Genomic DNA, 113,823 nt, shown 5'->3' on the forward strand with positions numbered 1-113,823 from the left:
AGCGTTTTGCGGTAGGCATCCGGCATCCAGTCCTGCGGTTCGATGGCGGTATCCTGCGCGATGCGCTGGTCAAAGCTATGTTCTTCTGTCACGTCATCACCTTATGATTCCGATAAATTCAACAAATCAATTTTTGCGAATCACTTTGTTTTATAAAAGTTACATCTTAGTTAAATAAAACCACAAATTTTGTTTGTGAATTTTGTGATGAGTACCGCAAAGGGTTTTAGTAATCCTTTTATAAACAGGCTTGTATCACTATCAGGGATAGTGTCCTCGATCGCATTGTTAACAAATTATTAAAATCAGGCTTGCATTTTATGATTCAGAAAAGAACTATTTATAGCGAGATTACGTAACATATCTGGAGAATAACCATGCAGCAGTTAGCCAGCTATTTATCCGGCGCCTGGCAGACCGGCCGGGGCCGTACCCGCACCATTCATCACGCCATCAGCGGCGAAGCGCTGTGGGAAGTCACAAGCGAGGGGCTGGATATGGCGCAGGCGCGCCGCTTCGCCATCGAGCACGGCGGCAAAGCGTTACAGGCGATGACCTTTATTGAACGCAGCGCAATGTTAAAAGCGGTGGCGAAACATCTGCTGGAGCTGAAGGCCGATTTCTATGCCATCTCCGCCGAGACCGGCGCGACGCGTGCGGATAGCTGGGTGGATATTGAAGGCGGTATCGGCACCCTCTTCACCTATGCCGGGTTGGGCAGCCGTGAACTGCCGGACGATACCCTGTGGCCGGAAGATGAGCTGATCCCGCTGTCCAAACAAGGCGGCTTTGCCGCGCGTCACGTGCTGACCTCAAAATCCGGCGTGGCGGTGCATATCAACGCCTTTAACTTCCCGTGCTGGGGCATGTTAGAAAAGCTGGCCCCCACCTGGCTTGCCGGGATGCCCGCGATCATCAAACCAGCCACCGCCACCGCGCAGCTAACCCAGGCGATGGTCAAAGCGATTGTCGACAGCGGGCTGGTGCCGGACGGCGCGATCAGCCTGATTTGCGGCGGCGCGGGCGACCTGCTCGACCAACTTGACCATCAGGATGTGGTGACTTTTACCGGCTCAGCAAAAACCGGGCAACAGCTGCGCGTGCATCCGAATCTGGTGGCGAAATCTGTCCCCTTCACCATGGAAGCGGACTCGCTGAACTGCTGCGTGCTGGGTGACGATGTGACGCCGGAACAGCCTGAATTTGCGCTGTTTATCCGTGAAGTGGTGCGCGAGATGACCACCAAAGCCGGACAAAAATGTACCGCTATTCGCCGGATTATCGTGCCACAGGCGCAGGTGAAAGCGGTGAGCGAAGCGCTGATTGCGCGTCTGCAAAAAGTGGTGGTCGGCGACCCGGCGCAGGAAGGTGTGAAGATGGGCGCGCTGGTCAATAGCGAACAGCGTCAGGACGTGCAGGATAACGTCAACCGCCTGCTGGAAGCCGGATGCGACGTGCTGCTGGGCGGCAAAGCCGATCTCAACGCCGCCGGGGCGTTCTTCCCGCCGACGCTGCTGTTCTGCGCGCAGCCGGATGAAGTGGCGGCGGTTCACGTGATTGAAGCATTTGGCCCGGTGGCGACGCTGATGCCGTATCAGAATAGCGAGCATGCGATGCAGCTAGCGCGCGCCGGTGAAGGTAGCCTGGCGGGAACGTTAGTGACGGCAGATGGTGATTTGGCTCGCCAGTTTATTCTCGGTGCCGCACGGGCGCACGGGCGTATTCAGGTGCTGAACGAAGAATCTTCCGTCGAATCCACCGGCCACGGTTCCCCACTGCCGCAGCTGGTACATGGCGGCCCGGGACGCGCAGGCGGCGGCGAAGAACTCGGCGGCCTGCGGGCGGTAAAACACTACATGCAGCGCACCGCGATTCAGGGCAGCCCGACGATGCTTGCCGCCATCGGCCAGCAATGGGTGCGCGGCGCGCAGGTGGCGGAAGACCGCGTCCACCCGTTCCGCAAATATTTTGAAGAGATCCAGCCCGGTGACAGCCTGCTGACCCCGCGCCGCACGCTGACCGAAGCGGATATCGTCAACTTTGCCTGCCTGAGCGGCGATCACTTCTACGCTCACATGGACAAAATTGCCGCCGCGGAGTCGATTTTTGGCGAGCGCGTGGTGCACGGTTACTTCCTGATTTCTGCCGCCGCCGGGCTGTTTGTTGACGCGGGCGTCGGCCCGGTTATCGCCAACTACGGCATGGAAAACCTGCGTTTTATCGAGCCGGTAAAACCGGGCGATACTATCCAGGTACGCCTGACCTGCAAACGTAAAACGGTGAAACGCCAGCGCAGCGCTGATGAGAAGGCCACAGGCGTAGTGGAATGGTCAGTGGAGATTTTCAATCAGCATCAGCAAGCTGTGGCGCTGTACTCGATCCTGACGCTGGTCGCGCGCCAGCAGGGGGATTTCCCGGCGTGAACAAACCCGATGGTGCGTTCCAGTCGCACCATCGGGCATTTAACGATTTACTGCTTCGCGCCTTCTACCGCTTCGCGAGCCAGTTTGGTAATGCGATCGTAGTCACCCGCTTCCAGCGCATCTGCCGGAACCAGCCAGGAGCCGCCGATACACAGTACGCTTTTCAGCGCCAGATAGTCACGGTAGTTGGCCGGAGAAATACCGCCGGTTGGGCAGAAACGCACCTGGGAGAACGGACCCGCAATCGCCTGCAGCGCTTTTGTCCCGCCGTTCGCTTCAGCCGGGAAGAATTTGAATTCTTTCAAGCCGTAATCCATGCCCAGCATCAGTTCAGAAACGGTGCTGATGCCTGGGATCAGAGGAATCGTCCCTTCGGTTGCCGCTTTCAGCAGAGGCTCGGTCAGTCCTGGGCTAATAGCAAACTGCGCACCAGCTTCCGTCACTTCCGCGAGCTGCTGCGGGTTCAGTACGGTACCTGCACCGACGATCGCATCCGGCACTTCTTTGGCGATAGCACGAATGGCGTCCATCGCACATGCGGTACGTAAGGTCACTTCCAGAACACGAACACCCCCTGCAACCAGCGCTTTTGCCATCGGCACCGCGTGTTCCAGTTTATTCACCACGATAACCGGTACAACCGGGCCAGTGGTGAGGATTGCTTCTGCACTTGTCTTCCAGTTTTTCATCAGAGTTTCTTCTCTCGCCTGATTACAAAATGAGTCTTAAAAATCGATACAGGTTGCGCCCTGCTCCGCACCGGACAGCTTTTCGCGCAACGCACTGAACATCTCACGCCCTGTTCCTACCCGCGATGCGCTGAGGTCAGGAATGTGGGGCTGACGAGAGGCAAGTTCCTCTTCATCGACCAGCAGCGTCAATTCACCTGTCTGTCCATTCACTCGAATGATGTCGCCATCGCGTACTTTTGCCAGTAGCCCGCCATCATAAGCTTCCGGTGTTACATGGATTGCTGAAGGCACTTTACCTGAAGCACCTGAAAGTCGTCCATCGGTAACTAACGCAATTTTGAAACAACGGTCCAATAATACACCAAGAGGCGGCATGAGTTTATGTAATTCTGGCATACCGTTCGCTTTTGGCCCCTGATGGCGAACGACCACCACGCAGTCACGGTCAAGCAGGCCCGCATCAAAGGCCGGTAACACATCATGCTGACTCTCAAAGACAATTGCCGGGGCTTCGATGATCTGGTTTTCAACCGGTACCGCGGAAGTTTTCATCACCGCGCGCCCCAGGTTGCCGCTCAGCACTTTGGTGCCGCCATGATGCGAGAACGGCTGGTCAAAGGTAGCAATCACGCTACTATCCAGCGACTTCTCAGCCCCTTCTCGCCAGTCCAGTTCGCCGTTGTTCAGCCACGGTTCCTGGGTATAACGCGACAAGCCAAAGCCCGCGACGGTGTTGACATCTTCATGCAGCAGACCCGCATTGAGCAGCTCACGCATCAACACCGGTACACCGCCCGCGGCCTGGAAGTGGTTAATATCGGCCGGACCGTTAGGGTACAGACGCGCCATCAACGGCACGATATCGGACAGATCGGAGAAGTCATCCCAGTTGATGAGAATGCCTGCCGCGCGCGCCATCGCCACCAGGTGCATCGTATGGTTGGTGGACCCCCCGGTCGCCAGCAGGGCCACAATACCGTTCACCACCACTTTTTCATCAATCATTTTACCGATAGGCATCCACTCGTTGCCGTTACCGGTCAGGCGTGTGACCTGACGCGCCGCCGCCGCGGTCAGCGCTTCACGCAGGGGGGCATCAGGATGCACGAAAGAGGAGCCCGGCAACTGCATGCCCATAAACTCCACCACCATCTGGTTGGTGTTTGCTGTACCGTAGAAAGTACAGGTTCCCGGCGCGTGATAAGACGCGGCTTCGGATTCCAGAAGCGCCATACGGTCAACTTTGCCTTCGGCATAGAGCTGGCGGATACGGACTTTTTCTTTGTTCGCCAGACCACTCGCCATCGGGCCTGAAGGGATAAAGATGGACGGCAGATGACCAAACGACAGCGCAGCCATCACCAGCCCCGGGACAATTTTGTCACACACGCCGAGGAACAGCGCGCCATCGAACATGTTATGAGACAAGCCAATAGCCGCCGACATTGCAATCACTTCGCGGCTCAGCAGGGAAAGCTCCATCCCGTCCTGTCCCTGAGTGACGCCATCACACATCGCCGGCACACCACCCGCAACCTGGCCTACCGCATTGGCTGCATGCAAGGCTTTGCGAATGATATCCGGATAATGCTCATACGGCTGATGCGCAGAAAGCATGTCGTTATAGGAGGTAATGATCGCGATATTGTTACGCAGCATGCTTTTCAGAGATGCTTTATCTTCTGGCTGACAGGCGGCAAAACCGTGGGCCAGATTCCCGCACGCCAGCTGCGAACGATGAACGGTGTTCGTCTTAGCCTGTTCGATACGGGCGAGGTAGGCAGAACGCGTCTTTTGAGAACGTTCAACGATGCGTTGTGTTACGCGTAACAAATTCGGATTCATAGAGGCTCCTAAAATTTATCTGTCAGAGCATCAGGATTAACAATGCGTTTCAGCAAGGTAACACCATGCTGAATAGCTTGCTGGCCGTAGCTCAGGGGCAAAATCGTTTCAGGCAGTGTAATAAAAAAAGCCCCGCGGGTGAATCCACGCGAGGCTTAAAAGTGCAAAAATTATTCTACAATCTGTGTTAGATCATGTTACCGGTAAAATAACACCTAATGGCTAGATGGAATTTTACTCGAATTCGTTCCAGGAACGACCGTCACGGGTGATCATGGCCACCGAGGCAACCGGTCCCCAGGTCCCTGCCTGATACGGCTTCGGTGCGTCGTTGTCCATCGCCCAGGCTTCGGTGATGGAGTCCACCCACTTCCATGCTTCTTCGACTTCATCACGGCGCACGAACAGCGCCTGAATACCGCGCATAGTTTCCAACAGCAAGCGCTCGTAGGCATCTGCCAGGTGCGTTTGATTGAAGGTTTCGGAATAGCTCAGATCCAGCTTGGTTATCTGCAGATTATGCTTGTGGTCCAGACCCGGCACTTTGTTAAGCACCTGGATATCGACACCTTCGTCCGGCTGCAAACGGATGGTCAGCTTGTTCTGCGGCAGATCCTGCCAGGATTCTTTAAACAGGTTAAGTTCAGGCGTTTTGAAGTACACCACCACTTCAGAGCATTTGGTCGGCAGACGCTTACCGGTACGCAGGTAAAACGGCACGCCCGCCCAGCGCCAGTTGTCGATATCCACACGGATAGCGACAAAGGTTTCGGTGTTGCTGCTCTTGTTCGCACCCTCTTCTTCCAGGTACCCCGGTACTTTTTTACCTTGTGCAAAACCGGTGGTGTACTGACCACGCACCGTTTTTTCACGCACGTTCGTACGATCGATACGGCGCAGTGATTTCAGGACCTTCACTTTCTCATCACGGATGCTGTCGGCGCTCAGATCAGACGGCGGCGACATGGCGATCATGCACAGAATCTGCAGCAAGTGGTTCTGGATCATGTCGCGCATCTGACCGGCCTGGTCAAAATAACCCCAACGGCCTTCGATACCCACCTCTTCCGCCACGGTAATTTCGACGTGATCGATGGTGCGGTTATCCCAGTTGTTCACAAACAGGGAGTTGGCAAAGCGCAGTGCCAGCAGGTTTAGTACCGTTTCTTTGCCCAGATAGTGGTCAATACGGTAAACCTGACATTCTTCAAAATATTGACCGACCTGGTCGTTAATTTCGCGGGAGGTTGCCAGCGACGTTCCCAGCGGCTTTTCCATCACCACGCGCGCCGGTTTAGCGTTCAATTTCGCTTCCCCTAAGCCTTTGCAGATCGCGCCAAACGTGCTTGGCGGCATGGCAAAGTAGTTAATCGTGGTGCGTGCTTTTTGATCCAGCATGTCGCCCAGACGGCTAAAGGCAGCGGTATCATTGACGTCCAGGTTACAAAACTCCAGACGACCACTGAGGGTTTCCCACAAACTTTCATCGATTTTTTCTTTCATGAAAGTTTCGAGCGCTTCGCGTACAACCTTGGTATAGGCTGCTTTGTCCCAGTCAGCGCGGCCAACTCCAATAATGCGGGTGTCCGGGTTAATCTGGCCGGCTTTTTCCAGCTGATACAGGGAAGGCAGCAATTTTCGACGTGCAAGGTCGCCCTTCGCGCCGAAAATGACCAGGTCACATGCCTGGGCTGTTTGCGTTACCGCCATGTCATTCTCCTCAGTTGAGTGTCGGGTATTCATGCCCGACACTGAATGTAATTTTATTACAGTGCACTGTACTGCTTTTACGTGATTCCGTGAACCGTAAACGCTTATCCAGCCGTGCTGTTACCGTGAACAGCGGCGTTATTGACGTTTACCGCCGCAAAATGGATAAAAAAGTCGCTTTTTTACGTGACCATGAAGGCGTAAGAAAACCCGACTCCGATCATGTATTGAAAAAAAACAACAACTTTTCTGTCCATTTTGCCCCGAATGTGGGTTCACAGGGGTAATATCTACCAGAGTTACCGCTCGATTTCCCCATATCGCTGAAATCGTTTTTGCCCATGGCCGATGAGTCTACTCACATCATGAATATGCTGGAAAAAATCCAGTTAAAACTGGAACATCTGAGCAAGTCAGAACGTAAGGTCGCCGATGTTATTCTGACCTCACCTGACCGGGCTATCCATTCAAGTATTGCCACGTTGGCTCTGGAAGCCAACGTCAGTGAGCCGACCGTGAATCGCTTCTGTCGCAGCATGGACACACGAGGCTTCCCTGATTTTAAACTGCATTTGGCACAAAGTCTGGCTAATGGTACCCCGTATGTTAATCGTAATGTCGATGAGGATGATAGCGTCGAGTCCTACACCGGGAAAATCTTCGAATCTGCCATGGCAAGCCTGGACCACGTCCGTCAGTCGCTGGATAACGCGGCGGTCAATCGGGCGGTAGATTTATTAACCCAGGCAAAGAAAATCGCCTTTTTCGGTCTGGGTTCGTCCGCTGCCGTGGCGCACGACGCCATGAATAAATTTTTCCGCTTTAACGTACCGGTTATCTATTCCGACGATATTGTACTGCAACGTATGAGCTGTATGAATTGTAGCGATGACGACGTCATTGTCCTTATTTCACATACCGGCAGAACAAAGAGTCTGGTTGAACTGGCGCAGCTGGCGCGAGAAAACGATGCCATGGTGATCGCCCTTACTTCCCCCGGAACGCCGCTGGCGCGTGAAGCCACGCTGGCAATTACCCTGGATGTACCGGAAGATACTGACATTTATATGCCTATGGTCTCTCGACTTGCTCAACTGACCGTGATAGATGTGCTGGCTACAGGATTTACTTTGCGCCGTGGTGCAAAATTTAGAGATAACTTGAAGCGTGTCAAGGAAGCGCTCAAGGAATCGCGTTTTGATAAAGAATTACTCATCAAGAGTGATGACCGCTAAAAGCAATAACGATGTTCTACCCTTTTATCATCCGGGTCGTTCATTTCTACCGTTATGTTTCAGAACGGCCGGATCAATGTTCACACGCAACACCTAGTTGTTTCAGTCAACGGAGTATTACATGTCCAGAAGGCTTCGCAGAACCAAAATCGTTACCACGTTAGGCCCAGCAACTGACCGCGATAACAACCTTGAAAAAATTATCGCCGCGGGCGCAAACGTTGTACGTATGAACTTTTCGCACGGCTCTCCAGAAGATCACAAACTGCGGGCGGATAAAGTCCGTGAAATTGCCGCCAAACTGGGACGTCATGTCGCTATTTTGGGTGACCTGCAGGGACCTAAAATCCGCGTATCAACCTTCAAAGAAGGCAAAGTATTCCTCAATATTGGCGACAAGTTCCTGTTAGATGCCAACCTGGGTAAAGGCGAAGGCGATAAAGAAAAAGTCGGTATTGACTATAAAGGCCTACCTGCTGACGTAGTGCCGGGCGACATACTGCTGCTGGATGACGGTCGCGTACAGCTCAAAGTACTGGAAGTTCAGGGCATGAAGGTCTTCACCGAAGTGACCGTCGGTGGCCCGCTTTCCAATAACAAAGGCATCAACAAACTGGGCGGCGGTCTCTCTGCAGAAGCACTGACCGAAAAAGACAAAGCTGACATCATCACCGCGGCGCAAATCAGCGTTGACTATCTGGCCGTCTCCTTCCCGCGCTGCGGCGAAGATCTGAACTATGCCCGCCGTCTGGCGCGCGATGCAGGCTGCGATGCGAAAATTGTTGCCAAGGTGGAGCGTGCAGAAGCCGTGTGCGACCAGAATGCAATGGATGACATCATCCTGGCCTCTGACGTCGTGATGGTTGCTCGTGGCGACCTGGGCGTTGAAATTGGCGATCCAGAGCTGGTCGGTATTCAGAAAGCCCTGATCCGTCGTGCGCGTCAGCTGAACCGTGCGGTCATTACCGCCACGCAGATGATGGAGTCGATGATCACCAACCCGATGCCGACCCGTGCAGAAGTGATGGACGTGGCGAACGCCGTACTCGACGGCACCGACGCCGTTATGCTGTCGGCAGAAACCGCCGCAGGCCAGTATCCGGCTGAAACCGTTGCCGCCATGGCGCGTGTCTGCCTGGGCGCGGAAAAAATCCCGAGCATTAATGTCTCCAAACACCGCCTCGACGTGCAGTTTGATAACGTTGAAGAAGCGATTGCCATGTCCGCAATGTATGCAGCGAACCACCTGAAAGGGGTCACCGCCATCATCGCGATGACAGAATCCGGTCGTACCGCGCTGATGACGTCCCGTATCAGCTCCGGCCTGCCGATTTTCGCCATGTCGCGTCATGAGCGTACGCTGAACCTGACCTCCCTGTACCGCGGCGTTACTCCGGTTCACTTTGACAGCGAAACCGACGGTGTGGTTGCCGCCAGCGAAGCGGTGAACCTGCTGCGTGATAAAGGCTATCTGGTTTCTGGCGATCTGGTGATTGTCACCCAGGGCGACGTCATGAGCACCATTGGCTCCACCAACACCACGCGTATTCTGACCGTAGAATAATAACCTCGCTCAATGCCTGATGTTGCTTTGCTCATCAGGCCTACAGGTGGTACCTGATACAGAAAGCCTCTCACTTGAGAGGCTTTTTTTATTTCTTCGGGTAGAGATCTTTACGTTTATACGGCTCAATCTCACCGGGTTTGCGGGTTTTCAGCAGTTTTAAAATCCAGGTGTACTGCTCGAGGTGCGGCGCGACAAAAATCTCCACCTCTTCATTCATGCGTCTGGCAATGGTGTGGTCATCTGCGGTCAGGATGTCATCCATCGGCGGGCGGACCTGAATCGTCAGGCGATGTGTTTTCCCGTCATACACCGGGAACAGCGGCACAACACGCGCATGGCAAACCTTCATCAGGCGACCAATCGCCGGCAATGTTGCTTTGTAGGTGGCAAAAAAATCAACAAATTCGCTGTGCTCGGGACCATGATCCTGATCCGGCAAATAGTATCCCCAATAGCCCTGACGCACGGACTGAATAAAGGGTTTGATGCCATCATTACGCGCATGCAAACGACCACCAAAACGACGGCGTACCGTGTTCCAGACGTAATCAAAAACAGGATTACCCTGGTTATGGAACATCGCGGCCATTTTCTGGCCCTGCGAGGCCATCAGCATGGCTGGAATGTCGACACCCCAACCGTGCGGGACGAGAAAAATGACCTTTTCCTCGTTGCGGCGCATCTCTTCTATGATCTCCAGACCTTGCCAGTCAACCCGGTTTTGGATTTTCTCCGGGCCACGCAGGGCAAGCTCTGCCATCATCACCATCGCCTGCGGAGCCGTTGCAAACATCTCATCGACGATGGCTTCGCGCTCGGCTTCACTGCGCTCTGGAAAACACAGGGATAAATTAATCAGCGCTCTGCGGCGCGAACTTTTCCCCAACCTTCCGGCAAGACGTCCCAGCTTCGCCAGCACAGGATCGCGAAACGATGCAGGCGTTAACGCAATCCCTGCTATCGCCGCCACACCCAGCCAGGCACCCCAGTAGCGCGGATGGCGGAATGATTTATGAAATTCAGGGATATATTCAATATTCTTTTTTTTCGTTTCCATGCTCTTCCAGTGTCTGGTACCGCGAAAAATAAATCTGTTGATAGTGTAGCGGCGCGTCGTGCCCCGTACAAAATAAAAAAGCCGGCACGCGTCGCGTACCGGCTTTGTCAGTATGCTGATTAATCGAAGCGCAACTGAGGCAGAACCTCTTTCACCTGCGCCAGGTACTCGGTACGATCCGAGCCGGTCAGCCCTTCTGTACGCGGCAGCTTCGCCGTTAACGGGTTCACGGCCTGCTGGTTAACCCAGACTTCATAATGCAAGTGTGGTCCAGTTGAACGTCCGGTGTTACCTGACAGCGCAATACGATCGCCGCGTTTTACTTTTTGTCCTGGTTTGACTAACAGTTTACGCAGGTGCATGTAGCGGGTGGTGTAGGTACGACCATGACGCACCGCGACATAGTAGCCTGCAGCGCCGCTGCGCTTCGCAACAACGACTTCACCATCACCTACCGACAGTACCGGCGTACCCTGCGGCATCGCGAAGTCGACGCCTTTGTGCGGTGCCACACGTCCGGTTACCGGATTCAGGCGACGCGGATTAAAGTTAGACGAGATGCGGAACTGTTTCGCTGTCGGGAAACGCATAAACCCTTTCGCCAACCCGGTACCGTTACGGTCATAGAACTTACCGTCTTCGGCACGAATCGCATAATAGTCTTTACCTTCAGAGCGCAAACGAACGCCCAGCAGTTGGCTTTGCTCACGCTTGCCGTCCAACATCTCGCGAGACATCAGCACCGAGAACTCATCGCCTTTTTTCAGTTTGCGGAAGTCCATCTGCCACTGCATAGCCTTAATCACCGCACTGATTTCAGAACTGGTCAGCCCGGCCTCTTTGGCGCTGGCGACGAAACTGCCGCCGACGGTGCCCTTGATACGGCTGTTAACCCAGTCGCCCTGCTGCATTTCACTGCTCATTTTGAAGCCCGTCGCAGTACGATCGTACGTGCGGGTTTCACGGCGAGAAACTTCCCAGGTCAGGCGCTGCAAATCACCGTCAGAGGTCAGCGTCCAGGAAAGCTGTTGGCCAATCTTCAGGTTACGCAACTCTTTGTCCGAGGCGGCAAGCTGGCTGATATCGCCCATGTCGATACCATACTGATTCAGGATGCTGCTCAGCGTATCACCGGTCGAGACAACATATTCGTGAACGCCCACCTCGCCGGAGGTTTTGTCATCCAGTTCATCCTGAGGAATCGCTTCATCTTCCTGAGCAGCCTGATCGATAGGTTCACTGGCCTCAGGCAACAGCGAACGAATCTCGCTTTTTTCAAGTTCGATGGTTTTGACAATCGGTGTAGCATCGGGATGGTAAACGTAAGGCCGCCAAACGGCGACGGCCAATGTAAGAACGGTCAGCGACCCCAGCATAACGCGATGGGGTCGGGGCAGATTATTAAATGCCAGAGCGACAGAGCGGGCTATCTGTTGCACGTATTCACTTCCTCATTAATCTCCTTTCAGGCAGCTCGCATACTGGTTGGCTAATTGGTTCAGAAACGCAGAATAGCTTGTTTTACCCAGTTTGATGTTTGTTCCGAGGGGATCCAACGTTCCCATTCGAACGGATGTCCCTCTCGCAACGGCTTCAACGACCGCTGGCCTGAACTGTGGCTCAGCAAAAACGCAGGTTGCTTTTTGCTCAACCAACTGTGTTCTTATTTCATGTAAACGCTGCGCACCAGGTTGAATCTCAGGGTTCACGGTAAAGTGACCAAGCGGTGTTAGTCCGTAATGTTTTTCGTAGTAGCCGTAGGCGTCATGAAAAACGAAATACCCTTTCCCCTTGAGCGGTGCGAGCTCGTTACCTACCTGCTTATCGGTTGCGGCTAATTGTGCCTCAAAATCCTTCAGGTTGGCGTCAAGTTTGGCTCGACTTTGCGGCATAAGTTCCACTAATTTTTCATGGATTGCAACCGCTGAGGCCCGCGCTATCTCTGGGGAAAGCCAAAGATGCATGTTGTAGTCGCCATGATGGTGATGTTCGTCACTTTTTTCACCGTGGGCGTCATTGTGTCCATGATCGTCATCATCATCGTCGCCCCCTTTCATGAGCAACGGCTTCACGTCATTGAGTTGCGCAATCGTTACCTGTTTCGCGTTAGGAATATTCTTGACAGATTTTTCCATAAACGCTTCCATCTCGGGGCCAATCCAAACAACTAAGTCCGCGCCCTGTAAGCGTTTTACGTCTGACGGACGCAATGAGTAATCATGTTCGGATGCGCCATCAGGCAGGAGAACCTCGGTATCCGTAACCCCATCAGCAATCGCTGAAGCGATAAACCCTAGCGGCTTAAGCGAGGCAACGACGGCGGCATTTGCTGCCTGTGTTGCACTCCCCCAAAGAGCAGCGGATAATGCTGCGAAAAGAAGCGTATTTTTATGTAACATAATGCGACCAATCATCGTAATGAATGTAAGAAATGTGATATTATAACATTCTATAACTTCTGCAAGACTAAAATTGATATGACGACTTTGGTTTCACTGGAAAATGTCTCGGTCTCTTATGGTCAACGCCGCGTCCTTTCTGACGTTTCGCTTGAACTACGGCCCGGCAAAATTTTAACGCTTCTTGGTCCGAACGGTGCCGGGAAGTCTACGCTGGTGCGCGTTGTCCTCGGGCTGGTAGCAGCAGATGCAGGCGTTATCAAGCGTAACGGACAGCTGCGGATAGGCTATGTCCCGCAAAAACTGTATCTCGATACCACGCTGCCCCTGACGGTCAGCCGCTTTTTGCGCTTACGTCCGGATACAAAGAAGGACGATATTCTCCCGGCGCTCAAGCGCGTTCAGGCCGGACATCTGATGGATGCGCCGATGCAAAAACTGTCCGGCGGGGAAACGCAGCGCGTCCTGCTGGCTCGCGCATTGCTGAATAAACCACAGCTGCTGGTGCTGGATGAACCCACTCAGGGTGTGGATGTCAATGGTCAGGTCGCATTGTATGACCTTATCGACCAGCTTCGCCGTGAACTCGATTGCGCCGTATTGATGGTCTCGCATGATTTGCATCTGGTGATGGCGAAGACCGACGAAGTGCTGTGCCTCAACCACCATATTTGCTGCTCCGGCACGCCGGAAGTGGTCTCTATGCACCCGGAATTTATCTCTATGTTCGGACAACGCGGTGCCGAGCAACTCGGAATTTACCGTCACAATCATAATCATCGCCATGATTTACAGGGTCGCATCGTATTACGCCGGGGAAATGGTCACTCATGATTGAATTGTTATTACCCGGTTGGTTAGCCGGGATCATGCTGGCCTGCGCCGCTGGCCCGCTGGGATCGTTTGTGGTCTGGCGTCGGATGTCTTATTTTGGCGACACGCTGGCGCACGCGTCACTGTTGGGTGTGGCCTTTGGTCTGCTGTTAGATGTAAACCCGTTCTATGCGGTTATCGCAGTCACTCTGATGCTGGCAGCGGGTCTGGTGTGGCTGGAGAAGCGCCCTCACCTCGCCATAGACACCTTGCTCGGCATTATGGCGCACAGCGCTCTGTCACTGGGCCTGGTGGTCGTCAGCCTGATGTCGAATATCCGTGTGGATTTGATGGCCTATCTGTTCGGTGACCTGCTTGCCGTGACGCCGGAAGATCTGATCTCCATCACTATTGGTGTTGTCATTGTGCTGGCCATTCTCTTCTGGCAATGGCGCAACCTGCTGTCAATGACCATCAGCCCGGATCTCGCCTTTGTCGATGGCGTGAAGCTGCAACGCGTGAAGCTGCTGCTGATGCTGGTCACTGCGTTAACGATTGGTGTGGCGATGAAGTTTGTCGGCGCGCTCATTATTACGTCGCTGCTGATTATTCCTGCTGCCACCGCACGCCGTTTTGCGCGTACGCCTGAGCAGATGGCCGGTGTTGCCGTGGGCGTGGGGATGATAGCGGTGACGGGCGGCCTGACGTTCTCGGCGTTCTATGATACGCCAGCAGGGCCCTCCGTGGTGCTGTGTGCCGCGCTGATGTTTATTTTCAGCATGATGAAAAAGCAAGCGAGCTAAGAGTGTGTTGCCTGATGGCGCTTCGCGTATCAGGCCTACGTTCACAGGTAGGCCGGATTAGGCAAGCTGCCATCCGGCATAAAAAACTTAAGGCATTTGCGGCGGCGTAATACCAAAATGATTCCAGGCGCGCACCGTCGCCATACGTCCGCGCGGCGTACGCTGCAGGAAGCCCTGCTGGATCAAATATGGTTCCAGCACGTCCTCAATCGTTTCACGCTCTTCACCAATAGCGGCGGCCAGGTTATCCAGCCCTACCGGCCCACCGAAGAATTTATCGATCACCGCCAGCAGCAGCTTACGGTCCATGTAATCGAACCCTTCAGCGTCCACATTGAGCATATCCAGCGCCTGGGCGGCAATGTCTGCCGAGATAGTGCCATCATGCTTCACCTCGGCGAAGTCACGCACGCGACGCAGCAGACGGTTGGCAATACGCGGCGTTCCGCGCGCACGGCGAGCAACTTCCAGCGCGCCCTCCTCGCTCATCTCCAGCCCCATATAACGCGCACTGCGCCCTACAATATGCTGAAGATCGGCAACCTGATAAAACTCCAGTCGCTGCACGATACCAAAACGGTCACGCAGCGGAGAGGTTAACGACCCGGCACGGGTTGTCGCACCAATCAGCGTAAACGGCGGCAGATCAATCTTGATCGAACGTGCAGCAGGTCCTTCGCCGATCATGATATCCAGCTGATAGTCTTCCATCGCCGGATACAATATTTCTTCCACGACCGGCGATAAGCGATGGATCTCATCGATAAACAGCACGTCGTGCGGCTCGAGGTTCGTCAGCATTGCCGCCAAATCGCCCGCTTTTTCCAGCACCGGGCCGGAGGTGGTACGCAGGTTTACGCCCATTTCATTGGCGACAATATTGGCAAGCGTGGTTTTTCCAAGACCCGGAGGACCAAAGATCAGCAGGTGGTCGAGGGCATCACCGCGCAACTTCGCCGCCTGGATAAAAATCTCCATTTGCGAACGGACCTGAGGCTGACCGATATACTCATCGAGCAACTTGGGGCGGATCGCACGATCCACAATGTCTTCAGGTATCGCGCTGGCAGCTGAAATCAGGCGGTCTGCTTCAATCATCCTTTACCTCACAATGCAGCGCGGAGCGCTTCACGAATCAGGGTTTCACTGCTGGCATCCGGGCGGGCTATTTTGCTCACCATGCGGCTGGCTTCCTGTGGTTTATAGCCCAGCGCCACCAGCGCAGCAACCGCTTCCTGTTCGGCGTCATCCGTTACGGGGCCCGCAGGTGACGTCAGCACCAGATCGGCCGCCGGTGTGAACAGATCGCCATGCAGGCCTTTAAAGCGGTCTTTCATTTCAACAATCAGGCGCTCAGCGGTTTTCTTACCGATACCCGGCAGTTTCACCAGCGCACCGAGTTCTTCGCGTTCAACCGCGTTAACGAACTGCTGCGCCGACATGCCGGAGAGGATCGCCAGCGCCAGCTTCGGTCCAACGCCGTTGGTTTTAATCAGCTCTTTAAACAGCGTGCGTTCCTGCTTGTTGTTAAACCCGTACAGCAGTTGCGCATCTTCACGCACCACAAAATGGGTGAAAACAATCGCTTCCTGCCCGGCTTCCGGCAGCTCGTAAAAACAGGTCATCGGCATATGCACTTCATAGCCTACGCCACCCGTTTCCAGAAGAACCAACGGGGGTTGTTTTTCGAGAATGATGCCTCTGAGTCTGCCTATCACGTGACGCTCCTGCGTTAAGGGCTAAAAAGGTAATGCGCTATCATAAAAAAAGGCTGGATAGATATCCAGCCTCATTTGTCATTAACGTAGTCGACCACGCGCTAAATTCAGCCGGGTATCGCTCATTTGCATGGCGTTCTGACTGACGTGGCAGTGGGTAATGGCGATGGCCAGCGCATCCGCGGCATCGGCCTGGGGATTTGCCGGGAGTTTTAGCAATGTGCGCACCATGTGCTGCACCTGACTTTTCTCCGCACTGCCTATCCCGACGACGGTTTGCTTCACCTGACGTGCCGCATATTCAAACACCGGAAGGTCCTGGTTTACGGCAGCAACAATCGCCACGCCGCGCGCCTGCCCCAGCTTAAGCGCCGAATCGGCGTTTTTTGCCATAAATACTTGCTCAATGGCAAAGTAGTCTGGCTGAAACTGGGTAATGATTTCCGACACGCCGGCATAAATTAGCTTCAGGCGCGACGGTAAATCATCCACTTTGGTACGAATACATCCACTGCCCAGGTAGGTCAACTGTCGACCGACCTGGCGGATCACGCCATAGCCGGTGATGCGCGAGCCCGGGTCAATGCCGAGAATAATGGACATCACGCATCTCCTGTTATTTTACCGCTCAACCACGTCATTCTAACGTAGCAGCAACCTCATCGGAGATTTCGCCGTTGTGGTAAACTTCCTGCACGTCATCGCAGTCTTCCAGCATATCGATCAGACGCATCAGCTTCGGTGCTGTTTCTGCATCCATGTCCGCTTTGGTGGACGGGATCATCGTAACTTCAGCGCTGTCCGCTTTCAGACCAGCGGCTTCCAGTGCATCACGCACTTTGCCCATCTCTTCCCATGCGGTGTAGACGTCAATCGCACCGTCATCATAGGTCACAACGTCTTCAGCACCGGCTTCCAGCGCGGCTTCCATGATGGTGTCTTCGTCGCCTTGCTCAAAGGAGATAACACCTTTTTTGCTAAACAGGTACGCAACTGAACCGTCAGTGCCCAGGTTACCACCGGTTTTAGTGAACGCATGGCGCACTTCCGCAACAGTACGGTTACGGTTGTCAGACAGGCATTCAATCATGACCGCTGTCCCGCCAGGACCGTAACCTTCATAAATGATGGTTTCCATGTTTGCGTCTTCGTCACCGCCCACACCGCGCGCGATGGCACGGTTCAGGGTGTCACGCGTCATGTTGTTGGACAGCGCTTTATCGACAGCCGCACGCAGGCGCGGGTTCGCGTCCGGATCGCCACCACCAAGCTTAGCGGCCGTAACCAGCTCGCGAATGATTTTGGTGAAGATCTTGCCGCGCTTGGAATCCTGCGCTGCTTTACGGTGTCTGGTGTTGGCCCATTTACTATGACCTGCCATAAATAATATCTCCAAAAAGCGCGCCTTCTCAGGCGACGTTAATTACAAATTCTTCAATCGCCTGCCGGTTACTCCACGATTTGGTTAACTGTGCAGCTTCCGCCGCATCAACCCAACGATAGGTCAGATGTTCAGTGAACACGATCTCTCGTTCCGAGGGGAGTGCCAGGCAAAACCAGGATTCCGTATTCCGTTCGATTCCCGGTGCGTAGCGATGTCGTAAATGGCTAAAAATCTCGAACTCCACCGTGCGCTGACAGTCAATTAAGGTCAGTTGCTCGCGGGCAACGTCAATGGTGACCTCTTCCTTTACTTCGCGCATGGCGGCTTGCGACGCGGTTTCACCCTCTTCAAGGCTGCCGGTGACCGACTGCCAGAAATCAGGATCGTCGCGTCGCTGTAACATCAGCACTCTTCCGGTGTCCTTTGCATAAATCACGACTAACACCGAGACAGGCTGTTTGTATGTCATATCAGTTATTCTCGGCCTTCTTCACAACCTGAATGCTCAGTTCCGCCAGGGCAGCGTCGTTGGCAAAACTTGGCGCTTCGGTCATCAGGCACGCAGCAGCCGTGGTTTTCGGGAAGGCAATAACGTCACGAATGTTATCGGTACCGGTCAGCAGCATGGTCAGACGATCCAGACCAAACGCCAGGCCCGCGTGCGGTGGAGTACCGTATTTCAGCGCGTCCAGCAGGAAGCCGAACTTCTCACGCTGTTCTTGCTCGTTAATACCCAGAATACCAAACACGGTTTGCTGCATGTCGCCGTTATGGATACGCACGGAACCGCCGCCCACTTCGTAACCGTTGATGACCATATCGTACGCATTGGCAACGGCCTCTTCCGGCGCGGCTTTCAGCTCAGCGGCCGTCATGTCTTTCGGCGCGGTAAACGGATGGTGCATCGCGGTCAGGCCACCTTCACCGTCGTCTTCAAACATTGGGAAGTCGATAACCCACAGCGGCGCCCATTTGGTTTCGTCGGTCAGGCTCAGATCTTTACCCAGTTTCAGACGCAGTGCGCCCATTGAGTCAGCAACCACTTTCTTGTTGTCTGCGCCGAAGAAAATCATGTCGCCATCTTGTGCACCGGTGCGCTCAAGAATCGCGTCAACGATATCGGCATTCAGGAACTTAGCAACTGGGCTGGTTACCCCTTCCAGACCTTTCGCACGTTCGGTGACCTTAATGTAAGCCAGGCCTTTCGCGCCGTAGATCTTGATGAAATTACCGTAATCGTCGATCTGCTTACGGCTTAAGCTTGCTCCACCCGGTACACGCAGCGCAGCCACGCGACCTTTGGCATCGTTAGCCGGGCCGGAGAAGACGGCGAAATCAACGGACTTCAGCAGGTCAGCAACGTCAACCAGCTCCATCGGGTTACGCAGGTCCGGTTTATCAGAGCCGTAGCGACGTTCGGCTTCCGCAAAGGTCATGATCGGGAAATCACCCAGATCCACACCTTTTACTTCCAGCCACAGAGTACGCACTAACGCTTCCATCACTTCGCGCACCTGCGGTGCGGTCATGAAGGAGGTCTCAACATCGATCTGGGTAAATTCAGGCTGACGGTCAGCGCGTAAGTCTTCGTCACGGAAGCATTTTACGATCTGATAGTAACGATCAAAGCCAGACATCATCAGCAGCTGCTTGAACAGCTGCGGAGACTGCGGCAGGGCGTAGAATTTGCCTTTATGGACGCGGGAAGGCACCAGATAGTCACGTGCGCCTTCCGGGGTCGCTTTGGTCAGCATCGGCGTTTCGATGTCGAGGAAGCCATGATCGTCCATAAAACGACGCACCAGGCTGGTGATTTTGGCACGAGTTTTCAGACGCTGCGCCATTTCCGGACGACGCAGGTCCAGATAGCGATACTTCAGACGTGCTTCTTCGGTGTTAACGTGGTTAGAGTCCAGCGGCAGCGAATCTGAACGGTTGATAATGGTCAGATCGGACGCCAGTACTTCAATTTCGCCGGTCGCCATGTCGGCGTTGACGTTTTTCGCGTCACGCGCACGCACGGTGCCCGTAACCTGGATGCAGAACTCATTACGCAGTTCGGAGGCCAGCTTTAACGCGTCCGCACGGTCCGGATCGAAAAATACCTGCACGATACCTTCGCGGTCGCGCATATCGATGAAGATCAGGCTACCAAGATCACGACGACGGTTGACCCAACCACACAGAGTCACCTGCTGCCCCTCGTGGGACAGACGTAGCTGTCCGCAATATTCTGTACGCATGAGATATCCCTTAACTTTGCCGCAGGCGGATTGTCACCTGCCTTGCAGATGACGAAGTCGCAGCTTTAGCTGAATGTCACAACTGAATGAAAAAAGGCGGCTATTATACTGGAAATTCTGCCGCACGATAAGTCCGGTACTGACTGTACGCGTGTTTCCTACGCGGGTATTGCGTAATCTCACAAAAAATAACAAAAATTGTCGCCCCTTTCACACACAATCGCGATTAAGGTGTAACGGAATTCTTTTTTGACTGGAGTCACCATGCTGGAACTGAACGCTAAAACCACCGCCCTTGTCGTGATTGACCTACAGGAAGGGATCCTGCCCTTCGCCGGCGGCCCCCATTCGGCAAGCGACGTGGTAACCCACGCCGCACGCCTTGCGGCACAATTCCGAGCTCACGGTTCACCGGTAGTGATGGTTCGCGTTGGCTGGTCTGACGACTACGCAGAAGCCCTGAAACAGCCGGTAGATGCCCTGACACCCGCAAAAGCGCTCCCTGCAAACTGGTGGGACTATCCGACAGCGCTGGGCAAAAACGCCAGTGACATCGAAGTGATCAAACGCCAGTGGGGTGCCTTTTACGGCACCGACCTCGAACTCCAACTGCGCCGCCGGGGCGTTGACACTATCGTGTTATGCGGGATCTCCACCAACATCGGCGTTGAGTCAACGGCGCGTAACGCCTGGGAACTGGGTTTTAACCTGGTGATTGCCGAAGATGCCTGTAGCGCAGCCAGTGCCGATCAGCATCAGGGCAGCATGACGCATATCTTCCCGCGCATTGCACGCGTGCGCAACGTGGACGAGATCCTGCAAGCGTTATGATCTATATCGGCCTGCCGCAGTGGTCGCATCCGAAGTGGGTGCGCCTGGGGATCACCAGCCTTGAAGAGTATGCCCGCCACTTTAACTGTGTTGAGGGCAATACCACACTCTACGCGCTGCCAAAAGCCGAGATTGTTACGCGCTGGCAGGCGCAGACTACCGATGACTTTCGCTTCTGCTTTAAGTTTCCGGCGACCATTTCGCATCAAGCTGCATTGCGAAACTGTGATGATTTGGTGCAAGAATTTTTCACCCGCATGTCACCGCTGGAAGCGCGAATCGGGCAATATTGGTTGCAGCTACCCGCCACCTTTTCTCCTCGCGATCTCCCTGCTCTGTGGGCGTTTCTCGATGCGTTACCCGCATCGTTTACCTACGGGGTGGAAGTTCGCCATCCTGAATTTTTTACCAAAGGTGAAGACGAGAAATGGTTCAATCGCGGCTTACACGAGCGAGGGGTCAATCGGGTAATTTTAGATAGTCGGCCGGTACACGCCGCGGTTCCTCACAGTGAAGCGATTCGCGATGCGCAGCGCAAAAAACCGAAAGTTCCGGTCCATGCAGTGGTTACCGCGAACAATCCCATGGTGCGCTTTATCGGCAGCGATAATATGGAGCAAAACCGAACGTTATTTAACGTATGGCTGGCCAAACTGTCTCTCTGGAAGCAGACCACCACACCCTATCTGTTTTTACATACGCCGGACATCGCGCAGGCCCCGGAGCTTGTAGATACGCTATGGGCAGATTTACGCAGCGCTCTGCCAGAGATCGGATCAGCACCGTCTATTCCACAGCAATCTTCTCTTTTCTGAAAATGCCACCTATCATAGTCAATGCCAGCAGCCATTTTAAAAGGGAGTTTGTATGGTAAGCGCGCTATATGCCGTACTGGGTGCGTTATTGTTGATTAAGTTCTCCTTTGACGTTGTCCGCCTGCGTATGCAGTATCGCGTGGCTTATGGCGACGGCGGTTTTAGCGAACTACAAAGTGCGATTCGCATTCACGGTAATGCGGTGGAATATATCCCCGTCGCATTAGTGTTGCTGTTATTTATGGAAATGAACGGCGCGGAAACGTGGATGGTGCATATTTGCGGGCTGATGTTAATTGCCGGTCGGCTGATGCATTATTACGGATTCCACCACCGTCTGTTCCGCTGGCGTCGTTCCGGCATGAGCGCCACCTGGTGCTCGCTGGTGCTAATGGTGCTGGCGAATCTCTGGTATATGCCCTGGGAGTTGGTTTTCTCCCTGCATTAGCGCACAATACGCCACTTTATTTTTCCCGGATTTTTACGTTATGTCTCACCGCGACACGCTTTTTTCTGCGCCTATCGCCAGTCTGGGTGACTGGACCTTTGATGAACGGGTAGCTGAAGTCTTCCCGGATATGATCCAGCGCTCCGTTCCCGGCTACTCCAACATCATTTCGATGATTGGTATGCTGGCCGAACGTTTCGTGCAACCCAACACGCAGGTCTACGATCTGGGCTGTTCATTGGGCGCCGCGACGCTCTCGGTGCGTCGCAGTATTCGGCATGACAATTGTAAAATTATTGCCGTCGACAACTCCCCGGCCATGGTTGAACGCTGCCGCCGTCATATTGACGCCTATAAAGCCCCTATTCCGGTCGAGGTTGTCGAAGGGGATATTCGCAACATTACTATTGAAAACGCCTCAATGGTGGTGCTGAATTTTACCCTGCAATTCCTTGAGCCAGCGGAGCGCCAGGCATTGTTGGATAAGATTTATCAGGGGCTGAATCCTGGCGGCGCGCTGGTGCTGTCGGAGAAATTCAGTTTCGAAGATGCAAAAGTGGGTGAGCTGTTGTTCAACATGCACCACGATTTCAAGCGGGCAAATGGCTACAGCGAACTGGAAATCAGCCAAAAGCGCAGCATGCTGGAAAACGTCATGCTGACCGACTCGGTCGAAACCCATAAAGCGCGCCTGCATCAGGCTGGTTTTGAACACAGCGAACTGTGGTTCCAGTGCTTTAACTTTGGTTCTCTGGTGGCACTAAAAGCTGAGGTTGCGGCATGATCGACTTTGGTAACTTTTATCAGCTGATTGCCAAAAATCATCTTTCTCATTGGCTGGAAACGCTCCCGGCGCAAATTGCGAGCTGGCAGCGCGATCAGCATGGCCTGTTTAAGCAGTGGTCGAACGCGGTAGAGTTTTTGCCCGAACTGACACCGCACCGTCTGGACTTGCTGCACAGTGTCACCGCTGAAAGCGAAGAGCCGCTCAGCGACGGTCAGCTTAAACGCATTGATACATTAATGCGCAATTTGATGCCGTGGCGTAAAGGGCCATACTCACTGTATGGCGTCAATATCGACACCGAATGGCGTTCTGACTGGAAATGGGATCGCGTTCTGCCGCATTTATCCGACCTGACCGGACGGACGATCCTGGATGTCGGCTGCGGCAGCGGGTATCACATGTGGCGCATGATCGGTGCAGGCGCGCACCTGGCCGTTGGGATTGATCCGACCCAGTTATTCCTGTGTCAGTTCGAAGCGGTGCGAAAACTGCTGGGCAACGACCAGCGCGCGCATCTGCTGCCGCTGGGTATTGAACAGCTTCCGGCGCTGAACGCGTTTGATACCGTTTTCTCAATGGGCGTGCTCTATCACCGTCGTTCTCCGCTGGAACATCTCTGGCAGTTGAAAGATCAACTGGTACAAGACGGTGAACTGGTACTGGAAACGCTGGCGGTTGAAGGGGACGAAAATACCGTGCTGGTGCCGGGTGACCGCTACGCACAAATGCGCAACGTCTACTTTATTCCGTCTGCACTGGCGTTGAAAAACTGGCTGGAGAAGTGCGGTTTTGTTGATGTCCGCATTGCCGACGTGTGTGTGACCACTACCGAAGAACAGCGCCGCACCGAGTGGATGATTACCGAATCGCTGGCTGATTTCCTCGACCCGAACGACAGCAGTAAAACGGTAGAAGGGTACCCTGCCCCGCTGCGCGCGGTCTTGATTGCGCGTAAGCCGTGATGGATTGCCGGATGACCGTTACGTATAGCACCGTTTCTCCAAAATAGTTCAAGTTGCAGCAAGGCGGCAACACAGCAAATCCCCGGGAGCGTAGATAACTACGTGACCGGGGTGAGCAAGGCGGCCAACGCGGCTGCGGCTTGAAATATGAAGGAGAAAAAAAGGCCCCTGTAATAGCAGGGGCCTGGTACGAGCAAGCATCATATTGGGCGACATGATGCAACGGTAAAAATCAGCTGGCCCGATGGTGCGCAATAATCGCTTTCATTTCAGCAACCGCAGCCCCGTCTACCGCATAGCGGGAATATTCATCCGCTTGCGCATCCGAAGACATCGACAACCCCGCATTGCGATAACGCATGGGAGAAGCCAGCCATACTCCGGCAGAACTGTGGACTTCCTGCACACCGGCGTCGAGGAATAGAGACAAATTCGCAGCGCGAACCCCCGCTCCGGCCATAATGATTGGAGCACCGGGCTGTGCAATAAGTTCCATTATTTTTGTTAAACCTTGCGCAGCATCTGATTTTTGCCCGGAAGTCAGCACTCGGGCGACACCCAAATCAGATAAACTTTTCAGCGCATTTAAGGGGTTGGCACACATATCAAAGGCCCGATGAAACGTGACATTTAGCGTACCGGCTGCCCGCATAATTTTTTCCATGCGCGACATATCGACGTTGCCATCAACATCTAATAACCCGGTTACCAGCCCGGAGAATCCGAGATCTCTGACCATGGCGATATCATCCAGCATGGCGGCGAATTCACCGTCGGTATAGCAAAAATCCCCGCCGCGCGGGCGGATAATCGGATTGACGGGAATATCAATATGCTGACGAACGGTACGTAATACACCCAGTGATGGGGTTAAGCCCCCTTCTTTGGGTGCCGAACACAGTTCAATACGATCCGCGCCATTTTTTTGTGCCGTCAGCGCACACTCCATGCTGTAACAGCAGATTTCCAGCAGTGCCATGGTTACTCCTGTTGCTCGCTTGCCACAATCGTTTCAATTGACCATGGATGAAACTTGATAGTCACGCTGCCGTCGCTGACCGCCAGCGTCGGGTTCGGTAACCGCTCACGCTCGCCTTGTGGTGAACTGGTTTTCACAAAGATACCCGGCTGACTCAATCCTTCATCAGAAAGCAACGCCAGCGCTCGCGCATTCAACGTTTCCGGCTCGCCCGGCAGAACAATCTCAATATGCTCCCAACCCTCATGTGGGTAGCGTTTTTCACCCGGCCACGGCAACTCCACAATAGAAAACTGCCAGTGCGCCACGCACACCGGCTCATCCAGTTTGAACAGGCAAATCGGTCTGCCATTGATGATATTTTCCGACAACAGTCGGCCGCACTGTTCAAACCCGCGACGCCAGCGCTCTGCGGTGGTGTTTTGATGACAGCGCAGAGAGATGTGATCGGCTTCAAGCGGAGCAATATTCAAACCCAGACGGGTGGAAAGTTCAGTTAACGCCTGAGTGAAATGCCCTAAATCTGCGGAAATATCATGCAGTTCTGCAACGGTTTGCCAGTTCGCCATATTGAAAGCTCATATCCATGTTCAAAGCCGCTAATTTACTCTGTTGCGCAGTACCATCCAACCGCTGATTTTTTCAGGGACAAAATGAATGATTATGCGTCATTGCACTGCGTCTATTTTAGGCCGCGCGCGGCACGCACAATGCTGACGGCAACGGGCATTTGCAGTATACTCCCGGCCTAAATTCTTAATCTGGCGCGGTGTATAGTAAAGCGCTTCATAAATGTAAGGTATTCCGGTGAATATTCAGGCTCTTCTCTCAGAAAAAGTCCGTCAGGCCATGATTGCTGCAGGTGCGCCTGCAGATTGCGAACCTCAGGTTCGTCAGTCAGCAAAAGTACAGTTCGGCGACTATCAGGCCAACGGCATGATGGCAGTCGCTAAAAAACTGGGTATGGCGCCGCGACAACTGGCAGAGCAGGTGCTGACTCATCTGGATCTCAACGGGATTGCCAGCAAGGTTGAAATTGCGGGCCCGGGCTTTATCAATATTTTCCTCGATCCAGCATTCCTGGCGCAGCACGTGCAGCAGGCGCTGGCCTCCGATCGTCTGGGCGTTGCACAGCCAGAAAAGCAAACCGTTGTTGTTGACTACTCTGCGCCAAACGTGGCGAAAGAGATGCACGTAGGCCACCTGCGTTCCACCATCATCGGTGATGCGGCTGTCCGTACGCTGGAGTTTCTCGGCCATAAAGTCATCCGTGCAAACCACGTTGGCGACTGGGGAACCCAGTTCGGTATGCTCATCGCGTGGCTGGAAAAGCAGCAGCAGGAAAACGCGGGTGAAATGGCGCTGGCTGACCTTGAAGGTTTCTATCGTGACGCGAAAAAACATTACGACGAAGATGAAGAATTCGCCGAGCGCGCACGTAGCTACGTGGTGAAGTTGCAGGGTGGTGATGCTTACTTCCGCGAAATGTGGCGCAAACTGGTCGACATTACCATGTCCCAGAACCAGTTAACCTACGATCGTCTGAACGTGACGCTGACCCGCGACGACGTGATGGGTGAAAGCCTGTACAACCCGATGCTGCCAGGCATTGTTGCGGATCTCAAAGCCAAAGGCCTGGCCGTTGAAAGCGAAGGCGCGACTGTCGTATTCCTTGATGAGTATAAAAACAAGGAAGGCGAACCGATGGGCGTTATCATCCAGAAGAAAGATGGTGGTTATCTGTACACTACCACTGATATCGCCTGCGCCAAGTACCGTTACGAAACACTGCATGCCGATCGCGTGCTGTATTACATCGACTCCCGCCAGCATCAGCATTTAATGCAGGCATGGACCATCGTGCGTAAAGCCGGTTACGTGCCGGATTCCGTACCGCTGGAACACCACATGTTCGGCATGATGCTCGGCAAAGACGGTAAACCGTTCAAGACCCGCGCGGGTGGCACGGTTAAACTGGCCGATCTGTTAGATGAAGCGCTGGAACGTGCACGTCGTCTGGTGGCAGAGAAGAACCCGGACATGCCTGCCGACGAGCTGGAAAAACTGGCGAATGCGGTCGGTATCGGCGCCGTGAAGTATGCAGATCTGTCGAAAAACCGTACCACGGATTACATCTTCGACTGGGATAATATGCTGGCCTTCGAAGGCAATACCGCACCGTACATGCAGTATGCCTACACCCGCGTACTGTCCGTGTTCCGTAAGGCAGATATCGACGAAAGTGCGCTGGCCAGCGCGAAGGTCATCATCAGTGAAGATCGTGAAGCCCAACTGGCGGCGCGTCTGCTGCAGTTTGAAGAAACGCTCACCGTCGTTGCACGTGAAGGTACACCGCACGTGATGTGCGCCTATCTGTACGATCTTGCCGGTTTGTTCTCTGGTTTCTACGAACATTGCCCAATCCTCAGCGCCGAGAGCGAAGAGATTCGTAATAGCCGCCTGAAGCTGGCACAGTTGACGGCGAAAACGCTGAAGCTGGGTCTGGATACGCTGGGTATCGAAACCGTAGAACGTATGTAATCACCACTAGTGATGTGAAAGCCCGCGCTATGTCGCGGGCTTTTTTATTTTCCCGAATGATCGCCCCCGTAGGTCTGATAAGCGAAGCGGCATCAGGCCTACGAGAAACGGCTACGTTCACTGTAATTTGTTACAACTCACAAGGAATGACACATTTCCGTAGAGGGATGGAACATCTTTTACCTGTTATCCCATTTACACCTCCGTATCATTAGGCGGCGAATTAATCAGGTGTGGGTCCATGACATTCAGAGATTTTGAGGCGGAAGAGAAACTCTTTCAGCGACGGGTAATAGTGGCCTTTGGCCTGGTGGTCATCTGTTTTGGCATCCTGATTTATAACCTCTACAACTTACAAATTCGCGAGCATCAGTATTACACCACCCGCTCAAATGCCAATGACATCAAAATGCTGCCGGTTGCCCCAACGCGCGGCATCATTTACGATCGCAACGGTATCCCGCTGGTGCGCAACGTCACCTGGTACGATATTTCTGTCACTCCTTATAAAATCAACGATATGGATGCCTTGCTAAAGCAGCTAACGCCTATTGTTGACCTGACCCCTGATGAGATTGACCAGTTTCGCCACGATCTGAAATCCAGTAGTCGCTATCGCCCGGTGGTGCTCAAAAATGCGCTGACCGACGTGGAGATCGCCCGTTTCTCGGTTAATCAGTTTCATTTCAGCGGCGTCACCATCAACAGCTATGAAGATCGCCAATATCCGTATGGCGCAGAGTTGGCGCATGTGCTCGGCTATGTCTCTAAAATCAATGACAGCGACCTGAAAGCGTTGGATAAAAAGGGGCTGGCAGAAAACTACGCCGCCGATCACAACATTGGCAAGCAGGGGATCGAACACTATTACGAAAACGATCTACACGGCAAAACGGGTTATCAAGAAGTCGAAGTCGATAACCACGGACGCATCGTACGCCTGATAAAAGATGTACCGCCTGTTGCCGGAAAGGACATCCACCTGACGCTGGATTTACACTTACAGGAATATATAGAGGGCCTGCTGGTCGGTCAGCGCGCCGCCGTGCTGGTTGAAGATCCGCACGATGGCTCGGTGCTGGCGATGGTCTCTAACCCCAGCTATGATCCGAATCCGTTCGTCAAAGGTATCAGCTACCAGGACTACAACACGCTGCTGCAGGATAAAGACCTGCCGTTGATTAACCGCGTCACGCAAGGTTTGTACCCTCCCGCTTCCACGGTCAAGCCGTACATGGCGATGTCAGCATTACTCAATGGCGTTATCACCCCGCAGACCAGCTTCTTTGGCGCGCCAACATGGACATTGCCCGGCACTGAGCGACATTATCGCGACTGGAAAAAAACCGGTCATGGCATGTTGGACGTGACCAAAGCAATTGAAGAGTCCGCTGATACGTTCTTCTATCAGGTGGCGTATATGATGGGCATTGACCGAATCAACAGCATGCTTAGCCAGTTTGGTTACGGTAAACCCACCGGCATTGATCTTGATGAAGAGTACAACGGGCTGTTACCGAGCCGCGACTGGAAACAACGGGTGCATAAAAAAGCCTGGTATCAGGGAGACACCATTTCGGTTGGTATCGGTCAGGGATACTGGATTGCCACGCCAATCCAGATGGTGAAAGCAATGGTGGCACTGATTAACAATGGGAAAGTGATTGCCCCTCACCTGTTGCAGGCTGAAGAGAGTGGTAAATCTGTTACGCCTTATCATGCCGCCACGGTACCGTCACAGATTGCCTCTCCCTCCTCGCCCTATTGGGGACTGGTACGCGAGGCGATGTTTGGCATGGCCAATGCGCCGAACGGGACAGGTTATAAATTTTTCCATACTGCACCTTACGGAATTGCGGCGAAAAGCGGAACCTCACAGGTTTTCAGCCTGAAAGAAAACCAGACTTACAATGCGAAGATGATCCCCATCCGCCTGCGTGACCACGTGTTCTACACCGCATTTGCACCCTACAAAAACCCGAAAGTCGCCGTGGCGTTGATTCTGGAAAACGGCGGCAGCGACGGCATTACCGCCGCGCCGGTTATGCGACAAATTATGGATCATCTGTTTGTGCCGCAGGACAACGCCGCACAAACAGAGGTAACTCAACAAACAGCGCCGACAGCGACAGCGCCGTCGGACACCGATATTAAAAATACTTACGCAAGTATTCGGTGAGACACAGCATCGCCATCGCCTGGCCGTAAGGCATGGAGGTCAGCGGAATGTTGCGATAGAACTCGAGATTGTGCCCCATTCCGGTACCAAATGAGGTTTGCAGCAGCTCCCCTTCTGGTGAGATATGCTGCACAATGCCTTTGATGGCGAGTTCTGCTACCGCCGCATATTCCTGCCCGACATAACGCTTACGCACCGCTTTCAAAATCCCATAAGCAAATCCGGCGGTGGCTGACGCTTCAAGGTAAGAATGCGGATCGTCCAGCAACGTGTGCCACAGACCACTCTCATCCTGACACTTCGCCAGGGCCGCAATTTGCGCATTCAGTACCTGTACCAGATAGCGACGAACGGCATTATTCTCCGGTAAATCGACCAGTTCGAGGAACTCCGGAATAACAATAGTTAGCCAGCTGTTACCGCGCGCCCAGCGGGCGTTGGCAAAGTTATGATTTCCCTCATAGCTCCAGCCGTGGAACCACAGACCGGTTTCTTTATCCATCAGGTTTTGCACATGTAACAGGAACTGATACGTCGCCTCTTCAACGTACTCGGGGCGGTTGAGCAGTTTGCCAATCTTCGCCAGCGGTAACACCGTCATCATCAACGTGTCGTCCCACATCTGCTGATGATTCTCTTCCGCCAGCGTGATGTGCTGCATACCACCAAAATCGGTACGCGGCATGTCGTGCATCGCCCACTCAGCCCAGGAATCAAGCCACGGCAGATACGCCGGATTGCGCGTTTCTTCATAGCGATACGCCAGCGTCAGAAACGGCGCCATGGTATTGACGTTTTTAGTCGTCGCGCCTTCTGCAAAGCGGTCGGCAAACCAGCCATCGATGATATCGCGCATCGTTTCATCACCGGTTTGCTGGTAATACTGGTACATCCCGTACAGGCCGACGCCGTGCGTCCACTCCCATCCAGCCCACCCTTTGGTGTCAATAACGCGTCCGTCGTCCAGTCGCAGCAAGAACTCACCGCTCTCATCATGAATATTGACCAGATTATGCGTCACCTTCTTGATAAGCGTTTTTAACTCATCTCTGGCAATAAAATGTTCAGGCTGACGTAACAACGGGCTGTGTTTAACCGGATAAACAATCATTTACTTAACCTCTGTGCAATGTCGAATTCAATGCTGAGCCATGTTGCAGTGATGGCGCAGCAGGTTTATTACGATTCAGGTAACCAATATTGTTGTTACCCCAAAGTGATTCATACGGCATGCCTGACAGCATCTCTACCGTTGCACGTCCTTCAGGGGTAAGCCCTTCTGGCACGGGGCGCCCGGACTCACGCATTTTTGCAGTCTCTTCACGCAAGGTACTATGTGTTTGCAGATTCAGTTTGAAACGTAGAGACACCAGGAATCCCAACGCCAGTACAATCAACGTACCGCAACTCAGAATGAACAGAATGGTATGGCTGACCGCAGCAGGTTGTTCACTCTGCCCGGAGACAAAACCCGATAACTGCATAACAATGCCGACCAGCATGACGGCCCCCGCCTGCGAGGCTTTGCGCGTTAAAGTCATGATGCCGGCAAAGATCCCTTCCCGACGCTGACCGGTGATCACCTCGTCGACATCGGCGATATAGGTGTAGGTATTCCACGGAACATAATTGATGCCACCACGTCCCAGGCCCGCAACGGCGGAAACCAGCAGCAATAAGGCGTACACATCACTCAGCCCGGCGTAATACAACACCGCATAAGAGAGAGAACTCAGGCCAAACAGCACCACCACCATCCGGTAAGACGGGGCCGGTCCAAAGCGAATGCACAGCGGGATCATGGCGATAACCGCAATAAACTGGAAGATAGCCATGGTGCCCAGCAGGTTCGACGCCATAGAGGCTTCCTGCATCAACACAAACACCACATAGTAGGTAAAGACCGCGTTGAACACGTCCTGCGCGATATAACCACCAAGATACATGCCCAAATGTTGACGGAAAATGCGGATGCGCATCGTCGAACTTAGCTCAGTGAAAAGACGACTCATGCTCTGACGAAAGGTCAGGCTTTTCTTCTCTTCTTCAGCGCGAAGTGCCGCTTCGGTCCATTCTTCACGCGGGCGTTCCCAGGTAAAAAACCACACAAAGGTCAGCATCAGCGCGCACAGCACCGAAAACACCAGGCTGGCATAGAAAAATGAAACAGGATTGTGTTTACCAAACAGCGTCAACAGTACGCCAGGTAAGAACGAGGCCAGTATGGCTGACATCTGGGCCATAGAAATACGCGCGCCAGAAAACTTGGTTTTCTGTTTAAAATCATCGGTCATTTCCGGTACCAGCGTTTCATAGGGCACCAGAATCATGGTGTAAACCACATCAAACACCAGGTAGGTCAGCAGGTAGTACCAGAATCCCATGTCGCCGACCCACATCAGGGAGTAGCTAAAGACACAGGGAATCCCCAGCAGAATAAAAAACTTACGTCGGCCAAAGCGTTTACCAAGCCAGGTCGATCCAAAATTATCCGTTAAAAAGCCCATTAATGGGCTAACCACCGCATCCAGCACCCTGGCCGTTGCAAAAATAAACGTCGCCTCAATAGGCGTCAGGCCACAAAAAGTGGTGTAGAAATAGAGCAACCATGCGGCGGTCAGCGCCGTGGTCCCTGCGCCTAAAAAGTCACCTGCCCCATAGGCAAAATAATTTACCAACCCAATTTTACGTGTTCTCATTGCCGTTACCCCTGCACATTATTGGGAGGCCCCGCAATCCTCACTTCGATGCAGGACGTCCTTACACGGCCACAGTAAAAGTTAACCGCAAGGGAAACCTTTTTATTTCTGCCAGGGATAATCGCGAAATGGCAACAGCACAAAGAGTCCGGCAACGTAAGTCACCTATTTTATAAAACAGCGTTTCTTTTAAATCAAAGTAGCGGGTCAAAAAGTGCGAGACAGCCAGCAGTTTCATCTGCCAGCTGCGATGAAGAAGAGAGAATTAACGGTAGTTGACGATGACCTGATTACTTTGCACCTGTAAGGCCGGGATCAGGCGACCGCCGCCGGGCACCTCCCAGACAAAATGCATCGGCTCCACGGCAGGTACGTTATTAAATCCGTGAGTGGTTCCGCTTTGCCCGTCCAGCTCAACGCAGCGCGACTGCGAACATAAACGTACCCGCAGCCCCGCAGGCGTAGGGCCATTCAGCTCATAACGCCAGGCTACCAGCGTCATCAACCCCGAGACGGGCTGGCCGGGAACCAAAGGCGCAGACGAGGCAGACTGCCCGCGATGATTTAACGTAATGCCCATGCCACTAGCCTGCCAGGCGCCTTCTCCGGCGGCCTGCACTGCCAGAGGAAACAATAACAGCCACAGAAACTTACGCATTATTTACCTCCGATGGTCGCGGTCATGCGGATATGGCGGTTATCGGAAAGCTCCATGTTAGACAACACCACCAGCTGCGGTATGCTGCGGCGTAAAAAACGCGCCAGCAGAGGCCTCAATGCATGATTAACCAACAGCACCGGCGGCGCGCCCAACATTTCCTGGCGCGATAACGCTTCCTGAGTTTGCGCCAACAGTCGGTCTGCCAGCCCCGGTTCCAGGCCGCCGCCCCCTTGTAAGGCCTGCAGCAGCAAGCGCTCAAGTGGCGTATCCAAGCCAATAACCTGAACTTCGTCGTTCCCCGGGAACCATTGCTGGGTAATCGCCCTTCCCAACGCCACGCGGACCACGGCGGTGAGTTCATGCGGATCGTTTTGCAGCGGCGCATGTTCGGCCAGCGTTTCGAGGATGGTGCGCATATCGCGAATCGGCACTTTTTCATCCAATAAATTCTGCAACACTTTATGTAGCGTGGTCAGCGTCACCACGCCAGGCACCAGATCCTCAGTCAGTTTCGGCATTTCCTGCGACACGCGGTCCAGCAATTGTTGCGCCTCCTGACGTCCAAACAGTTCGGCGGCAAACTGGCCAATCAGGTGATTCAGATGCGTGGCGACGACGGTACTGGCTTCCACCACCGTGAAGCCCTGGATTTGCGCCTGTTCTTTTAGCGCACTTTCAATCCAGATAGCGTCCAGACCAAAAGCCGGATCAACCGTTTTCTCACCCGGCAGCGATCCCGCTGCCGTACCAGGGTTGATGGCCAGCCAGCGTCCCGGATAGGCATCCCCGCTGCCAATTTCTACCCCTTTCATCAGGATGCGATAGCGCGCAGGCTGCAGATCCATATTGTCGCGGATGTGCACCACCGGCGGCAGGAAGCCCATATCCTGGGCAAATTTCTTACGAATACTGCGAATTCGTCCCAGCAACTCGCCATCTTGCTGAAAATCCACCATTGGGATCAGGCGATACCCCACTTCCATTCCCAGCGAGTCTTCCAGTTGAACATCGTTCCAGGTCGCTTCCACCACCGCATTATTTTCCGGCATTTTGATCGACTGAGGTTCCGCAGGGGCTTTTGTCTCGCGACCGCGCAACCACCAGGCCAAACCCAATAGCGCTGCGGTAAACATCAGAAATACCAGGTTTGGCATGCCTGGTACCAGGCCCAGTAAACCGAGCACCGCCGCACTGAGCACCATCACGCTGGGGTTACTGAACAGCTGGGTGACCATCTGTTCGCCGACATCCTGATCGGTACTGACGCGCGTCACGATAACGCCCGCCGCGGTGGAGATAACCAGCGCCGGGATTTGGGCGACCAGACCGTCACCGATGGTCAGCAAGGTGTAGCTTTCAGCCGCACTGCCCATACTCATACCGTGTTGTAATACGCCTACCAGCAGGCCGCCGACCACGTTAATCACCATGATCAGAATACCGGCAACGGCGTCCCCGCGAACGAATTTACTCGCACCGTCCATAGAGCCGTAAAAATCAGCTTCCTGGGTCACTTCTGAACGACGTTTTTTGGCTTCATCTTCCCCAATCAGTCCGGCATTGAGATCGGCATCAATCGCCATCTGTTTACCGGGCATACCGTCCAGCACAAAGCGTGCGCCAACTTCGGCAATACGACCGGCACCTTTGGTGATAACCATAAAGTTGATGATGACAAGAATGACGAAAACCACGATACCGATGGCAAAGTTACCGCCCACCAGGAAGTGACCAAACGCTTCAACCACCTTCCCCGCCGCCGCCGAACCGGTATGCCCTTCCATCAAAATAATACGCGTCGAGGCAACGTTCAGCGCCAGGCGTAATAATGTGGTGAACAGCAAAATGGTCGGGAAGGCAGCGAACTCGAGCGTGCGCTGGGTGAACATCGCCACCAGCAACACCATGATCGACAACGCAATATTAAAGGTAAACAGTAAATCAAGGATGAACGCTGGCAGCGGCAGCACCATCATCGACAAGATAAGCAGGATGAGGATCGGCCCGGCAAGAATCTGCCATTGTGTGGATTTCAGGTTGCCGGGCAGGCGCAGCATCGCGACCAGATTAGCCATCAGTATTCTTCTCGTTCATAAAATCCAGTGCTTCAGGCACCGGAAGGTTTCCAGGTTGCGGTGGCGGCTTGCCGCCCGCCAGACGCCAGCGTTTTAATTGCCATACCCACGCCAGCACTTCTGCGACGGCAGCATACAGCTGGCCGGGTATTTGCTGACCAATCTCAGCATGGCGATATAACGCACGTGCCAGCGGTGGTGCTTCTAAGGTTGGGACTCGATGTTCCGCGCCAATTTCGCGAATACGCAACGCGACCAGCCCCGCCCCTTTGGCGACGACGCGTGGCGCACTCATTTTGTTTTCGTCATATTGCAAGGCGACCGAATAGTGTGTGGGGTTAGTCACAATGACGTCGGCTTTCGGCACATCCGCCATCATGCGTCGCTGCGCTACCGCACGCTGCATCTGGCGAATTTTGCCTTTAACGTGCGGGTCACCTTCGCTTTGTTTATATTCATCGCGAATATCCTGGCGTGACATGCGCAGCTTTTTCACATGGCTGTAAATTTGGAAAAAAACGTCAAACCCCACCATCGGGATCACCCCGAGTACCACCAGCAGCGCACACATACCAACTAAATCAAGGGCATTGCCCATTGCGGTAATCGGCGATTCGGCCATCAACCGCATCATCTCCGGCCACTTGTGCCAGAGATAGAATCCAGCCACGCTGCCAACCAGCGTAGATTTCAGGATGGCTTTCAGCAGTTCAGCACCGGTTTGCGCAGAAAACATGCGCTTGATACCCGGCAGCGGATTCAGCTTCGAAAATTTGGGTTGCAGCGATTTACCGCTGAAGATCAAACCGCCCAACATCACCGGCGAGATCAATGCCACCAGCACCACGCCAGTAATCAGCGGTAACAGCGCAATCATGGCATCTTTAATCAGCAGAATGATTTGGCTGAGGATCAGATTAGGGTCGTTGACCATACTGTGGTCAAAACGCAGCCCGGCCGACAGCATACCCGACAATCTGCGGGCCAGCGACTCCCCGCCGATCCAGATAATGCACACGCCCACCAGCAAAATAAGCAGTGAGGTCAGCTCTTTGGAACGGGGGATCTGCCCATCTTCCCGCGCTTTTTCAAGTCGGTGGGGTGTGGGGGCTTCTGTTTTGTCGTCGTCGCTTTCTTCTGCCACGCATCAGACCCTGGATAGAGACACAGGCGAGAATGATGCCAGAACAGCGACACAGCAATGGCGAGAGTAAGCGGTAAAAAAGACGGGGTTTATGACGTTAACCCCTACAGACGGTAGAGAGTATGCAGACCGGAAGAGAAGCGGTTGCCCCTACATCCGGCCTGCACGAGTCAGAACCCGAGACTGTCCAGCAGGTCGTCAACCTGATCCTGACTGGCCACAACGCCGGCTTTCGAGGTGTCAACCTGCGGGCCGTTCAGCAAACTTTCGTTTTCACGTTTTGGACGGGCGCCCTGCTCAGGGATGTTCTCCAGCAGCACCATTAACAGCTGGCGCTCAATTTCCTGAATAACGTCCATCATGCGCTTGATAACCTGGCCGGTAAGGTCCTGGAAATCCTGCGCCATCATAATGTCGAGCAGCTGAGCATTGGTAAAACTGGTGTGTCCAGGGACATCACCGAGGAACTGACGGGTGTCGGTCACCAGTTCACGGGCATCAGACAGTTCAATCGGATTCTCGAACCATTCGTCCCAGCGTTTGCTCAGGGTTTTGGCCCCTTTTTCCATTGCGTCCTGGTGTGGCTGCGAGGCTTCAACGCTGTTCAGCGCACGCTCTGCTGCCTGTGCGGTCATCTGCACAACGTAATCCAGACGATCGCGCGCATCCGGGATCGCTTCCGCCGCTTCAGCAATGGCCTGATCCAGCCCCAGTTCACGCAGGCTGTCGCGCAGCATTCGGGTCAGACTACCGATGCGCGCGATGATATCCCCTGCTGAATGTTCATCAACAGGTTTAATTTGTGGTTGCATCATCATCATCACACCCTCACATGCCCAGTTTCTCAAAGATTTTATTGAGTTTCTCTTCCAACGTCGCCGCCGTGAAAGGCTTCACCACGTAACCACTGGCACCGGCTTGCGCGGCGGCAATAATGTTCTCTTTCTTCGCCTCCGCGGTCACCATCAGCACCGGCAGAGAAGACATACCGCCGTCGGCACGAATGGTTTTCAGCAATTCCAGTCCGTCCATGTTTGGCATGTTCCAGTCAGAAATGACAAAACCAAATCCCCCTGCCTGCAGCTTATTCAGGGCATCCACACCGTCTTCGGCTTCTTCAACATTGTTGAATCCCAGCTCCTTTAACAGGTTGCGCACGATGCGACGCATGGTGGAAAAGTCATCCACAACCAGAAATCTCAGCTCTTTATCCGCCATAAAATACTGCTCCTCATTAAATACGTATTGCCTGTCCGGCACTGATTTTCGCCAGCATCTGCTGGCTTACCTGGCTAAGATCGACCACTTCGCTCACACCACCCATATTGATGGCCTCGCGCGGCATGCCGAACACCACACAACTTGCTTCGTTTTGCGCAATGGTCCAGGCGCCTGCCTGGTGCATCGCTAACATTCCGGCGGCACCATCGTTGCCCATGCCCGTGAGGATCACGCCCACGGCGTTGCGCCCCGCCTGTTTTGCCACCGAATGAAACAGCACATCCACAGAAGGCCGATGCCGGTTAACCGGCGGCCCATCATGAATTTTGATCACATAGTTCGCCCCGCTGCGGGCCAACTCCATATGTTTGTCACCAGGCGCGATATACGCATGTCCCGGCAATACACGTTCGCCGTCTTCCGCCTCTTTCACGCTGATCTGGCACAGTTTGTTCAGGCGCTCGGCAAATGAGCGAGTAAAACCTGGAGGCATATGTTGGGTGATGATGACCGCCGGACTGGAAAGCGGTAGCGGCTGTAGCACATGGCGTATCGCCTCCGTTCCCCCGGTCGACGCGCCAATAGCGATCAGTTTTTCAGAACTGAGCAACGGCACCGCTTTCAGCGTCTTCGGCGCGGCAATTGGTTTATGCGCCGCCAGACGCGCGCGGGATGCCGTACGCACTTTCTCGGCAATCATCTCGCTGTAGGCCAGCATCCCTTCGCGGATCCCCAGTTGCGGTTTGGTGACGAAATCAATCGCCCCCAACTCCAGCGCCCGCAGCGTGACTTCAGAGCCTTTTCCGGTCAGAGAAGAGACCATCACCACCGGCATCGGACGTAATCGCATCAACTTCTCAAGAAAATCGAGGCCGTCCATACGCGGCATTTCCACATCCAGCGTCAGGACATCAGGATTAAATTTTTTGATCAAATCCCGCGCAACCAGCGGATCGGGTGCCGTCGCGACCATCTCCATATCGCTGTGGCTGTTAATAATTTCAGTCATGATTTGACGCATCAATGCGGAATCGTCGACCGACAAAACCCTGATTTTACTCATGATTTATCCTTACCCGGCGCATGCGCATACACCGTTTGTCCGCGCAGGCTAAACTCGCGCACGAGGTTGCTAAAGTTTTCTGAGTGACCGGCAAACAACAGCCCATCCGGCTTCAGGAGTGGAACAAACCGGTGCAAAATGTCCTGCTGCGTCGTTTTATCAAAATAGATCATGACGTTACGACAAAATATGGCGTCGAACGGACCGGGCACGTTGTATTTTTTATCCAGTAAATTCACGCTGGAGAATTCAACATGGCTCGCCAGTTCCTGACGCACACGCACCAGTCCTTCATGCGGTCCGGTACCACGCATGAAATAACGCTGTAACTGTTGTGGCGACAGCGTTTTCAGTTCATCGAGGCGGTAAATGCCGTTTCTGGCTTTTTCCAGCACTTCGGTATCAATATCGCTGGCAAAAACGCGCCAGCGTCCAGGTGCCATACCCAACGTATCTGCCAGCGTGATCGCGATACTGTAGGGTTCTTCACCGGTAGAGGCCGCGGCGCTCCAGACACGGTATTCGCCGCTGCATCGACGCGCGTGGTCAGTCAGCACCGGAAAATGATGTCCTTCGCGGAAAAAAGCGGTCAGGTTGGTGGTCAGGGAGTTAATAAACGCCTGCCACTCAGCGCTGTTCTGGTTGGCTTCCAGCATGCTGAGATAGCGACCAAAGTCGTCCAACTCCAGGGTACGCAAGCGACGCACCAGGCGGTTATACACCATGTCCCGCTTGTGGTCGGCCAGCACGATACCCGCGCGCTGGTAGATTAATTGACATATCCGACGAAAATGCGCGTCAGACAGCGCGAGGCGCTGTGTCATCTGTAACAATAATGACGTTTGCCCGGAGGGCAGAGATGATGTCATAGCGCCTTCTCAATCACATTCAGGATACAACGGGCACAGCCTGCGCTGCGCCAATTCGTGTTGTGTTACGGTTTGCTCTTCATGCTTAAAAACACGATGCAGGCAGAAAGAGTCTCTGCCTGCTCGACTTACTATCCGGTGTTAGCTCCCGGTTAAAATGTTTCCCAATTGCTGTCGGGTTCAGTACTTTGCTGGCGCGGGTATGACGCAGGGGCCGCTGTTGAAGATGGCCGTACATCGCGAGATTTAGCCGACAGTGGGCGTGCAGCCAGGCGGAAAGCCGATACCGACTGGGTCAGACGGCTGGCCTGTTCTTCGAGTGCAGCAGCAGCAGCAGCCGACTCCTGCACCAGCGAGGCGTTCTGCTGCGTCACACGATCCATCTCGGATACGGCGAGCGCAACCTGGTCGATACCACGGCTTTGTTCGTCAGACGCTGAGGCGATTTCTCCCATGATGTCGGTGACACGGGTTACCGCATTGACGATGTCATTCATGGTTTCCCCGGCACTCTCTACCAATACCGAGCCGGTATCGACCCGAGAAACGGAGTCTTCGATCAGGGCTTTGATCTCTTTCGCCGCCTGCGCGCTGCGGCTTGCCAGATTACGCACTTCTCCCGCCACCACGGCGAAACCACGGCCCTGTTCACCGGCGCGTGCGGCCTCAACCGCCGCGTTCAGCGCAAGAATATTGGTCTGGAAGGCAATGCCGTCGATTACGCTGATGATGTCAGCAATTTTCTTCGAGCTATCCGCGATTTCGTGCATGGTGTTTACCACGCCATCGACTACCTTGCCGCCATGCTGTGCGGTATCGGAAGCGCTTTTCGCCAGTTGCGAAGCCTGACGGGCGTTGTCCGCATTTTGCTTCACCGTCGCCGTTAGTTGTTCCATGCTGGCCGCCGTCTCTTCCAACGCAGAAGCCTGCTGCTCGGTGCGCGACGAAAGGTCGGTATTACCGCTGGCAATTTCGCTGGTGCCGGAATAGATCGCATCGGAACCTTCCCGCACCAGGGTCACCGTTTCAATAAGCGATCGCTGCATATGATCAACCGTGCTGGCCAACTCACCAATTTCATTGCGCCCGCTAACGGTTAATGACGTGGTTAAGTTGCCGCTGGCTATTTCGCGGATATGGGCAATAACGCGGGCCAGGGGGTTAAGCAAGGTATGACGGATGCCGTACCACACCACCATCAGGATCAGCACCAGCACTACGGCCAGAACGCCGAGCTGCCATTGGGCAAACTGGTAATCCCGCGCGCTTTCATCAAACGCCTGCAGATAGAGTTTTTCACTGACGCCAGCATATTTCACGAGCGCCTCACCCAGTGCGTTTTGCATACCCTGGGTCGGCTGAGCAAAAAAACCATCCATGTTGCCGGTTTCCAGAAACTGCACCAGCTCCGTTAATGCTGCGTGATACTGCTGATATTTCTCATCAACGTTACCGCTGGCTTCTGCCATCTCTGGTAATGGCGTGATGCTTTTGAATTTTGCGTAATGCGTTTCTGCCTGCGCCAACGTACCTTTCGCATTCTTCAACAGATCGTTCTTCACACTGCTCTGTTGGTTAGAAGCATCCATCATCATGCGCGCAGAGGATCGGCTCAGGTTAATGCGCGTTTGCAGCATTAAGTCCCATGTTGAGGTGAGTTCACTTTGCTGCTGACGTAAATCGTTAGAAATAACAAAACTTTGCTGATTCTGCTGCAATGAGGAAAACAACAGACCACCGGAAACAAGCTGTAGCAGTGCGAAAACCCCCAGCACCATCATCAGCATTGTGACAACGCGGATACGGTTAAACATAAGGCACCTTCCTGAAAACGAGTTATCAACATTATCGGCACCCGCCCGAATAACTTTACGTTTGCAAAAAGGAAATCCTGCAGGAAAAAGAGGCGTGAAAACGCAGATGCTCAAACACCACAACAAAATGGATAAAAAATTAAAAAAAGTTGTACCGATTCCGACTTTGATTTATATGATGAATGCTTTGCTACCACTTAATAAGTACAAAAAATGTGTAGCAGGGGAATAACTATTACATCATCACAGAGGGATTTTTAGTGGCAAATGCAAACAAACTCACGTTGTTCATCGTGGTCTTTATGCTGGCGGGCATCCTGTCAGGCGCAGTGATCCACTCCTGGGCCTCACCGGGCGTAGTAACCGCCTGGGCTGATAATATTACGCTGCTCACCGACATTTTCTTGCGGCTCATTAAAATGGTCATTGCGCCGTTAGTCTTCAGTACGCTAACCGTCGGCATTATGCGACTGGGAGAGACATCCACCATTGGTCGCGTTGGGGGCAAAGCCATGCTCTGGTTTATCAGTTCCTCCGTGCTGTCTATTTTGGTGGGCCTTTTTGTCGTCTCCCTTGAACAACCGGGGAGCGGGCTGAACCTGGCCATTCCACTGGAAGCCACCGATACAGGCCTCGCCGTCAGCGGCATGAGCCTGAAAGGTTTTCTCACTCACACGATCCCGACCAGCATTGCCGAAGCCATGGCCAATAATGAGATCCTGCAAATCGTGGTGTTCTCGATGTTCTTCGGTATTGGCGGGGCCTCACTCGGTGAGAAATTTAACGCGCCGCTGGTTGCCGCACTGGATGTGGTTTCCCACATTATGTTGAAGGTAACCGGGTATGTAATGTACGTGGCTCCGCTGGCAATTTTTGCCGCCATCTCCTCCGTCATCGCCACCCAGGGATTGGGAATTCTGCTCAACTATGCCTCGTTCATCGGCGGCTATTACCTGGCGATTGTGCTGACCTGCCTGGTGCTGCTCGCGGTCGGCTACGTGGTGTTGAAAAAAGAGGTATTTCGTCTGGTCAGCATGCTGAAAGATCCAGTGCTGGTGGCCTTCACCACCAGTAGCTCTGAAGCCGCGTATCCCAAAACGCTCGAGCAACTGACGAAATTTGGCTGCTCACGCAACATCGTGTCATTCGTGCTGCCGATCGGCTACTCGTTTAACCTGGTCGGCTCAATGGTGTACTGCTCCTTTGCATCAATGTTCATTGCGCAGGCCTATAATATTCACCTTTCTTTCGCCGAAATCACCGTGCTGATGCTAACGCTGATGTTAGCCTCAAAAGGGATTGCCGGCGTGCCGCGTTCGGCGCTGGTGGTGCTGGCAGCAACAATTCCCAGTTTTAATATTCCGGTTGCAGGCATTCTGTTACTGATGGGTATCGACCACTTCCTCGATATGGGGCGCTCGGCGATTAACGTGTTAGGCAACGGGATTGCCACCGCAATGCTTGCGCGGAATGAAGGGTTACTGGAAGAAGAACCTGAACTGGTTGAGCAGGAAGCGTAGCGGTTGAGGGAGCCGGATGGCGATATGCATATCCGGCCTACAACGACGATCGTTGTAGGCCGGAGGCGGTTAGGCGACGTGACTTGCAGCAATATCCAGCAATGCCATTTCATCGCTGTTCAGCAACTTCTCGATATTAACCAAAATCAGCATTCGATCGCCCAGTGCGCCCAGCCCTGTCAGGTATTCCGTTGACAGCGTAACCGCAAATTCTGGTGCCGGGCGAATCTGATCGGTCGTCAGCGACAACACATCCGACACACCATCCACCACGATCCCCACCACGCGTTGACCCAGATTCAGCACAATCACCACGGTGTTCTCGTTATAGTCAACGTCGCTCTGGCTGAACTTCACGCGCAGGTCAACGATAGGCACAATCACACCGCGCAGGTTGGTCACCCCTTTAATAAAAGACGGTGTATTAGCGATACGCGTGACCTGATCATAACCACGAATTTCCTGCACTTTCAGAATATCGATACCGTACTCTTCATCCCCTAGCGTAAACACGAGGAATTCCTGACCTGACGGTTCGCCGGCCAGTTTAGTTACATTACTCATACCGGTCATATTATTCCCTTTCTCACTCAATCAATCAGGCGGCGGTGATCGCCACACGTTGTTCGCGGTTTAACCCCTGCAATGCAGAGACATCGACAATCAGCGCGACGCTACCGTCGCCAAGGATCGTTGCGGCAGAAATGCCTGGCACTTTGCGGTAATTGCTTTCCAGGTTTTTCACCACCACCTGGTGTTGGCCAATAAGCTGATCGACCAGCAGCGCATAGCGACGTCCCGCACTTTGTAAAATCACCACGATGCCCTGAGTTGCTTCGGTTTTTGCGCCGTCAACCTCGAAGACTTTCCACAATTCAACCAGCGGCAAATATTCACCACGCACTTCAAGCACGCGTTCTCCCCCGGCCAGCGGGTGCAGATCTTCTTCACGGGGTTGCAGCGATTCCATCACCGCATTCAGTGGCAGAATAAACACCTCATCTGCCACGCGCACGGACATGCCGTCCAGAATCGCCAGCGTCAGCGGCAGCAAAATTCGGATGGTTGTGCCCTGGCCCTGCTTCGATTGGATCTCAACATGCCCGCCCATTTCCTGAATGTTACGCTTCACCACATCCATCCCGACACCGCGACCAGAGACATCCGTCACCTGCTCGGCGGTCGAGAATCCCGGCGCGAAAATCAGCATGCCGACTTCGTCATCGCTCATGTTTTCATGGATCGGCATGCCCTGTGAGATGGCTTTGGCCAGGATGCGCTCACGGTTGAGGCCCGCGCCATCATCGGTGACTTCGATGCAGATGTTCCCGCCCTGGTGTTCAGCAGACAGCGTCAGGTTACCGACTGGATTTTTCCCGGATTCAAGGCGTTTTTCCGGCAATTCGATACCGTGGTCCAGGCTGTTACGCACCAGGTGGGTCAACGGATCGATAATGCGTTCAATCAGGCTCTTATCGAGTTCGGTGGAGCTACCAATTTGCGTCAGCTCAACCTGTTTGCCCAACTTGCCCGCCAGGTCACGAACCAGACGCGGGAAGCGGCTGAAGACATACTCCATTGGCATCATACGAATCGACATCACCGATTCTTGCAAATCACGGGCGTTACGTTGTAACTGACCCATGCTGGTGATGAGATCGCCATGGTTTACCGGATCCAGTTCATTCGAACGCTGGGCCAGCATCGACTGCGTGATCACCAGTTCGCCGACCAGGTTAATCAACTGATCGACCTTCTCAACCGCCACGCGGATGCTGGTAGATTCACTGGCACGCGCGGGTTTTTCACGCTCAACGCGCCCCTGCGGCGGTTCGCTGACGGCGGCTTTAACCACCGGAACAACGGCAACCGGCAGCGGTTCGTCCATCACGGTCACCGACTCAACGGGGGCAGCCACAACGGGAGTAAACTCAATCTGGTCGGCTTCGATAACAAAACAAAGTACCGCGATGATGTCATCTTCCGCGAGGTCACCGTCAATCGTAGCCGACAGCGTATCGCTGCTTTTGACCACATCCGTTAAGGTCGCCAGGTTCCCCAACTCTTCTTCCAGTAAATCCACTTCTCCAGCTTTCAGACGTGACAGAACGATCCGTTTTTTAACCTCTTCAGCAGCAACAGTTTCCTGCGCCATCGTCTCTTCCTGTATCGCCGTGCCGTCAACAACACTCAATTTTGCAGTGTTGACGACCGCGGGTGCGGTTTCACCTTTTGCTTCGAGCGCTAACTGTCGTAGCGCATGACAAATATACTCAAAGCTGGCGGCATCCGGCTCTTCTGAGCTTTTATAGGCGTCGAGCTGTTCTTGCATAATATCTTTTGTTTCCAAAAACAGGTTGATAATGTCGGCATTGAGCTGCATCTCGCCACGCCGCGCTTCATCCAGCAGGTTCTCCATTAAATGGGTCGTTTCCTGCAAAATAGTAAAGCCGAAGGTGCCCGCCCCGCCTTTAATCGAGTGCGCCGCACGAAAAATGGCATTCAGTTGTTCGGAATCCGGAGATTCAGGGACCAAATCAAGCAGGTGCTGCTCCATGTCAGCCAACAGTTCGTCAGCTTCATCAAAAAAGGTCTGATAAAAATCGCTAATATCCATGCTCACGCTATCACCTCGGATTGGCTGGTGGCGATGTGGGAACGCTTGCCGGCGGAACGACCGCTGGCGGTTGTAAGACACTTACCGGCTCATTCTGGCTTTCAGCGTTTTCATGCAAAATGGCCTCTTCCGCCTGCTTATTCAGCACCAGCAGACTTATACGGCGGTTGATGGCGTCCTCAGGACCGCGATCGCTCAGACGCATCGTGGCGGCCATACCTACCACCCGTAATACTTTCCCGGTGTCCAGACCACCACTGACCAGTTCGCGGCGTGAGGCGTTTGCGCGATCAGCAGACAGTTCCCAGTTGCTGTAGCCTTTCTCACCGTTGGCGTATGGAAAATCATCCGTATGACCGGACAAACTAACGCGGTTGGGGATACCATTCAAAACCGGCGCAATCGCCCGCAGGATATCGCGCATGTAAGGTTCAACCTCGGCACTGCCGGTCTTAAACATCGGGCGGTTCTGACTATCGATAATCTGAATACGCAACCCTTCCTGCACCAGGTCAATTTTCAAATGCGGGCGCAGCGCGCGTAGCTTCGGATCGGACTCAATAAGCTGGTCCAGGTCGCCACGTAATTTGCTCAGGCGGCTTTGTTCCATGCGCTTTCTCAGCTCATCAATATTCGGCTGCCGGTTCACTTCCCCTTGCTGTTGGGTGTAATCATCCCCCCCACCAGGTATCGGGCTTTGGCTGTTTGAAATACGATTTCCACCGGTTACCGCGGTGGCCAGAGGCGTACGGAAGTATTCGGCAATCTGGATCAGTTCTTTCGGACTGGAGATGGAAATGAGCCACATCACCAGAAAGAACGCCATCATCGCAGTCATAAAGTCGGCGTAGGCAATTTTCCATGAACCATGCGCCCCACCACCGTGACCTTTATGTTTTCGTCGCTTGACGACGATAATGGGATGGGCCTGATTTTTCATGCTTCCTCAGTCGTTTGCTGTGCCGTTGGATTTCTCACCGCACGAACATGTTCTTCCAGTTCGATAAACGACGGACGTTCGCTGGAATACAATGTCTTACGACCAAATTCGACGGCAATCGGTGGAGCGTAGCCGTTCAGGTTGGACAGCAGCGTGATCTTCACGCACTGCATCATTTTGGTCGTTTCGGCACTTTTCTGACGCAACACGCTGGCGAGCGGTGAAATAAAACCATAGGCCAGTAAAATCCCGAGGAAGGTCCCCACCATAGCATGTGCGATAAGCGCCCCCAGTTCAGCCGCCGGACGGTCGGCCGAGGCCAGCGCATGTACTACCCCCATCACCGCCGCGACGATACCGAAAGCCGGTAATGAGTCGCCGACCATCGCCAGGCTGTTAGCTGGGACTTCCGACTCACTTTCATGCGTTTCAATTTCTTCGTCCATCAACGCTTCAATTTCAAACGTATTCATATTGCCGCTGATAATCAGACGCAAATAATCGACGATAAAATCAAGCATTACGGCATCCGCGATAATGCGCGGGTAGCTGGCAAAAATTTCACTTTCTTTGGGGTTTTCGATGTCGCGCTCAAGCGAGAACATACCCTGCTGGCGCGACTTGGCCATTAGGCGATACAACAGCGCCAGCAGATCCATATACATGGCTTTGGTGTATTTTGAGCGACGAAAGAGCAACGGGATCGCTTTCATCGTCCCCTTAATGGCTTTGCCGTTATTACCGACAATGAATGCCCCGATACCCGCGCCACCAATGATCACCAGCTCAGCCGGTTGATAGAGTGCCCCAAGGTGTCCGCCGGTCATCATATAGCCGCCGAAAACTGTACCAATAACAACCAGGTAACCTATTAAGATCAGCACGATATCATCCTTTCGCAATTGACTATGACAGGATGCGCAGTCGGGCAGTTAACTCAAAGGTCGGGACAAAAAAAAGCAGCGGTAATGGCTTACCGCTGCTGGAGTGTCTATCCACACCGTATCAGTTAAACAGCTTGTTCGATCTGTTCATCCAGCAGTTGTGGAATAATATCGGCAGCATTCTGGGAAAGTTTACGTCTTTTTACGGCACGTGATGGCGGCTGGCATAAACTGCAGGCAAAGCTGCCCACGGGTTGATGCGCGTGAGTAATAAAATTACCGCCGCAGCAGTTGCAGGTAGACAGTTCCAGCAACCCGCTGTCAACAAAACGGACCAGTGTCCATGCGCGGGTTAACGCCAACAACGGCCCTTCAGCTGGCTGTGGGCACTGCTCAAGATACAGGCGATACGCTTTAATGACGGCATCGACACCGCTACACAGGCCCGTTTTGAGCAAAAATTGCCATGCGTTGCAGAACATAGAAGCATGGATATTTTGCTCCCACGTCATAAACCAATCGGTAGAAAAAGGAAGCATCCCTTTCGGCGGAGGGCTACCGCGTAATTCTTTATACAGCTTGATAAGGCGGCCACGGCTGAGTTGCGTTTCGCTTTCCAGCATTTGCAAACGGGCGCCCAGTGTGATTAATTCCATGGCTAACTGGATATCACGTGCTTCCTGAACGATGCTTTTTTCGCTCATCATCACGCCCTTTTCTTACGCGCCGCATCATTGATGTCGCTTAACAGACGCGTTGAAAGCATGATACCTGTGTGAATTTGCTGAAGATCGTCGACACGAGAGTCTTGCGTCAGGCGAGTAACTGTTTGATGATCGTCGAAACGGAAATGGCAGACCAGTTGGTTTGTTTCCGCCAATTTGACCATTTGAGGAAGGGTTAAGGTTCCCAATGTGTCCGCCATCTCTTCGCTGATACCAAGGCGAAACATCGCGGAAGCCTTGTCCTGAACGATTAGACGCTGTGCAAGCAATAAATATGACAAATTTATGTCATAAATGTGTTTGAGCAACTCGGATGTATGCATTATTTGCATCCATAATAACCAACATTATTTTTATGCGGCGTAACCGCACCCCGTGATGTCGCCGGGAAGGCCCGGTAAAAAAAAAGCAAAAGGTCAAATACATAGCAGCGTTACGGCTTACGCGTTGTGTAAACATCCCTTTTTAAGAAGGCCGCGTTCCTTACAAGCTCACATCAATTCTTACAAATGCCTAAGATTTTTCCTAATTCGACGCAACTCTACCCGCCGCCAGTTACACATACAACGGAACCCTGCTGCGAATTTAAAGAATATGTGACGCAGATCACATAAACCAGCTAAACGTTTAACATAAATCCATCAGCACAGCTTTTATTTTGGTTATTTTATAGCCAACAACTCACTCTATCGATTCCATACACCCGAATATTCTTGCAATAAAAGCGAATAGTCTTTTGTTTACGACAGTTAATATCACCGCGCGAAATAACGAGCGAGATCACAGATTTACAATAAACTGCTTCCTCACTTTATATCTTTATAAACAATGAGTTAAATATTTAACCTCATTAACTAATACCGTCAGGTAACGATATGCAAAATGTTAATTTATGTTTGTTTTTTATTAACATATTGTTTTCATTAGCCGAGAATTTCACTTAAATTGATTGAACAGATTTTCAGCTTTTGTGATCTGATTATTCTATTTATAAGAATAATTAATGAATAATCATGATGACATTCACACTATTACAGTATGAAAAATTGCAGTATGAAAGAAGCGAGAGTAACGCTAAAAGTCCTCTCATAATTCTTGTATTTAAGGAGCGAGTTATGAGCTACATGCACATTCTTGTCGCTGTTGCCGCCACCCCCGAAAGTCACCAGTTGTTAGCAAAAGCCGTTTCTATTGCGCGCCCTGTCAATGCGCGCATTAGCCTGGTCACCCTGGTCTCCGATCCCGAACTGTATAACCAGTTTGCGGCCCCCATGCTGGAAGACCTGCGTGAGGTAATGCAAGAAGAGACGCTGAATTTTATCGATAAACTCACCCAGCAGGCGCAGTACCCCATTGAGCATACCTTTATTACCTATGGGGCACTCAACGAACATATACTCGATATCTGCCGCAAACACGCCGTCGATCTCGTCATTTATGGCAACCATAATCACAGCTTCTTTTCGCGAGCATCCTGCTCGGCGAAAAGCGTGGTCAGCGCCAGCCAGGTCGATGTGCTGTTGGTGCCGCTGGCAGGCGATTAATGACCGTATCCTCGTCGTCAGGCCAATTTAGGAAAGTCAGCTACGGTGTCATGCGGTTGGCTTTCAGCATGACGTGGCGTGATCTTTTTTAAATCGCGGATAAAGTGAGCCTGCCAGTTGTCGATATCGTTTTTAACGATAATGTCCAGCATCTCAGCGTGGCGGGAAATACGCTCAGCAAGCGGCATGGTTAGCGCGCGGTTTAATGCACCCGCAACATCATCTCTGTCATAGGGATTAACGATCAACGCCGAGGTCAGTTCATGTGCTGCCCCGGCAAATTGTGAGAGCACCAGCACGCCAGGATTGGCGGGATCTTGCGCTGCCACAAACTCCTTAGCGACCAGATTCATGCCATCGCGCAGTGGCGTCACTAACCCAACATCCGAGTAGCGGAAAATTTTCATCAGCAATTTACGATCAAAATACTGATTCAGATAATAAAGCGGCGTCCAGCCCAGCTGCCCATACTTGCCATTGATGCGCCCGGCTTCAGTCTCCAACTGGTGGCGAATATCCTGATAGGCCTGCACTTCTTCACGCGACGTCGGGGCGATTTGGGTATAGCGAATTTTACCGTGGTGCTGAGGGTAATGCTCCAAAAGGGCCTCGTAGGCCTGAAAACGCTCCGGCAAGCCTTTGGAGTAGTCCAGTCGCTCAACCGAAAAAATATTCTGCACATTTTTTAGCTCGGCCTTGAGCTGCGCCATTTTCGGCGGCAGTGGCCCCGCCGCCTGGCGGGCAATTTCATCGGGTTCAATGCCGATAGGATAAACCTGGGTACGGAACGCCTTTTTCCATGCCTGATGATGATTGTCGCCCCGCGAGGTGACTCGGGTTTGTGCACTCAGCGCATCAAGAAACGCCTGACGGTCGTTTTCGGTCTGGAACCCCAGTAAGTCAAAATCGCACAGTTGCTCAAGCAGCACATCATGCGGGGGCAATGCGTTGAATATCTCCGGCGTCGGGAACGGAATATGCAGGAAAAAACCGATACGATTGTTCACGCCGCGTTTCCGCAGCTCGCTGGCAAACGGTAATAAATGATAATCATGAACCCAGATGATGTCGTCATCATTCAGTAAGGGCCGCAGTTTCTCAGCCAATAATGTATTGACCCGCTGATAGCCTTCCCAAGCCGGGCGCTGAAATTGCACCAGATCCAGGCGATAGTGGAAAGCAGGCCATAAAACGGCATTCGAAAACTGGCAGTAATACTCTTCGTAATCCTGCTCACTCAGATTAAACGATGCCCAGGTGATATTGCCGCGGGTGACTTTTTTTAGTGGTTGGTCTTCATTACCCGTCTCACCGCTCCAGCCAAACCACAGCCCCCCCGCCGTTTTCAATGCCCCCAGCACACCGACCGCCAGGCCGCCAGCACTGCCTTTGTCATCCGGTGAGGCAATTCGATTAGAGACTACGACTAAACGACTCATGGCCATCTCTCCTGTCATTCGTTGCTTTTTGGTCTTGCTGCGGACAGTTGATCTGCTCCAGCCAGCGCCAGACATCTGTTACGCCCGCCAGACGCCACATCGCCTGGGTCGCGCCGCTCCCCACCTTCACGGAAATGCCGTCAGCGCGGTTTACCACAGCGAAACCCGCCTCATCGGTTAAATCATCACCAACAAAAACAGGGGTGCGCCCGGCAAAAGGGGCTTCCTGCATAAATGCAGCAATCGCTTCCCCTTTGTTCGTCCCCTTTGGTTTTATCTCAACCACACATTTTCCGGGCTGCAGGGCGAGCTGGGGCCATCGGCGCGTGATGCGTTCAGCCAGCGCCAGCAGCGCCGCCTCATGCTGTGGGGCCTGTCGATAATGCAAAGCAAACGCCATGCCTTTTGTTTCTAACGTCGTACCGGGCATGTTCGCCAGTGCAGCATGCAATAGCACGCTAATGTCGTGTTCGACGTCCTGAGGAAGACGGACAATGTGGGTGTGACCCTTGATGTCGCGGCGCTCAGCCCCGTGCACGCCGGCAAGCGGAAAACGAATGGGATGAGTGAGTGCGTCAAGCTCAGTCATTGAGCGCCCTGAAATCAATGCCAGTGCTCCCGCATTGTGCGTCGCCAGGCGATGTAGTAATTGCAGGATCGTCTGCGGGACGGTGACCTGATCGGGATGCGGTTTTATCTCAGCTAATGTTCCGTCGAGATCAAAAAAATAAGCACAGTTTGCGGATAGTTCAGGGGGTACGGTTCGCGATACTGTCACCCGGTGCTCCTCCTTATCTTTATGCAGCTTGAGGTATGACGGGTATAAGTATAGACAGTGTGACCAGGCTCGCCATTTGCAAAAACAATCGCCAGCCGGTATAGCGGCTGGCGATTGGGAGAAGCTAAACTAAAAAGTTGGCCGTTAAATCATCAAATAGTACGCTTCGCTTTTTGCTTGTAGCGGTCGAAGATCACCGCCGCCAGCAGGATTAGGCCACGGACAACGTACTGGGCGAACGGCGAAATGTTCAGCAGGTTCATCGCGTTTTCAACCGTCCCGAGGATCAGCACCCCGGCTACCACATATGAGATTTTTCCGATGCCACCTTTCAGCGAAACGCCCCCCAGCACGCACGCTGAAATCACAATCAGTTCATAGCCAATAGACGTCATTGGCTGACCGCTGGTCATACGCGACGCCAGGATAATCCCCGCAACGGCCGATACCAGGCCGGAAAGAATGAAGATAATAATCTTCGTACGGACTACCGGAACACCTGCCAGACGCGCCGCTTCTTCATTACCGCCAATAGCCAGCGTGTTACGCCCAAAGGTGGTTTTATTCAGCAGTAAGCCAAAAATAATGAAGCAGCCAACGGTTAACCAAATAGGCGCAGGCAGACCCAGCCAGTTCGCATAGCCGAGGGCGAAGAAGCGCTCATCTTCGATTCCAACCGCTTTACCGTCAGAGATAATGTAGGCCAGACCGCGCACAATCTGCATGGTCGCTAGCGTGGTAATCAGTGCGTTTATTTTTAAACGGGCAATCACGAAGCCGTTCACCAGGCCGCAAAGAACCCCCAGCAGCAACCCGGCGGCGACGCCTATCCACAGACTTTCGGTCATGTTGATGACCACCGCGGTGGTAACCCCGGCACAGGCAATTACAGACGCAACGGAGAGGTCAAAGTCGCCGGAGGCCAGGCAAAACAGCATCCCACACGCGACCATTCCCGACATGGAAACCGCCAGGCCCAGCCCCTTCATATTAATAAAGGAGGCAAAGTTCGGCACAAAGAGGGCGCACACCAGAAACAGCACGGCGAACACCACCAGCATCCCGTACTGATCCCAAATTCTGCCAAGATTAAGCGCTGATTTGGTTGCGCCAGAACCCGATGTAGAAACGGAAGACATCATACTCTCCTTATTCAGGCTACAGCCTGGCTGACTTTAGGCATAGCAAGGCTCAACGCCTGACGCTCATCCGCCTGTTCGTGGAGCAACACACCGGCAATTTCACCTTCTCTCATCACCACAATACGGTCGGCGACGCCAAGAACTTCCGGCAAGTCACTGGAGGCAAACAGCACGGCAACACCGCGCGCCGCCAGGGCATAAATAACGTTATAAATTTCATGCTTCGCGCCCACATCGATGCCGCGCGTCGGTTCATCGAGCAAAATCACCTTCATATCTTCCGATAACCAGCGGCCGAGAATCGCCTTCTGCTGGTTACCGCCAGAGAGGTTCATGATCAGCTGCTCTGCTCCCGGCGTTTTAATATTGAGTGAGCGGATATGGTGGTCAGCGTTAGTCTCTTCCCAACCGTTGTTAATCAGGCATCCGCCCAGAACATGTTTACGCCGGGCGCTAATATTGATGTTGTTACGAACCGAATGGACCGGAATAATTCCTTCGGCTTTGCGGTCTTCCGGGCACAGCATCATGCCGGCCTCAATCGCGTGGCTGGGTTTACGGATATCAATCGGCTTTTCATCAATAAACACCTGACCTTCGGTGATTCGTGTTCCGCCAAACAGCCCTTTCATCAGTTCGCTACGCCCGGCTCCGACCAGACCAAACAGCCCAACGATTTCACCACTGCGCACCGATAAACTGATCGGCGTACGCACGCCTGGCGCTTTAACCTCATGCAAGCGCAGGCGTTCTGTGCCATACGGTCGAGATTTCCAGCCGTAGATATCGCCGAGGTCACGCCCCACCATGGCCTGCACCAGCGCCTCGTGATCGACCTGCTGCATATCGGTAAATGTCTTAACGTACTGCCCATCTTTAAACACGGTAATCGCATCGCTGAGGGCGAAGATCTCTTCCATACGGTGCGAGACATACAGAATGATGCGCCCTTCGTTGCGCAGTTCGCGAATAACGCGGAACAGATTCTCTATCTCCCTGGCGGAAAGCGAGCTGGTCGGCTCGTCAAATGCGATGATTTTGGCGTTACGCGCCAGCGCTTTGGCAATTTCCACCATTTGCCACTGGCCAATGGAGAGATATTTCAACGGCGTGGCCGGATCGATATCCATCCCCAAATGTTTTAGCTGTAAACCGGCTTCGTAGTTCAGCAGCGAGCGGTTCACAATCCCACCCTTGTGGGGCAGTTGGCCTAAGTAAATATTCTCGGCGACGGTCATTTCCGGCACCAGATGCAGTTCCTGGTAAATAATGGCGACACCGGCGTTCAGCGCGGCGGTGGTGTCCGCAAACGAAACCTCCTCGCCGCGGATCACCAAAGAACCCGTCGTTGGCGCATAGTTACCGCTGAGAATTTTTAATAATGTTGATTTCCCGGCGCCATTTTCACCCATCAGTGCATGCACCTGACCGGCATAGCAGTCAAAGCTAATATCCGTTAGCGCCTTAACGCCAGGGAAGGTTTTGCCAATGCCGCGAAATGAGAGATACGGGGTAGACTGTTGCATAACGTCTCCGTGAATCTAATCTGTTGCCGGATAGCGGCGTTGCCTTATCCGGCCTACTGAGGGCGTAATGTGTTGGCCGGATAAGAGACATTTTGTCTTATCCGGCATGACGTATTACTTGCCGCCTAACCCTTTTTTCGCCAGCTCTTCTTTGAAGTTATCGCGGGTGATCAGCACCACATCTGTCACTTCAGTAAATGCCGGCGGCTCTGCCCCTTTAGTCACCCAGTTGTAAAGCATTTCACTGGATTTATAGCCGTGTACGTCCGGGCTTGGCAGCAGTGAGCCGTAGAAGCCGGTCGCTTCACCTTTAGACAGTTCGCTAATCGCATCGACGCCGTTGATGCCGATACCAATCACGTTTGGTGCTTTAAAGCCCTGCCCTTCGGTCGCACGCACGCCACCCAGCACGGTGTTGTCATTCATGCCGACAATCAACCAGTGTTTAACTTCAGGATGCTGAACCAGCATGGAGTTCGCGGCGTCGAATGCGCCGGGGATATCGTTAGATTTGGTCGGAACCTGATAGATCTGTTTTTCCGGGAAGCCAGCCGCTTTGAGCGCGTCCATTGAACCGGACGTACGACGACGCGCGGTATCAAGTTCGTTGGCGGTTATCGCCATCACGGCAGAAGATTTCACATCCCAGCCGCGTTTTTGCATTTCTTTGTACAATTCCTCGCCCTGACGCTCACCAATTTTAGTGGCCGCCATCATCACCAGCGGCACGGTGTCCATCGGCTTACCTTTGGCGTTGGCAAACTGGTCATCGACGGCGATCACTTTCATGTCATAGCCACGCGCCTTTGCCATGATCGCAGGCCCGAGTTTGGGATCCGGCGTACAAATAACAAAGCCTTTTGCGCCACTTGCCGCAAGACTGTCGATGGCATTCAGGGTTTTCTCACCATCCGGGACGGCAATCTTAATCACTTCAAAACCAAGGTCTTTACCGGCTTTATCCGCAAATTTCCATTCAGTCTGGAACCAGGGTTCTTCCGGCTGCTTGACCAGGAAACCGAGCTTCATGGATTCAGCGATAGCGGATTGTGACATAACGGCAGCCAAACCGATGGCCGCCAGCGCTTTAGTGAATTTGTGCATGGTTAACTCCAGCTTTAACGTTCTTTTATGTAGGGTAAAATCAGACGATTTTTTGTAATTCGGACGTAAAACAAGGCATTACCTTTTATTGATAAGATCAATGCCAGTGCTGAGAGTAGTTGTAGCGGGAAATTGATTCTCCATAAGAGAGCGGCATCACACCACAGAATTACAGTAATTGCGTACATAAATTCAGTGGGAAATGACATAAAAAAACGCGGTTTTTTTGGTGGGGAAAATGAGGCGCAGCAGATTAATCCATAACGTCAGTCAGTGAATCCTTGTTCCCGAATACACACATTCGGGAACGCAATGATTACCAGGGGTAATAAATATGTTCGGCATGGTCGCGAACAGGGGCATCATCTTCCAGCAGACGAGCAGAAACGGCAAAAGCAAAATCAAAAATATGACCTAAGCCTTTGCCGCTGATCAGATTGCCATCTTCGACTACCGGCGCGTCGATGTATTCACCCTCCGTGACGTTTTGCCACAAATCCCCTGAGCACACGTAACGACGGCCCTTCAGCAGGCCGTTGCCTCCCAGAACCCGGGCGGCGGCCGAGCACACCGGACAAATCAGTTTTCCGGCGGCATCATGACGCGCAATAAACTGGACAACCGAATCGCTGGCGGCAAGATTCACGCTGCCCTGCGGCCCACCGGGTAACACGACGGCGTCATACATCGTCTCCAGGCGGGCAGCCAGGGTGCTGTCAGTGACCATCGGAATATCGTGATAGCTCACTACCGCACGGGACTCGGCGCAGGCCAGCGTCTCAACGTCAATATGCAGACGGCGAAGAATATCGATGGTGACAATGGCTTCAGCCTCTTCAAAACCGGGTGCCAGCAGCACCGCGACCTTTTTCATACTTAACTCCTCGATTTATCCACATCAATCAAACCATAAATGTCGAATTATTAATGTCATTTGATTAATGCAATTCAGTAAAATTGATCAGGCGCAAAAAAAACGTCAAATATTGAGAACTCGCACCGAGGATACCTTGTCGGAAAATTTAATTTTGTGATATGAAACGCCATTTCATTATCTTTATTTAACTTTAACAACTTTAAAATCAGTTCGTTACATTCACTCCCGCTATACATCAAAATATTAAGAGCAAGAATATTCTTATAACAATATGTAAAAAAACATAAATACGAAGATTTAAGGATTTTCTTATGCGTGAGCAGGCGCTATGCTTATTTTCGATCGGCATAGAATTGCCTCAGTGATCATATAAAGGACCGGCAGAACGGATTTATTCTGCTAACAGTATTACGTGTACGTAGATGTAAAGTGCAACGGCAGCCCGTTGTACTGACGTGAGTAACGTACATTTTCCTTTCTGGAAATAAGGATATTGATATGGCTGCAGTTGGAATTGTTCACAAACTCAACACCCAAATGAATCTTGAGTTTTATGCTTCAAACCTCTACCTTCACCTTAGTGAATGGTGCTACGAGCACAGTCTGACCGGCACCGCAACGTTTCTGCGTACGCAGGCACAGAGCAACGTCACGCAAATGATGCGCGTGTTTAATTTTATGAAAAGCGCGGGTGCCAACCCCATTGTCAAAGCCATCGACGTGCCAGGCGATGAGTTGACATCTCTTGAAGACTTATTTCAAAAAACGCTGGATGAATATCAACAGCGAGCCAACACACTGTCACGCTTAACAAATGAAGCAGAAGCATTGAACGATGCGCCAACCGTTGATTTTCTTCACGATCTGGAAAAAGAGCAGCAGCAGGATGGTGTGCTGTTGCAAACGATTCTTGATGAGGTTCGTAGCGCCAAACGCGCCGGACTGTGTATGGCGCAAACGGATAAGCATCTGCTAAACGTCGTTAACCACCAGCATCACTGATACTCGGCACTACCCTGTCTGCGCCTCTGTATCCAAGAGGCGCAAAAAAACCTTTCTAAAACCTGAAACAACGGTTTATTTTAGTGAGACTCACTTTGCGGCGTGAACTTCAGTTCGATCAACGCAACGGCTTTTTGAATAGCGCGCATCGTAACCGGATCGCCACCTGCGGGATGACTGGAAAAATCGATGCTTTTCAGCTGGCTGGACATTTTTTCCCGTACTTCGACCGGGGCAATGACATCAATAACATCCAGAATTTGCTTAATAACCAGCTGGCAGGCAACAACGTCCGAGAGCAGTTCCTGATCGGCATTCAGTGTTTGGGACATAATGAGCTCCTTATAGAAAGGTTGTCATAGTACCCATTCAGGGTGCGAAACGATAGCAGTGCGGAGAGTACAGCTGCACTGAAAATAAAAAGATCCCGTGAATTTCATTTGAGATGGCAAGCACAACATGAGTAACGATGTAGCGGTTGAGAATAAACGTGGCCTCTCCCCGGCGGCCTTGCTCGTTGCCGGGGCTTTTTTTATGGAGTTTATCGATGGCACGGTCATCGCCACCGCCCTACCCGATATGGCAAAAAGCTTTGGCGTTGAGGCGGTCGATCTCAACATTGGCATCAGCGCTTATCTGATCACCCTGGCGGTTCTGATCCCTGCCAGCGGCTGGATTGCCGACCGCTTCGGCGCGCGTAAGGTGTTTAGTCTGGCGCTGGCCATCTTTACCCTCGCCTCAGTGCTGTGCGGGTTATCCACCAGCCTCGAAAGCTTTGTAGCGATGCGTATCCTACAGGGAGTGGGCGGTGCACTGATGGTGCCGGTTGGTCGCCTCGCGGTGCTGCGCACCACGCCAAAACACCAGTTAATCACTGCCATTGCCACCCTGACCTGGCCGGCATTAGTCGCCCCTATCATCGGTCCCCCGCTCGGCGGGTTTATCACTAGCTATGCCAACTGGCGCTGGATCTTCTTTATTAATGTCCCGTTGGGATTACTGGCGATAGCCCTGGCGTTACGCTTCATCCCCGATATCCATGATGATGAACGCCGCCCCTTCGACATCCCCGGCTTTATTGCCACCTCGGTTGCCATGGTTAGTCTGGTGTATGCCATGGAGTTATTGGGCGCACAACAGCCTCAAGGCTGGCTAACTGCTGGCCTACTTACGCTTGGGGTCGTCACCTTTTTGTTCGCTTTGCGCCAGTTTCGCCATGCTGCCTGGCCGATGATTCGTCTCGATGCCCTGCAGGTCCCGACGTTTCGCGTCACGATGTACGGCGGGTCGCTGTTTCGTGCGTCTATCAGTGCGGTACCCTTTTTGCTGCCGTTGATGTTTCAGGTCGGCTTTGGCATGAACGCCTTTCATGCCGGCTCATTAGTGCTGGCGGTGTTTGTCGGCAATCTGACGATCAAACCTGCGACCACGCCGTTGATTCGCTGGCTGGGCTTTAAAAAGCTGCTGTTGATTAACGGTGCGCTGAACGTACTGGCGCTACTGGCCTGCGCGTTGATTACCCCGCAAGCGCCAGTGTGGGTGATTTTACTGGTGCTGTATCTGGGCGGCGTGTTCCGCTCGATCCAGTTTACCGGTGTCAGCACGCTGGCCTTCGCTGATGTTCCCGCCTCGCAGATGAGCTACGCCAATACGCTGTTCAGCACGGCCACGCAATTAGCGGTAGGGTTAGGGATTTCGCTGGCGGCAATTGGCATCAGAATGGGTGATGAAGTCAGCAAGTGGCTGGCGCTGAGCCATGTGCCCGGCATTAGCTTCCGTCTGGCCTTTGTGGTAATTGCTATTATTTGCCTGATCGGCATGGTGGATACGTTGCGGCTCACTCGCGACGCAGGCTGTGCGGTGTCAAACAAGAACAGATAAGCCCGGACAGCGTGCGCCGCCGGGCCAACAGCATTTAGCCAATGATTTCACGGACAAACGCTTCAATCGCTTTGTCCTGGCAGTTTTCAAAGAAGCACTGCTGGAAACGCGGGCCGGATACAGCCGTTTTCACCAATTCAGGATCGATAGCGCGCAGAGTATCAAGATAGTTTTCTTTGACGACCGCCGCTTTAACCTGATTCAGAATACCGGCGTTACGCACCTGTGGCTCTTTACGCTCCGGCGGATAACCCTCGCCGTTACGCCCCGTGAAGGCTTTTTCGAACATATAGCGTACGTTCAGCTCTGCGCCCCAGCCGAAACCTTTCGCAAACGCCAGGGAGAGCGCATTACCGTTGTTGATTTGTGCGAACAGGAACGCATCTGCCGGATCGAGGCAATAGCCGCACACGACGCCCGGATGGATATTCAGCGACATCATGGCGCCCTGACCCGTACCGCAACCGGTGACGACAAAATCGACAGCTTTAGAATTGAGCAGAATGCTGGCCATAATGCCAAGATGAATATAGGTCAGATGATGGTCATTTTCATCGCTCATCCCAACGTTAAACACCGGGAAACCTTTCTCATCAGCAACGGCTTTAAGCTCGTTATGAATGATCGCGTTTTTGCTTGCCTGGCTGTTTTCCATCATCAATGCAATTTTCATTGTGTCTTCTCCTGAATACGTCGCGGGGGTTCCGCCATGAGTCATAACATTCAGGCCACATTACTATTTTGCAAACTCACTTTCAAATTTAATGAAATTTAGTTTTAAAAAGTAATGATGTGCTCACATTTTTCCTTTGAAACAACCGATTTGCCTCATGCCGAAGACGCCGTTGTGATTACTTGCAGGTGATCGTTAAGTTATTCAGGCCATTGTCAGGCCGCAGTGTATGCAAGGATAGCCTATCACCGAACTTTCAGAGCGATATCATGAAGACCCTAATCCTAACCCTATTGCCGCTCGTGCTGACGGGATGCACTATCACTAAACAGGCACAGGTCAGCGAAGCCAGCCCTATCACCGGTGTAGTGCGCTTGACTTACAACCAGGCCATGCTGCAGACGGCTCGTACCGACGATTATGTTGCCCAGGGTACGGCGACAAAGGAATGTCAGCGGATGGGATACGCCAGCGCGGTGGCGTTTGGCCAACCGGTTGCCACCTGCAGCGTTTATGCCGGTTCCTTGTGCATGAATACCACCATCACGCTCGCCTGGCAGTGCCACGGCGTCGCCGTCCCACAATCCCCCTCTTTTAATTACTAATATGCAGACCAGCATATTGCTGCTGGTCTTTTATTACGCCGGGTTTATTTTTACGATCTAATATCGTTAATGCGTTTTATTCCCATTCGCATTTTTAATAATTAAATTTATTATTTTACCTTTTGCAAATAAATAAATAACAAATTATAGTGATGCCACATCAATATATAATTACCGTTCGTGGAGCAGAACCATGCTGAAAACAGAAATGATCGACCAACTGAATGAGCAAATGAATCTTGAATTATATTCATCCCTGCTCTACCAACAGATGAGTGCGTGGTGCAGCTATCACAGCTTTGAAGGCGCCGCCGCGTTCCTGCGTCGCCATGCGCAGGAAGAGATGACGCATATGCAGCGTCTGTTTGACTACCTGACCGACACCGGCAGCTTGCCGTGCATTAATACCGTGCCATCACCGTTTGCTGAATACGCGTCACTGGATGAACTGTTCCGCGTTACCTATGAACACGAACAGCTGATCACCCAGAAAATTAATGAACTGGCGCATGCGGCAATGACCCATCAGGATTATCCGACCTTTAATTTCCTGCAATGGTATGTTGCCGAGCAGCACGAAGAAGAGAAATTATTTAAATCGGTTATTGATAAATTAACGCTGGCAGGCAAAAGCGGTGAAGGTCTTTATTTCATCGACAGAGAACTGGCCACGCTTGATACACAGAATTAATTCTGTTGGCTAACGGTGGCGCTATACCACCGTTAGCCAGGAATATTAATGGCGGCAGATCTTACTTTCGTGCGTAGAGAAGCCGTCGTCTCTGGCAATAAACTTCCCCTTCGCTGCTAAGAACGCCACCAGCTCAGCCGCCGTCATGCCCTCAGCAGAACAGGTATGAAAACGTGCCTGCTCGCCAAAATGTGCTGTAATCGCCGCTTCAAGGCTGGCATTTGAATACTGTTCGCCAGACTCAATCATCATGTTGAGTACTTCGTGGCCGTGAATAGATTCCATACATTCTCCTCAATAAAGCCCATAGCCTAATGTGAACGGCTTTATGCTGCTTTGCGCTAACGCAGAAAAATGTCATCTGGAATACATCTTAACCACCCACCAAGTGTAAATATAATTATACATGTATTGTAACGGTCATTTGACGAAAATAGCGTTATGCCTTACTCTGCGCCGCAGATACAACTGTTGACTATCTCTGGGACAGAGGAAAGCGTGAAGAATAGAACTCTGGGTAGTGTTTTTATCGTGGCGGGAACCACGATTGGCGCCGGTATGCTGGCGATGCCATTGGCTGCGGCGGGCGTGGGATTTAGCGTCACGCTGGTGTTGTTAGTTGGGCTATGGGCACTGATGTGCTACACCGCGCTGTTGCTGCTCGAAGTGTATCAGCATGTCCCGGCAGACACCGGACTCGGCACGCTGGCAAAACGCTATCTCGGTCGCTACGGACAGTGGATCACCGGCTTTAGCATGATGTTTTTGATGTATGCGCTCACAGCGGCGTACATCAGCGGTGCGGGTGAACTTTTGGCCTCGAGCATCAGTGATTGGACCGGCACCAGCATATCCCCAACGATGGGCGTATTACTGTTCACCTTTGTTGCCGGGGGGGTGGTATGTGTAGGCACTTCATTGGTTGATCTGTTCAACCGCCTGCTGTTCAGCGCCAAAATTATTTTTCTGGTCGTTATGCTGGCGTTGCTGATGCCGCACGTCCATAAAGTCAATCTCCTCACGCTACCGCTGCAGCAGGGTCTGGCGCTTTCTGCCATTCCGGTTATCTTCACTTCATTCGGTTTTCACGGCAGCGTTCCCAGCATTGTCAGCTATATGAACGGCAATATCCGTAAATTACGCTGGGTGTTTATTACCGGTAGCGCCATCCCGCTGGTCGCCTATATTTTCTGGCAGTTGGCCACACTCGGCAGTATCAACTCATCAACCTTTATGGGGCTGCTCGCCGAGCATGCGGGCTTAAACGGTTTATTACAGGCGTTACGTGAAGTGGTGGCCTCACCGCACGTTGAGCTGGCAGTGCATCTGTTTGCCGACCTCGCACTGGCGACCTCCTTCCTAGGTGTGGCGCTGGGCTTATTTGATTATCTGGCTGACCTCTTCCAGCGCCGTAATACTGCAGCCGGAAGACTGCAGACAGGCATAGTGACATTCCTGCCGCCGTTGGCCTTCGCCCTCTTCTACCCGCGCGGGTTTGTCATGGCACTGGGATACGCAGGCGTGGCCCTCGCGGTGCTGGCGCTGCTGATCCCGTCGATGCTGGTCTGGCAGAGCAGAAAACACAATCCTCAGGCGACGTATCGCGTTGCCGGCGGCGCTCCGGCACTGGCACTGGTGTTTATTTGCGGTATTGTGGTGATAGCGGTGCAGTTTTCAATTGCGGCAGGACTGCTGCCAGAAGTGGGTTAAAAAAAAGGGGGCTTAATGCCCCCATTGTCTTAGTGCAGACAGCACTGCTTATATTTTTTACCGCTGCCGCACGGGCACGGATCGTTACGTCCTACCTTGGCATCGACTTTAACCGGTACCTTCGCCGGGGCTTCCTGCGGGTGCGCCATCCAATACGCGTGTAGATCCAGCGCCGCCAGACGGATAGCCTCAACGCTCTCTTCAAACGCCTCTGGGGTCAGTTTTTCCACCACCTCGAAGTTTTCTTCCGTCCCGTGCAGCGCAATCGCCTCAAGCGCGGGTTTTAACGAATCCGGTAATGTGGACCAGTCAGACAACGCCACACCGCGCATATAGCCAAAGCACCACTCTTCCACAATCGTCAGCTCATGGCCTTCAATTTCGCGCAGGCCAAACAACGGTTCAAACTGCTCCGGGAATTCATCCAGACGATCGGCGGTATCCGCCATGTGCTGAAACGCCAGGTTCATAAAACGCGCCATTTCTTTTTCGGATGACCAGCGAGGGACATACTGCGCGCCGCCCCATATCGCGACCAGCCACTGCTCTGGCTCAATTTCAAAAGGTGAACTGAGCACTGCCGTCAGCAAGCCGTCCAGCTCTGAGACATCCAGAATCGCTTTGTCGGTATTGTACTTGGTCAGTACATCATCCAGCCATTCCAGCTCGCTCTCGTTTAACGGTCCCGTTTTCATAACGCTTTTCCTTAGTCAATAATTCCTGCCTGTGAGTATCTTACATGGCTGGCAGAATAACTGATACCAATAGGCATAAACGGCTTACTGTTGCTCAATACGGTTTAGCGTGGCCGTGTATCCGGTTTTCGCCACTGCGTTCAGCAGCGTATCAGTAGAAAAACCGTGGGGCACGATGGCTTCGGCCTGTCGAGTCTTAAGCGAAGATTTGGCTTTGATCACGCCGGCGGTTTCGCGCAGCGCCTGGTTCACCGAAATAACGCACAGCGAGCAGGTCATATTTTGGATATCCAGCACCACTTTTTGATTGGCGGCCTGTACCCATAACGGCAGTAATAACCATCCCAGCAGCATTACTTTTTTCATTCAAACACCTCATAAAACCAGGCCACCAGCGTGGGGTAGAATAACACCGGCAAAATCAGCGACACGGCGAACCAGTATAGAACGCGCATCTGCGTCAAGGTTAACCGCCCGGTGCACCACAGCCGTTTAGAAAAATAGAGTCGCCAGAAGACGCGTAATAATAACCCTAACGTCAGCACCATCAGGGGGATACGTAAAAATTCAGCCTGGGTGAATACCGCAAAGCCCGCCGCGGAAATACCAAACAGCAGATATAAAAGCGGCCCGACACAGCACAGACCGGCGGTGACAGCCGCTGCAGCGGCCGTCAGCAGGGTTAATCCCGCCCCCTTAGCGTTGTTCTGTTGCAACATAGCGGTAAGAGAACGCTTTAGGGTCATAGAAATTGATCGGATCGCCGTCCACTTCAGCATAAGGGTAACCAAAGTTGTTCATCGCACCCTGCTCGGTTGCCGGATACAGTTCAAAATCGCGTCCGTAGTTGAAACCCACCCAGTTCATTTCCCAGTTACCAAACAGGTAAGCGTTGACGGCCTGGACATCGGCATCCTGATGGGCTTTTTTCTCTGCCAGACGCATTTTGGTCACGTCTGCCGGGTCGCATGGCAACCAGCCGTAACCGGCCAGATAGAACTCAGCACGACAGTGCTGTCCACCACTAACATCGGCAACCCCTGCGCTGTCAGCTTTGCCAAACGCGCTTTTCGAATAGCGTTCCAGCTTAACGGCTTTCCCCAGGCGGATGCCAAACAGTTCTCGCGCAGGAATGCCGCTAGCCCGAGCCAGGGCCACAAAAACGGAACTCATGTCGGTACATTTTCCCTTAAGCTTGCCGCTTTTCAGGATCTCTGCGACATCGCCTGTCCCGCAGCCAATCACGTCATTATCACGCTCCATATAGCGACTCACCCACTCATAAATAAGGCGTGCTTTTTTCAGTGGGTCCTGCTCCGTCCCGGTAATTTTACGCGCGGTTTCCTGAACCAGGCCATCGATGGGCGTATGCGCTGTCGGCAGCAGATACGGTTTGACATCCAGCGGGTAAATAATCTGCGCCGGCGCTTGCCAGGTTTTTAGCGCGTCATGTTTCAGCGGTTCCCAGTCGGTCGTTTCAATCTCAATATCGACCTTTATCAGCAACTCACCCTGCGAATCGGGCCAACTGGCAAACAGCGTTTTGGCGCCGTAGGTGTTATTAGTGGTGACGTACGCCTGCTTATAGTTGCCGGTAAAGACAAGGTTCGTCATCTGCTGAAACGCGGTGTCTACCGGCAGCGGTATCCACAGTTTCACCACGCCACGCGATCCCTGAGGTGGATTGAGCTGATAGGTTTGTGATAACACAAAACGTCGACGCGCCACCGGCGCTGCTAACGGCTCTGCGGCTTGTACTGTCTGGCTAACTATCGAAGGGCCGACGAATCCGGCGGCAGAAAGGAGTACGCTATTTTTAAGAAACTGGCGACGTTGCATTGCTGTCTGTCCATATTATGAGAGTTGAGCCACGGCGAGCGTAGGCGATCATCACAGCAGACAGACGCTGACGTAAAAAGGCGAGTCGATGGGGATTATTCATCAATAACAGACCTGTTAACTGTGAATGAAAAGAGAACCGATTAAGCCACTTTCGACCACAAGAGTACAGGCGCAATAAGAAAAAAGGCAAAGAATGCATAAAATATGCGAGTCCCTTTACCTGGCTCGCCATTAAATTAAAACATATACACAGGAGCGCCTAATTTGCGGGCAAGTCCTCTTGCGCCCTCGCGCATAACCGTATCGTGATTCCAGCGAAATACGGGGGCTGCCAGCGGGGCAAGATAGTTCATCCAGCGAAGCGTGGTGCGAATGTTCCAGTCGTATCTGACGAGTGTCTCCTTACCTAATTCGACAAAAGACCATACTCCACGACCTTCAACCTCACCGCAGGCTTCTCCTTCGAGCAGAGAACACGGCTGAATATTCAGTACATTAATATCAAAGGTTAAACGATACGGCAGCGCCCCTTTCCAGGTATAACGGTGCAACGCGCCGATACCCAGCCCATTACCTTTCTTAATTTCGGTGACTCGCTCCAGACTTACCCACCACTCTGGCCACTGGTCCGGATGCGAGAACACCTCCCAGACCTCCTGCAGTGACGCCTCAACCCGCCAGACGGTAGAAAACTGATATTCGGCCATTACGCTGGCTCCTTCAAGGCGTGAAGAAATTGGCAGGAAAACGGACGTTAACGATCAGTGAGTCCATAAGCACCGTTTCCAGCAGTTTTCCCTCCAGCGTGTAGCTCATCACTTTGGCAGGCAGCCCATAATAGTTATCTAACCAAAGGTCATAGCGATGAACACCATCAACAACCATTGCCTTCGGCCCCACCACCGAGACATAGGTGACCAAGCGCCCGGATAGATTCTCCACACCAAGGGTGGTGGTGGTTCCCTCACGCTGCAGACGGCGAATATTCCCCAGCAAAACGCCGATGTCAGACCGGTCCACACGATGACCGCGCTCATCCTGAATCAGTGAATTAGTGGGCAACAGCGTCAAAACAGGCAACGTTCCTAGCCCAAATGGCCACAACGTCACCTTCCCACTATCGGGGTTATAGGTCAGTACCGCACCAGCATGCGGTTGGGTGAAGTCCATTCGTACATAGCCGGGTTTTTTATAGCTATAGCGAATAATTTTGCTCGCCTCTGTCGTGGACGAGGAACGCATAACAACCTGATAGGATTGTATTTGATCAAACCTTTGTTGATAGCGACTGATGGGGTCTTGCGACGGCACAGACGCCACAGCAACGCTCACTGCTACTGGATACGCTATCGCGCTAAAAACGAGTAACGTTGCAGACATCATCGTCAAAGAGAGTAAGCCTCTCATGATCGTCTCCTGCATCAGTAGGGTCTGCAAACAGGAGCTATCACCTGTTACCTGCTTTCATTATAGGGGGGAATTCAGCGGTGCTGACTGGCTGGATAATCATTATTTTCACAGACACAGCGGTAAAATTAATCATACCTACGTCGGGTACCAACGCTGCCAAACGCTATACTTGAATAGCCACATTTTTATCAGGTATTCATCATGAAACGGTCACGGGTACGTTCATACTTCGCCTTCACCGTACTGTTGATGACGTCATTCTGTGCTATTGCCAGCACCTTACAGGACCAGGCCGCAAGAGAGCGTGAATTAAGTGCGGCGCTGTCTACCGGCAACAGCGTCATCATCATTGGAGGAACGGAGGATTTCGGTTTCACGCTCAGGTCCCGCAATAAAATCCATCGGCCATTTGCGATTCAGGATGGCATTGGCGATCCCATTATGTTTAACCGTTTTCAGAACCAGAGTTACAATCCCGCCCGAGATGGGTTCAGTAGTAACCCGGCCCGCGGAGGATTTATGATGGGTGCACCGATTCGCAGGTAGATGCCTATTGAAACCTTGCCCTTAGAAACGATACCGATGCGGGTCAACAAATTACAGGCACAACAAAACCACCCGTAGGTGGTTTCACGACACGGCTTATTGATTTAATTATTCAATTAGAATGGGACTTGAATCCACACAAGCCGAACACCAAGGCGAGGTTTTACTGATACAAAACGGAGAACGTAAAGCATGTCACAAGCGCTACCTCAACTGGATTGCGGTTGGCCGGATGAGTACGGGCATTTAGCACTTTCTAAAAGTGCCTCATCTTGCGCTAGTAGGGTAATCACGTCTCCAGCAATATCAGCCCTGATTCCAAGAGATTTGTGTGCAACATAGGCAGCAACAGCCAACGGCCTCCATTTAAAGCAAGCTGCAATACGCCTGATCTCTTCAATAACCTTGAATGTGTCACATTCTAAGGCCAAGCTTGCACGCGCTGTGTCAAAAGATATTCGCTGAGCATTGGTCAGCGGGGGAAGCCTTTTAAGCTCTGCTGTGATTATTCGCTGAGCTTCAACACCTATAGAAGATCCGCCTTCGACTATCCCCGTCAATCCAACAAGTTTTCCACCATCACTACGGCTATTATCATCTTTGACCTGGAGCGGAACAGTCTGGGCCATCAGCTCGACATCCTGCTGAAGGAGATCGAGCAATTCGGGCATAATTTCAGGGTTAATTACACCTTTCAAAGCATCTACTCGTTTTGCCAAGGTCACAGGAGAGCAACCCAATCGAGTTGACATAGAAATAAGGCGACTTGCTATCATGAAAATGTCATTCAAGCCAATTAAAGGCTCACACTCGCTGCGGAGTATCATATCTTCACGTTGGGCATAATTTTGCTTAATGGGTTTCCTGACCTTAGGTTTTGCTTTTTGACTCGTATAGCCACGCAAAGCATCCTGCGTGCTTTCTATTAGCATGTTAATACTGTTTGTCAGATCTTCACTTCCTTTCAGACTGGAGGTGATCTGATGCATTTTATGAAGCCTTGCCAGCATTTCAGGCGTTGCGCTCCCTGACGCGATACTCTGGCTTATCTCATTCATATTTTTGATAATTCCAGTGGCAATTTGCGATGGGTCAGACGCAATATCTTTAACTTGGTGGCTATTTTGTATTGTACGCTCCATCAGTTTGAGCACGTCTTTCCAATCGGTTTTTACACCACATTTTAGGGCTTCAAGCCTGGAAATCGTATTACGAAGGCTGTGACATTTCGCCAAAGGGATGGCCTCGCCTACGTTTTTACCCATTCTCAGCCAATTAATAAGGGCAATAAAATCGTTTGCTGCAGAATCATTCAACCCTTCAACGACACGTTTTCTCACATCGGGATCAGAAAAGTTCGTTCTTGGCTTCGGAAGGCGATCATTTTTATGGTCGCTTGGTTTCTTCATACCGTTTACTCAGAATATTTTAATGAATCAAGCGTTGCTCGATGTCAGTAGAATAAGGGGTTAAAACAATACAACTCAATCAAATATAAGGATATTTCACTCATTGAGCAATATTGAAAACGGTCTTTCTCGTACTCTTTCACGGAGCGGTCATCACACATTGCCGTTCTTCAGGTTGGTCAGGTATGGATTCGGGTGAACCCGTCATCGCTCAATCCGGACTTCAGCGACCATTGCACATATCAGTCGCAACTGAAGGGATGCCCACGTTAACGCCCTCTTGAATAGTGGATAAAAACACAGTATAAATACTGTATATTCATCCACCAGAAAGGCAGTGTGCAATGTTTGTGGAACTCGTTTATGACAAAAGAAATTTTGAGGGTTTACCGGGTGCAAAGGAGATTATTTTAGGTGAGTTGAGTAAGAGGGTTCACCGACTCTTCCCGGATGCGGATGTTCGAGTTAAACCGATGATGACACTACCGGGGATCAACACAGATGCCAGTAAGCACGAGAAAGAACAGATAAGCCGAACCGTTCAGGAAATGTTTGAAGAGGCTGAGTTCTGGCTGGTGTCAGATTAAACATCTCTGATTCATCATACTGGGTAAGTACAACCCGCCGCGAGTGGCAGTCATTCAAGACTCACACTTCAAACATTTGCCAGTCACCGCTGCCATATCTTTACATACAGTGTGGTGGCGGCAAATTTCCCGACTTTGATTTGCAATTCACTTTTCTCGTTCTGAAAGCAAAAGAGCATTTTGTTGTTACGTTTGCGGTGAGGCAGTAATGCCCTCTTTTTATGGCGAACCTGAATGACGAAACAATGGTCAAAGCAAATTACAAAAACAAAAAAACCACCCGTAGGTGGTTTCACGACACTGCTTATTGCTTTGATTATTCTTTTCTTTCCCATGGTGCCCGGAGTGGGACTTGAACCCACACAGCCTTACAGCCGAGGGATTTTAAATCCCTTGTGTCTACCGATTTCACCATCCGGGCTCGGGAAGAAATTGGAGGCGCGTTCCGGAGTCGAACCGGACTAGACGGATTTGCAATCCGCTACATAACCGCTTTGCTAACGCGCCGAAATCTTCAGGCTTTTCAGCCAACACCCGCATATTGCCGATGTTTTAAATTTGGAGCGGGAAACGAGACTCGAACTCGCGACCCCGACCTTGGCAAGGTCGTGCTCTACCAACTGAGCTATTCCCGCATCACCAAGTAATTTTGTTAATCACTTGATTTTACTATCGTCTGGCAATCTGTGCTGCCGTTCGATGCGTTGCATTCTACTTACCTGACGCACTGAGTCAACGATATTTTTCACCACTTTCGATCGTTTGCTGAAATTTGCGTCGAAACGATCACTGATCAAGCAAATCTCCACGTGCAGCTCTCAAATACTGGAACATCGACCACAATGTCAGTATCGCAGCAACGAAGAAAAGCGCGATCCCGGCGTATTCAACCCAGATATTTGGCCGCCACAGTAACCACGCCAGAGCCGCCATTTGTGAGGCGGTTTTGACTTTACCGATCCATGACACGGCTACGCTGTTGCGTTTCCCCAGCTCGGCCATCCATTCGCGCAGTGCTGAAATGATAATTTCACGGGCGATCATCGTCGCAGCAGGTAATGTTACCCACCAGCTGTGGTAGTGCTCCGCCACCAGCACCATGGCGATAGCCACCAGCACTTTATCGGCGACCGGATCGAGGAAGGCACCAAAACGCGTACTTTGGTTCCAGCGGCGTGCCAGAAATCCGTCAAACCAGTCGGTAACCGCCGCGATACAGAAGATCAGCGCACTAACAAAGGGAGCCCAGGTAAATGGCAGATAAAACGCCAATACAAAGAATGGGATCAGAATGACGCGAAACAGCGTGAGCAATGTAGGGATATTAAATTGCATATGACGGATAACTATCTGTTGTCAGTGAAATTACCCCTATGTTGCTACAGAGGGCCTAATGTTTCAACGAGTAGAAGATCTTTTCTGCCAGACCTTGCGAAATACCCGGCACTTTTGCAATTTCTTCGACACTTGCGTTACGAAGCCCTTGCAAACCGCCCATGTACTTTAGCAGCATCTGTCGACGTTTTGGTCCAACGCCCTCAATGGTTTCCAGGGTACTGGTGCTTTTCACCTTCGCCCGTTTTTTACGGTGTCCGCTGATAGCGTGATCGTGTGATTCATCGCGAATATGTTGAATCACGTGCAGCGCAGGCGAATCTGGCGGCAAGCTGAACCCCTCACCTTCCGGTTCAAAGAACAACGTTTCCAGGCCAGCTTTACGATCCGCCCCTTTTGCCACGCCAAGCAGGAGCGGATGGCTTTTATCCCAGGGCACATCCAATTCAGCAAATACCGCTTTCGCCTGCCCCAGTTGACCTTTGCCACCGTCGATCAAAATAACGTCCGGGATCTTACTTGCTTCAATCGCCTTGCCATAACGGCGGCGCAGCACCTGATTCATCGCCGCGTAATCATCGCCGGGGGTAATGCCGGTAATATTATAGCGGCGGTATTCAGCACGTAGCGGTCCATTAGCATCGAAAACCACGCAGGAGGCTACCGTCTGCTCGCCCATGGTATGGCTGATGTCGAAGCACTCCATACGTTTAACCGCCGGTAGCTTCAGTACCGATGCCAGCGCCGTCAAACGTTGTGTAATGGTGGACTGCTGAGACAGTTTGGTGGTCAGCGCCGTTGCAGCATTGGTACGAGCCAGCTTCAGGTAGCGCGCGCGATCGCCGCGCGGCTTCGTCTGGACGTTAATCCGCCGCCCGGCGAGCTCAGACAACGAATCGGCCAGCAGCGTTTTATCGCTCAGATTAAAATCGAGCAGGATCTCGCCGGGCAAGGTGCGCATCTGGCTGCCCTGTAAATAAAACTGTCCGACAAAGGTCTCGACCACTTCGCCCAGTTCCGTTCCCCCCGGTACTTTAGGAAAATAGCTGCGGCTACCCAGCACTTTTCCCTGACGGATAAACAAAACATGCACGCAGGCCATCCCGGCATCAAACGCCACGCCGATAACGTCAAGGTCATCCCCGGTGTTGGAAACAAACTGTTTTTCGGTGACACGACGGACGGCCTGAATTTGGTCGCGAATACGCGCGGCCTCTTCAAATTCCAGATTCTGACTGGCCTTTTCCATCCGGGCGATCAATTGCGTTAACACCTGATCATCTTTGCCGGACAAGAACAAGCGGACGTAGTCAACCTGCTGCGCGTACTCGTCTTCGCTCACCAGACCGGCGACGCAGGGACCGAGACAGCGGCCAATCTGATATTGCAGACAAGGGCGCGAGCGGTTGCGGTAGACACTGTTTTCGCACTGACGAATTGGGAAAATTTTCTGCAGCAGTGCCAACGTTTCACGCACGGCATAGCCGTTAGGGAATGGACCGAAGTATTCGCCTTTGGCATGCTTCGCCCCACGATGCATCGCCAGGCGCGGGTGGGTATCACCGCTAAGGAAGATAAAGGGGTAAGACTTATCATCGCGTAACAGCACGTTGTAGCGCGGCTGGTACAGCTTGATGTAGTTATGCTCAAGCAACAACGCTTCGGTTTCAGTATGCGTCACCGTCACATCAATCTGCTGAATAAGCGCCACCAGCGCTTCAGTTTTACGCGACGCGAGGTTGCTGCGGAAGTAGCTGGAAAGCCGCTTTTTCAGATCCTTGGCTTTACCGACATAGATAACCGTCCCGGCGGCATCGTACATACGATAAACGCCGGGCTGGCTGGTGACGGTTTTCAGGAACGCTTTGGCATCAAACTGTTCGGTCACTGGCTTGTTAACGTCTCCGCATTACACAGGCCATGGCGAATTGCCAGGTGAGTCAGTTCTACGTCGCCGTGAATGTTTAATTTACTGAACATTCGATAGCGATAGCTGTTCACCGTTTTCGGACTGAGATTCAGCTGCTCCGAGATCTCATTGACCTTCTGGCCTTTGGTGATCATCAGCATAATCTGCAACTCGCGTTCAGACAAACTGGCAAAGGGTGTTTCCGTTTTCTCCGGCTCAATTTGGCTGAGCGCCATCTGTTGAGCGATATCAGAAGCAATATAGCGCTGTCCGGAATAGACGGAGCGAATGGCGCTAACCACTTCCTGAGGTGCAGCGCCCTTGCTCAGATAACCTGCGGCCCCGGCCTGCATGACTTTTGCGGGCAATGGGTTTTCAGTATGAACGGTCAACATGATCACTTTTATGTCAGCCGTAGAACGCGCAATTTTACGTGTTGCTTCAAGCCCACCAATACCGGGCATATTCATGTCCATCAGCACGACGTCGGCGGAATTTGAGCGACACCATTTCACAGCATCTTCGCCGCAGCACGCTTCGCCGACAACTTTAATGCCTTTTATATCTTCAAGAATGCGTCGTATCCCTGCGCGCACCAGTTCATGGTCATCAACAAGAAAAACGTTGATCAAAGGAATATCTCCAGAATAGGGATAACGCTACCGATAGTTAATCGGTCCTATGTTAACGGGTTTTATCTCAACTTTGAAATGTAAAAAACATCCGTCTTCCGATTTTGCTCTCGTTTTTGGAAATTAGATTGTACGCCGCGTGGAAACATTCACTGCTGACGGCGTTCTGCCGGGGTTATATACGAATCGCTGTTTCAAAATGGTGACAAAAAAATCATATTCTTCAGTTGAATGCTAAATAGGCGGGCAAAGTTGTAACAACAATTAACGAGTAAAAAACTCGAAATATACAAAGAATGGAGAAAATATATGCACTGCAACATCTTGTTTATTTTAATGTCGCGGTTAATGTTTGTGCGAAAAACAGCCACTGATATTTTTAGCCGCGCTTATGGTATACTCCGCCGCCTTAACATTTGCCATCGCACTTTTTCATAGAGACATAACGAGGAAAATAAATGAGTACGCCTGATTTTTCCACTGCTGAGAATAATCAAGAACTGGCTAACGAAGTCACCTGCCTGAAAGCCATGTTAACGCTGATGCTGCAGGCAATGGGACAAGCCGATGCAGGCCGCGTGATTCTTAAGATGGAAAAACAGATCGCGCAGATTGAAGATCAATCCCAGGCTGCGGTATTTTCCAACACTGTTAAACAAATTAAACAGGCCTACCGCCAGTAATAAGAAACCGGCTGATAGCATTGCAATCAGCCGGTTTTGCGTCTGACACTCAGAACGACAACTTATTCAGATAAGCCCGGTCGCTGCAGCATAGCAGGCAATCTGCGTTTTGTTTGGTGCGTTAAACTTCTTCTGCATATTCTTCTGATGGAAGTTCACGGTATTTTCAGAAATCGACAGGATCATCGCTATTTCTGCCGACGTTTTTCCCTCTGCGGTCCATTTCAGTATTTCTTTCTCCCGCTTACTAAACCGCATCTCTGGCGCCATGACCATATCATCTTCCAGTCGCGTCAGAACGGAGAGACTCTCCCTTACCAGCAATTGCATTCTGAGTTCCACTTCATCCTGCGCAAAGCGGCCATTACGCACGCTCGCACACGAGACAGAAAGAAAGCCCTGCGCCCGGTTCGGCAGCATTAAGCATTGCGTCATCCCCTTGCGTAAACCGTGATTACGCGCCGCATCCCAAAGCGGTTGTGCATCGCGAAATAAGGTATCGTCCCAGGGAAGATGGCCCTGTCTGAAGTTTTCTGGTTTTAGCACGGGGTCAATCGCGAGATAATTTTCGGACTGATAATGTGCCACCCACGCTTTGGGGTAGGTTGTATGAAGCGCCGTCTTAGGTCGGGTAAACGGCACGGGGTGACGAACACAGAGAGCGTAAAAATCAAACTCCAGATGCTGTGTCTGATGTTGTAATTCGGTATAGACGTCATCTGCCGTCGCCATTTCCTGAAAGCGTAACAGCATGCTCCGTCGCCAGGTGAAGAAATCGTGATCCTGCATACTAAGTGGTCATGTCCCTGAGATTGATAATCATCACAAATGAGAATGAAACAAACTAACACATAAATGTATTTTATATATGCAGATTATCGGACAAGAATGGATTTACTTGAGTATTACGCATAATCAGAGCAGGTTGATGCGACGCAGCGTTAATAATAAAGCAGTAATAATAAATAGTTATGCGGCTTGTGCTCACCAAAAATCTATTTCGGTGAGCACCGTAGGGTTATTATTGCATTAAGAATTTTTCCAGAAACTGACGCGTTCTCGGTTGTTGGGGCGCGGTAAACAGCGATTTTGCGGGTCCCTGCTCCACAATGCGCCCCTGATCCATAAATATCGCCCGGTCAGCAACGTCGCGCGCAAAGCTCATTTCATGCGTCACAATCACCATGGTGCGTTTTTCCTGCGCCAGTTGACGAATGGTATTCAGCACCTCGCCAACCAGTTCAGGATCGAGTGCTGACGTTGGTTCATCAAACAGGATCACCTCCGGGCGCATGGCCAACGCCCGGGCAATTGCCACGCGCTGCTGCTGTCCACCGGATAACCGACGCGGATAGCTGGTCTCTTTACCCGCCAGGCCCACCTTTGCCAGCAACTCACGTGCGCGCGCCGTTGCTTCGGCTTTCGGCTCTCCCTTCACAATCACCGGACCTTCTATAATGTTTTCCAGCACCGTACGGTGAGGAAACAAATTAAAGTTCTGGAACACAAACCCCACATGCTGGCGCAGCTGACGAATCAACCCTTTCTGCTGATTGAGTGAACGCGCCGTATCAATGGTAATGTCACCGACTTTAATCGTGCCCGCCTCAGGCTGTTCCAGCAGATTAATACTGCGCAACAACGTGGTTTTCCCTGAGCCGCTAGGCCCGATAATCGCCACAACTTCACCGGGTTTTACCTCAAGATCGATACCGTGCAGCACCGTTTGCCCGTGAAATTTTTTCACCAGGTTTCTGACTTCGATCGCACTCATTTCGGCTCTCTCTCCTGGCGGTTCAGTTGTTCTTCAAAATAGTTCTGCAGTGCGGACAACACTGTCGCCATTACCCAGTAAATCAGCGAGGCTGCCAGATACATGGTGAACACTTCCAGCGTGCGTGAGGTGATCAGCTGCGCCTGACGGAACAGTTCCGGTACCTGGATTGTCGCCGCCAGCGAGGTGTCTTTTACCAGGCTGATAAAGCTGTTGCTCAACGGCGGCAAAGCCACGCGCGCCGCCTGCGGTAGGATCGCCCGCCGCATGGTCTGCCAGCGCGTCATACCGATACTGGCGCCCGCCTCCCACTGACCTTTATCAATCGAGGAGATAGCCGCACGCAGCGTTTCAGCCGCATACGCTGCGGTGTTCAGCGACAAACCAATCATCGCCGCCGGGATCGGGTCCAGCTCAATGCCAAACTGCGGCAGACCGTAGTAGATCATAAACAGTTGGGCGATCAGCGGTGTGCCGCGAAAAATAGAAATATAGACGCGCGCCAGCCAGCGCACCGGCAGCAGCGGCGACAGGCGCATCAGAGCGAGGATAAACCCCAGCACCAGACCAAAGAACATCCCACCGATACTCAGCTGCAGCGTAAATACCGCGCCTTTAAGCAGGAAGGGCAGTGAATCAATCACCAGTTGGATACTTTCTTGCATTAGCGTTTTTCTACCTTGCCATTACACGTGAGGATGGTAGGCAAACAGCGCAGGTGCCCCACCGGTATGAATAAACAGGACCGGACCTTCATCCTTAAAGCGCTTCTGGCTGATACCGTCAATCAGGCCCGCCATCGCTTTGCCGGTATACACCGGATCCAGCAAGATGCCTTCCAGACGCGCCAGTAGTTTCACCGCTTCCATGCCCTCTTCATTTGGCGTGCCGTAGCCCGGCGCATAATAGTCATCCCATAACAGAATATCCGCCGAGGTGGTCAGTTCCAGTTCACGAGCCACGTCCTGCTGCAGGGTCACCACTTTTGGCTTTTGATCGGCGACGCTGCGCGAAACGGTCACCCCAATCAGCTCGACGTTGGGCATCAGCTGTTCCAGCCCCACCGCCAGACCCGCATGGGTGCCCGCGCTGCCTGAAGCAACCACCACAGAGGACAGCGCTACCGCGCCCTCGCACTGCTGGGCAATTTCCAGCGCACTTTCAACATAGCCCAACGCACCCAGCACATTCGACCCGCCGACCGGGATCACATACGGTCGGAACCCTTGCGCTTCAATCCGCGTAGCCAGCGCCTGAAGTTGTGCATTCGGGTCGGTCAGCGCGTCGCACATTTCAACCTGGGTATTAAACAGATCTAACAACAGACGGTTACCGTTGCTGAGATAGTTTTCCGCCGTGGTGCCAATCGGGTTTTCCAGCAGCGCCACGCAGTGCAGCCCGAGCTTTGCCGCCACCGCCGCCGTCTGGCGCACGTGGTTCGACTGAATGGCCCCGGCGGTAATCAGCGTGTCGGCCCCTTCGCGCAGCGCATCTGCCGCCAGGAACTCCAGCTTGCGCAGCTTATTGCCGCCCATCGCCATTGGCGTGACATCATCGCGTTTAATAAAAATGTCGCGTCCGAGATAATCAGAGAAGCGCGGGAGATATTCGAGCGGCGTTGGCGCGCCAATAAATTCCAGACGTGGAAAGCGCGTTAAATTATGCAGCGGCATACAGCCTCCGGTATTCGTTGTTGTGATGTTCTTTTTATTATGCACGTTCAGGCGCAATGAAATAAAAAAAGGCGCTGTTAAAGGCGCCTTTTTTATTCGGATGACGATTATTTCGTCACATCCGCCCCAAACCATTTTTCAGACAGGGCTTTCAGGGTACCGTCTTTCTGCATCTCTGCAATGGCGGCATCGACCGCTTTCAGCAGATCGTCATTACCTTTACGCAGCGCCACGCCGGATGCCTGGCGGGAGAAGGCTTCACCGGTCACTGCCAGCGTGTCTTTGGTTTTCTTCACCAGATCCAACGCGGCCAGACGATCAACCAGAATCGCATCGATACGACCGACGCGCAGATCCTGATATTTGGTCGGGTCATCATCATAAGTACGGATATCGACGCCCTGCACGTTCTGGCGCAGCCACTCTTCGTAGTTAGTACCCAGACCGACACCGACTTTTTTACCTTTCAGGTCAGCCGCGGTTTTAATCACGCCTTCGTTGCCTTTTTTCACCAGCGCCTGGATACCAGAGACCGTATACGGGGTAGAGAAATCGTATTTTTTCTGACGTTCGTCAGAGATGGTCACCTGGTTTATTACCACATCAATACGTTTGGAGTCTAAAGAAGCCAGCATGCCATCCCACTTGGTCGGCTTCAGCGTCGCTTTCACCCCGAGATGTTTAGCCAGTTCTTCGGCAAATTCGACTTCAAAACCGGTCAGCTTGCCGTCATCACCCTGAAAACTAAACGGGGGATAGGTCCCTTCGAGACCAACCAACAGCGTACCGCGCTCTTTCACTTTATTTAACAGACCTTCGTCCGCAAAGGTTTTTGCGCTCATACCGGCGACAAGTGCCACAGCCATTACACCCATCAGAGCCTGACGTCCCAGACGTGCTAATTTCATAGTTACCCCGAATATTGTCATTAGTGACTATCATTTATGACAGTAGTGTAGAGCGTTTACCGCTATTTACAAACACGACTCCGTTACACCTTATTCGTTTTTAATATATATCAGAACTGGCTGTCCAGGAGGATTTCTGCATCTGGCCCACAGGTACATGCGCTTTGAACTGCTCATACTTACGCAGCGCAATGCGGTAGTTGTTGGTGCTGGTCTCCGGCAGCCACGGGGCGAGGTTTTCGTCGAGGAAGCCTTCCTGCAGCAGGTCATGAGAAATGTTCTGTTCGGTCAGATGATTACCGAGACGGCGCAGGCGAACCACATATTCGCGCACCGTGCCGTGGCTCATTTCGGTTTGTTCAAACAAAAACTGTTTAAACCCGATAATGTCAAAAAAGTCGCTCTGTTCTTTGCAGTGTAAATCACCGCAAAAACGGCATAACGCCACCCACTCTTTTTTCTCCTGCTCCCAGGCAGCAGCGTCCAGCAACATATCGAGCCGGGCAATAGCGATTTTATTCACAATCTGGCCGCGGCGGACCAGCGTGATCCTGTCGAGCAACTTATAGCAATGGGCGCAATGCGTCTGGCTGTGTTTGAAATCTTTGAGGTAGCGGCTTAGAGGCCGTCTTTTTGATTGCTGCACCGTCATGAGAACTCCTGGTAGTCAATTCGTTATGCGGCATTGTTCAGGGGCAATGATTACCCCCTATAGCTTACCCAGCTTGGTGCGTAGACGTTTGATGGCCTGACTGTGCAACTGGCTAACCCGTGACTCACCGACTTCCAGAACAGCACCAATCTCTTTCAGATTCAGCTCTTCCTGGTAGTACAGCGTCAGCACCAGCTTTTCACGCTCCGGCAATGCGTCAATCGCATCCATCACGCGCTGGCGTAAATTGCCATCAAGCAGCTGCTGTAACGGGTTTTCTTGCTGGTTTTCTTCCGTCACCAGCTCAATACTATCGCCATGCTCTTCCCGCCACTCGTCGTAGGAGAAGAGTTGGCTGTTATTGGTATCAAGCAACATCTGACGATACTCTTGCACAGGAATAGCCAGACGCTCCGCCACTTCAGTTTCCGTCGCGTTACGCCCGAGTTCCTGCTCCAGTTGCCCCATCGCCTGTGCCACTTCGCGGGCATTGCGCCGAACGCTACGCGGCACCCAATCCCGGCTGCGTAGTTCATCCAGCATAGCCCCACGAATACGCTGCACTGCGTAAGTGGTAAATGCCGTTCCTTGCAAAGCGTCATATCGGTCAACTGCATTCAATAACCCGATGCCGCCCGCTTGTAGCAGGTCATCCAGTTCTACGCTCGCCGGCAAGCGCACCTGAAGGCGCAATGCTTCGTGACGCACCAACGGTACATAACGCTGCCACAGCGAGTGTTTATCCATTACACCTTCAGCGGTATACAGTGAATTCACGATAAACAGCCCTGCGTTAAATGAGTTATCGGCATGATTATCCGTTTCTGCAGGGGTTTTAATCGGGTGAATAGTGGGTGAAATGAGGGGTTATTTGGGGGTTACGGGTAAAGCGGAATGTAAAAAACCCCGCCGGAGCGGGGTTTGCGCGATAAGTGTGAATTAACGCAGCAGAGACAGAACGTTCTGCGGAACCTGGTTGGCCTGTGCCAGTACAGAAGTCCCTGCCTGCTGCAGGATCTGTGCTTTGGACATGTTGGACACTTCGGTCGCGTAGTCAGCATCTTCGATACGGCTACGAGCAGAAGTCAGGTTGTTAACGGTGTTACCCAAGTTGGTGATAGTAGAGTCGAAACGGTTCTGTACCGCACCGAGGTCGCCACGTAAGGTATCAACCTGAGCCAGCGCAGTGTCAATCAGCTTCAGCTGGTTACGCGTTGCTTCGCTTGCCTGACTTTGTTTAACTAAGGAAGCATTAGCTGTGCCTGCATTCTTAACGAAAGTAGTTTCACCACCATTGCTGACAACACCGTTACCATCTACTGTGTACGTAACACCACCTACATCTAAAGCCCCACCCGTTTTAGTTGCTTTTGCCGCTACCAAGTCAGATTCTTTCGCTGCCACGTTGGTTGCATGGGTAGTCAGTTTGTCACTACCAGCCACACCCTGTTCATAGATAGTACCACCGGTAATAGAAAGCGTAGCACCTGCACCGACAGGAGATGTTGAACCGCCAATGGTCATCGTAATATCCTGACCATCAACTTTCGCGGTGTAAGTACCGTTACCATTCAAGTTAGTAGTTGTTGGGGTCGTTGCTGTCCACTCAGTACCTTTAAAGCTGAATTTAGCACCAACAGCACCACCTGTTTTGGCGGCCTCAGTCGCAGCCGCTGTAATCGTTGTCGTATCAGTATTATCTACCTTGATGTTTTTATCGTCAGTAAGCAGCGCGTTATCAGCAGCCCCTACATAAACAGCAGCTGCAGCACCATCTTTAATAGCGCCAGTTTTTACATCAGCAGTATAGTTGGTAGCGCCCAATTTGTAGTTCATAGTACCAGTCGCGCCAAAATCTTTAACCAGTTGATCAGCTGTAGCTGCTTTATCGCCAGTCACGCTGAAAGTATTCAGGCCCAGCGTGCTGCTGGTGATTTCTTTCAGGTTAATGGAGATGGTTTCGTTATCGTTCGCACCAACCTGGATTTTCAGGGTGTTGTCACCCGCCAGTACCTTCACGCCGTTGAACTGGGTCTGACCGGATACGCGGTCAATTTCGCTCAGACGTTGGGTGATTTCAGCCTGGATAGAGCTCAGGTCGCTATCAGAGTTAGTACCGTTAGATGCCTGAACAGACAGTTCACGTACACGCTGCAGGTTGTTGTTGATTTCGTTCAGCGCGCCTTCAGTGGTCTGCGCGATGGAGATACCGTCGTTGGCGTTACGAGAAGCCTGAGTCAGACCTTTGATGTTAGAGGTGAAGCGGTTAGCGATCGCCTGACCAGCAGCATCGTCTTTGGCGCTGTTGATACGCAGACCAGAAGACAGACGCTCGATAGCGGAGCTCAGGGTAGACTGAGATTTGTTCAGGTTGTTCTGGGTCAACAGCGACAGGCTGTTTGTATTGATGACTTGTGCCATGATCTTTTCCTTATCAATTACAACTTGATGTTATTGGGCCGTTGCCCACGGTTTCTGACCGTAACCCATGTATCGGCACGTTAATTTCGAACTTTAGAAAATTTTTACTTTCCGCCCTCTTTTTTCTTAGCCCCTGAAATACCCGTAATATGCCCCACTATTCCGCGCATTATTTTCACAAAACTATCATTAAACTTTGCGCGCAGATTGCCGATAACCCGCTTAACTACTGTTTGCAATCAAAAGGAATTAGGCATGGCTTCATTTACATCACTGGGCGTCGGTTCAAACCTGCCACTGGATACATTGCTGACGAATCTAACGACCGCTGAAAAAAAACGTTTAACGCCAATTACCCAGCAGCAGAGCGCCAATACCGCACGGCTCACGGCCTACGGCACGCTAAAAAGCGCGCTGGAAAAATTCCAGACAGCAAATACCACGCTGAACAGCGCCGATCTGTTTAAAAGCACCACCGTCACCAGCAGCACTGAAGATCTGACAGTATCAACCTCTGCTGGTGCAGCGCCAGGCACCTATACCGTCAGCGTCACACAGCTGGCCCAGGCGCAATCACTCAGTACCAAAACAGGTATTAGCTCAACGAAGGAAGCATTGGGTGACACCTCATCCGACAGCCGCACAATTAAAATTGAGCAAAAAGGTCGTAAAGAGCCGCTGGAAATTAAGCTGGCCAAAGACCAAACGTCGCTGGAAGGCATTCGTGATGCCATCAACGATGCCGACAGCGGTATTTCCGCCAGCATCGTTAAAGTAAAAGAAAATGATTATCAGCTGGTATTAACCGCTGACAGCGGCGTCGATAATAAGATGACGATTTCCGTCAGCGGCGACAGTAAGCTCAATGATTTATTGGCCTACGACAGTACTGCCGGCAGTGGCAATATGAAACAACTGGTGGAAGCCAAAAATGCGCAATTAAAGGTCAACGGGATCGATATTGAGCGTCCAAGCAACACCATTACCGATGCCCCGCAGGGCGTAACGCTGAATCTGACCAAAGAAGTGACCGATGCGCGTATTACCGTCACCAAGAGCAATGAAAAATCAACTGAAGCGATTAAAAGCTGGGTCGATGCCTACAACTCGCTGCTGGATACCTTCTCAACGCTGACCAAATACACTGAAGTCGATCCTGGCGCAGAAGTTCAGGACACAAATAACGGCGCGCTGCTCGGCGACAGCGCCGTGCGTACTATCCAGGCAGGTATCCGCGCGCAGTTTTCCAACGGTGCCAGTGACGGTGCGTTCAAAACGTTAGGTGAAATCGGGATTACCACCGACGGCACCACCGGCAAGCTGAAGATTGACGACGCCAAACTGAAAAAAGCGCTGGAAGATAACACCGCTGCGACCCGTCAACTGCTGGTGGGAGATGGTAAAGAAACTGGCATTACGACCAAACTGGCTACTGAAATAAAAGGCTATCTGGCTGATGACGGCATTATCGACAGCGCCCAGGACAATATTAACGCCACGCTGAAAAAACTGACCAAACAATATCTGGCCGTCAGTAATAGCATCGACGATACCGTGGCGCGCTATAAAGCACAGTTTACCCAACTTGACACCATGATGAGCAAACTGAACAGCACCAGTAACTATCTGGGTCAACAATTTACGGCAATGAGCAATTCCTGATAACAGAGGTAAGTATGTATACCGCGAGCGGTACCAAAGCCTATGCACAGGTCGGCATAGAGAGTGGCGTGATGAGCGCCAGTCCGCATCAGCTGATCGAAATGTTGTTTGATGGCGCGCACAGCGCCCTGGTGCGCGCTCGCCTGTTTATGCAGCAGGGTGATATCGTCGCCAAAGGCGAGGCCATAAGCAAGGCCATTAATATCATCGACAACGGCCTTAAAGCGGGTCTGGATCAGGACAATGGCGGCGAAATCGCCACCAATTTGTCGGCGCTGTACGACTATATGGTCCGCCGTCTGCTGCAAGCGAATTTGCGCAATGATAGTCAGGCCATTGAAGAAGTCGAAGGGTTGCTCGGCAACATTGCGGAAGCCTGGAAACAGATCTCACCCAAAGCATCGTCCCAGGAGTCTCGTTAATGACCTCAGCCGTGGAGTTTATCAACCGTTGGCAGCGCATTGCGCTACTCAGCCACTCGCTGCTGGAACTGGCGCAGCGCGGTGAATGGGACCTTTTACTGGAACAGGAAGTTAGCTATCTGCAAAGTATTGAAGTGGTCATGGAAGACGAAACTCCACCGGGCATTACGCGAAGCGTTCAGGACATCGTGGCCGGGTATATTAAACAGACGCTGGATAACGAACAATTACTCAAGGCGTTGCTGCAACAGCGGCTGGATGAGCTCAGCGGGCTGATCGGTCAGTCGACTCGTCAGAAGACGCTGAATAACGCCTATGGTCGTCTTTCCGGCATGCTGCTGGTACCCGACGCCCCCACCACGCCGTAATTTTTTCCCGTCTCGCCTGAATAATCTTCCATACTCCAGAGGTCAGCCAAACGGCGTCTGGAGCACGGAAGATGAAAAATCCCACGTTATTGCAGTACTTCCACTGGTATTACCCTGAGGGCGGTCAGCTGTGGCCCGAACTTGTCGCACGCGCAGGCGGCCTCAACGATATCGGCATCAATATGGTGTGGCTGCCGCCCGCGTATAAAGGCGCGTCCGGCGGCTATTCCGTTGGCTATGACTCCTACGATCTGTTTGACCTCGGCGAGTTCGACCAAAAAGGCACCGTCGCCACCAAATACGGTGATAAAAACCAGCTGCTGGCCGCCATTGATGCGCTAAAACACAACGACATTGCGGTACTGCTGGACGTGGTGGTCAACCACAAAATGGGGGCTGATGAGAAAGAACACATTCGCGTCCAGCGCGTGAACGCCGATGATCGCACACAGATTGACGACGAAATTATCGAATGTGAAGCCTGGACCCGCTACACCTTCCCGGCCCGCGCGGGTCAGTACTCGCAGTTTGTCTGGGACTTCAAATGCTTCAGCGGCATCGACCATATCGAAAACCCCACCGAAGACGGCATTTTCAAAATTGTCAATGATTACACCGGAGAAGGCTGGAACGATCAGGTGGATGACGAACTCGGCAACTTTGATTATCTGATGGGCGAAAATATTGATTTTCGTAACCACGCCGTTACCGAGGAGATCAAATACTGGGCGCGCTGGGTAATGGACCAAACCCAGTGCGACGGCTTTCGCCTCGATGCCGTCAAGCATATTCCGGCCTGGTTTTATAAAGAGTGGATCGAACACGTGCAGGAGGTGGCCCCCAAGCCGCTGTTTATCGTCGCCGAATACTGGTCCCACGAAGTCGACAAACTGCAAAACTACATCAACCAGGTGGAGGGGAAAACCATGTTGTTCGACGCCCCCCTGCAGATGAAGTTTCACGAGGCTTCACGTCAGGGTCGCGATTATGACATGAGCCAGATCTTCACCGATACGCTGGTGGAAGCCGATCCGTTCCATGCGGTGACGCTGGTCGCCAATCACGACACCCAACCGCTACAGGCGCTGGAGGCCCCAGTCGAGCCGTGGTTTAAGCCGCTGGCCTACGCGCTGATCCTGCTGCGCGAAAACGGCGTGCCGTCGGTGTTCTACCCCGATCTGTACGGCGCGCACTATGAAGATACCGGCGGGGATGGACAAACCTATCCCATCGACATGCCGATCATTGAACAGCTTGATGAACTGATTCTGGCCCGCCAGCGTTTCGCCCACGGCGTGCAAACGCTGTATTTTGATCACCCCAATTGCATCGCCTTTAGCCGCAGCGGTACCGACGACGACCCCGGCTGTGTGGTGGTGTTGTCCAACGGCGATGACGGCGAAAAAAGCATTGCGCTTGGCGCGAACTACGGCAATAAAACCTGGCGTGACTATCTGGGGAATCGCGAAGAAAGCGTGGTCACCGATGAACACGGCGAAGCGACGTTTTTCTGCAACGGCGGCAGCGTCAGCGTGTGGGTGATTGAAGAGGTGTTGTAATGGACTTCCCCGGTAGCGGCGGGCTACCGGGGTTTAACGCTTACGGCAGCGGCGTCGCCAACGGCGTTTTCTGTAACACTTCGGCGCATTCCTGCGTTGGGCGATCGACCCGTTGCAGCGTCATCCCGTCATATTCCAGCGTATTACCTTCGCGCTCAATCTCATACAGCTCACGCTTCACCGTCACGTTGGTGAGATCGCCGGAGAGCATCGTCAGTTTCCCCGGTAGCGCAATCACCCGCTGCCACTGGCGACAATCCAGCGTATCGCCCTCTTTGGTCACCACCAGCGAGGCGATAGCTTCCGGACTCACCAGCTTGCGCTGCGGACCTTTCGACTGCCAGTAGCCTTCCAGACCGGCGGGCGCGGGCGTTTTTACCACTTCGTTATAATTTTCAACTTCGGCGCATCCGCTAAGAAGCAGAAATGCACCAACGATTGCTAATTTTTTCATCATTCATCCTGCATGCGAAGAAAAGGGGATTGTGGCATTAAACCCCTGATGTCGCCAGCCTTTCGCGGCGGCGGATAAAGATTGATCCCGTCGGGATTACTTCTTATTACTGATAGGCAAAAATGTGGATCGGTGTAATATCCACACTTCTTGTTACATACCTTCTGAGTTCAGAGGCAAAACGCATGTCATGGCAACACTTCAAACAGGCCTGGTTAATTAAATTTTGGGCCCCTGCCCCCGCGGTCATCGCGGCGGGTATTCTCTCCACTTACTATTTCGGCATTACGGGAACCTTCTGGGCGGTAACCGGCGAATTTACTCGCTGGGGCGGTCAAGTCCTGCAGTTATTTGGCGTTCACGCCGAAGAGTGGGGTTACTACAAACTGATCCACCTCGAAGGCTCCCCGCTGACCCGCATCGACGGCATGATGATCCTCGGCATGTTCGGCGGCTGCTTTGCGGCAGCACTGTGGGCCAACAATGTGAAATTACGTATGCCGCGCAGTCGGGTGCGTATTATGCAGGCCATTATCGGCGGGATGATCGCCGGTTTCGGCGCACGTCTGGCAATGGGCTGTAACCTCGCGGCGTTCTTTACCGGGATCCCACAGTTCTCCCTGCATGCGTGGTTCTTTGCGCTGGCCACCGCAATTGGCTCATGGTTTGGCGCACGCTTCACCCTGCTGCCGATGTTCCGTATTCCGGTCAAAATGCAGAAAGTCTCTGCCGCCTCGCCGCTGACGCAAAAACCAGAGCAGGCGCGTCGGCGTTTTCGCCTCGGCATGCTGGTGTTTATCGGCATGATCGGCTGGGCGCTGCTCACCGCCATGGATAAACCCAAGCTCGGGTTAGCCATGCTGTTCGGCGTGGGATTCGGTCTGTTGATTGAACGGGCGCAAATCTGTTTTACCTCGGCATTTCGCGATCTGTGGATTTCCGGGCGCACCCATATGGCAAAAGCCATTATCTTCGGCATGGCGGTCAGCGCCATCGGCATCTTCAGCTATGTGCAACTGGGCGTGGAGGCGAAGATCATGTGGGCCGGTCCCAACGCGGTGATCGGCGGCTTGCTGTTTGGCTTCGGCATCGTGCTGGCGGGCGGGTGTGAAACCGGCTGGATGTACCGCGCGGTCGAAGGTCAGGTGCATTACTGGTGGGTCGGTCTGGGCAACGTAATCGGCTCGACCATCCTGGCCTACTACTGGGATGACTTCGCCCCGGCGCTTGCCACCAGCTGGGATAAAGTGAACCTGCTCAACACCTTCGGTCCGCTCGGCGGCCTGCTGGTGACCTATCTGCTGTTGTTTGCCGCACTGATGCTCATCATTGGCTGGGAAAAACGTTTCTTCCGCCGTGCAGGGCTAACGCCTGCTAAGGAATCCGCATGAAAAATATCGTCCCTGATTACCGTCTGGACATGGTGGGTGAACCGTGTCCCTACCCGGCTGTCGCCACGCTGGAAGCGATGCCGCAGCTGAAGAAAGGTGAAATTCTGGAAGTGGTGAGTGACTGCCCGCAGTCGATCAATAATATTCCGCTGGATGCGCGTAATCACGGCTATACGGTGCTGGATATTCAGCAGGATGGGCCAACCATTCGTTATTTGATTCAGAAGTAAGTGTTTGCCGGATAGCGTTGCGCTTATCCGGCCTACATTTTCTGCACGTTGTCCCTACACCTGCATCGACATGACTTCCTGATACGCCGACACCAGCTTGTTACGCACCTGAATCCCCATCTGCATAGAGACCGAGGCTTTTTGCATATCGGTCATCACATCATTCAGCGCAATGCCCGCCTCACCCAGGGTAAATTTTTCTGCCTGCACGCGAGATGCGGTTTGCACATCACTGATGCGGTCCAACGCCGCATGCAGCTGACCGGCAAAGCTCACGGTCGGTTGTGGCTGCATATCCTGCATCTTTGCTGACGTCGCCGTGGCCTGTAGCTGGCTGATGACCCCTTCAATCCCCTGTATTGCCGACATTCTGATCCCCTGGATGATTTTTTACGTAGCAGAGATTACCAGCTCGTCAATAAGATAAAGGCGCTAAATAACGATAAAAACCCCCGGTTTTTGGCGCATAGAAAAATTTAAAACCGCAAATAATGTGACGGTCAATTTTTCGAGTTTGCTGACCCGGGAGTGAGTCTTGTTCCACTTTGCAAAAAACGCCGTCCACGATAATCCACGAGGTGCGAGATGAGTGCGACAGCATCGACTGCAACCCCACTGAAACCTCTCGAGTGGTTAAATCGCCTGCGTGCGAATCCCAGAATCCCTCTGATTGTGGCGGGCGCGGCTGCCGTCGCGATCGTCGTGGCGATGGTCCTGTGGGCCAAAGCGCCAGATTACCGCACGCTGTTCAGCAACCTCTCCGATCAGGACGGGGGCGCCATCGTCACCCAACTGACGCAGATGAACGTGCCCTATCGTTTCACCGAGGGAAGCGGCGCCATCGAAGTTCCCGCGGATAAAGTACATGAGCTGCGTTTGCGTCTGGCCCAGCAAGGTCTGCCGAAAGGCGGCGCGGTGGGCTTTGAACTGCTGGACCAGGAAAAGTTTGGTATCAGCCAGTTTAGCGAACAGGTGAATTACCAGCGTGCACTGGAAGGCGAACTGGCCCGCACCATTGAAACGCTCGGACCGGTTAAACGCGCCCGCGTCCATCTGGCCATGCCGAAACCTTCATTATTTGTCCGTGAGCAAAAATCCCCTTCCGCCTCCGTTACCGTAAATCTGGAACCGGGTCGGGCGCTGGATGAAGGTCAAATTAGCGCGGTTACCCATCTGGTCTCCAGCGCCGTGGCCGGTTTACCGCCGGGTAACGTCACGCTGGTCGATCAGGCCGGTCATCTGTTAACCCAGTCGAACACCAGCAGTCGTGACCTGAACGATGCGCAGCTGAAATACGCCAGCGACGTCGAAGGCCGCGTTCAGCGTCGTATCGAATCGATCCTGTCACCGATCGTCGGTAACGGTAACGTCCATGCGCAGGTCACCGCACAGCTGGATTTTGCCAATAAAGAGCAAACCGAAGAACAGTACAGCCCGAATGGTGATGAATCGCAGGCTGTACTGCGTTCGCGCCAGCTCAACGTCAGCGAGCAGATAGGAAGCGGCGCACCGGGCGGCGTACCTGGCGCCCTGTCGAATCAGCCTGCACCGGCGAATACTGCGCCTATCAATACACCACCGGCTAATCAGCAAAATGCGCAAACCACGCAGACAGCCAATAACGCGAATACCGGCCCACGTAGTACTCAGCGCAATGAAACCAGCAACTATGAAGTCGACCGCACCATTCGTCATACCAAAATGAACGTCGGCGACGTGCAGCGTCTCTCCGTGGCGGTGGTGATCAATTATAAAACCTTGCCGGACGGTAAACCGCTGCCGCTGACCGCCGATCAGATGAAGCAAATTGAGGATCTGACCCGCGAAGCCATGGGCTTCTCCGACAAGCGCGGCGATACCCTGAACGTGGTGAACTCACCCTTCACGGCAACCGACGACGCGGGCGGCGAGCTGCCATTCTGGCAACAGCAGTCCTTTATTGAGCAGTTGATGATTGCCGGACGCTGGTTACTGGTACTGCTGGTGGCCTGGATACTGTGGCGTAAAGCCGTTCGTCCGCAACTGGTCCGCCGTAGCGAAGAGGCGAAAGTCGCGCAGGAACAAACGCGCGTTCGTCAGGAAACCGAAGAAGCGGTAGAAGTTCGTCTCAGCAAAGACGAGCAGACCCAGCAGCGTCGTACGAACCAGCGCTTGGGCGCAGAAGTCATGAGCCAGCGTATTCGTGAAATGTCAGATAACGATCCGCGCGTTGTGGCGCTGGTCATCCGCCAGTGGATGAATAACGAACATGAGTAATCTTAGCGGCACCGATAAAAGCGTCATTTTACTGATGACCATTGGCGAAGATCGCGCGGCGGAGGTGTTTAAACATCTTTCCACGCGTGAAGTGCAGGCCCTCAGTACGGCGATGGCCAACGTGCGCCAGATCTCCAACAAGCAACTGACCGAGGTGCTGGCCGAGTTTGAACAAGAAGCCGAGCAGTTTGCGGCGCTGAACATTAACGCCAACGAATATCTGCGTTCGGTACTGGTGAAAGCGCTGGGTGAAGAGCGCGCCTCCAGCCTGCTGGAAGATATTCTGGAAACCCGCGATACCACCAGCGGCATCGAAACGCTCAACTTTATGGAGCCGCAAAGCGCCGCCGACCTTATTCGCGACGAGCACCCGCAGATCATCGCCACCATTCTGGTACACCTCAAACGGGGCCAGGCGGCCGATATTCTGGCGCTGTTCGACGAGCGTTTACGCCACGATGTGATGTTACGTATTGCCACCTTCGGCGGCGTGCAGCCGGCCGCGCTGGCGGAGCTGACCGAAGTGCTGAACGGCCTGCTCGACGGCCAGAACCTGAAGCGCAGCAAAATGGGCGGCGTGAGAACGGCAGCAGAGATTATCAACCTGATGAAAACGCAGCAGGAAGAAGCGGTCATTACCGCCGTGCGCGAATTCGACGGCGAACTGGCACAGAAAATTATCGACGAGATGTTCCTGTTCGAAAACCTGGTGGACGTCGACGACCGCAGTATCCAGCGCCTGCTGCAGGAAGTGGATTCCGAGTCGCTGCTGATCGCCCTGAAAGGTGCCGAACAGCCGCTGCGCGAGAAGTTCCTGCGCAATATGTCGCAACGTGCCGCCGATATTCTGCGCGACGACCTCGCCAACCGTGGTCCGGTACGTCTGTCGCAGGTAGAAAACGAACAGAAAGCGATTCTGCTGATTGTGCGTCGCCTGGCGGAAACCGGCGAGATGGTGATCGGCAGCGGCGAGGATACCTATGTCTAACGACCTGCCGTGGAAAGTCTGGACCCCGGACGACCTCGCGCCACCGATGGCGGCGTTCGTGCTGGCCGATGACAGCAGCCCCTTGCCGACGGACGACACAGAAGAACCACAGCTGTCCGCTGAACAACAGCTTGAACAACAGCTGGCACAACTGCAGTTGCAGGCGCATGAACAAGGCTATAACGCCGGCCTGACTGAAGGTCGGCAAAAAGGCCATGAGCAGGGTTATCAGGATGGGTTAGCGCAGGGGCTGGAGCAAGGTCAGACGCAGGCCCGGGCGCAGCATGCGCCGATTCACGCCCGCATGCAGCAACTGGTGAGCGAGTTTCAAAATACGCTGGATGCGCTGGACAGCGTGATTGCCTCGCGCCTGATGCAAATGGCACTGGAAGCCGCACGTCAGGTGATTGGTCAGACGCCGATCGTCGATAACGCCGCGCTGATTAAACAAATCCAACAGCTGCTGCAGCAGGAACCGCTGTTTAGCGGCAAACCCCAACTGCGTGTGCATCCGGACGATCTCCAACGCGTGGAAGAGATGCTCGGCGCCACCCTCAGCCTGCACGGCTGGCGACTGCGCGGCGACCCAACCCTGCATCATGGCGGGTGTAAAGTCTCGGCCGACGAAGGCGATTTGGATGCCAGCGTCGCTACGCGCTGGCAGGAACTCTGCCGTCTGGCCGCACCGGGAGTCGTGTAATGACCACCCGTCTGACCCGCTGGCTCACCTCGCTGGATAACTTCGAAGAGAAAATGTCGCTGCTGCCGTCGGTACGACGCTACGGGCGTTTGACCCGCGCCACCGGCCTGGTGCTGGAAGCCACGGGCTTACAGCTGCCGCTGGGCGCCACCTGCGTGATTGAGCGTCAAAACGGCAACGACACTCAGGAAGTCGAAAGCGAAGTGGTCGGTTTTAACGGCCAGCGTCTGTTTTTGATGCCGCTCGAAGAAGTCGAAGGCGTTCTGCCTGGCGCACGTGTTTACGCGAAAAACATTGCCGGTGAAGGCCTGCAAAGTGGCAAGCAGTTGCCGCTGGGTCCCGCCCTGCTTGGGCGCGTGCTCGACGGCAGCGGAAAACCCCTCGACGGTCTGCCTGCGCCCGACACCACTGAAACCGGGGCGTTAATTACACCACCGTTTAACCCGCTACAACGTACCGCCATTGAGCACGTGCTGGATACCGGTGTGCGGCCCATCAATGCGTTGCTAACCGTCGGTCGCGGCCAGCGTATGGGCCTGTTCGCCGGTTCCGGTGTGGGTAAAAGCGTCCTGCTCGGCATGATGGCGCGCTATACCCAAGCCGATGTCATTGTCGTTGGGCTGATTGGCGAACGTGGTCGTGAAGTAAAAGATTTTATCGAAAATATTCTCGGTGCCGACGGTCGCGCACGCTCGGTGGTGATTGCCGCCCCTGCGGACGTCTCCCCATTATTACGTATGCAGGGCGCCGCCTATGCCACGCGTATTGCCGAAGATTTTCGCGATCGCGGGCAGCACGTCCTGCTGATTATGGACTCCCTCACCCGCTACGCAATGGCACAGCGTGAAATCGCGCTGGCTATCGGTGAACCGCCCGCCACCAAAGGCTATCCGCCATCGGTGTTCGCCAAATTACCGGCGCTAGTGGAACGTGCCGGGAACGGTATTCACGGCGGCGGTTCGGTTACCGCATTTTATACCGTGCTAACTGAGGGCGATGACCAGCAGGATCCGATTGCCGATTCCGCGCGTGCGATCCTCGACGGACACATCGTGCTGTCCCGTCACCTGGCGGAAGCGGGTCATTATCCGGCCATTGATATCGAAGCCTCAATCAGCCGTGCAATGACCTCGCTAATCAGCGAAAAACACTATGCGCGGGTGCGTAATTTTAAACAGCTGCTGTCCAGTTTCCAGCGTAACCGTGATTTAGTCAGCGTGGGCGCATATGCAAAAGGCAGCGACCCGATGCTGGATAAAGCCATCACCTTATGGCCGCAGCTGGAGGCATTTTTACAGCAAGGGATCTTTGAACGGGCCGACTGGGAAGATTCCCTGCAGGCGCTGGATCTGATTTTCCCTGGGGTGTGATTGAGCAGGAGAGCATAGGTCATGGCACAACATGGTGCACTGGCAACACTAAAAGATCTGGCTGAAAAAGAGGTCGATGACGCCGCTATCTTATTAGGCGAAATGCGGCGCGGCTGTCAGCAGGCAGAAGAACAGTTAAAGATGCTGATCGACTACCAGCACGAGTATCGCACCAATCTTAATAGCGATATGGGTCAGGGGATCACCAGTAACCGCTGGATCAACTACCAGCAATTTATTCAGACGCTGGAAAAAGCAATAGACCAGCATCGCCAACAGCTGAATCAGTGGACGCAGAAAGTTGACCTGGCGCTGAGCAGCTGGCGCGATAAAAAACAACGACTGCAGGCCTGGAAAACTCTACAGGACCGACAGACCACGGCGGCTTTACTGGCTGAAAACCGCCTGGATCAGAAAAAAATGGATGAATTTGCTCAGCGCGCAGCTATGAGGAAACCCGAATGATTACGTTACCCCAACTGATTACTACCGACACCGACGTCACAGCAGGGCTTCAATCAGGAAAGGCGGTTGATTCACCCGAGAATTTTTTAGCCCTACTGGCTGGCGCATTAGGCGCGGGCGACGCACAGGGAAAAGATGCCCCGCTGTCGCTGGCCGATCTTCAGGCTGCGGGTGGCAAACTGCAAAAAGGGTTGCTGCAAGCACAGGGCGATAACGGCCAGGCGGCGAAAATTACGGATCTGCTGGCACAAAAAGGCGGGATCACGGACGCGACACTTGCCGACCTGACCGATGCCCAGCAATTGCTGTCGACACTCACGCCGTCGCTGAAGGTGAATACCCTGACGGCGACAGGCAAAGCCGCGCCACACGATGATAAGACCACCACGCTCAGCGATGAGGATCTGGCGAACCTGAGCGCGCTATTTGCGATGCTGCCGGGCCAGCCCATCACCACGCCCGTCGGTGAAACCGCATCCGCCCCGGCAGACTCCACCCTGGCCACACTGTTGCGCGGCAATTCGTCCGGCGGGACGGCGGATAACCGCGTCGAACTAACTTCGGGTGAGGTGAAAAAAGGTAAAGCGGATGGCGCGATGCACGCCGCTGGCGTTGACCAGACACGTAATCCTACTTTAACCCCACTGACGGCGGCGGCAACCGCCCACGCGGAGATGGAAAGCACTCCGTCCCCGGTAAGCGTTGGCGCGGCAATTACGCCACCGGCTGGGGCGCAAACGCACGCGCAGCCGCTCCCTGCAGCCGCACCGGTGCTGAGCGCCCCGCTGGGTAGCCACGAATGGCAGCAATCGCTAAGTCAGCACGTCACGCTGTTCACCCGTCAGGGCCAACAAAGCGCGGAACTGCGCTTACATCCACAGGACCTGGGCCAGGTGCAAATCTCCCTCAAGCTGGATGACAACCAGGCGCAATTGCAAATGGTGTCACCACATAGCCACGTGCGTGCCGCGCTGGAAGCAGCGTTGCCGATGCTGCGGACTCAGCTGGCTGAAAGTGGGATCCAACTGGGGCAAAGCAGCATCAGCAGCGAAAGCTTCGCTGGCCAGCAGCAGTCTTCTGCTCAGCAGCAACAGGCGGGGCGCACTCAGGGACAAGACATTTTTGCCAGCGAAGATGACGCCGCTCTGGCCGCCCCGGCCTCGCTGCAAGCCGCCGCGCGCGGTGACGGCGCAGTAGACATCTTCGCCTAACGCCAGAGGTAGCATGATTATCCGCGTCTTTTCCACGCTTTGTCGGGGACAGGACACGGGATAATCAGCCCATAAGCTGTACCGAAACAGGAAGCCCGTATCTGATGACTGACTCCGCGATTAACAAAAAGAGTAAACGCGCTATTTGGATCCCTCTGCTGGTGTTAATTACCCTCGCCGCCTGCGCAACTGCGGGATATAGCTACTGGCGTATGCAGCAGCAGCCGTCCGCCAGCGTTAGCGCGGAACCGGCCCCACCGCCAGCCCCGGTGTTTTTTGCGCTGGATACATTTACCGTCAATCTGGGTGATGCGGATCGCGTGCTGTATATCGGGGTCACGCTGCGTATGAAAGACGAAGCGACGCGCGCGCGCCTGAGCGAATATCTGCCGGAAGTTCGCAGCCGCCTGCTGCTGCTGTTTTCGCGTCAGAATGCCGCCACGCTCGCCACCGAGCAAGGTAAACAGCGGTTGATCGCCGCCATCAAAGAGACGCTCGCGACTCCGCTCGTTGTCGGGCAGCCGAAACAGGTTGTCACCGACGTTCTTTATACAGCTTTTATTCTGCGGTAAAGACATGGGCGACAGTATTCTTTCTCAGGCTGAAATTGACGCATTGCTTAACGGCGATAGCGACACCAAAGACGAACCTATTTCCGGTATTGCAAACGAAAGCAATATTCGTCCGTACGATCCCAACACCCAACGCCGCGTTGTTCGCGAGCGTTTGCAGGCGCTGGAGATCATCAACGAACGCTTCGCGCGCCAGTTCCGGATGGGATTATTTAACCTGTTGCGCCGTAGCCCGGATATTACCGTGGGCGCGATCCGCATCCAGCCGTATCACGAGTTTGCGCGTAACTTACCGGTACCAACCAACCTGAACTTGATCCACCTGAAACCGCTCCGCGGTACGGGTCTGGTGGTGTTCTCGCCGAGTCTGGTGTTTATCGCCGTCGATAACCTGTTTGGCGGTGATGGACGCTTTCCGACGAAGGTGGAAGGTCGCGAATTTACGCATACCGAGCAGCGCGTGATCAACCGCATGCTGAAGCTGGCGCTGGAAAGCTACAGCGACGCCTGGAAAGCGATCAATCCGCTGGAAGTGGAGTACGTGCGCTCGGAAATGCAGGTGAAATTTACCAATATCACCACCTCACCAAACGACATTGTGGTGAACACGCCGTTCCACGTTGAAATTGGCAACCTGACCGGTGAATTTAACATCTGTCTGCCCTTCAGCATGATTGAACCGTTGCGCGAGCTGCTGGTTAACCCGCCGCTGGAAAACTCGCGCAATGAGGATCAGAACTGGCGTAATAACCTGGTGCGTCAGGTTCAGCATTCAGAGCTGGAGCTGGTGGCGAACTTTGCCGACATTCCGCTGCGTCTGTCGCAGATTTTAAAGCTCAAACCCGGCGATGTGCTGCCGATTGAAAAACCCGACCGCATTATTGCTCATGTGGACGGCGTGCCTGTGCTGACCAGCCAATATGGCACCGTAAACGGTCAGTATGCGTTACGCGTAGAACATTTGATCAACCCGATTTTGAATTCGCTGAATGAGGAACAGCCCAAATGAGTGACATGAATAATCCGTCCGATGAGAACACTGGTGCATTGGACGATCTGTGGGCTGACGCGTTAAATGAGCAAACAACGACCACGGCTAAAAGTTCGGTAGATGCGGTATTCCAGCAGTTAGGCGGCGGGGACGTCAGCGGTACACTGCAGGACATTGACCTGATCATGGACATTCCGGTCAAGCTGACCGTCGAACTGGGCCGCACTCGCATGACCATCAAAGAGCTGTTGCGCCTGACGCAAGGCTCCGTCGTCGCACTGGACGGTCTGGCGGGCGAGCCGCTGGATATTCTGATCAACGGTTACCTGATTGCTCAGGGCGAAGTGGTTGTCGTCGCAGATAAATACGGCGTGCGTATCACTGACATTATTACGCCGTCTGAACGTATGCGCCGCCTGAGCCGTTAATGATGAACACCCAGGCTACCGTCTCTCAGCCCGCCGCCGTTCCCGGCTCACCGCTGGTGCAGGTCAGCGGCGCGCTGCTGGGCATAATCCTGTTGATCCTCGCCGCGGCCTGGGTCATTAAACGCCTGGGTTTTGCATCCAAAGGGGCCGGTACACACGGACTGAAAGTCACGGCCAGCACCTCATTGGGACCGAGCGAACGGGTGGTAATTGTTGAGGTTGAGGACGCACGTCTGGTGCTGGGTGTGACCGCATCGCAGATTAACGTGCTGCATACCCTGCCCCCTACGTCCGTGGTGCCCGACGAGAACCCGGCCCCCCCGGCGGATTTCCAGTCCATGATGAAGAGTTTGCTTAAGCGTCCTGGGAGATCCTGATGCGCCGTTTGTTATCCCTCACGCTGCTCGGCTTGTGGCTGTTTAGCCCAGTGGCCGCGGCCCAGCTTCCCGGTCTGGTTAGCCAGCCACTGCCCGGCGGCGGACAAAGCTGGACGTTACCGGTACAAACGCTGGTGTTTATCACCTCGCTGACGTTCCTGCCCGCCATTTTGCTGATGATGACCAGCTTCACCCGCATCATCATCGTTTTCGGTCTGTTACGTAACGCGCTGGGAACCCCGTCCGCCCCGCCAAACCAGGTGTTACTTGGACTGGCGCTATTTTTGACTTTTTTCATCATGTCCCCGGTGATCGACAAAATCTACGTTGACGCATATCAGCCGTTCAGCGAAGAGAAGATCTCCATGCAGGAAGCGATAGAGAAAGGCGCACAACCGCTGCGTGAGTTTATGTTGCGCCAGACCCGCGAAGCCGATCTGGCACTGTTTGCGCGTCTGGCAAACAGCGGACCGTTACAGGGACCGGAAGCAGTGCCGATGCGAATTCTGCTGCCAGCCTATGTCACCAGCGAACTGAAAACCGCCTTCCAGATAGGTTTTACGATTTTCATTCCTTTCCTGATAATCGACCTGGTGATCGCCAGCGTATTGATGGCACTCGGGATGATGATGGTACCGCCCGCCACCATCGCGCTGCCGTTTAAGCTTATGCTGTTTGTGCTGGTTGACGGCTGGCAACTGCTTGTCGGTTCGCTGGCGCAAAGTTTTTACAGTTAGAGGCGCGAAATGACACCTGAATCGGTCATGATGATGGGCACCGAGGCGATGAAAGTCGCTCTTGCCCTCGCCGCACCGTTGTTACTGGTTGCACTGGTGACGGGGCTGATTATTAGCATCCTGCAGGCGGCAACCCAAATTAACGAAATGACGCTGTCGTTCATTCCGAAAATTGTCGCGGTCTTTGTCGCTATTATTGTGGCCGGGCCATGGATGCTTAACCTGTTGCTGGACTATGTGCGTACGCTGTTCAGCAATATCCCCTATATCATCGGGTAGACGCCGCCATGCTGCAGGTGACGAGCGATCAATGGCTTTACTGGTTGAACCTGTATTTCTGGCCACTGCTGCGTGTACTGGCACTCATTTCTACGGCACCCATCCTCAGTGAGCGTGCGATACCTAAGCGGGTAAAGCTGGGGTTGGGCCTGATGATAACGGTGGTTATCGCCCCGTCCCTACCTGCCAATGACGTGCCAATTTTCTCCATCGCGGCTTTATGGTTGGCGATGCAGCAAATCCTGATCGGTATTGCGTTAGGCTTCACCATGCAATTTGCATTTGCTGCTGTGCGTACGGCCGGTGAGTTAATTGGCCTGCAAATGGGGCTTTCTTTCGCCACATTCTTTGACCCCGGCAGTCGACTGAACATGCCCGTGCTGGCACGACTGATGGATTTACTTGCCATGCTGCTGTTTTTGACCTTTAACGGTCACCTATGGTTGATCTCACTGCTGGTAGACACGTTTCATACCCTGCCGATCGGCGGTCACCCGGTAAACAGTAATGCCTTCCTCGCCCTCGCGCGCGCGGGCAGCTTAATATTTCTCAACGGGCTGATGCTGGCGCTGCCGGTGATGACGCTGCTGCTCACGCTCAACCTCGCGCTCGGATTGTTAAATCGTATGGCTCCCCAGCTCTCCGTTTTTGTCATTGGCTTTCCGCTGACCCTGACGGTAGGTATTTCTTTAATGGCCGCATTAATGCCATTAATTGCCCCATTCTGCGAACGATTATTCAGCGAAATTTTTAATTTACTTGCCGATATCATCAGTGAAATGCCCACAAATAATAACCCATAGTATTTATCCTGTTTTACTAAGGATTGTCCGAAATTAAAAAATAGACCACATCTACCAGGATAACGCTGCCGCGGCTTATTTGTTTTTGCCTTACTCACAGAACGCAACATTTACTTTACTTTAAGAAGTTTCCTGGCAAATTATACGCAACTTTACGGGATAGTAAATCCGCCTGAAAACAAGCAGTAAAAGCGTCATCTTGGGTTGTTATTATTCCGTTTAGTTGTGCAGAAATAATCAGGTAAGGGGAATTATCGTTACGCATTGAGTGAGGGTATGCCATGTCAACGATTATTATGGATTTATGCAGTTACACCCGGTTAGGGTTGACCGGGTATCTGGTAAGCCGGGGGGTGAAAAAAAAGGAAATCAACGGTATTTCAACCGTTGACGAACTCAGTATCGCCTGTGACGCACATCAACCTGCTGTGGTGTTTATTAATGAAGACTGTTTCATCCACGATCCGGCTAACAGTCAGCAAATAAAGCAGATCATTAATCAGCATCCCAGTACATTATTTATCGTATTTATGGCTATTGCCAACGTCCATTTTGATGAATATCTCCTGGTCAGAAAAAATTTATTAATCAGTTCAAAGTCGATTAAACCGGATTCACTGGACGAATTGCTTGGCGATATTCTTAAAAAGGATGCGGATATTGTTGTCGATGTCAATCTGCCGACACTGTCATTAAGCCGCACCGAATCCAGCATGTTACGCATGTGGATGGAGGGTCAGGGAACCATTCAGATTTCCGATCAAATGAATATCAAAGCAAAAACCGTCTCATCCCATAAGGGGAATATAAAACGAAAGATCAAAACGCATAATAAACAGGTGATCTATCACGTCGTTCGACTCACCGATAACGTCACCAACGGTATCTTTGTGAATATGCGCTAGTATGTGCTGACTGGTGGGAATGTCACCAGTCAGCATCAAGACACAAGCGGTATGATTAGTCTACCTTCTCCACAAAAATACCATCCTGATGACCTGACTCGTTAAAGAACCAGATACCGAGCGGGTAGTCTTCCAGCGAAACCAGGTACATGGTGCCTTCACTAAACTCCTCGATTGCCAGTACCCGGCCAGGCCGACGAGGACCGCCGTCCGTTTTGACTGTAACCCGATCATTCACCTTCATCATTTTCCTCCTGTGGCTTTGTGCCAGTGTAGAACAAATTCTATTTTCTGGCAGCGCCTGGCGCGCGCGATTGCGGGTTTTCTCGACGGTCTATACTTAGAAAGTGTGCGTCAGCGATTTTGCTGCATACACCCGGTATCCGTAACGGTTGAGAGGTAGGTGAATGAAAACCGCGAAAGAGTACAGCGAGACGGCCAAACGTGAGGTCAGCGTTGATGTAGACGCGCTGCTGGAGGCAATCAACGAAATCTGCGAGAGCGAGATTCATCGCAGCCGCGATGACCCGGATCGCGTCAGTGTTGACGGTCGTGATTACCATACATGGCATGAGTTAGCCGAAGCGTTTGAGTTGGATATCCACGATTTTAGCGTGACGGAAATCAATCGCTGACTTCAGGCGAAAAAAATCCCGGCCCTTAGTGGGTCGGGATCAAGCTTGCTTATGCAAGAAGCACTTGAAAATTCGTTACACCAGGAAATCTGATGTGAGGCCAACCTTATCTACAATTTTTTTGCCTGACAAGTAAATAATTCTCACCAAAATGATAAATATAACTAATGGTTGAGAGATCACTCACTTACGCCTGAACGTAATGTTCAGGCATCCTGCCGTTGTTGCCCTTTACCGGACGTCAGTTCATCTTCACGGAATGCTTCCCGTTTGACGCCAAAGCCATCGTACCAGCGACACTCGACCATACCGCTAGCGTATCCGGTGACAATCATGCGTGGGCCACCCTGTTTCACGGTGACTTCCTCACTGACAGAAAAGACCATACCTGCCTCCTGTATCAAGAGAAACCTTTTCACCTTAGACGACAAGCAGCCTTTTTGCATAATCAGGTAAACAAAAATTAGTGTGAAACACCGCGCAGTTTTGCCACCATTTTCACCAGCAGTACCACAATGCCACCAATGATAAAGCCCAATACGAGGTTTAACAGGGTCGGAATCATCATTGAAATGAATGAATTCTGTTGCTGGGCGAACTGCTCGATCGCATGATGCAACGGCGCGATCCCATGGACGACAATGCCGCCCCCTACCAAAAACATCGCCAGAGTTCCTACCACCGACAGCGTTTTCATCAGCCAGGGCGCCACCACCAGCAAGCCTTTACCCAGCGCCTGAGCGACCGCGCTGCGCTTTTCAGCCAGCCAGAAGCCGATGTCGTCCAACTTGACGATAATGCCAACCAGGCCGTATACGCCAACGGTCACCGCTAAAGCGATCCCTGACAGCACCAGAACCTGATTGAGCAACGGCGCATCGGCCACAATTCCCAGCGTAATCGCCACAATCTCCGCAGATAAAATAAAATCGGTACGTACGGCCCCTTTGATTTTATCTTTCTCAAAGGTCAGTGGGTCCTGCGCCGCCAGCTCTGCCAGACGCTGCTGGCGTTCTTCCGGCGTTTCCTGATGTTTGCGCGCCTGCAGCGTATGCAGGACTTTTTCCACGCCTTCAAAACAGAGGAACGCCCCACCAATCATTAATAACGGGGTAATCGCCCAGGGAATAAAGGCACTGATCAGTAACGCCAACGGCACAAGAATAACTTTGTTGACGAAAGATCCTTTTGCCACGCTCCAGACGACCGGAAGTTCACGGTTTGCCCGTACGCCCGATACCTGCTGCGCGTTAAGCGACAGGTCATCTCCCAGAACGCCCGCGGTTTTTTTTGCGGCCAATTTTCCCATCATGGAGACATCGTCAAGCAGCGTGGCGATGTCATCGAGTAAGGTCAGTAAGCTACTTCCTGCCAAAATTTTCACCCTCAATATTATTTTTTTCCGTCATTAGTATGAAGTAAAAAACGTGATGCTGAAACTCACCTTTATGGTCAACAAATTTTTAACAACAACGGGCAATTATAAATCTCGCCAGCACGATAGTTTTGACGTTTACTATGTTGCGCCTTTTTATTTCCACCGTGAGGGATTATGCGTTTCAGGCAATTGTTACCGCTTTTCAGTGCGCTGTTCGCGCTGTACATCATTTGGGGTTCCACCTACTTCGTTATCCGCATTGGCGTTGAGAGCTGGCCGCCGCTCATGATGGCCGGCGTGCGTTTTCTGTCTGCGGGGATTTTGTTAACCGCATTTTTACTTCTGCGCGGCCACAAACTGCCGCCATTACGCCCGCTGCTCAATGCCGCACTGATCGGTATTCTGCTGCTGGCAGTGGGAAATGGGTTGGTCACCGTCGCCGAACACCAGAACGTCCCTTCCGGCATCGCTGCCGTGGTGGTCGCCACCGTCCCACTGTTTACGCTGTGCTTCAGCTATTTCTTTGGCATTAAAACCCGCAAGCTGGAGTGGATGGGCATCGCTATCGGACTGGCCGGGATCATTATGCTTAACAGCGGCGGGAATTTGAGTGGCAACCCCTGGGGTGCAGTGTTGATCCTGATTGGCTCAATGAGCTGGGCATTCGGTTCCGTGTACGGTTCCCGCATTACCTTACCCGTGGGTATGATGGCCGGTGCAATTGAAATGCTCGCCGCCGGTATCGTGCTGATGGGGGCCTCGCTTATCTCCGGGGAAAAGCTGACTACAATGCCATCTTTTTCTGGGTTTATGGCGGTCGCTTACCTGGCGCTGTTCGGGTCCATTATCGCCATCAACGCATATATGTACCTGATCCGTAACGTGAGTCCGGCGCTGGCAACCAGCTATGCCTACGTCAACCCGGTTGTTGCCGTCTTATTAGGTACCGGTCTGGGAGGTGAAAGCCTGGCGTTCATCGAGTGGCTGGCACTCGGAGTGATTGTTTTTGCCGTGGTGCTGGTGACGCTGGGTAAATACCTGTTCCCGGTCAAAGCAGACGCGGTCGCCGCACCGTCGGAAAAGTCGTTACAGTAAATGAATACCCTGGGTGTCGATCTGCGCGGTAGCGCCACCGCTGCAGATCCACTCGACCACGCGCTCGGACAGCGCCTCATCGCTGAGTTTTTTTCGCCCTCGTATGGCGCACTCCCAGATAATGAGTACCCGCCAGCCAAGTGCCTGCAGTCTCTCGCGATCCCGCGCATCGCGTTCGACGTTTTTGCCTATTTTAGCCAGCCAGAATTGCGTGCGCGTCGCGGGGGTCTTAAATAAATAACACTCGTGGTGATGCCAGAAACAACCATGGGTAAAAATAACACACTGATAGTCATCCACCACAAAATCAGGGCGGCCAGGTAACGCCGCATCCTGCACGCGAAACGTTACCCCCTGCTCCGTCAATACGCTGACCAGACGTTTCTCAATCGCCGTATCGCGGGTCGCGATTGCCCGCATATTTTTACTGCGCGTGGCCTTATCGTGAACGTCTGCCATGCAGACTCTCTTTCTCACGCAGCGCGACGGCCTGTTTGATTTTTGGCTCCAGCAGTCGGGCTACCGCCGCAAATGCCGGGACCACCACCGAATTGCCGAACTGGCGATAGGCCTGGGTATCAGACACCGGAATACGGAACTGATAACCCTGAGGCGACTCAAATCCCATCAGGCGCGCGCACTCTCGAGGTGTAAGTCTACGTGGTCGGTGCAACTGGTTGTGCGGATCGTCAAAATCCTGTTCACCCAGCGCCATATCCCAGCCACGGTCGATTAATATTTCTGCCCCGTCCTTGTAATAGCGCGCAGATAACGTGCGCGTTACGCTGTGCGGATTGCCAGGATATACCATGCCGTAGCCAAAGCCGTTCCCCCGCGCCTGATGCTTTTTCGCGTAGCGATATAAATATTTCCACAACACCGGCGTCAGGATGTATTTCACGTCAACGGTCGGTTCAAGCAGCTCGGCCAGCGTAATACGCCGCTGCGGGTAGCGGGTGACAATATCCCGTAGCGTAAAGTCATTTTTCAGATTCAGATCGCGTCGAAAGCCCACGAGGACAATACGTTCGCGATGCTGCGGTAAAAAGTGTTTTCCATCGATAATTTTAGGATCGTCCGGCCCGTTTTCCGCCGCATCCGCCACGTCATACCCTAACTCATCCAGCGTTTGCATAATGATGCGAAACGTTTTCCCCTGGTCATGGCTCTTCAGATTTTTGACGTTTTCCAGCACAAAGATTGCCGGACGGCGGGCATCAATGATTCTGACCACGTCGAAAAATAGCGTACCTTGCGTATCACAGGCAAAACCGTGCGCACGACCTAAGGCATTTTTCTTGGAGACGCCTGCCAGCGAAAACGGCTGACAGGGAAAGCCGGCCAGCAGCACATCATGCTGAGGGACATGCTGGCGGATATGTTCAGCCGCCTCCTCATCGCTCACCCCGGCACGATGGCTTAACGTAATATCGCGAATATCTTCATTAAAATAGTGCTGGTCAGGATCGCAATAGTAATTCGCTTTGTAAGTACGCACCGCATGCTTGTTCCACTCGCTGGTAAACACGCACTGTCCACCGATCGCTTCGAAGCCGCGGCGAATACCGCCAATTCCGGCGAAAAGATCGATAAAACGAAAAGCATACTGCGGATGATGCACCGGCGGTGTCGGTAGCAAGGTCTTCAGGTGGGAATATTCACGATCGCTCAGGCGGTGCCATGTCTCGTTCGCCACCACACGTTTAAAGATGGCCGGGCTCCAGTGATGCTCACCGACGCCATTAAGGTGAGCCACCAGCGTTTTCACGTCGTAAATCTCAAGCAGCTTAGCCAACATCACCTGCACGGCGATCCCGGTATCCTCTGTCATCAGGTTTATGGTGCCTGTTACTGAAAAATTTTCCTGCATACATTTAACCGGCCGAAATGGATTAGCGACAGGTTAACATAAAACAGAGGTGTTTACGTTTCAGCTGTGCAGGCTACCGATGCGCCTTAAAGGGCTGAATCGCGGTGAGATCCAGCTCCTCATACTCCCCTTTTAACTCGGCGCTTAATTTCGCCATATAGGTCAGCAAAAAATCAGCGTTATGCTGCGCTAAATACCGTCCCTGTGCCGTTTGCATCGTCATCGGCAGTTGCAATAATTTGGTCTGGAAATGATCGAGTGCATACTGCTTGTCGTTGAGCTCGCGCCGTTGTGCAAAAGGGTCTTCCGCATCAAACAGGGCCACCCCCAGCGCGCCAGAAACCGCAAATACGCGAGCTAAGCCAATGGCCCCCAACGCCTCAAGTCTGTCAGCATCCTGAACAATTTTGGCCTCGATCGTGGTTGGCGAAATTTTTGCGCTAAAACTGTGTGCTTCAATGGCATGACTTACCGCCGGCAGCCGGTCTTCTGGAAATGTGGGGAAAAACTGCGTCAATACGCGGCAGGTTTCCTGCGCCGCCAGTACCGACGAGCGATGTCGGTCAGGATGGTTTTTCGGCAAGCTGATAAGGTCATGAAAATAGCAGGCTGTCAGCACCACCAGCCAGTCGATGGTTGCATCAGCACCCAACTGTTGTGACGTCATCCACACACGACGAAAATGAAAGATGTCATGGGCTGCATCCTGCCCGAGGTGATTTTCACGTAACCATGCTTCAAATTGCGACTGCCAGTACTGTAAATCCATGCTATTCCTCGCGAGCGCTACGGCCATATATACACCGCATAAATTAACCCACCTATTTTATAACATCAAATGATTAATCATTATGGGCCAGGGTCAGAATCTACAAATTATAAATACAATCAACATAAACATACTAAATTTATATAAAATCAAAATTCAATATAATCAACATCAAACTCATAACCTAATGATAAATAAATCATTTACATGGTAAATGTGAAACACGTAAGCATATTAAATAAATAACAAAAATCCAAACAGAAATATTTTGAAATCTTTTAAATAGATTTGTTACACGTTATATTTTAAAATAAATGAACTTCATAGAATAGTATCAAAACGTAGTCTTTTGGATAGAACTACATATTCACATCAATTATTATCATAAGGGAATACATAATGAAAAGAAAAGCTCTGGCACTTCTTCTCCCGGCATTATTAGCTGCAGGCGCAGCAAATGCGGCAGAAATCTATAATAAAGATGGCAACAAACTGGATCTGTACGGCAAAGTCGATGGCCTGCGTTATTTTTCTGATGATGCTGGCAGCGACGGCGATCAGACCTATGCGCGTCTGGGCTTTAAAGGCGAAACCCAGATTAACGATATGCTCACCGGCTACGGTCAGTGGGAATATCAGGTTATGGCCAACAATGCTGAAGGCGAAGGCGCAAACTCCTGGACTCGTCTGGGCTTTGCCGGCTTAGGCTTTGGTGAAAACGGTACCTTCGACTACGGCCGTAATTACGGCGTGGTCTACGACGTAGAAGCCTGGACCGATATGCTGCCAGAATTTGGTGGCGATACCTACACTCAGACCGACGTATATATGACCGGCCGCACCAACGGCGTGGCAACCTACCGTAACAAAGGTTTCTTTGGTCAGGTAGAAGGTCTGAACTTTGCTCTGCAGTATCAAGGTAACAACGAAAGCGCGGGCTCCGGCGAAGGTACCGGCAATGGTGAGAACCGTAAATTGGCGCGTGAAAATGGCGACGGTTTCGGTATGTCCACCTCTTACGATTTCGACTTCGGTTTAAGCCTGGGTGCTGCATATTCCAGTTCCGATCGTACTGACAACCAGGTTGCACGTGGCCGTGGCGACAGTAGTCATGCCAATAGCTATGCTGGCGGTGAAACCGCTGATGCGTGGACCATCGGTGCAAAATATGACGCTAATAACATTTACCTGGCGGCCATGTATGCTGAAACTCGCAATATGACTGCATATGGTAAAGGAGATGGATTAGAAGGCGGTATTGCCAACAAAACCCAGAACTTTGAAGTAACCGCTCAGTACCAGTTCGACTTTGGTTTGCGTCCTGCGGTTTCCTTCCTGCAATCTAAAGGTGTTGACTTAGGCGGCTGGGATCACAATAGCAATGGCACCCCTCGTTACACCGACAAAGATCTGGTCAAATATGTGGATGTTGGCGTGACTTACTACTTCAACAAAAACATGTCCACCTATGTTGATTACAAAATCAACCTGCTGGACGAAGACGACAACTTCTATGCAAGTAATGGCATCGCAACTGATGACATCGTTGCCCTTGGTTTAGTCTACCAGTTCTAATTCTGCTCAATACGCAGCAAGCCCGCTTCATATGAAGCGGGCTTTTTGTTTATACGAAGCGTATTTTCGCGCCAGGCAGGCAATACAGAGACAAACTTGTGAGGATATTCAAAGAAAAAACATCGGTGAGACCTGCCGTGAGAGGAGTTGAGTTAACCGTTTGAATAATGGCGGCTAGAGGAGGATTCTCTCCCTTGGTGGAGTTGCCCCACTCCGATTTTCGTGACCGCTGATAGGGGCAGAGAAATCCGCGCCAACTCTGCACGTCTAATCCACCAATCTGATTAACGTCAGCGATGGCGATGGCGATGTGGAAGTGATCGTAAAAGCCAACAACAAAATGATAGGCTTTCAGTAAGGGGTATAGCCACAGTGGCAGAAGGACGGGTACTTTAAATGAGTAGGGTGTAATGCCTCTTGTCGCGTGCCAGGTAGCACCCACACTAGTTATATTCTGGAATTTATCAGTCAGCCATTCAGCCACCCAGGCGTTTAAATGGTTAAAATAAATAACATATACCTTGCTGAATTAATTTTAATATGTCTTAATAACGACATCGGTTTGGAAAACAGACCTTATGAAAGCAGTTTTAGTAAAGCAGTCCTCAGTTCAAGAGCTATCTACAGATACCCCTTCTTCATGAGTCTTCTCCTAAGTGCCAAATAAGTAACTCTCTAAATACAGGCCATCGTCGCCGCACTTATGTGGCTCATAAATTAAGGAAATATCTATGTCTAATAAAATGACTGGTTTAGTAAAATGGTTTAACGCAGATAAAGGTTTTGGCTTTATCACCCCTGATGACGGCAGCAAAGATGTATTCGTACATTTCTCGGCTATCCAGAGCGACAATTTTAAAACACTTGATGAAGGTCAGAAAGTCTCCTTCACCATTGAAAATGGCGCTAAAGGCCCTGCAGCTGGAAACGTCACTCCACTGTAATGCCCGCTAGTTATCAGTAGTGCTTACGATAGCGATGAAGGCAATAGTCTGAGTAGTTAATCTCTACTGATAATAAAATGAACCCGCCCAGTGCGGGTTTATTATTAGTGTAATTATAATAACACTGGCACTCTATATTATTGCATGGCTTAATAATTTAAATCTTTAATCCAGATAATGCGGCGAATATATTTCATTCATATATTACCAGCCTCATTACAGACTATACCTGTAGTTTATTTGCCAAAAGAAATTGTATTCCAAATAATTTCAAAATCGTCATGTATCGTTATAATCCCTTGCAGCAGGAAATCCCTATGTCCACTCGTAAAAAAACACAAACTAATCGTAATTACTTAGTCAAATGCACATGCCCAAGTTGTTCAAAAGATTCAGAACATAGTTTTAGTCGTGTCCAAAAAGGTTCTCAACTTGTCTGCCCGTTTTGCAGTACTTTGTTCAAGTCATTAAAATGATACAGATGCCTTCTTGCAGATAGGATGTGCGTTAAATCAATTAAACGCCCTCACATATAACAATGTTTTTAGGCAAATAAAAACTCAAAGCAATGATGCTGCTGTAGACCGTCTGAGCATAAGCGCTCTTTACTGTTTATGCAGCCCATTAACGGTTACTTTTATACTGTGCATACGGGAGGTCTGCGCTTCTGCACACCTGTAAAGATGTAAAAGTTACCAGCCTGATTTTAAAAGGTTTTTCCTCCAGAAAAGCTTACAATTCTACCTTCTCAGACCTAACGCCTTAGCTATATTGCCGATCGCGTATATCTATTTATCACAAAGTATTACTTTAGAAGCAGCGGGACCTTTGTTACCGTTATAAATTGTGTACTCCACCTTCTGTCCTTCAAACAGGGTTTTAAAATGATCGCCCTGAAGCTCCGAAACATGAACTGAGATATCTTTGCTTCCATCAAGCGGAGAGATGAAACCAAAACCTTTGTCTTCCTTAAACCATTTTACCAAGCCTCTGATTCTTGAGGACATAATTACTCCAATTTCACATGATGAAGGGAACAACAAACGTACAGACTAAAAAAAGTATCAGCGATAGTACCTGGTAATGAGGACTGGCCGATAAAATGTTTACGTTTGCTGTATATCGAAATGATGAGTTCATTAAGGCACGGACAGTGATAATAAGCAAAATATTCTTTGCCGTTCGACTCTCCCGGTATTGTAGCAGTCAACTGATCTTTTAGCTGGCTGGAAATATTTTCAGAGTAGCGGGCTGCGATAGAAAAGCCCGGCAGCGACCAAAATCAGCCTACGAGATCAGCAACCAGTACGGTAATCGGTACATGTACAAAGGTTTTAACGAAATGAAAGTATAGACAAGAAACCATGCAGGCCAAGTGTCAGGCATTTTGACCGATTTCACCTTTCATGATCTTAAGGCTAAAGGGATTTCAGATTCCGAGGAGATAGTCGAGATAAACAGCTTTTTTCTGGACACAAGACTTAAGGACAGGTGCTCATCTACGACAGAAAGGTCAAACTTTGACCGACACTGAACGCCCCTTTACCGGAGAATATTCCAAGTAATTCCAAGTGTGATGTGTGTCCTTGAATGATGGGGCTGTAAGTGTTTGAATTGTGGCGGAGAGAGGGGGATTTGAACCCCCGGTAGAGTTGCCCCTACTCCGGTTTTCGAGACCGGTCCATTCAGCCGCTCTGGCATCTCTCCGTTTTGGCGGTTGCCATAATGCCAGGTAATTTGGCATTTTAACAGACCCCGTTCCGTCAATTTCGTTCAAGTGACGAGTTTGCGAGCAAAACGATGATTAAGTGGCCCTGGAAAGAGCAAGAAACAACCCGGAATGATGACTGGCCGTGGGATGACGCCCTGGCAATTCCTCTTCTGGTGAATCTCACTGAGCAAGAACACGCCAGACTTATCGCGCTGGCTGAGCGTTTTTTACAGCAAAAAAGGTTAGTTGCACTGCAGGGACTTGAACTGGATCCGCTAAAAAGTGCGCGCATTGCTCTGCTTTTCTGTTTACCCATTCTGGAATTGGGTATCGAGTGGCTCGATGGTTTTCATGAAGTTCTGATCTACCCTGCCCCGTTTGTCGTGGATGATGAATGGGAGGATGACATTGGATTGGTGCATAACCAACGCGTCGTTCAATCCGGGCAAAGCTGGCAGCAGGGGCCGATTATCCTGAACTGGCTCGATATTCAGGACTCCTTCGATGCCTCCGGTTTTAATCTGATTATCCATGAAGTGGCGCACAAACTGGATATGCGCAATGGCGATCGGGCCAGCGGTATTCCGGCGATCCCGCTGCGGGATATCGCTGGCTGGGAACACGATTTGCATGCAGCAATGAATAATATTCAGGATGAAGTTGACCTGGTGGGTGAAACCGCTTGCAGTATAGACGCCTATGCGGCGACCGATCCTGCCGAATGTTTTGCCGTGTTATCTGAATATTACTTCAGCGCACCCGAGTTATTTGCGCCTCGTTTTCCTGCACTATGGCAGCGTTTTTCCCAGTTTTATCGGCAGAATCCCCTGCAACGACTACGCGATAACCGGGAAGATGAGAATAATCGCTCATCGAATGTGCATTAATACTGCATTTTGAGGATTAATTAACCAATTGAAATGACGTGCTAATTTTACTGTTGACACGTCATGGTGAGGTCAGTAATATGCGCCTCGTTCACACGATTCCTCTGTAGTTCAGTCGGTAGAACGGCGGACTGTTAATCCGTATGTCACTGGTTCGAGTCCAGTCAGAGGAGCCAAATTCTTGTTTTCATGCCTCTTTGCGAATCCTTATGTGATTTAGATTCAATAAGTTAGCGCGAAAAATCTTCCCGATGCATTTTTAGTTTTCCCTCCGCATCGGGAGAATTTGGTGGTCAGATTTGGGGTCATGTTGGTTCGATGACGGAGTGACCCCCAAATGTCTCTTAACGACTCAAAAATTCGCAGCTTAAAACCATCCGCTAAATCCTTCAAAGTTTCCGATTCCCATGGTCTGTACCTGTTGGTTAATCCAGGCGGTTCACGTCTCTGGTATCTCAAATATCGTATCAATAGAAAAGAATCTCGCCTTGGCTTAGGCGCCTACCCTGACGTGTCTTTGGCTGATGCTCGTCAACAGCGTGATGGTATCCGTAAACTGCTGGCGCATAATATCAATCCAGCACAACAGCGCTCTGCTGAAAGAGCTACTTCCTCGCCAGAAAAAACTTTCAAACATGTGGCACTGGAGTGGCATAACAGCAACCGGACATGGTCAGAGAACCACGCAACCCGTCTGCTTGCCAGCATGAACAACCATATCTTCCCGATAATTGGACACCTGCCGGTCACAGAACTGAAAACCCGCCATTTCATCGACCTGCTGAAAGGGATTGAGAAAAAAGGTCTGCTGGAAGTCGCAGCACGTACCAGGCAGCATATGTGCAACATCATGCGTCATGCCGTACATCAGGAGTTGATAGAGCACAATCCGGCAGCAAATCTGGACGGTATCATCGCCCCTCCCATTAAACGCCACTACCCTGCCCTTCCGCTGGAGCGACTGCCGGAACTGTTGATTCGCATTGAGGACTACCAGCAAGGACGAGAGTTAACCCGCCTGGCAGTATCACTCACCCTGCACCTTTTCATCCGCTCCAGCGAACTGCGTTTCGCCCGTTGGTCCGAGATCGATTTCAAAAATAGAATCTGGACCATTCCTGCCACTCGCGACACCATCCCCGGTGTCCGCTACTCCGGGCGAGGTGCAAAAATGCGTACTCCACATATCGTTCCACTCTCCCGTCAGGCCATCACCATCCTGAAACAGATACGGGAAATATCCGGTCATCAGGTGCTGGTATTCCCCGGCGATCACAATCCGTATAAACCGATGTGTGAAAACACTGTCAACAAGGCGCTACGCCTGATGGGCTATGACACAAAAGATGAAATCTGCGGCCACGGGTTTCGGGCAATGGCCTGTAGTGCCCTGATGGAGTCTGGCCTGTGGGCACAGGATGCGGTTGAACGGCAGATGAGTCACCAAGAACGCAATAGCGTTCGAGCGGCTTACATCCATAAAGCAGAATATCTCGATGCACGTAAAGCGATGATGCAGTGGTGGTCGGATTACCTAGACATAAATCGTGAGCGATATATTCCACCATATATTTATTCACAAAATTATGAAGCATCCTGATGTGTCAGGATTGATTGCTATTAAAAGGTCCTTATTGTTTTAGGGACCTCTTTAAACCCTAACATTCAAATAGGTACGAATTTTATTAATTAAATCAATTATTTATCATGAAAAAAATTAGATAAACCTAGTAAATAGTTAGTAAAATAATCATAAAAGGCAACAAATGCGTCATAACAGGCAATCGCCATGCGCTTGTGACATGTAAGCTAAATTAGCTATTAGTAGAATATATCAGGATGCCGAAATACTGTTATATGTATTTACATTGTGGTTACATAAACCTAGCTCTTTTACATACTAATGAATTAGCATACGTACATGAAGCCAATCTTACATACAAATACCCTGATAAACATCATACCTGGGTACTTGCGATAATAAACACAAGCCCAACTGAAATAAATCACCGCAATGACTTATTCTTGACACCCCGCTTTTGCTCAAATTACCTTATTTCTCCCTTCGCCAGAAAAAACACTCACTCTTTCATTCGTCAATCAACATCAATTTAAAAAAAAATCAATAAATTATAATAAATTCAAATCAACCATGAAAAATCTACAAGGAATTAAAAAATTCATTAATAATATAGTTACGGGAAAGGAGAAATTGTATGTCAAAAAATAACCGTCTCATTAATACTAAAAATTGCCCTCCCGAATGGGTAACGATACGAGAAGCAATAGAAATAGCGAATAGAACATCGAACCATAAGATTAAAGATTGTGATATATATCGCCACGCTCTATATGGTACCATTTGCTTATCAATTTACTTTCAATCTTCCATTGCATTACGTAAAGTACAAACATCCAACAAAAAAATAAAGGTTACTCCACTAGAAAAATCCTTTCTAAATAGATTATGCTTTCTTCATAAACAATGCTTTATCAATGACAGGAATTTAATTGTCAGTACTATAGGGGAATTCAAACTCCCAAGAAACAAAATAATTGACACACATTTAGAAGGTTTTGAATATATTCTTTTGCAGCAACTACTTGCATTCTCCCTAGGTATCCCGCAACCTTCACCGGGTATAAATGATATTAATTATGGGATTTCAGTTAGCTTGTCAGGGGAGACCTTTCAACTTTTTGAAAAAATAATATTGAAGGAAAGGATTAAGCAACAAATAATGAAATTACCTAAAGATGTTGCGCCTGACGTTAATCAGACCCTATCGAAATCTTATATAAAAAATTACAATGAGTGCGCATTTTTCCCGATCCATGAATTACCCAAAGATGCTTGTTTTGTCATCAGACATGACGAACTTGAAAAATTAATTAATCTATCAGTAAAGAGGAATGAGATTTCCTCTCCCTCTACACGTATATCCACCCCCTTATCACGTCTGTTGTGGTTATCCTGCAAACACAATGAAGAAATTAGTCCTTTGATCAGGCAGCCATACAAATTACTGTCGATTTTCGAACAATGGGCTATCGCAGATGGTATTACCGATCGGTTAAGCGGTGATACACTTAAAACCGCACTGGAACGCGGATCCCCCATTTACACCCACATTTCAAAATAAATTGGCGCTCCTCTATCCAACCTAAAAACCCGTATTACGGATCATCTAGCTCTTAATACGGGTTCATAAACTTTACCTTCCAGCTCTCCTCATGCTTTTTTGTTACCTCCAGAGTTTATTAATACTGTACTGGAGGAAGTTATGACATCTCATCAGTTATTACGTCTTAAACAGGTTGAAGATAAAACGGGCCTGAAGCGCTCTCAAATCTATCTGTATATGAAGGACGGTACCTTTCCCCGTTCAATAAAAATTGGCCCGGCCAGTGTGGCCTGGCTCGAATCGGAAATTGACGAATGGATCAATATTAAATTAGTCCGCCGCTCAATAGGCTGAAGGGAGAAAATATAATGATTATCCCGTCACTGAATTACGCCGTATTAACCGATGCCCTGCATGCATTGAAGGATGGCAACATCCGTCACTGTGAATCGCTCGGATTCACTTTCGACGAAATGAATGCCCTCAACCAATTGTCACTAGACGAGCTGTTTATCATTAGTCGTGAGTCTGCGCCATTTTTGGCTGTGACGGTTC

General features: G+C 52.1%; 121 protein-coding genes, 5 tRNA genes and 1 pseudogene (2 of these 127 only partly in view). 54 read left to right on the plus strand and 73 right to left on the minus strand.

Going from position 1 to position 113,823, the window contains the following annotated elements:
* Positions 1 to 92 carry the 5' end (the start) of a 1,2-phenylacetyl-CoA epoxidase subunit PaaA gene (paaA, locus tag IB214_RS14220; RefSeq protein ID WP_117341937.1) on the minus strand. The gene continues 838 nt to the left of window position 1, outside the view, so only the first 92 of its 930 coding nucleotides appear in the window; it begins with the start codon at positions 90 to 92; its stop codon lies beyond the left edge, outside the window.
* Between the two features lie 285 nt (positions 93 to 377).
* Between paaA and paaZ the strand changes: the two genes are divergently transcribed.
* The gene (gene paaZ, locus IB214_RS14225) at positions 378 to 2,423 is read left to right on the plus strand and encodes a phenylacetic acid degradation bifunctional protein PaaZ (RefSeq protein WP_117341936.1); all 2,046 of its coding nucleotides are present in this window, start codon (positions 378 to 380) and stop codon (positions 2,421 to 2,423) included.
* 47 nt (positions 2,424 to 2,470) lie between these two features.
* On the opposite strand, the gene kdgA is transcribed toward paaZ, so the two are convergent.
* From kdgA to zwf, 3 genes are all read right to left on the minus strand, one after another.
* On the minus strand, positions 2,471 to 3,112 hold the full coding sequence (kdgA, locus tag IB214_RS14230) for a bifunctional 4-hydroxy-2-oxoglutarate aldolase/2-dehydro-3-deoxy-phosphogluconate aldolase (RefSeq protein WP_003034901.1): 642 nt from the start codon (positions 3,110 to 3,112) through the stop codon (positions 2,471 to 2,473).
* 36 nt (positions 3,113 to 3,148) lie between these two features.
* Positions 3,149 to 4,960, minus strand: coding sequence for a phosphogluconate dehydratase (gene edd, locus IB214_RS14235; RefSeq protein ID WP_115258762.1), 1,812 nt, complete (start codon positions 4,958 to 4,960; stop codon positions 3,149 to 3,151).
* A gap of 234 nt (positions 4,961 to 5,194) precedes the next feature.
* Positions 5,195 to 6,670 carry a glucose-6-phosphate dehydrogenase gene (gene zwf / locus IB214_RS14240; RefSeq protein ID WP_096757426.1) on the minus strand — a complete coding sequence of 492 codons (1,476 nt, stop codon included), beginning with the start codon at positions 6,668 to 6,670 and terminating at the stop codon, positions 5,195 to 5,197.
* A 365-nt stretch (positions 6,671 to 7,035) separates the two neighbouring features.
* Here zwf and IB214_RS14245 point away from each other — a divergent pair, with 365 nt between their 5' ends.
* Entirely contained in the window at positions 7,036 to 7,905 is an 870-nt protein-coding gene (locus tag IB214_RS14245; protein WP_096759428.1) for a MurR/RpiR family transcriptional regulator, read from the plus strand.
* 121 nt (positions 7,906 to 8,026) lie between these two features.
* Positions 8,027 to 9,469, plus strand: coding sequence for a pyruvate kinase (gene pyk / locus IB214_RS14250; protein WP_096757427.1), 1,443 nt, complete (start codon positions 8,027 to 8,029; stop codon positions 9,467 to 9,469).
* An 88-nt stretch (positions 9,470 to 9,557) separates the two neighbouring features.
* On the opposite strand, the gene lpxM is transcribed toward pyk, so the two are convergent.
* The 3 genes from lpxM to znuA all read right to left on the minus strand — a co-directional run bounded on the left by lpxM (position 9,558) and on the right by znuA (position 12,928).
* A complete protein-coding gene (gene lpxM / locus IB214_RS14255) occupies positions 9,558 to 10,529 on the minus strand; it encodes a lauroyl-Kdo(2)-lipid IV(A) myristoyltransferase (RefSeq protein WP_115258765.1) in 972 nt (323 codons plus the stop codon).
* A gap of 119 nt (positions 10,530 to 10,648) precedes the next feature.
* Positions 10,649 to 11,968, minus strand: a complete 1,320-nt coding sequence (gene mepM, locus IB214_RS14260; RefSeq protein WP_115258766.1) for a murein DD-endopeptidase MepM — start codon at positions 11,966 to 11,968, stop codon at positions 10,649 to 10,651.
* 15 nt (positions 11,969 to 11,983) lie between these two features.
* Positions 11,984 to 12,928, minus strand: coding sequence for a zinc ABC transporter substrate-binding protein ZnuA (znuA, locus tag IB214_RS14265; protein WP_135912207.1), 945 nt, complete (start codon positions 12,926 to 12,928; stop codon positions 11,984 to 11,986).
* 78 nt (positions 12,929 to 13,006) lie between these two features.
* On the opposite strand from znuA, the gene znuC reads away from it, so the two are divergent.
* Positions 13,007 to 13,762 carry a zinc ABC transporter ATP-binding protein ZnuC gene (gene znuC / locus IB214_RS14270; RefSeq protein WP_096757431.1) on the plus strand — a complete coding sequence of 252 codons (756 nt, stop codon included), beginning with the start codon at positions 13,007 to 13,009 and terminating at the stop codon, positions 13,760 to 13,762.
* Positions 13,759 to 14,544: a zinc ABC transporter permease subunit ZnuB gene (gene znuB / locus IB214_RS14275; protein WP_117341934.1), complete on the plus strand. Its 786-nt coding sequence runs from the start codon at positions 13,759 to 13,761 to the stop codon at positions 14,542 to 14,544. Before znuC ends, znuB begins: the two co-directional genes overlap by 4 nt.
* A gap of 87 nt (positions 14,545 to 14,631) precedes the next feature.
* Here the strand turns inward: znuB and ruvB are convergent, their stop codons facing one another.
* The 6 genes from ruvB to aspS form a co-directional block, all read right to left on the minus strand.
* A complete protein-coding gene (gene ruvB, locus IB214_RS14280) occupies positions 14,632 to 15,642 on the minus strand; it encodes a Holliday junction branch migration DNA helicase RuvB (protein ID WP_096757433.1) in 1,011 nt (336 codons plus the stop codon).
* 8 nt (positions 15,643 to 15,650) lie between these two features.
* Positions 15,651 to 16,262: a Holliday junction branch migration protein RuvA gene (gene ruvA, locus IB214_RS14285; protein WP_096757434.1), complete on the minus strand. Its 612-nt coding sequence runs from the start codon at positions 16,260 to 16,262 to the stop codon at positions 15,651 to 15,653.
* Positions 16,263 to 16,343: 81 nt separating this feature from the next.
* Positions 16,344 to 16,865, minus strand: a complete 522-nt coding sequence (ruvC, locus tag IB214_RS14290; RefSeq protein ID WP_045444124.1) for a crossover junction endodeoxyribonuclease RuvC — start codon at positions 16,863 to 16,865, stop codon at positions 16,344 to 16,346.
* 34 nt (positions 16,866 to 16,899) lie between these two features.
* A complete protein-coding gene (locus IB214_RS14295; RefSeq protein WP_096757435.1) occupies positions 16,900 to 17,643 on the minus strand; it encodes a YebC/PmpR family DNA-binding transcriptional regulator in 744 nt (247 codons plus the stop codon).
* A 28-nt stretch (positions 17,644 to 17,671) separates the two neighbouring features.
* On the minus strand, positions 17,672 to 18,115 hold the full coding sequence (nudB, locus tag IB214_RS14300) for a dihydroneopterin triphosphate diphosphatase (protein WP_096757436.1): 444 nt from the start codon (positions 18,113 to 18,115) through the stop codon (positions 17,672 to 17,674).
* A 1-nt stretch (position 18,116) separates the two neighbouring features.
* Entirely contained in the window at positions 18,117 to 19,889 is a 1,773-nt protein-coding gene (aspS, locus tag IB214_RS14305) for an aspartate--tRNA ligase (RefSeq protein ID WP_115258772.1), read from the minus strand.
* Between the two features lie 264 nt (positions 19,890 to 20,153).
* Between aspS and IB214_RS14310 the strand changes: the two genes are divergently transcribed.
* Genes IB214_RS14310 through cmoB form a run of 5 tightly spaced genes read left to right on the plus strand, consistent with a single transcriptional unit; the run spans position 20,154 to position 23,732 of the window.
* Positions 20,154 to 20,720 (plus strand): hydrolase, encoded by a 567-nt coding sequence (locus tag IB214_RS14310; RefSeq protein ID WP_117341933.1) that lies wholly within the window; start codon positions 20,154 to 20,156, stop codon positions 20,718 to 20,720.
* Positions 20,717 to 21,535 carry a DUF72 domain-containing protein gene (locus tag IB214_RS14315; RefSeq protein ID WP_117341932.1) on the plus strand — a complete coding sequence of 273 codons (819 nt, stop codon included), beginning with the start codon at positions 20,717 to 20,719 and terminating at the stop codon, positions 21,533 to 21,535. The genes IB214_RS14310 and IB214_RS14315 overlap by 4 nt, the downstream gene beginning before the upstream one ends.
* 52 nt (positions 21,536 to 21,587) lie before the next feature.
* Positions 21,588 to 21,983, plus strand: coding sequence for an MAPEG family protein (locus IB214_RS14320; protein ID WP_096757440.1), 396 nt, complete (start codon positions 21,588 to 21,590; stop codon positions 21,981 to 21,983).
* A gap of 40 nt (positions 21,984 to 22,023) precedes the next feature.
* Entirely contained in the window at positions 22,024 to 22,767 is a 744-nt protein-coding gene (cmoA, locus tag IB214_RS14325; RefSeq protein ID WP_117341931.1) for a carboxy-S-adenosyl-L-methionine synthase CmoA, read from the plus strand.
* Positions 22,764 to 23,732, plus strand: a complete 969-nt coding sequence (cmoB, locus tag IB214_RS14330) for a tRNA 5-methoxyuridine(34)/uridine 5-oxyacetic acid(34) synthase CmoB (protein WP_117341930.1) — start codon at positions 22,764 to 22,766, stop codon at positions 23,730 to 23,732. Before cmoA ends, cmoB begins: the two co-directional genes overlap by 4 nt.
* A 232-nt stretch (positions 23,733 to 23,964) precedes the next feature.
* Here cmoB and cutC read toward each other — a convergent pair whose 3' ends face one another.
* A complete protein-coding gene (cutC, locus tag IB214_RS14335; protein ID WP_115258778.1) occupies positions 23,965 to 24,711 on the minus strand; it encodes a copper homeostasis protein CutC in 747 nt (248 codons plus the stop codon).
* Between the two features lie 2 nt (positions 24,712 to 24,713).
* Positions 24,714 to 25,280, minus strand: coding sequence for a VOC family protein (locus IB214_RS14340; RefSeq protein WP_115258779.1), 567 nt, complete (start codon positions 25,278 to 25,280; stop codon positions 24,714 to 24,716).
* A gap of 238 nt (positions 25,281 to 25,518) precedes the next feature.
* Here IB214_RS14340 and argS point away from each other — a divergent pair, with 238 nt between their 5' ends.
* Positions 25,519 to 27,252 carry an arginine--tRNA ligase gene (argS, locus tag IB214_RS14345; protein ID WP_115258780.1) on the plus strand — a complete coding sequence of 578 codons (1,734 nt, stop codon included), beginning with the start codon at positions 25,519 to 25,521 and terminating at the stop codon, positions 27,250 to 27,252.
* A 241-nt stretch (positions 27,253 to 27,493) separates the two neighbouring features.
* A complete protein-coding gene (gene mrdA, locus IB214_RS14350) occupies positions 27,494 to 29,431 on the plus strand; it encodes a penicillin-binding protein 2 (protein WP_117341927.1) in 1,938 nt (645 codons plus the stop codon).
* Here mrdA and IB214_RS14355 read toward each other — a convergent pair.
* The 10 genes from IB214_RS14355 to tar form a co-directional block, all read right to left on the minus strand.
* Positions 29,403 to 30,542, minus strand: a complete 1,140-nt coding sequence (locus tag IB214_RS14355; RefSeq protein WP_117341926.1) for a glycoside hydrolase family 105 protein — start codon at positions 30,540 to 30,542, stop codon at positions 29,403 to 29,405. The genes mrdA and IB214_RS14355 overlap by 29 nt on opposite strands.
* Before the next feature lie 4 nt (positions 30,543 to 30,546).
* Complete coding sequence (locus IB214_RS14360) at positions 30,547 to 32,130, minus strand: MFS transporter (protein ID WP_117341925.1); 1,584 nt, start codon at positions 32,128 to 32,130, stop codon at positions 30,547 to 30,549.
* Positions 32,131 to 32,395: 265 nt separating this feature from the next.
* Positions 32,396 to 32,788, minus strand: coding sequence for a flagellar protein FlhE (flhe, locus tag IB214_RS14365; RefSeq protein ID WP_115258784.1), 393 nt, complete (start codon positions 32,786 to 32,788; stop codon positions 32,396 to 32,398).
* Positions 32,788 to 34,866: a flagellar biosynthesis protein FlhA gene (gene flhA / locus IB214_RS14370; protein ID WP_115258785.1), complete on the minus strand. Its 2,079-nt coding sequence runs from the start codon at positions 34,864 to 34,866 to the stop codon at positions 32,788 to 32,790. The genes flhe and flhA overlap by 1 nt, the downstream gene beginning before the upstream one ends.
* Complete coding sequence (gene flhB, locus IB214_RS14375; protein WP_117341924.1) at positions 34,859 to 36,010, minus strand: flagellar biosynthesis protein FlhB; 1,152 nt, start codon at positions 36,008 to 36,010, stop codon at positions 34,859 to 34,861. Before flhB ends, flhA begins: the two co-directional genes overlap by 8 nt.
* Positions 36,011 to 36,180: 170 nt before the next feature.
* Entirely contained in the window at positions 36,181 to 36,825 is a 645-nt protein-coding gene (gene cheZ, locus IB214_RS14380; protein ID WP_096759429.1) for a protein phosphatase CheZ, read from the minus strand.
* 13 nt (positions 36,826 to 36,838) lie between these two features.
* Positions 36,839 to 37,228: a chemotaxis response regulator CheY gene (gene cheY / locus IB214_RS14385; protein WP_045444172.1), complete on the minus strand. Its 390-nt coding sequence runs from the start codon at positions 37,226 to 37,228 to the stop codon at positions 36,839 to 36,841.
* A 16-nt stretch (positions 37,229 to 37,244) separates the two neighbouring features.
* Entirely contained in the window at positions 37,245 to 38,294 is a 1,050-nt protein-coding gene (gene cheB / locus IB214_RS14390) for a protein-glutamate methylesterase/protein glutamine deamidase (protein WP_115258787.1), read from the minus strand.
* Positions 38,291 to 39,163, minus strand: a complete 873-nt coding sequence (cheR, locus tag IB214_RS14395; RefSeq protein WP_117341923.1) for a protein-glutamate O-methyltransferase CheR — start codon at positions 39,161 to 39,163, stop codon at positions 38,291 to 38,293. Before cheR ends, cheB begins: the two co-directional genes overlap by 4 nt.
* A gap of 152 nt (positions 39,164 to 39,315) precedes the next feature.
* Positions 39,316 to 40,977, minus strand: a complete 1,662-nt coding sequence (gene tar / locus IB214_RS14400; RefSeq protein ID WP_117341922.1) for a methyl-accepting chemotaxis protein II — start codon at positions 40,975 to 40,977, stop codon at positions 39,316 to 39,318.
* Between the two features lie 94 nt (positions 40,978 to 41,071).
* On the opposite strand from tar, the gene IB214_RS14405 reads away from it, so the two are divergent.
* Entirely contained in the window at positions 41,072 to 41,209 is a 138-nt protein-coding gene (locus tag IB214_RS14405) for a hypothetical protein (protein WP_161959002.1), read from the plus strand.
* Between the two features lie 28 nt (positions 41,210 to 41,237).
* Positions 41,238 to 42,497, plus strand: a complete 1,260-nt coding sequence (locus IB214_RS14410; protein WP_115258790.1) for a dicarboxylate/amino acid:cation symporter — start codon at positions 41,238 to 41,240, stop codon at positions 42,495 to 42,497.
* Positions 42,498 to 42,566: 69 nt separating this feature from the next.
* Here the strand turns inward: IB214_RS14410 and cheW are convergent, their stop codons facing one another.
* From cheW to flhD, 6 genes are all read right to left on the minus strand, one after another.
* A complete protein-coding gene (gene cheW, locus IB214_RS14415; protein WP_115258791.1) occupies positions 42,567 to 43,070 on the minus strand; it encodes a chemotaxis protein CheW in 504 nt (167 codons plus the stop codon).
* Between the two features lie 25 nt (positions 43,071 to 43,095).
* Entirely contained in the window at positions 43,096 to 45,120 is a 2,025-nt protein-coding gene (gene cheA / locus IB214_RS14420) for a chemotaxis protein CheA (protein ID WP_117341921.1), read from the minus strand.
* A 4-nt stretch (positions 45,121 to 45,124) separates the two neighbouring features.
* Positions 45,125 to 46,054, minus strand: coding sequence for a flagellar motor protein MotB (gene motB, locus IB214_RS14425; protein WP_115258793.1), 930 nt, complete (start codon positions 46,052 to 46,054; stop codon positions 45,125 to 45,127).
* The gene (gene motA / locus IB214_RS14430; protein ID WP_096757462.1) at positions 46,051 to 46,938 is read right to left on the minus strand and encodes a flagellar motor stator protein MotA; all 888 of its coding nucleotides are present in this window, start codon (positions 46,936 to 46,938) and stop codon (positions 46,051 to 46,053) included. Before motA ends, motB begins: the two co-directional genes overlap by 4 nt.
* Before the next feature lie 125 nt (positions 46,939 to 47,063).
* A complete protein-coding gene (flhC, locus tag IB214_RS14435) occupies positions 47,064 to 47,642 on the minus strand; it encodes a flagellar transcriptional regulator FlhC (protein ID WP_161959006.1) in 579 nt (192 codons plus the stop codon).
* A 2-nt stretch (positions 47,643 to 47,644) separates the two neighbouring features.
* Entirely contained in the window at positions 47,645 to 47,986 is a 342-nt protein-coding gene (flhD, locus tag IB214_RS14440) for a flagellar transcriptional regulator FlhD (RefSeq protein ID WP_137399382.1), read from the minus strand.
* Positions 47,987 to 48,778: 792 nt separating this feature from the next.
* Between flhD and uspC the strand changes: the two genes are divergently transcribed.
* Entirely contained in the window at positions 48,779 to 49,207 is a 429-nt protein-coding gene (uspC, locus tag IB214_RS14445; RefSeq protein ID WP_096757465.1) for a universal stress protein UspC, read from the plus strand.
* Positions 49,208 to 49,224: 17 nt separating this feature from the next.
* Here the strand turns inward: uspC and otsA are convergent, their stop codons facing one another.
* The 6 genes from otsA to IB214_RS14475 form a co-directional block, all read right to left on the minus strand.
* Complete coding sequence (gene otsA / locus IB214_RS14450) at positions 49,225 to 50,646, minus strand: alpha,alpha-trehalose-phosphate synthase (protein WP_096757466.1); 1,422 nt, start codon at positions 50,644 to 50,646, stop codon at positions 49,225 to 49,227.
* Entirely contained in the window at positions 50,621 to 51,424 is an 804-nt protein-coding gene (gene otsB / locus IB214_RS14455) for a trehalose-phosphatase (RefSeq protein ID WP_117341920.1), read from the minus strand. The genes otsA and otsB overlap by 26 nt, the downstream gene beginning before the upstream one ends.
* 152 nt (positions 51,425 to 51,576) lie before the next feature.
* Positions 51,577 to 52,563 (minus strand): L-arabinose ABC transporter permease AraH, encoded by a 987-nt coding sequence (gene araH, locus IB214_RS14460; RefSeq protein ID WP_096757468.1) that lies wholly within the window; start codon positions 52,561 to 52,563, stop codon positions 51,577 to 51,579.
* A gap of 14 nt (positions 52,564 to 52,577) precedes the next feature.
* Entirely contained in the window at positions 52,578 to 54,092 is a 1,515-nt protein-coding gene (araG, locus tag IB214_RS14465; protein WP_117341919.1) for an L-arabinose ABC transporter ATP-binding protein AraG, read from the minus strand.
* 114 nt (positions 54,093 to 54,206) lie between these two features.
* Positions 54,207 to 55,196, minus strand: a complete 990-nt coding sequence (locus tag IB214_RS14470; protein ID WP_115258798.1) for an arabinose ABC transporter substrate-binding protein — start codon at positions 55,194 to 55,196, stop codon at positions 54,207 to 54,209.
* 316 nt (positions 55,197 to 55,512) lie between these two features.
* Positions 55,513 to 56,070: a DJ-1/PfpI family protein gene (locus IB214_RS14475; RefSeq protein ID WP_117341918.1), complete on the minus strand. Its 558-nt coding sequence runs from the start codon at positions 56,068 to 56,070 to the stop codon at positions 55,513 to 55,515.
* Positions 56,071 to 56,571: 501 nt separating this feature from the next.
* Here IB214_RS14475 and IB214_RS14480 point away from each other — a divergent pair.
* Entirely contained in the window at positions 56,572 to 57,075 is a 504-nt protein-coding gene (locus tag IB214_RS14480; RefSeq protein WP_115258800.1) for a non-heme ferritin-like protein, read from the plus strand.
* 80 nt (positions 57,076 to 57,155) lie between these two features.
* Here the strand turns inward: IB214_RS14480 and IB214_RS14485 are convergent, their stop codons facing one another.
* Entirely contained in the window at positions 57,156 to 57,407 is a 252-nt protein-coding gene (locus IB214_RS14485; protein WP_096757473.1) for a DUF2766 family protein, read from the minus strand.
* Positions 57,408 to 57,534: 127 nt separating this feature from the next.
* On the opposite strand from IB214_RS14485, the gene IB214_RS14490 reads away from it, so the two are divergent.
* The gene (locus tag IB214_RS14490) at positions 57,535 to 58,956 is read left to right on the plus strand and encodes an MFS transporter (RefSeq protein WP_117341917.1); all 1,422 of its coding nucleotides are present in this window, start codon (positions 57,535 to 57,537) and stop codon (positions 58,954 to 58,956) included.
* 34 nt (positions 58,957 to 58,990) lie between these two features.
* Here the strand turns inward: IB214_RS14490 and IB214_RS14495 are convergent, their stop codons facing one another.
* Positions 58,991 to 59,629, minus strand: coding sequence for an RpiB/LacA/LacB family sugar-phosphate isomerase (locus IB214_RS14495; RefSeq protein WP_115258802.1), 639 nt, complete (start codon positions 59,627 to 59,629; stop codon positions 58,991 to 58,993).
* 269 nt (positions 59,630 to 59,898) lie between these two features.
* On the opposite strand from IB214_RS14495, the gene IB214_RS14500 reads away from it, so the two are divergent.
* Together IB214_RS14500 and ftnA are read left to right on the plus strand one after the other, a co-directional pair.
* Entirely contained in the window at positions 59,899 to 60,234 is a 336-nt protein-coding gene (locus IB214_RS14500; protein ID WP_117341916.1) for a YecR-like lipofamily protein, read from the plus strand.
* Positions 60,235 to 60,427: 193 nt separating this feature from the next.
* Positions 60,428 to 60,925, plus strand: coding sequence for a non-heme ferritin (gene ftnA / locus IB214_RS14505; protein ID WP_096757477.1), 498 nt, complete (start codon positions 60,428 to 60,430; stop codon positions 60,923 to 60,925).
* A gap of 45 nt (positions 60,926 to 60,970) precedes the next feature.
* Here ftnA and IB214_RS14510 read toward each other — a convergent pair whose 3' ends face one another.
* Positions 60,971 to 61,210 carry a YecH family metal-binding protein gene (locus tag IB214_RS14510; protein ID WP_117341915.1) on the minus strand — a complete coding sequence of 80 codons (240 nt, stop codon included), beginning with the start codon at positions 61,208 to 61,210 and terminating at the stop codon, positions 60,971 to 60,973.
* 213 nt (positions 61,211 to 61,423) lie between these two features.
* Between IB214_RS14510 and tyrP the strand changes: the two genes are divergently transcribed.
* Positions 61,424 to 62,635 (plus strand): tyrosine transporter TyrP, encoded by a 1,212-nt coding sequence (tyrP, locus tag IB214_RS14515; protein ID WP_117341986.1) that lies wholly within the window; start codon positions 61,424 to 61,426, stop codon positions 62,633 to 62,635.
* Between the two features lie 29 nt (positions 62,636 to 62,664).
* Here the strand turns inward: tyrP and IB214_RS14520 are convergent, their stop codons facing one another.
* The 8 genes from IB214_RS14520 to IB214_RS14555 all read right to left on the minus strand — a co-directional run bounded on the left by IB214_RS14520 (position 62,665) and on the right by IB214_RS14555 (position 68,537).
* Positions 62,665 to 63,330: a YecA family protein gene (locus IB214_RS14520; RefSeq protein ID WP_096757479.1), complete on the minus strand. Its 666-nt coding sequence runs from the start codon at positions 63,328 to 63,330 to the stop codon at positions 62,665 to 62,667.
* A gap of 84 nt (positions 63,331 to 63,414) precedes the next feature.
* Positions 63,415 to 63,696 carry a cation transporter gene (locus IB214_RS14525; protein WP_117341914.1) on the minus strand — a complete coding sequence of 94 codons (282 nt, stop codon included), beginning with the start codon at positions 63,694 to 63,696 and terminating at the stop codon, positions 63,415 to 63,417.
* Complete coding sequence (locus tag IB214_RS14530; protein ID WP_117341913.1) at positions 63,693 to 64,049, minus strand: mercuric transporter MerT family protein; 357 nt, start codon at positions 64,047 to 64,049, stop codon at positions 63,693 to 63,695. The genes IB214_RS14525 and IB214_RS14530 overlap by 4 nt, the downstream gene beginning before the upstream one ends.
* Positions 64,027 to 65,169, minus strand: coding sequence for a transglutaminase family protein (locus tag IB214_RS14535; RefSeq protein WP_115258806.1), 1,143 nt, complete (start codon positions 65,167 to 65,169; stop codon positions 64,027 to 64,029). Before IB214_RS14535 ends, IB214_RS14530 begins: the two co-directional genes overlap by 23 nt.
* 239 nt (positions 65,170 to 65,408) lie before the next feature.
* Positions 65,409 to 65,879 (minus strand): SRPBCC family protein, encoded by a 471-nt coding sequence (locus tag IB214_RS14540; protein ID WP_117341912.1) that lies wholly within the window; start codon positions 65,877 to 65,879, stop codon positions 65,409 to 65,411.
* 13 nt (positions 65,880 to 65,892) lie between these two features.
* Positions 65,893 to 66,414, minus strand: coding sequence for a DUF1571 domain-containing protein (locus tag IB214_RS14545; RefSeq protein ID WP_223240342.1), 522 nt, complete (start codon positions 66,412 to 66,414; stop codon positions 65,893 to 65,895).
* A gap of 356 nt (positions 66,415 to 66,770) precedes the next feature.
* Entirely contained in the window at positions 66,771 to 66,959 is a 189-nt protein-coding gene (locus tag IB214_RS14550) for a hypothetical protein (RefSeq protein WP_161959001.1), read from the minus strand.
* Between the two features lie 378 nt (positions 66,960 to 67,337).
* Positions 67,338 to 68,537 carry a hypothetical protein gene (locus tag IB214_RS14555; RefSeq protein WP_117341910.1) on the minus strand — a complete coding sequence of 400 codons (1,200 nt, stop codon included), beginning with the start codon at positions 68,535 to 68,537 and terminating at the stop codon, positions 67,338 to 67,340.
* Between the two features lie 344 nt (positions 68,538 to 68,881).
* On the opposite strand from IB214_RS14555, the gene IB214_RS14560 reads away from it, so the two are divergent.
* Positions 68,882 to 69,124 (plus strand): DinI family protein, encoded by a 243-nt coding sequence (locus tag IB214_RS14560; RefSeq protein ID WP_096757486.1) that lies wholly within the window; start codon positions 68,882 to 68,884, stop codon positions 69,122 to 69,124.
* 334 nt (positions 69,125 to 69,458) lie between these two features.
* Here the strand turns inward: IB214_RS14560 and IB214_RS14565 are convergent.
* From IB214_RS14565 to uvrY, 6 genes are all read right to left on the minus strand, one after another.
* Positions 69,459 to 69,545, minus strand: a tRNA-Leu gene (locus tag IB214_RS14565).
* Between the two features lie 12 nt (positions 69,546 to 69,557).
* A tRNA-Cys gene (locus IB214_RS14570) sits at positions 69,558 to 69,631 on the minus strand.
* A gap of 52 nt (positions 69,632 to 69,683) precedes the next feature.
* Positions 69,684 to 69,759: transfer RNA gene (locus tag IB214_RS14575), tRNA-Gly, on the minus strand.
* Positions 69,760 to 69,910: 151 nt separating this feature from the next.
* Entirely contained in the window at positions 69,911 to 70,459 is a 549-nt protein-coding gene (pgsA, locus tag IB214_RS14580) for a CDP-diacylglycerol--glycerol-3-phosphate 3-phosphatidyltransferase (protein WP_096757488.1), read from the minus strand.
* Positions 70,460 to 70,514: 55 nt separating this feature from the next.
* Positions 70,515 to 72,347, minus strand: coding sequence for an excinuclease ABC subunit UvrC (gene uvrC, locus IB214_RS14585; RefSeq protein WP_096757489.1), 1,833 nt, complete (start codon positions 72,345 to 72,347; stop codon positions 70,515 to 70,517).
* On the minus strand, positions 72,344 to 73,000 hold the full coding sequence (uvrY, locus tag IB214_RS14590) for a UvrY/SirA/GacA family response regulator transcription factor (RefSeq protein WP_096757490.1): 657 nt from the start codon (positions 72,998 to 73,000) through the stop codon (positions 72,344 to 72,346). Before uvrY ends, uvrC begins: the two co-directional genes overlap by 4 nt.
* 458 nt (positions 73,001 to 73,458) lie before the next feature.
* On the opposite strand from uvrY, the gene IB214_RS14595 reads away from it, so the two are divergent.
* The gene (locus tag IB214_RS14595) at positions 73,459 to 73,683 is read left to right on the plus strand and encodes a DUF2594 family protein (protein ID WP_096757491.1); all 225 of its coding nucleotides are present in this window, start codon (positions 73,459 to 73,461) and stop codon (positions 73,681 to 73,683) included.
* A 66-nt stretch (positions 73,684 to 73,749) separates the two neighbouring features.
* Here the strand turns inward: IB214_RS14595 and sdiA are convergent, their stop codons facing one another.
* The 8 genes from sdiA to IB214_RS14635 all read right to left on the minus strand — a co-directional run bounded on the left by sdiA (position 73,750) and on the right by IB214_RS14635 (position 81,111).
* On the minus strand, positions 73,750 to 74,472 hold the full coding sequence (gene sdiA / locus IB214_RS14600; RefSeq protein ID WP_117341909.1) for a transcriptional regulator SdiA: 723 nt from the start codon (positions 74,470 to 74,472) through the stop codon (positions 73,750 to 73,752).
* A gap of 232 nt (positions 74,473 to 74,704) precedes the next feature.
* A complete protein-coding gene (tcyN, locus tag IB214_RS14605) occupies positions 74,705 to 75,457 on the minus strand; it encodes an L-cystine ABC transporter ATP-binding protein TcyN (protein ID WP_096757493.1) in 753 nt (250 codons plus the stop codon).
* Positions 75,454 to 76,122, minus strand: coding sequence for a cystine ABC transporter permease (gene tcyL, locus IB214_RS14610; RefSeq protein ID WP_115258812.1), 669 nt, complete (start codon positions 76,120 to 76,122; stop codon positions 75,454 to 75,456). Before tcyL ends, tcyN begins: the two co-directional genes overlap by 4 nt.
* Before the next feature lie 21 nt (positions 76,123 to 76,143).
* Positions 76,144 to 77,130 (minus strand): D-cysteine desulfhydrase, encoded by a 987-nt coding sequence (gene dcyD / locus IB214_RS14615; protein ID WP_117341908.1) that lies wholly within the window; start codon positions 77,128 to 77,130, stop codon positions 76,144 to 76,146.
* Between the two features lie 107 nt (positions 77,131 to 77,237).
* Positions 77,238 to 78,038: a cystine ABC transporter substrate-binding protein gene (tcyJ, locus tag IB214_RS14620; protein WP_096757496.1), complete on the minus strand. Its 801-nt coding sequence runs from the start codon at positions 78,036 to 78,038 to the stop codon at positions 77,238 to 77,240.
* 100 nt (positions 78,039 to 78,138) lie between these two features.
* On the minus strand, positions 78,139 to 78,690 hold the full coding sequence (gene fliZ / locus IB214_RS14625) for a flagella biosynthesis regulatory protein FliZ (RefSeq protein ID WP_117341907.1): 552 nt from the start codon (positions 78,688 to 78,690) through the stop codon (positions 78,139 to 78,141).
* Positions 78,691 to 78,747: 57 nt separating this feature from the next.
* Positions 78,748 to 79,467 carry an RNA polymerase sigma factor FliA gene (locus IB214_RS14630; RefSeq protein ID WP_096757498.1) on the minus strand — a complete coding sequence of 240 codons (720 nt, stop codon included), beginning with the start codon at positions 79,465 to 79,467 and terminating at the stop codon, positions 78,748 to 78,750.
* A 162-nt stretch (positions 79,468 to 79,629) separates the two neighbouring features.
* The gene (locus tag IB214_RS14635; protein WP_117341906.1) at positions 79,630 to 81,111 is read right to left on the minus strand and encodes a flagellin; all 1,482 of its coding nucleotides are present in this window, start codon (positions 81,109 to 81,111) and stop codon (positions 79,630 to 79,632) included.
* 255 nt (positions 81,112 to 81,366) lie between these two features.
* Between IB214_RS14635 and fliD the strand changes: the two genes are divergently transcribed.
* The 4 genes from fliD (at position 81,367) to amyA (ending at position 85,122) form a co-directional block, all read left to right on the plus strand.
* On the plus strand, positions 81,367 to 82,773 hold the full coding sequence (gene fliD / locus IB214_RS14640; protein WP_117341905.1) for a flagellar filament capping protein FliD: 1,407 nt from the start codon (positions 81,367 to 81,369) through the stop codon (positions 82,771 to 82,773).
* A 14-nt stretch (positions 82,774 to 82,787) separates the two neighbouring features.
* Positions 82,788 to 83,195: a flagellar export chaperone FliS gene (gene fliS / locus IB214_RS14645; protein ID WP_117341904.1), complete on the plus strand. Its 408-nt coding sequence runs from the start codon at positions 82,788 to 82,790 to the stop codon at positions 83,193 to 83,195.
* Positions 83,195 to 83,563 carry a flagella biosynthesis regulatory protein FliT gene (gene fliT / locus IB214_RS14650; RefSeq protein WP_117341903.1) on the plus strand — a complete coding sequence of 123 codons (369 nt, stop codon included), beginning with the start codon at positions 83,195 to 83,197 and terminating at the stop codon, positions 83,561 to 83,563. Before fliS ends, fliT begins: the two co-directional genes overlap by 1 nt.
* 71 nt (positions 83,564 to 83,634) lie before the next feature.
* Entirely contained in the window at positions 83,635 to 85,122 is a 1,488-nt protein-coding gene (gene amyA / locus IB214_RS14655) for an alpha-amylase (protein WP_117341902.1), read from the plus strand.
* A gap of 40 nt (positions 85,123 to 85,162) precedes the next feature.
* Here amyA and yedD read toward each other — a convergent pair whose 3' ends face one another.
* Positions 85,163 to 85,576, minus strand: a complete 414-nt coding sequence (gene yedD, locus IB214_RS14660) for a lipoprotein YedD (protein ID WP_096757505.1) — start codon at positions 85,574 to 85,576, stop codon at positions 85,163 to 85,165.
* A gap of 185 nt (positions 85,577 to 85,761) precedes the next feature.
* Between yedD and yedE the strand changes: the two genes are divergently transcribed.
* Together yedE and yedF are read left to right on the plus strand one after the other, a co-directional pair.
* On the plus strand, positions 85,762 to 86,967 hold the full coding sequence (yedE, locus tag IB214_RS14665; RefSeq protein WP_115258823.1) for a selenium metabolism membrane protein YedE/FdhT: 1,206 nt from the start codon (positions 85,762 to 85,764) through the stop codon (positions 86,965 to 86,967).
* Positions 86,964 to 87,197, plus strand: a complete 234-nt coding sequence (yedF, locus tag IB214_RS14670; RefSeq protein WP_000790504.1) for a sulfurtransferase-like selenium metabolism protein YedF — start codon at positions 86,964 to 86,966, stop codon at positions 87,195 to 87,197. The genes yedE and yedF overlap by 4 nt, the downstream gene beginning before the upstream one ends.
* Positions 87,198 to 87,251: 54 nt before the next feature.
* On the opposite strand, the gene fliE is transcribed toward yedF, so the two are convergent.
* Entirely contained in the window at positions 87,252 to 87,566 is a 315-nt protein-coding gene (gene fliE / locus IB214_RS14675; RefSeq protein ID WP_117341901.1) for a flagellar hook-basal body complex protein FliE, read from the minus strand.
* Between the two features lie 216 nt (positions 87,567 to 87,782).
* Here fliE and fliF point away from each other — a divergent pair, with 216 nt between their 5' ends.
* The 14 genes from fliF to rcsA all read left to right on the plus strand — a co-directional run bounded on the left by fliF (position 87,783) and on the right by rcsA (position 99,279).
* A complete protein-coding gene (gene fliF / locus IB214_RS14680; RefSeq protein ID WP_117341900.1) occupies positions 87,783 to 89,453 on the plus strand; it encodes a flagellar basal-body MS-ring/collar protein FliF in 1,671 nt (556 codons plus the stop codon).
* A complete protein-coding gene (gene fliG, locus IB214_RS14685; protein ID WP_048211311.1) occupies positions 89,446 to 90,441 on the plus strand; it encodes a flagellar motor switch protein FliG in 996 nt (331 codons plus the stop codon). The genes fliF and fliG overlap by 8 nt, the downstream gene beginning before the upstream one ends.
* A complete protein-coding gene (fliH, locus tag IB214_RS14690; protein WP_117341899.1) occupies positions 90,434 to 91,141 on the plus strand; it encodes a flagellar assembly protein FliH in 708 nt (235 codons plus the stop codon). The genes fliG and fliH overlap by 8 nt, the downstream gene beginning before the upstream one ends.
* On the plus strand, positions 91,141 to 92,511 hold the full coding sequence (fliI, locus tag IB214_RS14695; RefSeq protein WP_115258826.1) for a flagellar protein export ATPase FliI: 1,371 nt from the start codon (positions 91,141 to 91,143) through the stop codon (positions 92,509 to 92,511). The genes fliH and fliI overlap by 1 nt, the downstream gene beginning before the upstream one ends.
* Positions 92,512 to 92,532: 21 nt before the next feature.
* Positions 92,533 to 92,976: a flagellar export protein FliJ gene (fliJ, locus tag IB214_RS14700; protein ID WP_115258827.1), complete on the plus strand. Its 444-nt coding sequence runs from the start codon at positions 92,533 to 92,535 to the stop codon at positions 92,974 to 92,976.
* Positions 92,973 to 94,187: a flagellar hook length control protein FliK gene (fliK, locus tag IB214_RS14705; protein WP_117341898.1), complete on the plus strand. Its 1,215-nt coding sequence runs from the start codon at positions 92,973 to 92,975 to the stop codon at positions 94,185 to 94,187. Before fliJ ends, fliK begins: the two co-directional genes overlap by 4 nt.
* A gap of 104 nt (positions 94,188 to 94,291) precedes the next feature.
* Positions 94,292 to 94,759, plus strand: coding sequence for a flagellar basal body-associated protein FliL (fliL, locus tag IB214_RS14710; protein WP_117341897.1), 468 nt, complete (start codon positions 94,292 to 94,294; stop codon positions 94,757 to 94,759).
* 4 nt (positions 94,760 to 94,763) lie between these two features.
* On the plus strand, positions 94,764 to 95,768 hold the full coding sequence (fliM, locus tag IB214_RS14715) for a flagellar motor switch protein FliM (RefSeq protein ID WP_115258830.1): 1,005 nt from the start codon (positions 94,764 to 94,766) through the stop codon (positions 95,766 to 95,768).
* Entirely contained in the window at positions 95,765 to 96,178 is a 414-nt protein-coding gene (fliN, locus tag IB214_RS14720; RefSeq protein ID WP_096757515.1) for a flagellar motor switch protein FliN, read from the plus strand. Before fliM ends, fliN begins: the two co-directional genes overlap by 4 nt.
* Positions 96,178 to 96,555, plus strand: a complete 378-nt coding sequence (gene fliO / locus IB214_RS14725; protein WP_117341896.1) for a flagellar biosynthetic protein FliO — start codon at positions 96,178 to 96,180, stop codon at positions 96,553 to 96,555. The genes fliN and fliO overlap by 1 nt, the downstream gene beginning before the upstream one ends.
* Positions 96,555 to 97,292: a flagellar type III secretion system pore protein FliP gene (gene fliP, locus IB214_RS14730; RefSeq protein WP_115258832.1), complete on the plus strand. Its 738-nt coding sequence runs from the start codon at positions 96,555 to 96,557 to the stop codon at positions 97,290 to 97,292. The genes fliO and fliP overlap by 1 nt, the downstream gene beginning before the upstream one ends.
* 9 nt (positions 97,293 to 97,301) lie before the next feature.
* Positions 97,302 to 97,571: a flagellar biosynthesis protein FliQ gene (gene fliQ / locus IB214_RS14735; protein ID WP_115258833.1), complete on the plus strand. Its 270-nt coding sequence runs from the start codon at positions 97,302 to 97,304 to the stop codon at positions 97,569 to 97,571.
* Positions 97,572 to 97,579: 8 nt separating this feature from the next.
* On the plus strand, positions 97,580 to 98,374 hold the full coding sequence (gene fliR / locus IB214_RS14740; protein WP_115258834.1) for a flagellar biosynthetic protein FliR: 795 nt from the start codon (positions 97,580 to 97,582) through the stop codon (positions 98,372 to 98,374).
* 281 nt (positions 98,375 to 98,655) lie between these two features.
* The gene (gene rcsA / locus IB214_RS14745) at positions 98,656 to 99,279 is read left to right on the plus strand and encodes a transcriptional regulator RcsA (protein ID WP_115258835.1); all 624 of its coding nucleotides are present in this window, start codon (positions 98,656 to 98,658) and stop codon (positions 99,277 to 99,279) included.
* Positions 99,280 to 99,334: 55 nt separating this feature from the next.
* Here rcsA and dsrB read toward each other — a convergent pair whose 3' ends face one another.
* Positions 99,335 to 99,523: a protein DsrB gene (gene dsrB / locus IB214_RS14750; RefSeq protein ID WP_170974186.1), complete on the minus strand. Its 189-nt coding sequence runs from the start codon at positions 99,521 to 99,523 to the stop codon at positions 99,335 to 99,337.
* A gap of 163 nt (positions 99,524 to 99,686) precedes the next feature.
* Between dsrB and yodD the strand changes: the two genes are divergently transcribed.
* Positions 99,687 to 99,914 (plus strand): YodD family peroxide/acid resistance protein, encoded by a 228-nt coding sequence (gene yodD, locus IB214_RS14755; protein WP_096757522.1) that lies wholly within the window; start codon positions 99,687 to 99,689, stop codon positions 99,912 to 99,914.
* A gap of 206 nt (positions 99,915 to 100,120) precedes the next feature.
* Here yodD and IB214_RS14760 read toward each other — a convergent pair whose 3' ends face one another.
* Together IB214_RS14760 and IB214_RS14765 are read right to left on the minus strand one after the other, a co-directional pair.
* Positions 100,121 to 100,300, minus strand: a complete 180-nt coding sequence (locus tag IB214_RS14760) for a DUF2158 domain-containing protein (protein WP_170973029.1) — start codon at positions 100,298 to 100,300, stop codon at positions 100,121 to 100,123.
* 77 nt (positions 100,301 to 100,377) lie between these two features.
* Complete coding sequence (locus IB214_RS14765; RefSeq protein WP_174361098.1) at positions 100,378 to 101,292, minus strand: DUF808 domain-containing protein; 915 nt, start codon at positions 101,290 to 101,292, stop codon at positions 100,378 to 100,380.
* Between the two features lie 174 nt (positions 101,293 to 101,466).
* Here IB214_RS14765 and yedA point away from each other — a divergent pair, with 174 nt between their 5' ends.
* Positions 101,467 to 102,387 carry a drug/metabolite exporter YedA gene (gene yedA / locus IB214_RS14770; RefSeq protein ID WP_096757525.1) on the plus strand — a complete coding sequence of 307 codons (921 nt, stop codon included), beginning with the start codon at positions 101,467 to 101,469 and terminating at the stop codon, positions 102,385 to 102,387.
* Here the strand turns inward: yedA and IB214_RS14775 are convergent.
* The 3 genes from IB214_RS14775 to IB214_RS14785 form a co-directional block, all read right to left on the minus strand.
* Entirely contained in the window at positions 102,379 to 102,846 is a 468-nt protein-coding gene (locus IB214_RS14775; protein WP_115258837.1) for a very short patch repair endonuclease, read from the minus strand. The genes yedA and IB214_RS14775 overlap by 9 nt on opposite strands.
* Complete coding sequence (locus IB214_RS14780) at positions 102,827 to 104,257, minus strand: DNA cytosine methyltransferase (RefSeq protein WP_115258838.1); 1,431 nt, start codon at positions 104,255 to 104,257, stop codon at positions 102,827 to 102,829. Before IB214_RS14780 ends, IB214_RS14775 begins: the two co-directional genes overlap by 20 nt.
* Positions 104,258 to 104,330: 73 nt before the next feature.
* On the minus strand, positions 104,331 to 105,026 hold the full coding sequence (locus IB214_RS14785) for a phosphohydrolase (protein ID WP_115258839.1): 696 nt from the start codon (positions 105,024 to 105,026) through the stop codon (positions 104,331 to 104,333).
* 399 nt (positions 105,027 to 105,425) lie between these two features.
* Here IB214_RS14785 and ompC point away from each other — a divergent pair, with 399 nt between their 5' ends.
* Positions 105,426 to 106,601: a porin OmpC gene (gene ompC / locus IB214_RS14790; RefSeq protein WP_117341893.1), complete on the plus strand. Its 1,176-nt coding sequence runs from the start codon at positions 105,426 to 105,428 to the stop codon at positions 106,599 to 106,601.
* A 49-nt stretch (positions 106,602 to 106,650) separates the two neighbouring features.
* Here the strand turns inward: ompC and IB214_RS14795 are convergent, their stop codons facing one another.
* Positions 106,651 to 107,043 (minus strand): hypothetical protein, encoded by a 393-nt coding sequence (locus tag IB214_RS14795; protein WP_135953033.1) that lies wholly within the window; start codon positions 107,041 to 107,043, stop codon positions 106,651 to 106,653.
* A 289-nt stretch (positions 107,044 to 107,332) separates the two neighbouring features.
* Here IB214_RS14795 and cspA point away from each other — a divergent pair, with 289 nt between their 5' ends.
* Both cspA and IB214_RS14805 read left to right on the plus strand, forming a co-directional pair.
* The gene (gene cspA, locus IB214_RS14800) at positions 107,333 to 107,545 is read left to right on the plus strand and encodes an RNA chaperone/antiterminator CspA (RefSeq protein ID WP_096757530.1); all 213 of its coding nucleotides are present in this window, start codon (positions 107,333 to 107,335) and stop codon (positions 107,543 to 107,545) included.
* Between the two features lie 317 nt (positions 107,546 to 107,862).
* Positions 107,863 to 108,021: a YnfU family zinc-binding protein gene (locus tag IB214_RS14805; RefSeq protein ID WP_213083823.1), complete on the plus strand. Its 159-nt coding sequence runs from the start codon at positions 107,863 to 107,865 to the stop codon at positions 108,019 to 108,021.
* 312 nt (positions 108,022 to 108,333) lie between these two features.
* On the opposite strand, the gene IB214_RS14810 is transcribed toward IB214_RS14805, so the two are convergent.
* The gene (locus tag IB214_RS14810; protein ID WP_096757531.1) at positions 108,334 to 108,552 is read right to left on the minus strand and encodes a cold shock domain-containing protein; all 219 of its coding nucleotides are present in this window, start codon (positions 108,550 to 108,552) and stop codon (positions 108,334 to 108,336) included.
* A gap of 254 nt (positions 108,553 to 108,806) precedes the next feature.
* On the opposite strand from IB214_RS14810, the pseudogene IB214_RS14815 reads away from it, so the two are divergent.
* A pseudogene (locus IB214_RS14815) lies at positions 108,807 to 109,135 on the plus strand (integrase); the annotation flags it as partial.
* A 27-nt stretch (positions 109,136 to 109,162) separates the two neighbouring features.
* Here the strand turns inward: IB214_RS14815 and IB214_RS14820 are convergent.
* Positions 109,163 to 109,252, minus strand: a tRNA-Ser gene (locus IB214_RS14820).
* A 93-nt stretch (positions 109,253 to 109,345) separates the two neighbouring features.
* On the opposite strand from IB214_RS14820, the gene mtfA reads away from it, so the two are divergent.
* The 6 genes from mtfA to IB214_RS14850 form a co-directional block, all read left to right on the plus strand.
* Positions 109,346 to 110,143: a DgsA anti-repressor MtfA gene (gene mtfA / locus IB214_RS14825; RefSeq protein ID WP_115258844.1), complete on the plus strand. Its 798-nt coding sequence runs from the start codon at positions 109,346 to 109,348 to the stop codon at positions 110,141 to 110,143.
* 100 nt (positions 110,144 to 110,243) lie between these two features.
* Positions 110,244 to 110,319, plus strand: a tRNA-Asn gene (locus tag IB214_RS14830).
* A gap of 161 nt (positions 110,320 to 110,480) precedes the next feature.
* A complete protein-coding gene (locus tag IB214_RS14835; protein ID WP_117341891.1) occupies positions 110,481 to 111,743 on the plus strand; it encodes an integrase arm-type DNA-binding domain-containing protein in 1,263 nt (420 codons plus the stop codon).
* A gap of 616 nt (positions 111,744 to 112,359) precedes the next feature.
* Positions 112,360 to 113,286, plus strand: coding sequence for a hypothetical protein (locus IB214_RS14840; RefSeq protein WP_117341890.1), 927 nt, complete (start codon positions 112,360 to 112,362; stop codon positions 113,284 to 113,286).
* Between the two features lie 141 nt (positions 113,287 to 113,427).
* The gene (locus tag IB214_RS14845; protein WP_117341889.1) at positions 113,428 to 113,622 is read left to right on the plus strand and encodes an AlpA family transcriptional regulator; all 195 of its coding nucleotides are present in this window, start codon (positions 113,428 to 113,430) and stop codon (positions 113,620 to 113,622) included.
* A 14-nt stretch (positions 113,623 to 113,636) separates the two neighbouring features.
* On the plus strand, positions 113,637 to 113,823 hold the 5' portion of the coding sequence (locus IB214_RS14850) for a DUF2857 domain-containing protein (RefSeq protein WP_117341888.1). Its footprint extends 401 nt past the window's final position; only the first 187 of its 588 coding nucleotides appear in the window; the start codon lies at positions 113,637 to 113,639; its stop codon lies off the right edge, out of view.

The sequence above is a fragment of the Citrobacter sp. C1 genome (genome assembly GCF_014596895.2).
Classification (GTDB): Bacteria; Pseudomonadota; Gammaproteobacteria; order Enterobacterales; family Enterobacteriaceae; genus Citrobacter; species Citrobacter gillenii.

Bases quoted from the DNA above. Each gene is read 5' to 3' on its own strand.
- paaZ (WP_117341936.1), top strand. From the start codon at position 378: ATGCAGCAGTTAGCCAGCTATTTATCCGGCGCCTGGCAGACCGGCCGG.
- kdgA (WP_003034901.1), bottom strand. From the start codon at position 3,112: ATGAAAAACTGGAAGACAAGTGCAGAAGCAATCCTCACCACTGGCCCG.
- edd (WP_115258762.1), bottom strand. From the start codon at position 4,960: ATGAATCCGAATTTGTTACGCGTAACACAACGCATCGTTGAACGTTCT.
- zwf (WP_096757426.1), bottom strand. From the start codon at position 6,670: ATGGCGGTAACGCAAACAGCCCAGGCATGTGACCTGGTCATTTTCGGC.
- IB214_RS14245 (WP_096759428.1), top strand. From the start codon at position 7,036: ATGAATATGCTGGAAAAAATCCAGTTAAAACTGGAACATCTGAGCAAG.
- pyk (WP_096757427.1), top strand. From the start codon at position 8,027: ATGTCCAGAAGGCTTCGCAGAACCAAAATCGTTACCACGTTAGGCCCA.
- lpxM (WP_115258765.1), bottom strand. From the start codon at position 10,529: ATGGAAACGAAAAAAAAGAATATTGAATATATCCCTGAATTTCATAAA.
- znuA (WP_135912207.1), bottom strand. From the start codon at position 12,928: ATGTTACATAAAAATACGCTTCTTTTCGCAGCATTATCCGCTGCTCTT.
- znuC (WP_096757431.1), top strand. From the start codon at position 13,007: ATGACGACTTTGGTTTCACTGGAAAATGTCTCGGTCTCTTATGGTCAA.
- znuB (WP_117341934.1), top strand. From the start codon at position 13,759: ATGATTGAATTGTTATTACCCGGTTGGTTAGCCGGGATCATGCTGGCC.
- ruvB (WP_096757433.1), bottom strand. From the start codon at position 15,642: ATGATTGAAGCAGACCGCCTGATTTCAGCTGCCAGCGCGATACCTGAA.
- ruvC (WP_045444124.1), bottom strand. From the start codon at position 16,865: ATGTCCATTATTCTCGGCATTGACCCGGGCTCGCGCATCACCGGCTAT.
- IB214_RS14295 (WP_096757435.1), bottom strand. From the start codon at position 17,643: ATGGCAGGTCATAGTAAATGGGCCAACACCAGACACCGTAAAGCAGCG.
- nudB (WP_096757436.1), bottom strand. From the start codon at position 18,115: ATGACATACAAACAGCCTGTCTCGGTGTTAGTCGTGATTTATGCAAAG.
- aspS (WP_115258772.1), bottom strand. From the start codon at position 19,889: ATGCGTACAGAATATTGCGGACAGCTACGTCTGTCCCACGAGGGGCAG.
- IB214_RS14310 (WP_117341933.1), top strand. From the start codon at position 20,154: ATGCTGGAACTGAACGCTAAAACCACCGCCCTTGTCGTGATTGACCTA.
- IB214_RS14315 (WP_117341932.1), top strand. From the start codon at position 20,717: ATGATCTATATCGGCCTGCCGCAGTGGTCGCATCCGAAGTGGGTGCGC.
- IB214_RS14320 (WP_096757440.1), top strand. From the start codon at position 21,588: ATGGTAAGCGCGCTATATGCCGTACTGGGTGCGTTATTGTTGATTAAG.
- cmoA (WP_117341931.1), top strand. From the start codon at position 22,024: ATGTCTCACCGCGACACGCTTTTTTCTGCGCCTATCGCCAGTCTGGGT.
- cmoB (WP_117341930.1), top strand. From the start codon at position 22,764: ATGATCGACTTTGGTAACTTTTATCAGCTGATTGCCAAAAATCATCTT.
- cutC (WP_115258778.1), bottom strand. From the start codon at position 24,711: ATGGCACTGCTGGAAATCTGCTGTTACAGCATGGAGTGTGCGCTGACG.
- IB214_RS14340 (WP_115258779.1), bottom strand. From the start codon at position 25,280: ATGGCGAACTGGCAAACCGTTGCAGAACTGCATGATATTTCCGCAGAT.
- mrdA (WP_117341927.1), top strand. From the start codon at position 27,494: ATGACATTCAGAGATTTTGAGGCGGAAGAGAAACTCTTTCAGCGACGG.
- IB214_RS14355 (WP_117341926.1), bottom strand. From the start codon at position 30,542: ATGATTGTTTATCCGGTTAAACACAGCCCGTTGTTACGTCAGCCTGAA.
- IB214_RS14360 (WP_117341925.1), bottom strand. From the start codon at position 32,130: ATGAGAACACGTAAAATTGGGTTGGTAAATTATTTTGCCTATGGGGCA.
- flhe (WP_115258784.1), bottom strand. From the start codon at position 32,788: ATGCGTAAGTTTCTGTGGCTGTTATTGTTTCCTCTGGCAGTGCAGGCC.
- flhA (WP_115258785.1), bottom strand. From the start codon at position 34,866: ATGGCTAATCTGGTCGCGATGCTGCGCCTGCCCGGCAACCTGAAATCC.
- cheZ (WP_096759429.1), bottom strand. From the start codon at position 36,825: ATGATGCAACCACAAATTAAACCTGTTGATGAACATTCAGCAGGGGAT.
- cheY (WP_045444172.1), bottom strand. From the start codon at position 37,228: ATGGCGGATAAAGAGCTGAGATTTCTGGTTGTGGATGACTTTTCCACC.
- cheB (WP_115258787.1), bottom strand. From the start codon at position 38,294: ATGAGTAAAATCAGGGTTTTGTCGGTCGACGATTCCGCATTGATGCGT.
- cheR (WP_117341923.1), bottom strand. From the start codon at position 39,163: ATGACATCATCTCTGCCCTCCGGGCAAACGTCATTATTGTTACAGATG.
- tar (WP_117341922.1), bottom strand. From the start codon at position 40,977: ATGTTTAACCGTATCCGCGTTGTCACAATGCTGATGATGGTGCTGGGG.
- cheW (WP_115258791.1), bottom strand. From the start codon at position 43,070: ATGACCGGTATGAGTAATGTAACTAAACTGGCCGGCGAACCGTCAGGT.
- motB (WP_115258793.1), bottom strand. From the start codon at position 46,054: ATGAAAAATCAGGCCCATCCCATTATCGTCGTCAAGCGACGAAAACAT.
- flhC (WP_161959006.1), bottom strand. From the start codon at position 47,642: ATGAGCGAAAAAAGCATCGTTCAGGAAGCACGTGATATCCAGTTAGCC.
- flhD (WP_137399382.1), bottom strand. From the start codon at position 47,986: ATGCATACATCCGAGTTGCTCAAACACATTTATGACATAAATTTGTCA.
- uspC (WP_096757465.1), top strand. From the start codon at position 48,779: ATGAGCTACATGCACATTCTTGTCGCTGTTGCCGCCACCCCCGAAAGT.
- otsA (WP_096757466.1), bottom strand. From the start codon at position 50,646: ATGAGTCGTTTAGTCGTAGTCTCTAATCGAATTGCCTCACCGGATGAC.
- araH (WP_096757468.1), bottom strand. From the start codon at position 52,563: ATGTCTTCCGTTTCTACATCGGGTTCTGGCGCAACCAAATCAGCGCTT.
- araG (WP_117341919.1), bottom strand. From the start codon at position 54,092: ATGCAACAGTCTACCCCGTATCTCTCATTTCGCGGCATTGGCAAAACC.
- IB214_RS14470 (WP_115258798.1), bottom strand. From the start codon at position 55,196: ATGCACAAATTCACTAAAGCGCTGGCGGCCATCGGTTTGGCTGCCGTT.
- IB214_RS14475 (WP_117341918.1), bottom strand. From the start codon at position 56,070: ATGAAAAAGGTCGCGGTGCTGCTGGCACCCGGTTTTGAAGAGGCTGAA.
- IB214_RS14480 (WP_115258800.1), top strand. From the start codon at position 56,572: ATGGCTGCAGTTGGAATTGTTCACAAACTCAACACCCAAATGAATCTT.
- IB214_RS14485 (WP_096757473.1), bottom strand. From the start codon at position 57,407: ATGTCCCAAACACTGAATGCCGATCAGGAACTGCTCTCGGACGTTGTT.
- IB214_RS14490 (WP_117341917.1), top strand. From the start codon at position 57,535: ATGAGTAACGATGTAGCGGTTGAGAATAAACGTGGCCTCTCCCCGGCG.
- IB214_RS14495 (WP_115258802.1), bottom strand. From the start codon at position 59,629: ATGAAAATTGCATTGATGATGGAAAACAGCCAGGCAAGCAAAAACGCG.
- IB214_RS14500 (WP_117341916.1), top strand. From the start codon at position 59,899: ATGAAGACCCTAATCCTAACCCTATTGCCGCTCGTGCTGACGGGATGC.
- ftnA (WP_096757477.1), top strand. From the start codon at position 60,428: ATGCTGAAAACAGAAATGATCGACCAACTGAATGAGCAAATGAATCTT.
- IB214_RS14510 (WP_117341915.1), bottom strand. From the start codon at position 61,210: ATGGAATCTATTCACGGCCACGAAGTACTCAACATGATGATTGAGTCT.
- IB214_RS14520 (WP_096757479.1), bottom strand. From the start codon at position 63,330: ATGAAAACGGGACCGTTAAACGAGAGCGAGCTGGAATGGCTGGATGAT.
- IB214_RS14525 (WP_117341914.1), bottom strand. From the start codon at position 63,696: ATGAAAAAAGTAATGCTGCTGGGATGGTTATTACTGCCGTTATGGGTA.
- IB214_RS14530 (WP_117341913.1), bottom strand. From the start codon at position 64,049: ATGTTGCAACAGAACAACGCTAAGGGGGCGGGATTAACCCTGCTGACG.
- IB214_RS14535 (WP_115258806.1), bottom strand. From the start codon at position 65,169: ATGCAACGTCGCCAGTTTCTTAAAAATAGCGTACTCCTTTCTGCCGCC.
- IB214_RS14540 (WP_117341912.1), bottom strand. From the start codon at position 65,879: ATGGCCGAATATCAGTTTTCTACCGTCTGGCGGGTTGAGGCGTCACTG.
- IB214_RS14545 (WP_223240342.1), bottom strand. From the start codon at position 66,414: ATGCGTTCCTCGTCCACGACAGAGGCGAGCAAAATTATTCGCTATAGC.
- IB214_RS14555 (WP_117341910.1), bottom strand. From the start codon at position 68,537: ATGAAGAAACCAAGCGACCATAAAAATGATCGCCTTCCGAAGCCAAGA.
- IB214_RS14560 (WP_096757486.1), top strand. From the start codon at position 68,882: ATGTTTGTGGAACTCGTTTATGACAAAAGAAATTTTGAGGGTTTACCG.
- pgsA (WP_096757488.1), bottom strand. From the start codon at position 70,459: ATGCAATTTAATATCCCTACATTGCTCACGCTGTTTCGCGTCATTCTG.
- IB214_RS14595 (WP_096757491.1), top strand. From the start codon at position 73,459: ATGAGTACGCCTGATTTTTCCACTGCTGAGAATAATCAAGAACTGGCT.
- sdiA (WP_117341909.1), bottom strand. From the start codon at position 74,472: ATGCAGGATCACGATTTCTTCACCTGGCGACGGAGCATGCTGTTACGC.
- tcyN (WP_096757493.1), bottom strand. From the start codon at position 75,457: ATGAGTGCGATCGAAGTCAGAAACCTGGTGAAAAAATTTCACGGGCAA.
- tcyL (WP_115258812.1), bottom strand. From the start codon at position 76,122: ATGCAAGAAAGTATCCAACTGGTGATTGATTCACTGCCCTTCCTGCTT.
- dcyD (WP_117341908.1), bottom strand. From the start codon at position 77,130: ATGCCGCTGCATAATTTAACGCGCTTTCCACGTCTGGAATTTATTGGC.
- tcyJ (WP_096757496.1), bottom strand. From the start codon at position 78,038: ATGAAATTAGCACGTCTGGGACGTCAGGCTCTGATGGGTGTAATGGCT.
- fliZ (WP_117341907.1), bottom strand. From the start codon at position 78,690: ATGACGGTGCAGCAATCAAAAAGACGGCCTCTAAGCCGCTACCTCAAA.
- IB214_RS14635 (WP_117341906.1), bottom strand. From the start codon at position 81,111: ATGGCACAAGTCATCAATACAAACAGCCTGTCGCTGTTGACCCAGAAC.
- fliD (WP_117341905.1), top strand. From the start codon at position 81,367: ATGGCTTCATTTACATCACTGGGCGTCGGTTCAAACCTGCCACTGGAT.
- fliS (WP_117341904.1), top strand. From the start codon at position 82,788: ATGTATACCGCGAGCGGTACCAAAGCCTATGCACAGGTCGGCATAGAG.
- fliT (WP_117341903.1), top strand. From the start codon at position 83,195: ATGACCTCAGCCGTGGAGTTTATCAACCGTTGGCAGCGCATTGCGCTA.
- amyA (WP_117341902.1), top strand. From the start codon at position 83,635: ATGAAAAATCCCACGTTATTGCAGTACTTCCACTGGTATTACCCTGAG.
- yedD (WP_096757505.1), bottom strand. From the start codon at position 85,576: ATGAAAAAATTAGCAATCGTTGGTGCATTTCTGCTTCTTAGCGGATGC.
- yedE (WP_115258823.1), top strand. From the start codon at position 85,762: ATGTCATGGCAACACTTCAAACAGGCCTGGTTAATTAAATTTTGGGCC.
- yedF (WP_000790504.1), top strand. From the start codon at position 86,964: ATGAAAAATATCGTCCCTGATTACCGTCTGGACATGGTGGGTGAACCG.
- fliE (WP_117341901.1), bottom strand. From the start codon at position 87,566: ATGTCGGCAATACAGGGGATTGAAGGGGTCATCAGCCAGCTACAGGCC.
- fliF (WP_117341900.1), top strand. From the start codon at position 87,783: ATGAGTGCGACAGCATCGACTGCAACCCCACTGAAACCTCTCGAGTGG.
- fliG (WP_048211311.1), top strand. From the start codon at position 89,446: ATGAGTAATCTTAGCGGCACCGATAAAAGCGTCATTTTACTGATGACC.
- fliH (WP_117341899.1), top strand. From the start codon at position 90,434: ATGTCTAACGACCTGCCGTGGAAAGTCTGGACCCCGGACGACCTCGCG.
- fliI (WP_115258826.1), top strand. From the start codon at position 91,141: ATGACCACCCGTCTGACCCGCTGGCTCACCTCGCTGGATAACTTCGAA.
- fliJ (WP_115258827.1), top strand. From the start codon at position 92,533: ATGGCACAACATGGTGCACTGGCAACACTAAAAGATCTGGCTGAAAAA.
- fliK (WP_117341898.1), top strand. From the start codon at position 92,973: ATGATTACGTTACCCCAACTGATTACTACCGACACCGACGTCACAGCA.
- fliL (WP_117341897.1), top strand. From the start codon at position 94,292: ATGACTGACTCCGCGATTAACAAAAAGAGTAAACGCGCTATTTGGATC.
- fliM (WP_115258830.1), top strand. From the start codon at position 94,764: ATGGGCGACAGTATTCTTTCTCAGGCTGAAATTGACGCATTGCTTAAC.
- fliN (WP_096757515.1), top strand. From the start codon at position 95,765: ATGAGTGACATGAATAATCCGTCCGATGAGAACACTGGTGCATTGGAC.
- fliO (WP_117341896.1), top strand. From the start codon at position 96,178: ATGATGAACACCCAGGCTACCGTCTCTCAGCCCGCCGCCGTTCCCGGC.
- fliP (WP_115258832.1), top strand. From the start codon at position 96,555: ATGCGCCGTTTGTTATCCCTCACGCTGCTCGGCTTGTGGCTGTTTAGC.
- fliQ (WP_115258833.1), top strand. From the start codon at position 97,302: ATGACACCTGAATCGGTCATGATGATGGGCACCGAGGCGATGAAAGTC.
- fliR (WP_115258834.1), top strand. From the start codon at position 97,580: ATGCTGCAGGTGACGAGCGATCAATGGCTTTACTGGTTGAACCTGTAT.
- rcsA (WP_115258835.1), top strand. From the start codon at position 98,656: ATGTCAACGATTATTATGGATTTATGCAGTTACACCCGGTTAGGGTTG.
- dsrB (WP_170974186.1), bottom strand. From the start codon at position 99,523: ATGAAGGTGAATGATCGGGTTACAGTCAAAACGGACGGCGGTCCTCGT.
- yodD (WP_096757522.1), top strand. From the start codon at position 99,687: ATGAAAACCGCGAAAGAGTACAGCGAGACGGCCAAACGTGAGGTCAGC.
- IB214_RS14760 (WP_170973029.1), bottom strand. From the start codon at position 100,300: ATGGTCTTTTCTGTCAGTGAGGAAGTCACCGTGAAACAGGGTGGCCCA.
- yedA (WP_096757525.1), top strand. From the start codon at position 101,467: ATGCGTTTCAGGCAATTGTTACCGCTTTTCAGTGCGCTGTTCGCGCTG.
- IB214_RS14775 (WP_115258837.1), bottom strand. From the start codon at position 102,846: ATGGCAGACGTTCACGATAAGGCCACGCGCAGTAAAAATATGCGGGCA.
- IB214_RS14780 (WP_115258838.1), bottom strand. From the start codon at position 104,257: ATGCAGGAAAATTTTTCAGTAACAGGCACCATAAACCTGATGACAGAG.
- IB214_RS14785 (WP_115258839.1), bottom strand. From the start codon at position 105,026: ATGGATTTACAGTACTGGCAGTCGCAATTTGAAGCATGGTTACGTGAA.
- ompC (WP_117341893.1), top strand. From the start codon at position 105,426: ATGAAAAGAAAAGCTCTGGCACTTCTTCTCCCGGCATTATTAGCTGCA.
- cspA (WP_096757530.1), top strand. From the start codon at position 107,333: ATGTCTAATAAAATGACTGGTTTAGTAAAATGGTTTAACGCAGATAAA.
- IB214_RS14805 (WP_213083823.1), top strand. From the start codon at position 107,863: ATGTCCACTCGTAAAAAAACACAAACTAATCGTAATTACTTAGTCAAA.
- IB214_RS14810 (WP_096757531.1), bottom strand. From the start codon at position 108,552: ATGTCCTCAAGAATCAGAGGCTTGGTAAAATGGTTTAAGGAAGACAAA.
- mtfA (WP_115258844.1), top strand. From the start codon at position 109,346: ATGATTAAGTGGCCCTGGAAAGAGCAAGAAACAACCCGGAATGATGAC.
- IB214_RS14835 (WP_117341891.1), top strand. From the start codon at position 110,481: ATGTCTCTTAACGACTCAAAAATTCGCAGCTTAAAACCATCCGCTAAA.
- IB214_RS14840 (WP_117341890.1), top strand. From the start codon at position 112,360: ATGTCAAAAAATAACCGTCTCATTAATACTAAAAATTGCCCTCCCGAA.
- IB214_RS14845 (WP_117341889.1), top strand. From the start codon at position 113,428: ATGACATCTCATCAGTTATTACGTCTTAAACAGGTTGAAGATAAAACG.